Annotated in this window: 105 protein-coding genes and 3 pseudogenes (2 of these 108 cut by a window edge); 41 read left to right on the forward strand and 67 right to left on the reverse strand. The window is 63.9% G+C overall.

All coding sequences use genetic code 11. The features are described from left to right. Positions 1–406, reverse strand: the 5' portion of a protein-coding gene (locus F5544_RS30405; protein WP_428847079.1) for a hypothetical protein. Its footprint begins 368 nt before the window's first position; only the first 406 of its 774 coding nucleotides appear in the window; its start codon is at positions 404–406; its stop codon lies off the left edge, out of view. Positions 407–699: 293 nt separating this feature from the next. On the opposite strand from F5544_RS30405, the gene F5544_RS30410 reads away from it, so the two are divergent. From F5544_RS30410 to F5544_RS30420, 3 genes are read left to right on the forward strand one after another with little or no spacing between them, the layout of a single operon-like run. Further along, on the forward strand, positions 700–2,079 hold the full coding sequence (locus F5544_RS30410; RefSeq protein WP_167476355.1) for a DUF349 domain-containing protein: 1,380 nt from the start codon (positions 700–702) through the stop codon (positions 2,077–2,079). Between the two features lie 9 nt (positions 2,080–2,088). Beyond that, the gene (locus F5544_RS30415) at positions 2,089–2,829 is read left to right on the forward strand and encodes a TetR/AcrR family transcriptional regulator (protein ID WP_167476356.1); all 741 of its coding nucleotides are present in this window, start codon (positions 2,089–2,091) and stop codon (positions 2,827–2,829) included. After that, positions 2,826–3,563: an FAD-dependent oxidoreductase gene (locus F5544_RS30420; protein ID WP_167476357.1), complete on the forward strand. Its 738-nt coding sequence runs from the start codon at positions 2,826–2,828 to the stop codon at positions 3,561–3,563. Before F5544_RS30415 ends, F5544_RS30420 begins: the two co-directional genes overlap by 4 nt. A gap of 3 nt (positions 3,564–3,566) precedes the next feature. Here the strand turns inward: F5544_RS30420 and F5544_RS30425 are convergent, their stop codons facing one another. After that, entirely contained in the window at positions 3,567–4,145 is a 579-nt protein-coding gene (locus tag F5544_RS30425) for an Rv2732c family membrane protein (RefSeq protein ID WP_167476358.1), read from the reverse strand. Positions 4,146–4,460: 315 nt separating this feature from the next. Next, entirely contained in the window at positions 4,461–6,029 is a 1,569-nt protein-coding gene (gene miaB / locus F5544_RS30430; RefSeq protein ID WP_167476359.1) for a tRNA (N6-isopentenyl adenosine(37)-C2)-methylthiotransferase MiaB, read from the reverse strand. A 378-nt stretch (positions 6,030–6,407) separates the two neighbouring features. On the opposite strand from miaB, the gene F5544_RS30435 reads away from it, so the two are divergent. The 4 genes from F5544_RS30435 (at position 6,408) to F5544_RS30450 (ending at position 9,730) form a co-directional block, all read left to right on the forward strand. Next, complete coding sequence (locus F5544_RS30435; protein ID WP_167479584.1) at positions 6,408–7,136, forward strand: amino acid ABC transporter ATP-binding protein; 729 nt, start codon at positions 6,408–6,410, stop codon at positions 7,134–7,136. 62 nt (positions 7,137–7,198) lie between these two features. After that, positions 7,199–8,035 (forward strand): glutamate ABC transporter substrate-binding protein, encoded by an 837-nt coding sequence (locus tag F5544_RS30440; RefSeq protein ID WP_167476360.1) that lies wholly within the window; start codon positions 7,199–7,201, stop codon positions 8,033–8,035. A gap of 124 nt (positions 8,036–8,159) precedes the next feature. Further along, positions 8,160–8,831 carry an amino acid ABC transporter permease gene (locus F5544_RS30445; RefSeq protein WP_167476361.1) on the forward strand — a complete coding sequence of 224 codons (672 nt, stop codon included), beginning with the start codon at positions 8,160–8,162 and terminating at the stop codon, positions 8,829–8,831. After that, positions 8,828–9,730 (forward strand): amino acid ABC transporter permease, encoded by a 903-nt coding sequence (locus tag F5544_RS30450; RefSeq protein ID WP_167476362.1) that lies wholly within the window; start codon positions 8,828–8,830, stop codon positions 9,728–9,730. Before F5544_RS30445 ends, F5544_RS30450 begins: the two co-directional genes overlap by 4 nt. A gap of 228 nt (positions 9,731–9,958) precedes the next feature. Here the strand turns inward: F5544_RS30450 and F5544_RS30455 are convergent, their stop codons facing one another. After that, positions 9,959–10,153 carry a hypothetical protein gene (locus F5544_RS30455; RefSeq protein ID WP_167476363.1) on the reverse strand — a complete coding sequence of 65 codons (195 nt, stop codon included), beginning with the start codon at positions 10,151–10,153 and terminating at the stop codon, positions 9,959–9,961. A gap of 126 nt (positions 10,154–10,279) precedes the next feature. Between F5544_RS30455 and F5544_RS30460 the strand changes: the two genes are divergently transcribed. The 3 genes from F5544_RS30460 (at position 10,280) to F5544_RS30470 (ending at position 13,182) form a co-directional block, all read left to right on the forward strand. Next, positions 10,280–11,077, forward strand: coding sequence for an alpha/beta fold hydrolase (locus F5544_RS30460; RefSeq protein WP_167476364.1), 798 nt, complete (start codon positions 10,280–10,282; stop codon positions 11,075–11,077). 270 nt (positions 11,078–11,347) lie between these two features. Then, the gene (locus F5544_RS30465; RefSeq protein WP_167476365.1) at positions 11,348–11,911 is read left to right on the forward strand and encodes a hypothetical protein; all 564 of its coding nucleotides are present in this window, start codon (positions 11,348–11,350) and stop codon (positions 11,909–11,911) included. A gap of 182 nt (positions 11,912–12,093) precedes the next feature. Beyond that, positions 12,094–13,182, forward strand: a complete 1,089-nt coding sequence (locus tag F5544_RS30470) for a serine hydrolase domain-containing protein (RefSeq protein ID WP_167476366.1) — start codon at positions 12,094–12,096, stop codon at positions 13,180–13,182. Positions 13,183–13,196: 14 nt separating this feature from the next. On the opposite strand, the gene recX is transcribed toward F5544_RS30470, so the two are convergent. From recX to F5544_RS30485, 3 genes are all read right to left on the reverse strand, one after another. Continuing rightward, a complete protein-coding gene (gene recX, locus F5544_RS30475) occupies positions 13,197–13,727 on the reverse strand; it encodes a recombination regulator RecX (protein WP_238846743.1) in 531 nt (176 codons plus the stop codon). A 322-nt stretch (positions 13,728–14,049) separates the two neighbouring features. After that, a complete protein-coding gene (recA, locus tag F5544_RS30480) occupies positions 14,050–15,093 on the reverse strand; it encodes a recombinase RecA (protein ID WP_167476367.1) in 1,044 nt (347 codons plus the stop codon). Between the two features lie 228 nt (positions 15,094–15,321). Next, positions 15,322–15,894: a TetR/AcrR family transcriptional regulator gene (locus tag F5544_RS30485; protein ID WP_167476368.1), complete on the reverse strand. Its 573-nt coding sequence runs from the start codon at positions 15,892–15,894 to the stop codon at positions 15,322–15,324. Positions 15,895–15,979: 85 nt separating this feature from the next. Between F5544_RS30485 and F5544_RS30490 the strand changes: the two genes are divergently transcribed. Next, positions 15,980–16,864, forward strand: coding sequence for an SDR family oxidoreductase (locus F5544_RS30490; protein WP_167476369.1), 885 nt, complete (start codon positions 15,980–15,982; stop codon positions 16,862–16,864). Positions 16,865–16,930: 66 nt separating this feature from the next. Here F5544_RS30490 and F5544_RS30495 read toward each other — a convergent pair whose 3' ends face one another. After that, positions 16,931–17,953, reverse strand: a complete 1,023-nt coding sequence (locus F5544_RS30495) for an Lrp/AsnC family transcriptional regulator (protein ID WP_167476370.1) — start codon at positions 17,951–17,953, stop codon at positions 16,931–16,933. A gap of 100 nt (positions 17,954–18,053) precedes the next feature. Between F5544_RS30495 and F5544_RS30500 the strand changes: the two genes are divergently transcribed. Further along, complete coding sequence (locus F5544_RS30500) at positions 18,054–19,460, forward strand: MFS transporter (RefSeq protein ID WP_238846744.1); 1,407 nt, start codon at positions 18,054–18,056, stop codon at positions 19,458–19,460. A 59-nt stretch (positions 19,461–19,519) separates the two neighbouring features. Here the strand turns inward: F5544_RS30500 and F5544_RS30505 are convergent, their stop codons facing one another. Genes F5544_RS30505 through F5544_RS30515 form a run of 3 tightly spaced genes read right to left on the reverse strand, consistent with a single transcriptional unit; the run spans position 19,520 to position 21,368 of the window. After that, a complete protein-coding gene (locus tag F5544_RS30505) occupies positions 19,520–19,963 on the reverse strand; it encodes a nuclear transport factor 2 family protein (RefSeq protein WP_167476371.1) in 444 nt (147 codons plus the stop codon). A 9-nt stretch (positions 19,964–19,972) separates the two neighbouring features. Then, complete coding sequence (locus F5544_RS30510; protein WP_167476372.1) at positions 19,973–20,857, reverse strand: pyridoxamine 5'-phosphate oxidase family protein; 885 nt, start codon at positions 20,855–20,857, stop codon at positions 19,973–19,975. A gap of 58 nt (positions 20,858–20,915) precedes the next feature. Further along, on the reverse strand, positions 20,916–21,368 hold the full coding sequence (locus F5544_RS30515; protein ID WP_167476373.1) for a VOC family protein: 453 nt from the start codon (positions 21,366–21,368) through the stop codon (positions 20,916–20,918). A gap of 138 nt (positions 21,369–21,506) precedes the next feature. Here F5544_RS30515 and F5544_RS30520 point away from each other — a divergent pair, with 138 nt between their 5' ends. After that, entirely contained in the window at positions 21,507–22,052 is a 546-nt protein-coding gene (locus tag F5544_RS30520; RefSeq protein ID WP_167476374.1) for a CGNR zinc finger domain-containing protein, read from the forward strand. On the opposite strand, the gene F5544_RS30525 is transcribed toward F5544_RS30520, so the two are convergent. The 3 genes from F5544_RS30525 to F5544_RS30535 form a co-directional block, all read right to left on the reverse strand. Further along, the gene (locus F5544_RS30525) at positions 22,025–22,741 is read right to left on the reverse strand and encodes an aminoglycoside 3'-phosphotransferase (protein WP_167476375.1); all 717 of its coding nucleotides are present in this window, start codon (positions 22,739–22,741) and stop codon (positions 22,025–22,027) included. The two genes, F5544_RS30520 and F5544_RS30525, sit on opposite strands and share 28 nt — an antisense overlap. Positions 22,742–22,757: 16 nt before the next feature. Beyond that, positions 22,758–22,952 carry a DUF3046 domain-containing protein gene (locus F5544_RS30530; protein WP_167476376.1) on the reverse strand — a complete coding sequence of 65 codons (195 nt, stop codon included), beginning with the start codon at positions 22,950–22,952 and terminating at the stop codon, positions 22,758–22,760. Positions 22,953–23,170: 218 nt separating this feature from the next. Beyond that, positions 23,171–24,334 (reverse strand): glycosyltransferase, encoded by a 1,164-nt coding sequence (locus tag F5544_RS30535; RefSeq protein ID WP_167476377.1) that lies wholly within the window; start codon positions 24,332–24,334, stop codon positions 23,171–23,173. Positions 24,335–24,451: 117 nt separating this feature from the next. Between F5544_RS30535 and F5544_RS30540 the strand changes: the two genes are divergently transcribed. Beyond that, a complete protein-coding gene (locus tag F5544_RS30540) occupies positions 24,452–25,006 on the forward strand; it encodes an HD domain-containing protein (RefSeq protein WP_167476378.1) in 555 nt (184 codons plus the stop codon). Here F5544_RS30540 and F5544_RS30545 read toward each other — a convergent pair. From F5544_RS30545 to F5544_RS30560, 4 genes are all read right to left on the reverse strand, one after another. Continuing rightward, entirely contained in the window at positions 24,991–25,701 is a 711-nt protein-coding gene (locus F5544_RS30545) for a PIG-L deacetylase family protein (protein ID WP_167476379.1), read from the reverse strand. The genes F5544_RS30540 and F5544_RS30545 overlap by 16 nt on opposite strands. A 111-nt stretch (positions 25,702–25,812) precedes the next feature. Further along, entirely contained in the window at positions 25,813–25,986 is a 174-nt protein-coding gene (locus F5544_RS30550; RefSeq protein WP_167476380.1) for a hypothetical protein, read from the reverse strand. A 162-nt stretch (positions 25,987–26,148) separates the two neighbouring features. Continuing rightward, on the reverse strand, positions 26,149–27,435 hold the full coding sequence (locus F5544_RS30555) for a tyrosine-type recombinase/integrase (protein ID WP_167476381.1): 1,287 nt from the start codon (positions 27,433–27,435) through the stop codon (positions 26,149–26,151). 194 nt (positions 27,436–27,629) lie between these two features. Continuing rightward, positions 27,630–27,812, reverse strand: coding sequence for a helix-turn-helix transcriptional regulator (locus tag F5544_RS30560; protein ID WP_238846745.1), 183 nt, complete (start codon positions 27,810–27,812; stop codon positions 27,630–27,632). A 717-nt stretch (positions 27,813–28,529) separates the two neighbouring features. Here F5544_RS30560 and F5544_RS30565 point away from each other — a divergent pair. The 3 genes from F5544_RS30565 to mobF all read left to right on the forward strand — a co-directional run bounded on the left by F5544_RS30565 (position 28,530) and on the right by mobF (position 37,136). After that, positions 28,530–29,564 carry a DUF932 domain-containing protein gene (locus F5544_RS30565; RefSeq protein ID WP_167476383.1) on the forward strand — a complete coding sequence of 345 codons (1,035 nt, stop codon included), beginning with the start codon at positions 28,530–28,532 and terminating at the stop codon, positions 29,562–29,564. A gap of 89 nt (positions 29,565–29,653) precedes the next feature. Further along, positions 29,654–31,231 (forward strand): ParB/RepB/Spo0J family partition protein, encoded by a 1,578-nt coding sequence (locus tag F5544_RS30570; RefSeq protein WP_167476384.1) that lies wholly within the window; start codon positions 29,654–29,656, stop codon positions 31,229–31,231. Positions 31,232–31,898: 667 nt separating this feature from the next. Beyond that, on the forward strand, positions 31,899–37,136 hold the full coding sequence (gene mobF / locus F5544_RS30575; RefSeq protein ID WP_167476385.1) for a MobF family relaxase: 5,238 nt from the start codon (positions 31,899–31,901) through the stop codon (positions 37,134–37,136). 178 nt (positions 37,137–37,314) lie between these two features. Here the strand turns inward: mobF and F5544_RS30580 are convergent, their stop codons facing one another. The 8 genes from F5544_RS30580 to F5544_RS30615 all read right to left on the reverse strand — a co-directional run bounded on the left by F5544_RS30580 (position 37,315) and on the right by F5544_RS30615 (position 45,772). Further along, the gene (locus tag F5544_RS30580) at positions 37,315–38,871 is read right to left on the reverse strand and encodes an alpha/beta hydrolase (protein ID WP_167476386.1); all 1,557 of its coding nucleotides are present in this window, start codon (positions 38,869–38,871) and stop codon (positions 37,315–37,317) included. Between the two features lie 133 nt (positions 38,872–39,004). Beyond that, positions 39,005–39,271 (reverse strand): hypothetical protein, encoded by a 267-nt coding sequence (locus F5544_RS30585; protein WP_167476387.1) that lies wholly within the window; start codon positions 39,269–39,271, stop codon positions 39,005–39,007. Between the two features lie 171 nt (positions 39,272–39,442). Continuing rightward, a complete protein-coding gene (locus F5544_RS30590) occupies positions 39,443–39,973 on the reverse strand; it encodes a LacI family DNA-binding transcriptional regulator (protein WP_167476388.1) in 531 nt (176 codons plus the stop codon). 156 nt (positions 39,974–40,129) lie between these two features. After that, positions 40,130–41,320 (reverse strand): MFS transporter, encoded by a 1,191-nt coding sequence (locus F5544_RS30595; RefSeq protein ID WP_238846746.1) that lies wholly within the window; start codon positions 41,318–41,320, stop codon positions 40,130–40,132. A 461-nt stretch (positions 41,321–41,781) separates the two neighbouring features. Then, a complete protein-coding gene (locus F5544_RS30600) occupies positions 41,782–42,456 on the reverse strand; it encodes an HAD-IA family hydrolase (RefSeq protein WP_167476390.1) in 675 nt (224 codons plus the stop codon). Next, positions 42,456–42,941 (reverse strand): cupin domain-containing protein, encoded by a 486-nt coding sequence (locus F5544_RS30605; protein ID WP_167476391.1) that lies wholly within the window; start codon positions 42,939–42,941, stop codon positions 42,456–42,458. The genes F5544_RS30600 and F5544_RS30605 overlap by 1 nt, the downstream gene beginning before the upstream one ends. Before the next feature lie 13 nt (positions 42,942–42,954). Next, positions 42,955–44,088, reverse strand: a complete 1,134-nt coding sequence (locus F5544_RS30610; protein WP_167476392.1) for a tagatose-6-phosphate kinase — start codon at positions 44,086–44,088, stop codon at positions 42,955–42,957. A gap of 706 nt (positions 44,089–44,794) precedes the next feature. Next, complete coding sequence (locus tag F5544_RS30615; RefSeq protein ID WP_167476393.1) at positions 44,795–45,772, reverse strand: helix-turn-helix domain-containing protein; 978 nt, start codon at positions 45,770–45,772, stop codon at positions 44,795–44,797. A gap of 89 nt (positions 45,773–45,861) precedes the next feature. On the opposite strand from F5544_RS30615, the pseudogene F5544_RS30620 reads away from it, so the two are divergent. Next, positions 45,862–46,458 (forward strand): annotated as a pseudogene (locus F5544_RS30620) (transposase); the annotation flags it as partial. 534 nt (positions 46,459–46,992) lie between these two features. Here F5544_RS30620 and F5544_RS30625 read toward each other — a convergent pair. Continuing rightward, complete coding sequence (locus F5544_RS30625) at positions 46,993–47,520, reverse strand: hypothetical protein (protein WP_167476394.1); 528 nt, start codon at positions 47,518–47,520, stop codon at positions 46,993–46,995. Between the two features lie 206 nt (positions 47,521–47,726). On the opposite strand from F5544_RS30625, the gene F5544_RS47150 reads away from it, so the two are divergent. Both F5544_RS47150 and F5544_RS30630 read left to right on the forward strand, forming a co-directional pair. Continuing rightward, on the forward strand, positions 47,727–47,861 hold the full coding sequence (locus F5544_RS47150) for a hypothetical protein (RefSeq protein ID WP_275106976.1): 135 nt from the start codon (positions 47,727–47,729) through the stop codon (positions 47,859–47,861). Continuing rightward, positions 47,825–48,037, forward strand: coding sequence for a hypothetical protein (locus tag F5544_RS30630; RefSeq protein ID WP_167476395.1), 213 nt, complete (start codon positions 47,825–47,827; stop codon positions 48,035–48,037). Before F5544_RS47150 ends, F5544_RS30630 begins: the two co-directional genes overlap by 37 nt. A gap of 126 nt (positions 48,038–48,163) precedes the next feature. Here F5544_RS30630 and F5544_RS30635 read toward each other — a convergent pair whose 3' ends face one another. Beyond that, entirely contained in the window at positions 48,164–49,435 is a 1,272-nt protein-coding gene (locus tag F5544_RS30635; protein WP_167476396.1) for a hypothetical protein, read from the reverse strand. Between the two features lie 208 nt (positions 49,436–49,643). On the opposite strand from F5544_RS30635, the gene F5544_RS47635 reads away from it, so the two are divergent. Next, the gene (locus F5544_RS47635) at positions 49,644–50,084 is read left to right on the forward strand and encodes a hypothetical protein (RefSeq protein WP_428847188.1); all 441 of its coding nucleotides are present in this window, start codon (positions 49,644–49,646) and stop codon (positions 50,082–50,084) included. Between the two features lie 143 nt (positions 50,085–50,227). Then, the gene (locus F5544_RS30640; protein ID WP_167476397.1) at positions 50,228–50,713 is read left to right on the forward strand and encodes a hypothetical protein; all 486 of its coding nucleotides are present in this window, start codon (positions 50,228–50,230) and stop codon (positions 50,711–50,713) included. Positions 50,714–51,355: 642 nt separating this feature from the next. Here the strand turns inward: F5544_RS30640 and F5544_RS30645 are convergent. The 3 genes from F5544_RS30645 to F5544_RS30655 all read right to left on the reverse strand — a co-directional run bounded on the left by F5544_RS30645 (position 51,356) and on the right by F5544_RS30655 (position 55,046). After that, positions 51,356–52,222: a hypothetical protein gene (locus F5544_RS30645; protein WP_167476398.1), complete on the reverse strand. Its 867-nt coding sequence runs from the start codon at positions 52,220–52,222 to the stop codon at positions 51,356–51,358. Positions 52,223–52,764: 542 nt separating this feature from the next. Continuing rightward, positions 52,765–53,559, reverse strand: a complete 795-nt coding sequence (locus tag F5544_RS30650) for a hypothetical protein (RefSeq protein ID WP_167476399.1) — start codon at positions 53,557–53,559, stop codon at positions 52,765–52,767. A 273-nt stretch (positions 53,560–53,832) separates the two neighbouring features. Next, a protein-coding gene (locus F5544_RS30655) for an IS3 family transposase (protein ID WP_238847414.1) occupies positions 53,833–55,046 on the reverse strand; the annotation gives its coding sequence in 2 pieces (ribosomal slippage) (positions 53,833–54,815 and positions 54,815–55,046; 1,215 coding nt in all). A gap of 91 nt (positions 55,047–55,137) precedes the next feature. Between F5544_RS30655 and F5544_RS30660 the strand changes: the two genes are divergently transcribed. From F5544_RS30660 to F5544_RS30670, 3 genes are all read left to right on the forward strand, one after another. Beyond that, positions 55,138–55,560 (forward strand): cupin domain-containing protein, encoded by a 423-nt coding sequence (locus F5544_RS30660; protein WP_167476400.1) that lies wholly within the window; start codon positions 55,138–55,140, stop codon positions 55,558–55,560. Then, positions 55,560–56,234: an HAD-IA family hydrolase gene (locus F5544_RS30665; RefSeq protein WP_167476390.1), complete on the forward strand. Its 675-nt coding sequence runs from the start codon at positions 55,560–55,562 to the stop codon at positions 56,232–56,234. Before F5544_RS30660 ends, F5544_RS30665 begins: the two co-directional genes overlap by 1 nt. A gap of 358 nt (positions 56,235–56,592) precedes the next feature. Then, positions 56,593–56,829, forward strand: coding sequence for a hypothetical protein (locus F5544_RS30670; protein WP_167476401.1), 237 nt, complete (start codon positions 56,593–56,595; stop codon positions 56,827–56,829). 183 nt (positions 56,830–57,012) lie between these two features. On the opposite strand, the pseudogene F5544_RS30675 reads toward F5544_RS30670, so the two are convergent. From F5544_RS30675 to F5544_RS30770, 20 genes and pseudogenes are all read right to left on the reverse strand, one after another. Then, positions 57,013–58,251, reverse strand: a pseudogene (locus F5544_RS30675) (AMP-binding protein); the annotation flags it as partial. Then, complete coding sequence (locus F5544_RS47640; RefSeq protein WP_428847080.1) at positions 58,145–58,510, reverse strand: hypothetical protein; 366 nt, start codon at positions 58,508–58,510, stop codon at positions 58,145–58,147. The pseudogene F5544_RS30675 and the gene F5544_RS47640, both read right to left, overlap by 107 nt. Before the next feature lie 264 nt (positions 58,511–58,774). Beyond that, entirely contained in the window at positions 58,775–59,266 is a 492-nt protein-coding gene (locus F5544_RS30685; protein WP_203217380.1) for a metal-dependent hydrolase, read from the reverse strand. A 191-nt stretch (positions 59,267–59,457) separates the two neighbouring features. Continuing rightward, entirely contained in the window at positions 59,458–60,048 is a 591-nt protein-coding gene (locus F5544_RS30690; protein WP_167476402.1) for a hypothetical protein, read from the reverse strand. Between the two features lie 33 nt (positions 60,049–60,081). After that, positions 60,082–60,495, reverse strand: a complete 414-nt coding sequence (locus tag F5544_RS30695; RefSeq protein ID WP_167476403.1) for a DUF4913 domain-containing protein — start codon at positions 60,493–60,495, stop codon at positions 60,082–60,084. Next, entirely contained in the window at positions 60,492–62,336 is a 1,845-nt protein-coding gene (locus F5544_RS30700) for a type IV secretory system conjugative DNA transfer family protein (RefSeq protein ID WP_167476404.1), read from the reverse strand. Before F5544_RS30700 ends, F5544_RS30695 begins: the two co-directional genes overlap by 4 nt. Beyond that, positions 62,329–63,087, reverse strand: a complete 759-nt coding sequence (locus F5544_RS30705; protein ID WP_167476405.1) for a hypothetical protein — start codon at positions 63,085–63,087, stop codon at positions 62,329–62,331. Before F5544_RS30705 ends, F5544_RS30700 begins: the two co-directional genes overlap by 8 nt. 12 nt (positions 63,088–63,099) lie before the next feature. After that, complete coding sequence (locus F5544_RS30710) at positions 63,100–68,736, reverse strand: hypothetical protein (RefSeq protein WP_167476406.1); 5,637 nt, start codon at positions 68,734–68,736, stop codon at positions 63,100–63,102. A 128-nt stretch (positions 68,737–68,864) separates the two neighbouring features. Continuing rightward, the gene (locus tag F5544_RS30715) at positions 68,865–70,379 is read right to left on the reverse strand and encodes a peptidoglycan DD-metalloendopeptidase family protein (RefSeq protein ID WP_167476407.1); all 1,515 of its coding nucleotides are present in this window, start codon (positions 70,377–70,379) and stop codon (positions 68,865–68,867) included. Next, complete coding sequence (locus F5544_RS30720; protein ID WP_238846747.1) at positions 70,376–72,028, reverse strand: hypothetical protein; 1,653 nt, start codon at positions 72,026–72,028, stop codon at positions 70,376–70,378. Before F5544_RS30720 ends, F5544_RS30715 begins: the two co-directional genes overlap by 4 nt. Then, positions 72,025–72,363, reverse strand: coding sequence for a WhiB family transcriptional regulator (locus tag F5544_RS47645; RefSeq protein ID WP_167476408.1), 339 nt, complete (start codon positions 72,361–72,363; stop codon positions 72,025–72,027). The genes F5544_RS30720 and F5544_RS47645 overlap by 4 nt, the downstream gene beginning before the upstream one ends. Beyond that, positions 72,360–73,163 (reverse strand): DUF2637 domain-containing protein, encoded by an 804-nt coding sequence (locus F5544_RS30730; RefSeq protein WP_238846748.1) that lies wholly within the window; start codon positions 73,161–73,163, stop codon positions 72,360–72,362. Before F5544_RS30730 ends, F5544_RS47645 begins: the two co-directional genes overlap by 4 nt. 5 nt (positions 73,164–73,168) lie before the next feature. Then, a complete protein-coding gene (locus F5544_RS30735) occupies positions 73,169–74,671 on the reverse strand; it encodes an SCO6880 family protein (protein ID WP_167476409.1) in 1,503 nt (500 codons plus the stop codon). After that, complete coding sequence (locus tag F5544_RS30740) at positions 74,668–76,122, reverse strand: hypothetical protein (RefSeq protein ID WP_238846749.1); 1,455 nt, start codon at positions 76,120–76,122, stop codon at positions 74,668–74,670. The genes F5544_RS30735 and F5544_RS30740 overlap by 4 nt, the downstream gene beginning before the upstream one ends. After that, positions 76,116–76,727, reverse strand: a complete 612-nt coding sequence (locus F5544_RS30745) for a hypothetical protein (RefSeq protein ID WP_238846750.1) — start codon at positions 76,725–76,727, stop codon at positions 76,116–76,118. Before F5544_RS30745 ends, F5544_RS30740 begins: the two co-directional genes overlap by 7 nt. 209 nt (positions 76,728–76,936) lie before the next feature. Continuing rightward, positions 76,937–77,605, reverse strand: a complete 669-nt coding sequence (locus tag F5544_RS30750) for a hypothetical protein (protein WP_238846751.1) — start codon at positions 77,603–77,605, stop codon at positions 76,937–76,939. Between the two features lie 30 nt (positions 77,606–77,635). Further along, a complete protein-coding gene (locus F5544_RS30755) occupies positions 77,636–77,905 on the reverse strand; it encodes a hypothetical protein (protein WP_167476411.1) in 270 nt (89 codons plus the stop codon). Beyond that, on the reverse strand, positions 77,902–78,171 hold the full coding sequence (locus F5544_RS30760; RefSeq protein WP_167479591.1) for a hypothetical protein: 270 nt from the start codon (positions 78,169–78,171) through the stop codon (positions 77,902–77,904). The genes F5544_RS30755 and F5544_RS30760 overlap by 4 nt, the downstream gene beginning before the upstream one ends. Before the next feature lie 260 nt (positions 78,172–78,431). Beyond that, entirely contained in the window at positions 78,432–79,082 is a 651-nt protein-coding gene (locus tag F5544_RS47340; RefSeq protein ID WP_342760386.1) for a DUF6668 family protein, read from the reverse strand. Positions 79,083–79,221: 139 nt separating this feature from the next. After that, entirely contained in the window at positions 79,222–80,511 is a 1,290-nt protein-coding gene (locus F5544_RS30770; RefSeq protein ID WP_238846753.1) for a cutinase family protein, read from the reverse strand. Between the two features lie 350 nt (positions 80,512–80,861). Here F5544_RS30770 and F5544_RS30775 point away from each other — a divergent pair, with 350 nt between their 5' ends. From F5544_RS30775 to F5544_RS30795, 5 genes are all read left to right on the forward strand, one after another. Beyond that, positions 80,862–81,224: a hypothetical protein gene (locus F5544_RS30775; RefSeq protein ID WP_167476413.1), complete on the forward strand. Its 363-nt coding sequence runs from the start codon at positions 80,862–80,864 to the stop codon at positions 81,222–81,224. 356 nt (positions 81,225–81,580) lie between these two features. After that, positions 81,581–81,940, forward strand: coding sequence for a hypothetical protein (locus F5544_RS30780; RefSeq protein ID WP_238846754.1), 360 nt, complete (start codon positions 81,581–81,583; stop codon positions 81,938–81,940). Between the two features lie 20 nt (positions 81,941–81,960). After that, positions 81,961–82,461: a hypothetical protein gene (locus F5544_RS30785; RefSeq protein WP_167476415.1), complete on the forward strand. Its 501-nt coding sequence runs from the start codon at positions 81,961–81,963 to the stop codon at positions 82,459–82,461. A 16-nt stretch (positions 82,462–82,477) separates the two neighbouring features. After that, the gene (locus F5544_RS30790; RefSeq protein WP_167476416.1) at positions 82,478–83,623 is read left to right on the forward strand and encodes a DUF6545 domain-containing protein; all 1,146 of its coding nucleotides are present in this window, start codon (positions 82,478–82,480) and stop codon (positions 83,621–83,623) included. Further along, on the forward strand, positions 83,617–84,660 hold the full coding sequence (locus F5544_RS30795; protein ID WP_167476417.1) for an FAD-dependent oxidoreductase: 1,044 nt from the start codon (positions 83,617–83,619) through the stop codon (positions 84,658–84,660). Before F5544_RS30790 ends, F5544_RS30795 begins: the two co-directional genes overlap by 7 nt. 904 nt (positions 84,661–85,564) lie before the next feature. Here the strand turns inward: F5544_RS30795 and F5544_RS30800 are convergent. The 3 genes from F5544_RS30800 to F5544_RS30810 form a co-directional block, all read right to left on the reverse strand. After that, complete coding sequence (locus F5544_RS30800) at positions 85,565–86,080, reverse strand: hypothetical protein (protein ID WP_167476418.1); 516 nt, start codon at positions 86,078–86,080, stop codon at positions 85,565–85,567. A gap of 624 nt (positions 86,081–86,704) precedes the next feature. Continuing rightward, complete coding sequence (locus F5544_RS30805) at positions 86,705–87,598, reverse strand: phosphotransferase (RefSeq protein WP_167476419.1); 894 nt, start codon at positions 87,596–87,598, stop codon at positions 86,705–86,707. 39 nt (positions 87,599–87,637) lie between these two features. Beyond that, complete coding sequence (locus F5544_RS30810; protein ID WP_167476420.1) at positions 87,638–89,077, reverse strand: hypothetical protein; 1,440 nt, start codon at positions 89,075–89,077, stop codon at positions 87,638–87,640. Between the two features lie 290 nt (positions 89,078–89,367). Between F5544_RS30810 and F5544_RS30815 the strand changes: the two genes are divergently transcribed. Then, positions 89,368–90,213: a helix-turn-helix domain-containing protein gene (locus F5544_RS30815; protein ID WP_167476421.1), complete on the forward strand. Its 846-nt coding sequence runs from the start codon at positions 89,368–89,370 to the stop codon at positions 90,211–90,213. Between the two features lie 21 nt (positions 90,214–90,234). After that, positions 90,235–90,609, forward strand: coding sequence for a DUF397 domain-containing protein (locus F5544_RS30820; RefSeq protein ID WP_167476422.1), 375 nt, complete (start codon positions 90,235–90,237; stop codon positions 90,607–90,609). A gap of 139 nt (positions 90,610–90,748) precedes the next feature. Here F5544_RS30820 and F5544_RS30825 read toward each other — a convergent pair whose 3' ends face one another. After that, positions 90,749–91,162: a hypothetical protein gene (locus F5544_RS30825; RefSeq protein WP_167476423.1), complete on the reverse strand. Its 414-nt coding sequence runs from the start codon at positions 91,160–91,162 to the stop codon at positions 90,749–90,751. 79 nt (positions 91,163–91,241) lie between these two features. On the opposite strand from F5544_RS30825, the gene F5544_RS30830 reads away from it, so the two are divergent. The 4 genes from F5544_RS30830 (at position 91,242) to F5544_RS30845 (ending at position 96,000) form a co-directional block, all read left to right on the forward strand. Continuing rightward, on the forward strand, positions 91,242–91,406 hold the full coding sequence (locus F5544_RS30830; protein ID WP_167476424.1) for a hypothetical protein: 165 nt from the start codon (positions 91,242–91,244) through the stop codon (positions 91,404–91,406). Positions 91,407–91,737: 331 nt separating this feature from the next. Beyond that, positions 91,738–93,435 (forward strand): FAD-dependent oxidoreductase, encoded by a 1,698-nt coding sequence (locus F5544_RS30835; RefSeq protein ID WP_167476425.1) that lies wholly within the window; start codon positions 91,738–91,740, stop codon positions 93,433–93,435. A gap of 11 nt (positions 93,436–93,446) precedes the next feature. Beyond that, on the forward strand, positions 93,447–94,730 hold the full coding sequence (locus F5544_RS30840; protein WP_167476426.1) for an aminotransferase class III-fold pyridoxal phosphate-dependent enzyme: 1,284 nt from the start codon (positions 93,447–93,449) through the stop codon (positions 94,728–94,730). Between the two features lie 61 nt (positions 94,731–94,791). Next, a complete protein-coding gene (locus F5544_RS30845) occupies positions 94,792–96,000 on the forward strand; it encodes an MFS transporter (protein ID WP_167476427.1) in 1,209 nt (402 codons plus the stop codon). A gap of 249 nt (positions 96,001–96,249) precedes the next feature. On the opposite strand, the gene F5544_RS30850 is transcribed toward F5544_RS30845, so the two are convergent. The 6 genes and pseudogenes from F5544_RS30850 to F5544_RS30875 form a co-directional block, all read right to left on the reverse strand. Continuing rightward, complete coding sequence (locus F5544_RS30850; protein WP_167476428.1) at positions 96,250–96,765, reverse strand: hypothetical protein; 516 nt, start codon at positions 96,763–96,765, stop codon at positions 96,250–96,252. 627 nt (positions 96,766–97,392) lie between these two features. Further along, positions 97,393–97,602 (reverse strand): hypothetical protein, encoded by a 210-nt coding sequence (locus tag F5544_RS30855; protein WP_167476429.1) that lies wholly within the window; start codon positions 97,600–97,602, stop codon positions 97,393–97,395. Positions 97,603–98,273: 671 nt separating this feature from the next. Continuing rightward, a complete protein-coding gene (locus tag F5544_RS30860; RefSeq protein ID WP_167476430.1) occupies positions 98,274–99,224 on the reverse strand; it encodes an MFS transporter in 951 nt (316 codons plus the stop codon). 182 nt (positions 99,225–99,406) lie between these two features. Beyond that, positions 99,407–100,566 (reverse strand): annotated as a pseudogene (locus tag F5544_RS30865) (type III PLP-dependent enzyme). A 17-nt stretch (positions 100,567–100,583) separates the two neighbouring features. Next, positions 100,584–101,387 carry an isopenicillin N synthase family oxygenase gene (locus F5544_RS30870; protein WP_167476432.1) on the reverse strand — a complete coding sequence of 268 codons (804 nt, stop codon included), beginning with the start codon at positions 101,385–101,387 and terminating at the stop codon, positions 100,584–100,586. A gap of 362 nt (positions 101,388–101,749) precedes the next feature. Then, positions 101,750–102,541: a DUF3472 domain-containing protein gene (locus tag F5544_RS30875; protein ID WP_167476433.1), complete on the reverse strand. Its 792-nt coding sequence runs from the start codon at positions 102,539–102,541 to the stop codon at positions 101,750–101,752. 476 nt (positions 102,542–103,017) lie between these two features. Here F5544_RS30875 and F5544_RS30880 point away from each other — a divergent pair, with 476 nt between their 5' ends. Next, positions 103,018–104,010, forward strand: a complete 993-nt coding sequence (locus F5544_RS30880) for an alkaline phosphatase family protein (protein WP_238846755.1) — start codon at positions 103,018–103,020, stop codon at positions 104,008–104,010. Between the two features lie 370 nt (positions 104,011–104,380). Here the strand turns inward: F5544_RS30880 and F5544_RS30885 are convergent, their stop codons facing one another. Then, a complete protein-coding gene (locus F5544_RS30885; RefSeq protein WP_238846756.1) occupies positions 104,381–105,592 on the reverse strand; it encodes a YncE family protein in 1,212 nt (403 codons plus the stop codon). Between the two features lie 386 nt (positions 105,593–105,978). Here F5544_RS30885 and F5544_RS30890 point away from each other — a divergent pair, with 386 nt between their 5' ends. Further along, complete coding sequence (locus F5544_RS30890; protein WP_167476436.1) at positions 105,979–106,983, forward strand: NADP-dependent oxidoreductase; 1,005 nt, start codon at positions 105,979–105,981, stop codon at positions 106,981–106,983. 11 nt (positions 106,984–106,994) lie between these two features. Here F5544_RS30890 and F5544_RS30895 read toward each other — a convergent pair whose 3' ends face one another. From F5544_RS30895 to F5544_RS30910, 4 genes are all read right to left on the reverse strand, one after another. Continuing rightward, positions 106,995–107,450, reverse strand: a complete 456-nt coding sequence (locus tag F5544_RS30895) for a hypothetical protein (protein ID WP_167476437.1) — start codon at positions 107,448–107,450, stop codon at positions 106,995–106,997. 589 nt (positions 107,451–108,039) lie between these two features. Next, complete coding sequence (locus tag F5544_RS30900) at positions 108,040–108,270, reverse strand: hypothetical protein (RefSeq protein WP_167476438.1); 231 nt, start codon at positions 108,268–108,270, stop codon at positions 108,040–108,042. A 1,806-nt stretch (positions 108,271–110,076) separates the two neighbouring features. Next, positions 110,077–110,955 carry a haloalkane dehalogenase gene (locus F5544_RS30905; RefSeq protein WP_167476439.1) on the reverse strand — a complete coding sequence of 293 codons (879 nt, stop codon included), beginning with the start codon at positions 110,953–110,955 and terminating at the stop codon, positions 110,077–110,079. Between the two features lie 131 nt (positions 110,956–111,086). Continuing rightward, complete coding sequence (locus tag F5544_RS30910) at positions 111,087–111,227, reverse strand: hypothetical protein (protein WP_167476440.1); 141 nt, start codon at positions 111,225–111,227, stop codon at positions 111,087–111,089. 613 nt (positions 111,228–111,840) lie between these two features. Between F5544_RS30910 and F5544_RS30915 the strand changes: the two genes are divergently transcribed. Then, positions 111,841–112,605 (forward strand): hypothetical protein, encoded by a 765-nt coding sequence (locus tag F5544_RS30915; protein ID WP_167476441.1) that lies wholly within the window; start codon positions 111,841–111,843, stop codon positions 112,603–112,605. 256 nt (positions 112,606–112,861) lie between these two features. Here the strand turns inward: F5544_RS30915 and F5544_RS30920 are convergent, their stop codons facing one another. After that, on the reverse strand, positions 112,862–113,782 hold the full coding sequence (locus tag F5544_RS30920; protein WP_167476442.1) for a LysR family transcriptional regulator: 921 nt from the start codon (positions 113,780–113,782) through the stop codon (positions 112,862–112,864). Positions 113,783–114,087: 305 nt separating this feature from the next. Between F5544_RS30920 and F5544_RS30925 the strand changes: the two genes are divergently transcribed. Continuing rightward, on the forward strand, positions 114,088–114,948 hold the full coding sequence (locus tag F5544_RS30925) for a pirin family protein (RefSeq protein ID WP_167476443.1): 861 nt from the start codon (positions 114,088–114,090) through the stop codon (positions 114,946–114,948). A gap of 27 nt (positions 114,949–114,975) precedes the next feature. Then, positions 114,976–115,343, forward strand: partial view of an LLM class flavin-dependent oxidoreductase gene (locus tag F5544_RS30930; RefSeq protein ID WP_167476444.1) — the beginning only. Its footprint extends 517 nt past the window's final position; 368 of the gene's 885 nt are visible here — the first part of the coding sequence; its start codon is at positions 114,976–114,978; its stop codon lies beyond the right edge, outside the window.

The following is a 115,343-nucleotide window of genomic DNA, read 5'->3' on the forward strand; positions in this document are numbered from 1 at the left end:
ACGCGCAGCGCGCGGCCTCGGTATCGGCGGCGATGATCCGCACCGTCACCGTCGCATCAGGCGCGACAACACCGCGCAACCACCCCGCTATCAACGCTGGCAGCGGTAGCTCCGGATCCGGCGTCGCGCCGAGGGCCCGAGCCGAAAGCCCGGCCCGCACATCCGCGCCGAAGCCGCGAAACGTGCCGAGCGCATCCGGTCCGAGCACCTGATCGGCCGCGCCGACGCCGATCGCCGTCCACTCGCGCAGCCCGGCGAGCGCCTGCGCCGCGGTGAGCGCGGCGGCGCGCAGCCGGGCCGGACCGTCCGTCTCGGGGGCCGCACCGCAGAGTTCGGGTACCAGTATCGGCGGCGACGGGACCAGGGCGGCAACGGAGAACACGCCGTAACCGTAGTCGTTTGCCACGACGGTGATACGCGCCACTGGTACCCGGGCATCCGGCCCACCGCGGTCGCACGCCGCGCACCCGGCCCGCCGCGCATACCGCCCGGACCTGCGGGGTTCGAGTGTCTATGCCGCAAACTCGGCCGACATTGATAGTGTTCGAAGTGCTACATCCCAGGTCATCGCGGGTCGAGTTGTGTAAGTATCCGCTCTGGGAGGGCGCCGATCGATGGTTTGTAGGGCTCAAACCGGGTTCAATGGGATGAGCTAGGGCGTAACCAGGCAGCCGTGACGCGCGGCAGGGACGAGGAGCTATGACCGACAGCAACGGAACCGCGAAGGCCACCCCCGGCACGGCACCGCGACCGTCCGGCGCGCCGAAGCCCGGTGGCTCGACACCCCGCCCGCCCAAACCGCATGCGGCGAAACCGACGCCGGGCCCGGCGCAGCCACATCCACATCCGGTGGTCGTCCCGACCGTCAGCGATCCGAGCCTGTGGGGCCGGGTCGACGAGGACGGTACCGCGTGGGTGAAAACGGCCGATGGCGAACGCGTTGTCGGTTCCTGGCAGGCTGGTGACGCCGCCGAGGGTCTCGCGCATTTCGGCCGCCGCTTCGACGATCTGGCCACCGAGGTCGCCCTGCTGGAGGCGCGGCTGGCCGCGGGCGCCGATGCCCGTAAGACCAGGGCCGCCGCCACCCAACTCGCCGAATCCCTGCCGACCGCCGCCGTCATCGGCGATATCGACGGGCTGGCCCAGCGGCTGGCCGCGATAGCCGAACACTCCGAGGAGGCGGCCGCGCACGCCAAGGAGGAGAAGGAGCGGACCCGCCACGAGCACACCGAGCGCAAGGAGGCGCTGGCCGCCGAGGCGGAGAAGATCGCCGCCGAATCCACCCAGTGGAAGGCCGCGGGCGATCGGCTGCGCGAAATCCTGGACGAGTGGAAATCCATTCGCGGCGTCGACCGCAAGGTGGACGATGCGCTGTGGAAGCGGTACTCCAAGGCCCGTGAGGCGTTCAACCGCAGGCGCGGTGCGCATTTCGCCGAGCTGGACCGGGAGCGTGCGGCCGCGAAGACGCGCAAGGAGGAGCTGTGCGCCCGCGCGGAGGAGCTGTCCGGCTCCACCGACTGGGTCGGCACCGCGGGCGTCTTCCGCGATCTGCTCGCGGAGTGGAAGGCGGCGGGCCGGGCCCCGCGCGAGGCCGACGAGGCGCTGTGGCGACGGTTCAAGAGCGCGCAGGACGTGTTCTTCGCGGCGCGCAACGCCGCGGTATCCGAACGCGACGCCGAATTCGAGCACAACGCGACGGCCAAGGAAGAACTGCTGCGCGCGTACGAGAACATCGACCCGTCCGCCGATCTGGACACCGCCCGCGCCCAGCTGCGCGAGCTGCAGGACCGGTGGGACGCGATCGGCAAGGTGCCGCGCGAGCGCATGCAGGAACTCGAGAGCAAGCTGCGCGGCATCGAGAAGCGGGTCCGCGACGCGGTCGACGCGCAGTGGCGGCGCACCGATCCGGAGGCGGTGGCCCGCGCGGCCCAATTCCGCGAGCGGGTGGCGCAATTCGAGGAGCAGGCCGCGAAAGCCCAAGCGGCGGGCAACAAGCGGGATGCGGAGAAGGCGCTCGAGCAGGCCAAGCAGTGGCGTGAATGGGCGGAGGCGGCGGAGGGGGCCGTCAGCAACCGCTGACCCACGCGCATGTCGACGCATCGAGGTCCGGGCCGGCCGGTCGATCTCGCCAAGCGCGACGCGATCCTGGCCGCGGCGCGAGCCGAATTCCTCGACAAGGGTTTCGAGCGCGCGACCATGGATGCCGTCGCCGCGGGCGCCGGAGTTTCCAAGCGGACGGTGTTCGGCCATTTCGGCGACAAGGTGTCCTTGCTGGAGGCCATCGTCGAGGGTGAGGCGAGCAGGCTCGAACATGCCGTGCTCGGCACCGACGACCTGCCCGATCCGGTCGCCCAGCTCACGCGATGCGGCGAGGCGCTGATCGCACTGCTGGTGAGCCCCGACATCCTGGCCTTCGACCGGATTTTCGCGTTCGAGCCGTACCGGGGCAGCGACCTGGTCCGCCGGTTCTTCGCCGCGGGGCCGCAGCGTGGCCGAACCGTGGTGATTCGCCTCGTCGGACGGGCCGCCGAGCTCGGGATCATCCGAACCGATGACGTCGAGCGAGCCGCCGACGATCTGTTGGCGCTCTGGCTGGGCGGGACGTGGCGCGAGGAGATCACACTCGGCCTGTGCCAGAGCCCGACCGGCCTGACAGTCGCACTCGCCCTGGAGAAGACCACCGAATCGACCGATACCCAGCTCACGATCCTCGACCGCAACCGCGGCATGACGGACTATCCCGGTGTCGAATACGGCATTCAGCCCAGGGCCTGCCACGCGCTGAATCGCTCGCCGAGGGCTATCCATCCGATCCGCGCACACCGGTGACCTTTCCGGCGATAGCCAACGGCGGCACCGTCCAATTCACCAAGGGCAGATTCGCCACCAACGCGTTCTTTCCGCTCGGCAGGCACCGGCTGGCCATCGCGCTCGGCTTCGACCATCCGACCAGGGCCCGGCTGTTCGATGAGCACGGACTCGCACCGGACACACCGTGGACCGCGATCCCCGCGGCGACCAAGTACGCGCTCGCCCGGACGCTCGCCGAGAACACGCCGATCCACGGTGGGCTGCTGACACGGTCGCTGGAACTGATCGACGACTGGGACAACCCGCGGATCTACCTGTGGCCGATGCGCGACAGCAACCCGCTGCCGCACCCGTACGTCGAGGACCGCAATCTCGTGCTGCTCGGCGACTCCTGCCACGCCTTCCTACCGACCATCGGGATGGGCGCCAGCCTGGCGATCGAGGATGCCGAGCGGCTCGGCTCACGACTCGGTGCGTACCTGCGCCGCGCCCACCCGACGCCCGGTCATCTCGCCGCCGCCGTCTTCGAGCCCTGGGCCAAGCAGCGCAGGCCGGTGTGGAACCACCTCATGGGCCGGGCGCGCGTCGCGGCGGCTCGCAATTGGGTTGCGCAGCACGAGAACCCGCGATTCGAGGCGGTCCCCTACGTCCCGTTCAGCCCGTACATTCCGGCTCGGATCGGCTCGGCGGTCTTCGACGCGGCCGGAAAGTTGCGGCACCGATTGCGCCGGGTCCAGCCCCGACCGCGCTGAAGTTCACTCGCCGGAGAGTCGGCGGCGGTCCCGCTCCTCGGCCTGCGCCGCCGCGATTCTGCGCTGCTCCTCCGCCTCCAGCTGCAGCATCGTGCGGCTCCACACCACGCGGACCCAGTGGAAGGTCAGCACGATGACGGCGATGGCCCCCAGGATCAGACCGATACCCGGCCCGGCGCCGTGATAGTTGTTGATACCCGGCGTCTGCCGATGCCAAATGGACAGCACGCCGAATACGCTCGCGATCGACGACCCCGCGACCGCGATCCAGGCCAGCACCCAGCGCCGGGTCATCAGCGCCAGCAGCGAGAAACCGATCGCGAAGATCGTGGTGAACCAGACGAAGACCTTCGACGGCAACCCGATGTGCTCGGCGTGCGACGCATCGGTATTGAGCAGCACATCGAAGCCGCGTGCGGCACCCGCGTGCGGCAACACCAGCGAGATCAGCAGCACGAACACCGCGCCCGCCACCACCATGGCGCGCGCGCCGGGATCGATCTCACCGGCGATGCGGCGCTCGACATCGTCGATCTCCTGGCGGAAGCTCTCGAAGTCGTTGCTGTGCTCGACCGAGTTCACGGAGCCCTCGTTTCGTTCGGCTGGTTCGTTATCAGCCACTGTGCCATCCGCGCTATCCGCCGCCGCACCCGACCCACTACGACCAGTAGTAGCACCGGCCGTCGGATCGGGTTCCGGATCTGCCGCGCGATCGTCGGGTGTCGGATTCGTACCGTCGGTCATCACGTCACCTCCTGTGTCGTGCGATTCCCGCACGGCGGCTCGACCATTTCCGCCTACCGGGCGGATCCCCGGCCAGCGTAGTCCGCTCGGTCACCGGTCCGATCGGCCGACCCGAAGTCCGTGGCGCACAACGGAACCCGGCCCGAACCATGATCAGACGTCGCAACCCGTCGAGCAGCCCGCGGCGGCCGGTTCCGGAGCGGGCGCGCCGATGCGCGGCAGCCCGAGCCCGACGCCGATCGGCGCGGTCTTCGGCGTGACACCGGCCTCGTGCGCGTCACCGGCCCTGGTGCGCCGGTGCGTTTTGACGACCGAATCCGCGATCAGGTGATGCGGTGCGGCATCGGTGATGTCGACGGTGATCACATCGCCGGGCCGGATCGGCTCGGCGGTGCCGCCGGGCCGGAAGTGCACCAGCCTGCCGTCGCGCGCCCGGCCGCTCATCCGCGCGGTGGCCGCGTTCTTCTTGCCCGCGCCCTCGGCGACAAGCAGTTCCACCTCGCTGCCGATCAGCGCGCGATTGGCGTCGAGCGAGATCTCCTCCTGCAGCGCGATCAGCCGGTCGTACCGCTCCTGCACCACCTCTTTGGGCAGCTGGTCGGGCATTTCGGCGGCGGGGGTGCCGGGCCGCTTGGAGTACTGGAAGGTGTACGCGCTGGTGAACCGCGCCTGCCGGACCACGTCCAGGGTCTCCTGGAAATCGGCCTCGGTCTCGCCCGGGAACCCGACGATGATGTCGGTGGTGATGGCCGCGTGCGGCATTGCGGCCCTTACCTTTTCGATAATGCCCAGATACCGCGACCTACGGTACGAGCGGCGCATCGCCTTGAGCACCCGATCGGATCCGGACTGCAGCGGCATATGCAGCTGCGGGCAGATGTTCGGGGTCTGCGCCATCGCCTCGATGACGTCGTCGGTGAATTCGGCCGGATGCGGCGAGGTGAACCGGACCCGCTCCAGCCCGTCGATATTCCCGCAGGCGCGCAACAGCTTCGCGAAGGCGCCGCGGTCGCGTTCCTCGGTGGGATCGGCGAAGGACACCCCGTAGGAGTTCACGTTCTGCCCGAGCAGCGTCACCTCGATGACGCCCTGGTCGACCAGCGCTTGCACCTCGGCGAGGATGTCACCCGGCCTGCGATCGACCTCCTTGCCGCGCAGCGACGGCACGATGCAGAAGGTGCAGGTGTTGTTGCAGCCCACCGAAATCGACACCCAGCCCGCGTACGCGGACTCCCGCTTGGCGGGCAGCGTCGACGGGAACGCCTCCAGCGATTCCAGGATCTCCACCTGCGCCTCGGCATTGTGCCGCGCACGTTCCAGCAGCACCGGCAGCGAGCCGATGTTGTGCGTGCCGAACACCACATCCACCCACGGCGCCTTGCGCACCACGGTGTCGCGATCCTTCTGCGCCAGGCAACCGCCGACCGCGATCTGCATACCGGGGCGCCCGGCCTTCACCGGCGCGAGGTGGCCGAGGGTGCCGTACAACTTGTTGTCGGCGTTCTCGCGCACCGCACAGGTGTTGAAGACGACCAGGTCGGCCGTCGCGCCCGGCGCGGCCTTCACATAGCCCGCATCCTCGAGCAAGCCGGACAAGCGCTCGGAATCGTGCACGTTCATCTGGCAACCGAAGGTGCGGACCTCGTAACTGCGTGTCCGCGCCACCGCGGTTCCGCTCGAATCCACCACCCGTACAGAGTACGGGGGTGCGTCCCGCGCCATTGCGCCGCATCGGCCGCCCGCGAGTGGGAAGATCGCGGCGTGCCGCCAAAACTTTGGGCTACGGGACGATCCGCGGATGTGATCGATCGCTCCCGCGCACCGGCCGCGTCCCGCCGGGATCGCACATAAGCCCAGGTCCAACCCGCATATCAACTAGTACGGCAGGTTACGGGCATGTGACGTTCACCGCGTTCGGTGACGAATCAATGATGGATGTGATCGACTGTTGACGTCCTCTGTGACCCAGGTGTGTCGTCGAAACTCGGGCAAAACCGGTTTTACCCCTTAAGGTCTTGGACCATGACCGACGACGCCGCCGCGCCCGCCAAGACCGGGATCGCCACCACCGGGGACGCAAGCGCCGCCACGAGCGCGCCGATGATTTCGATGCGCAATGTGGACAAACACTTCGGCGACCTGCATGTACTGCGTGACATCAACCTCGAGGTCCCCAAGGGACAGGTGGTGATCGTCCTCGGCCCATCGGGTTCCGGGAAGTCGACGCTGTGCCGCACCATCAACCGACTCGAGCCGATCAATTCCGGTGAGATCACCATCGACGGCGTTCCGCTGCCGGAGGAGGGCCGGGCCCTCGCCGCGCTGCGCGCCGACGTCGGCATGGTGTTCCAGTCGTTCAACCTCTTCGCGCACAAGGCCATCGTCGAGAACGTCATGCTGGCGCCGATGAAGGTGCGCAAGACGAAGAAGGAGGACGCGCGCAAGCGGGCGATGGAACTGCTCGACCGCGTCGGCATCGCCAACCAGGCGGAAAAATATCCGGCCCAGCTGTCCGGTGGTCAGCAGCAGCGTGTCGCCATCGCCCGCGCGCTGGCGATGAACCCGAAGGTGATGCTGTTCGACGAGCCCACCTCGGCGCTGGACCCGGAGATGGTCAACGAGGTGCTCGAGGTCATGGTCTCCCTGGCCAAGGAGGGTATGACCATGCTCGTGGTCACCCACGAGATGGGCTTCGCGCGCCGCGCGGGCAACCGGGTGCTCTTCATGGCCGACGGCCAGATCGTCGAGGACACCCACCCGGAAACCTTCTTCACCGCCCCGAAATCCGATCGTGCCAAGGACTTCCTCGGCAAGATATTGAGCCACTGAGCTCAGCTGTGTTACCGAGCTGTAGCTCGCCTTAATAATCCACGAGAGGGAGAGAAAACTCGATGAGGATCAACCGTGCGCTTCGGCTGGGTATCGGGGTCACCGCCCTGGCTGTCGCAGCCGCCACCACCGCGGGCTGCGGCGGGAGCTCGAACAAATCCGCGCTCGACCACGCCAAGGACGGCAAACTCACCATCGGCATCAAGTTCGACCAGCCGGGCCTGGGCCTGCGCAACAAGGACGGCTCCTACAGCGGCTTCGACGTCGAGATCGCCAAACTGGTGGCGGGCAAGCTTGGTGTGAAGCCGGAGGGCATCACCTTCAAGGAGTCGCCGTCCCCGCAGCGCGAGACGCTCATCGAGAACGGCCAGGTCGACTACATCGTGGCCACCTACTCGATCAGCGACAGCCGCAAGCAGAAGGTCGATTTCGCGGGCCCGTACTACGTCGCGGGTCAGTCGCTGCTGGTCCGCAAGGACAACACCTCGATCAACGGCCCGGAGGATCTGAAGGGCAAGAAGGTCTGCTCGGTGAAGGGCTCCACCCCGGCCCAGAACATCGAGAAGAACTTCCCCGACACCCAGCTGCAGGCGCCGGACACGTACTCGCTGTGCCTCGAGGGCCTGAAGGCGGGTTCCTACGACGCGATCACCACCGATGACATCATCCTGGCCGGCTACGCCGCACAGAGCGCCGGTTCGTACAAGGTCGTCGGCAAGCCGTTCACCACGGAGAACTACGGCATCGGCCTGAAGAAGGGCGATAAGGAGTTCCGGAACAAGGTCAACGACGCCATCGAGGCGATCATCGCGGACGGTTCGTGGAAGAAGGCGTTCGACGACACCGTCGGCGTCTCCGGTTACCAGGCGCCGACCCCGCCGAAGGTCGACCGCTACTGATCGACGGCATACCGCCGCGGCGGTTCGCCGAGCGGGTGATCCGGGTCTGCCGGGTCGGATCACCCGCCACAGCCTTCATTGCTTTCCCGGCAGCTCGACTCGCGATCGGAGGGACGCGTCCGCCGTGTTCGACCTGATCTCCAGGTACCACAAGCAAATCCTGGATGCCTTCTGGGTGACCATTCAACTGACCGTGCTATCCGCGGTCGGTGCGCTGATACTCGGCACCATTGTCGCCGCGCTGCGTGTGTCGCCCGTACCTGTTGCCCGCTGGCTGGGCACGGCCTACGTGACCATCTTCCGCAACACCCCGCTGACGCTGATCATCGTGTTCATGTCGCTGGGTCTCTACGCGACGATGGGCTGGAAGCTCGGCGGAGATTCGTTGGCCACCAACAACTTCCGTTACGCCGTCGTCGGCTTCAGCATCTACACGGGCGCATTCGTCTGTGAGTCGCTGCGCGCGGGCATCAACACGGTGCCGATGGGCCAGTCCGAGGCGGGTCGCTCGCTCGGGCTCTCGTTCTCGCAGAACCTCCGGCTCATCGTGCTGCCCCAGGCATTTCGCGCGGTCATCGCACCGCTGGGCAGCGTGTTGATCGCACTTACCAAGAACACCACCATCGCCTCCGCCATCGGCGTCGCCGAGGCCGCCTTCCTGATGGCGAAGATGAACGAGAACGAGGCGGCGCTGCTGGCCATCGGCGCCATCTTCGCGCTCGGCTTCATCATCCTGACCCTGCCGACCGGAATCCTGTTCGGCTGGCTCGCCAAACGATTCGAGGTGGCGCGATGAGCGGCGGCGCATCAGTTCTGTTCGATGCGCCGGGTCCCCGCGCGCGCGTCCGCAACCAGATCTACTCCGTGCTCGTCGTGGTCGTCCTCCTCGGCGTCGGCTGGGTGTTCTACCGCGGCTTCGCGGCGAAGGGCCAGTTCGACGCGGATAAGTGGAAGCCGTTCCTCGAGGCCGACATCTGGACCACATACCTGCTGCCCGGCCTGAAGGGCACGATCGTCGCCGCGCTGCTGGCCATCGTGTTCGCGCTGGTGCTCGGCATGATCTTCGGTGTGCTGCGGTTGTCCGACCATCGGGCGGTGCGCTGGATCGCGGGCGCGATCGTCGAAGTGGCACGGGCGATTCCGGTGCTGATCCTGATGATCTTCCTGTTCGCCTCCTTCTCGAAGAACGCCACCTTCCAGCCGGAGGATCTGGCGCTCGCCGCGGTCGTCATCGCGCTGACCATCTACAACGGGTCGGTCATGGCCGAGATCGTGCGAGCGGGCATCCGGTCGCTGCCGAAGGGCCAGACCGAGGCGGCGGTCGCGCTCGGCCTGCGCAAGGGCCAGCTGATGCGACTCATCCTGCTGCCGCAGGCCATTACCTCGATGCTGCCCGCGCTGGTCTCGCAAATGGTTGTCGCGCTGAAGGATTCGGCCCTCGGTTACCAGATCACCTACACCGAGGTCGTCCGCTCCGGCCAGCAACTCGGTGCGGCCCAGCAGAATACGATTCCGTCGCTGATCGTCATCGCTATCATCATGATCACGTTGAACAGCGCGCTGACCCTGGTGGCGACCAAACTGGAGAAGTGGTTGCGGGCCCGTCGCAGAACCCGCGGCGGCACGGTCATCGCGGCCGACTCCGTCCTCACCGACGCCGCCCCCGGCGTCGACCTCGCAGGGGCGAAGGCCTAGCCGCCGACCCCGGTTCGAACGGCCCGGTTCCGTACCAGCTACGGAACCGGTTGCGTGACCTACGGATTCGCAGATATCCGGTGCACGCCGTCGTTCGAACCGGGGTCGTCGCGTATCTCTGTATGTCCGGAGAGCGACCCGATCGGCACAAGGCCCGTCTCTGTTCCGGAGTGTCCAGCGCGCCGACGGCGTAGCTCGAATGCGCTGGAGAGCCGCATCACCTTCGATTCACCAGACCCGTTCGACGGCCGCGCTTCCGACCCATACCGAGATGTCCAGGTCGTCCTCGGCGGGCGGTTGGGATATGTTGGCGTCGGCGAACATTCGCACCGATTGGACTCGGGGGTCGGCGGTCAGGTCGCGCATCGCGTGCGCCACCTTCGGTTCCTTGTCCTGTAGCGCCGCCTCGTACGCCGCGAGCACGCGGCGCAGTTGGGGACGCTGACCGCAAGCAACCGGTTCTCGGCGTCGACCTCCACGGCGACGCCGTCCACGTCCGGTTTGCCGGGGTAACCCCGAATACATTGGGAGCGACATCGAGACGGTGATATGAAATGGGATCCGATGCGCGGTGAGCGGTTGAACAACGGTCTGTCGGTGATCGCCGTAGGCGCGGGACCGCCGCTGGTAGTCCTGCCGGGCCTGGGGCAAGGCGCCGACCTATCGGTGCGTGTGCCGCGGATGGCGGCCTGGTCCAACGCCGCGCTCGCCACCGGGCTCGGGCGCACCGTTCACCTGATCCACCGTCCGACGCACCCGCCCGCAGGCATGACCATCGCCGATCTCGCCGGTTGGCACGCGACCGCGTTGGGCGATCGGTTCGGGCAGCCGGTGGACATCATGGCCGTCTCGGGCGGCGGCGCCACCGCTCTCCAATTGGCGCTTGATCATCCGCGTACCGTGCGGCGCATCGCGCTCTGCGTCACCGCGAGCCGCATCGATGAGCGCGGCCTGCGCGAACTGTCGCGGATGCTGGAACCGGATCGCCCCGGCCGGTCCAGCGCCTGGATCGGCAGCCGCCTCATCGCGCATGGTCCGCTGCGACTGCTGCTGTTCGCCGCGTTCGCAATGCTTCCGGGGCGACCGCGGGTGCCCGGCGAAGCGGCGCTGGTCGCCGCGGTGCGGTCCTGGGACGTCACCGGGCGGCTCGGCGAGATCACCGCACCAACGCTCGTCGCCGGCGGCGGCCGTGATCGTTTGATTCCGCCGAATCTTTTGCGTGCCACCGCATCCGGTATCCCCGGCGCCCGACTGGTCCTACTTCCGGGCCGCGGACATGCCAGCGCACTGTTCGACCCGCGGCTGAAGCGGGCGATCGCGAGCTCCCTCGCCGAACCGGCCGGATGAGGACAATCTGGCCTTCCCGCATCAGATCGGCCGGGCGCCACAGTCTTCCGAACCGGCTCGCGGACGGCCGACGATCCGACCGGATCGTCGGCCGTCCGCGCGACCGAGCACGGAGTGCGTCGACGACACGGCCGTGACATGCCGGAGAACCTGTGCGGCGACCGAGTTCGCTGTGGATACTTGATGGTTCAGCGAGCGGTGGGAGGGTCGGTGGCCACGAGTCGGCCTGGTCGATGGCCTTGGTGGCGACGCCGGACACCCGACACATCCGTGCGCGGCGAATCCGACCGTACGGCGGCTCGGACGCCGCAGGTCCGCGGCGATATCGGCATGCGCCGCTCGTCCGCGCTCGTCGACGAACCGGTCGGGACGACCGTCGAGTTCCACAGCACCTTCGAGGTGCGCTGCGAGCCCTTCGGCAAGGGTGTCTCGATTCCGGTGAGCGGTAGCCACGCCATCAGGGTGCTGCTGGAGACATTGAGCGAACAAGCCGTCGTACTGCGGCGCGGGCGCGCTGTCGTACTCACGCGCCGTGATGCGCGGCCACCATTGGCGACCGCCAGCATCCTGTCGATGTTGCCGATGCGCCCGTTCATCGTCGACCTGGATCCGGCAGTTCCCCGGATCACCGCGCGGGATATCGATTTCCCCCTCGAGATCCGGCCGGACGATCCGGAAATCCTCGTATTCGAGCCGCACGCCACCGAATACGAGACCGACTGGCGCCTCGAACTGGATTGGACCTGCACCGGCCGCCGCGGCACCATCCGCATCCCCCACCGCGGCGCCTTCTGCCTGTATCCCCGCCGCCTCGATCTGCTGCAGGCGAAATAGCCGCAACATGACCACTGAATGCCAGGAAATCCGGCCTGCCCCAGGTCGTCGGTAGTACTACCCATAACGGTGGCTGGGGTGCCAGCGGGCTGCTCATCGCAGGTCGTGTTCCATAACTTGGTGCCGTGAGGATGAAACTTGCGGTGGTAGGGGTCGCAGCTGTGGCGGCAACATCTTGCGGCGTGGCCGATTCGGCCGACGCGACGGAAGTGGGTCGAGGGCAGGTCGCGACCGCACTGAACGATGCTGTGCGGCTTGGTTTTCCGGGTGCGCAAGCGGTGATCGGCGACAAGGATCGCACCTGGACCGTCCACGCGGGCACCGGTGATCTGGCGACGCACAGGCCATTCGCCGACGATGCCAGAGTCCGGATCGGCAGCAATACCAAGACTTTCGTTGCGACAGTGCTGTTGCAGCTGGTGGCCGAGGGCAAGGTTGATCTGGATGCACCGGTGGAACGGTATCTACCGGGAGTGGTGCACGGGCCGGGCATCGATGGCAATCGCATCAGCATCCGAAACCTGTTACAGCACACCAGTGGATTGCCGGAGTACGCGGCGGAGTTCGGCGAAAAACCCAAGCCAGGGCAGGTCGAGATATTGAGTGAGCATGCACGATGGTCGACCGCGGATATCACGGAGGTGGTCCGCGACGCGCTCACCGCGCCCGCCGATTTCGAACCCGGCACGCAGTGGGCGTATTCGAATACCAATTACGCCCTCGCGGGGATGGTGATCGAAAAGATAACCGGCGCTTCGGTCGGCGCGGAGATCACCCGACGCATCCTCGAACCGCTGGGTCTGCACGACACCTACTATCCGGATCCCACCGAAACCGATATCCGCGGTCCGCATCCGATCGGCTATACCGAGATCGGTGGCCAACGTGTCGACTACACGAGCCAGAATATGTCGTTGGCCGGCGCGGCGGGAGCCATCGTCGGAACCGGTGCCGACCTCAACCGGTTCTTCACCGCACTGTTGAACGGAAAGCTGCTGCCACCCGCGCAATTGGCGGAAATGCGAAAGGTGAGAACCATCGATGAAAAAGGCGCCATGGCATACGGACTCGGCCTTATGCGGATGTCGACGTCCTGCGGCCGAGAGGTCTGGGGACACACCGGCGGCACATCCGGCTTCCTGACCTTCGATGGCATCGCCCCGGCCACCGGGCGCGCGGTGACTATCACCTTCAACCAGGACTATGTCGACAAAGCGCACTACCCCGCCGGAATCCGCGCACTCGAAACCGCGATCTGCTCCGGACCATAGGGCACACAGTTCGATCAGTCCAGGTCAGGGCCGAGTTCGGGCATATCGCAATCGGTTTGGGCGAGTTCGGCCTTCACGATCGTGTACGCCAACGACTGGCCGAAGCCGCGGCGGGCGAGCATGCCGACGAGGCGGCGGATGGTTTTGTCACGGTCGAGGTCGCGGGGCAGGGTGCGGAGTTTGCGGCGGACCAGTTCGGTGGCGCGGGCGGATTCGTCGTCGGTGGTGATGGCGGCGAGGGCCGCGTCGGCGTCGGCGGGGGCGACGCCCTTGATGCGGAGTTCGCGGGCCAGCGCCTGTTTGCCCTTGCCGGAGAAGGTGTGCCGGGAATGCACCCACTGTTCGGCGAAGGCGGCGTCGTCGACGAGTCCGACCTCGGCCATCCGGTCGAGTGCCGCCTCTATCACCTCGGGTTGGAATCCCTTGGCGCTCAAGCGTTGTGCGAGTTCGGCGCGGCTGCGGGCGCGGACGGCGAGCAGGCGCAGGCACGCCTCCTTTGCCTGCTCGACCGTCCCGCCTCCGGATCCGGCCGCCACCGGATCCACCCATCGACCGTCGGAAGGTTCGGAATCGGCCGACGGGGAGTCAGGGTTGCGCGCCTCGTTTCGGCGACCTCGTCGGGAACCGGTCGAGCGCGCCCGCTGCGGATCGGATGCGCTCGACCGAGTTCCCATGATGCCCGGTTCGGCCAAACCACCTTCGGCCGACCGGACTCGTTCCGGTTCCCGCCCACCCGGCCGTTTTCCGAGGTCATCGGGACGGCCCGCGGCGGAAAGGATTTCATCTAGCCGGCGTCGCATCCGCCCGATCTCGTCGGACCGCTCGACGGCGGGACGCGGATCGGTGGAACGCCGACTGTGCATCGGGTCAGAAATCGGCGGGGACCTCGGCGGCGTCGGATGCGGTCACATCGGCGCCGATGCCGAGCTTCTCCTTGATCTTCTTCTCGATCTCGTCGCGGACGTCGGTGTTCTCCAGCAGGAACTTTCGGGCGTTCTCCTTGCCCTGACCCAGCTGGTCGCCCTCGTAGGTGTACCAGGAGCCGGACTTGCGGATGAAGCCCTGCTCGACACCCATATCGATGATCGAGCCCTCCTTGGAGATGCCCTGCCCGTACAGGATGTCGAACTCGGCCTGCTTGAACGGCGGCGACACCTTGTTCTTGACGACCTTGACCCGGGTGCGGTTGCCGACCGCGTCGCTGCCGTCCTTGAGGGTTTCGATGCGGCGCACGTCGAGGCGCACCGAGGCGTAGAACTTCAGCGCCTTACCACCGGTGGTGGTCTCCGGCGAACCGAACATCACGCCGATCTTCTCGCGCAGCTGGTTGATGAAGATGGCGGTGGTGCCGGAGTTGTTGAGCGCGCTGGTCATCTTGCGCAACGCCTGGCTCATCAGGCGGGCCTGCAGACCGACGTGGCTGTCGCCCATCTCGCCCTCGATTTCGGCGCGCGGTACCAGCGCGGCCACCGAGTCGATGACGATGATGTCGATCGCGCCGGAGCGGACCAGCATATCGGCGATTTCCAGGGCCTGCTCACCGGTGTCGGGCTGGGAGACGAGCAGTGCGTCGGTATCGACGCCGAGCTTGCGGGCATAGTCGGGATCGAGCGCGTGCTCGGCGTCGATGAAGGCGGCGACACCGCCCGCGGCCTGCGCATTGGCCACCGCGTGCAGCGCGACGGTGGTCTTACCCGAGGATTCCGGGCCGTAGATCTCCACGATGCGGCCGCGCGGCAGGCCGCCGATGCCGAGCGCGACGTCCAGCGCGATGGAACCGGTCGGGATGACCGAGATGGGCTGGCGGGCCTCCTCGCCGAGTCGCATCACGGCGCCCTTGCCGAAGCTCTTCTCCACCTGCGCCAGTGCGAGTTCGAGCGCCTTGTCGCGGTCGTACGCCTGTGGTGCCATGTGCTGATCCCCTTTTCGACGGGTAAGTCTCTCGTTGTGGTTGGCGCTCACACTAGAGGGCGGCACCGACAAGTTCCGGCGACCAGCCTAGACGAACAGGTGTTCGAGTCAAGCGACGCGCCCGGCGACACGCAAACGAGTTCGCGACACCCGGCAATCGCCGCGCTACCGACCGCCGATGCCCGACGAAACCGCTCGGGTTCAACAAGATCGACTACCGGAATTCGCTCAGGCGAGGGACTGACCGGCCGCTCGCAGCTCAGCCAATGCCGCGAGGACATAGGGCGCCAGCGCGGCATCGTGATGGGCTTCCATCCACTGGGCGTAGCCCCGTTTGAACGCGAGGACACCCAGCTCACCGACGAGCTGCGCGGCGGGTTCCGACACGCCTCGGGCGACGAGGGCGTCGGCTATCGCCGCCGCGAGACCGACGCTCTTGAGTGCGTCGCGCTCCTGGAGTTCGACGTTGGCGGCGATCGCGGCCCGCAGACGGGGAGCGAGTTCGCGGTTCATCGGACCCATCGCGCCCGCCGCGCGCTCCAGGCCGGCCGCGACCGCTTCGAGGGGGGTGGCCCCTTCGGGCGCTGCGGCGATCCCCTCGGTCAGCAACCGACTCAGCGTCTGCTGCCCGGCCATCAACAGGTCGCGCTTGTCGGGGAAGTATCGGAAGAAGGTGCTCTTGGTGACCCCGGCGCGTTCGGCGATCTGCGTGACAGTCGTTGCGTCGTATCCCTGTTCGGTGAACAGGTCCACCGCAGCCAATACGAGCCGCTCGCGTGCTCCAGGTTCCCACCGCGCCATGCGATCATCGTAAATGATGGGACTCTTGTCTCATCACTTTGCTAAGGTGATGAGACAAGAGTCCCATCACCTCCGAGGAGAGACTATGCACGTCTTCATCACCGGCGGCACCGGCCTGATCGGCTCGGCCGTCGTCGCCGAACTGCTCGGCAACGGCCACACCGTCCTCGCGCTCGCTCGCACCGACTCGTCCGCGGCGGCACTCCGGATCGCGGGCGCCGAACCCGTCCGCGGCGACCTCGCCGATCTGCCCGCCCTCCGCGCGGCCGCCGCCAAGGCCGACGGGGTGATCCACCTGGCCTTCCGTCACGAAGGCTTCAGCTCCCAGGCCGCCGTCGCGGCGGCGATCGCCGAGGAGAGCGCCGCGCTGGCGGCCATCGGCGCGGAACTCGTCGGCAGCGACCGCCCGTTCGTCACGGTCTCGGGCACGCCGCCGGTGCCGGGTCGCGTCTCCACCGAGGCCGATCCGCTATCGACCGACGGACTTGTCGGGGGCCGCAGCCGCTCTGTCACGGCAGTGCTCGAGTTGGCCACGCAGGGCGTCCGGAGCGCGGCGGTCCGCATGCCGCGCACCGTGCACAACGAGGGCAAGGGCGGATTCGCCGGCGTGCTGACCGACGCCGCGCGCCGCAACGGCGTGGCCGGATATCCGGGCGACGGCACACAGCGTTGGCCGGCCGTACACGCGCTCGACGCGGCGGTGCTCTTCCGGCTGGTGCTGGAGAAGGCGCAGGCCGGGACAGCGTGGCATGCCGTGGCCGACGAGGGCGACGCCGTACGGGATATCGCCGCGGTCATCGGTCGCAGACTCGGGCTCCCGGTGGAATCCGTGCCGCAAGAGATGTTCGGCCCGCTCGGCCCGATCTTCACCACCGACCAGCCCTCCTCGAGCGCCCTTACCCGGGAGACCTTCGGCTGGCGGCCCGAGCATCCGAGCCTGCTCGACGACTTGGAGAACATCCAGCCCTGACGCGCATCTGTCGGCGGACAATCCCCGCCCGCAGTATGCGGCTCGCGAGCGCTATCCGCGCCCCACTCACTGCGGAACGAGCGCGATGCGATCGGTGCGCATGAGCGCCTGCTGCTGTTTCAGCAGCCGCAAGGTAGGGGTGACCTCGACGTCGGCAATGCCGTCGAGCGGGCCGAGCCGCTCGGTGACGTACCGGTACAGGTGCGCGGTGTCCCGGCAGATGATCGACGCCGTCAGATTGGATGGACCGGTGGTCGCCGCGACGAACGCCACCTCCGGATGGGTCGTGACGGCCCGGCCCACCGCGTCGAGCAGGGCTGGGCGCACGTGCAGCCAGATCGTCGCCCGCACCGTGTATCCCATGCGCTCGGCGGCGAAATCGATATCGAAGTACAGCACCCCGGCCTTCTGCAATTCGGCCATGCGACGCGCGACCCTGGTTGGGCTCCAACCGGTTTCGGCGGCCAGCTGGGCGTAGGGGGCACGGCCGTCGCGGGCCAGCGCGGCGAGCATCACCTCGTCGCTCGCCGACAGTTCGACCGGCGCGTCGGGGCCGGTGTCGTCGCGGGGCGCGCGCCGAGGTCCCAACGCCCGCAACTGATCCGGGGTGAGCAGATGCCCGAAGCGCGGCCATTCCTCGTCCATCTCGAACCGGTGCATCATCTCGTACGCCCGCAGCCCGGTCACCTGGCTGGCCTTGGGAAGTGTGTTGAGCAGCAACCGGTCTCGCTGTTCGATGGTGCGCGGCCGGATCACACACGTCACCTCGGAACCGGTGGACAGCAGCGAAACCCAGCTCACATCGGGCAGCCGCGCCAGCGCCTCGGCCAGCCGCAGCGCCTTGTCCGGGGTGGATTGCAGGCGCAGCAACCACCGGGTGCTGCCGAGCGGCACCGCGTTGACCATGCCGCAGATGTGCAGCATGCCGCGCTGCCGCAACGACCGATAGCGCCGGGCGACGGTCTGTTCGGAGACGCCCAGGATCGATCCGAGCCGGGCGAAGGCGATGCGCGGGTCGGTCACCAGGGCGTGCACGATCTGTTGATCAAGTAGATCCAATACGGAGGATTCGGACTGAGTCTCGGGCATATTAGGCGGAATCCAATACCGATCGACGGATGGCTAGGTGGATATTCAAGCATGCCGCACGCTTGGCGTCGATATTCTTCACTCGATCTTGGAGGCCACCGTGCGGAAATGGCTGCCGCTGTTCGCCGCGTGTCTCGGCACGCTGATGCTGCTCATCGACGTCACGATCGTGAACGTCGCGCTGCCCGATATCGCCACCGATCTCGGCACCGGCCTGTCCGGACTGGCCTGGGTGGTCGACGGATACGCACTGGCCCTCGCGGCGCTGCTGCTCGTATTCGGTTCGCTCGCCGATAGATTCGGCGCCAAACACGTCTATTTGACGGGGCTCGCCGTATTCGCGCTCGCCTCGCTCGCCTGTGGCGTCGCCGACTCCGCGGCGATTCTCGTTGCCGCGCGGGCACTTCAGGGTATCGGCGGTGCGGCGATGTTCGCGACGACACTGTCGCTGCTGCACGCGACGTACACCGGGCGCGACCGCGGCGTCGCGTTCGGCGCGTGGGGTGCGGTGTCGGGTGCGGCCGCCGGCGTCGGCGTCGTGCTCGGCGGCGTACTCATCGACGCGCTCTCGTGGCGCTGGATCTTCTTCGTGAACCTGCCGATCGCGGCCGTGGCGATCGCCTTGTCCGCCATCGTTTTCCGGCCGTCCGCCCGACGGCGGGACCGGCCGGTGGACCTGGCGGGCATGCTCACCTTCGCGGTATTCGCCACCGCGGTGACCTTCGGCATCATCCGCGGCGGTGAACACGGCTGGGCCGACGGCATCGCACTCGCCGGGTTGGGCATCGGCGCGGCCGCCATCGTGCTGTTCGTGATCGTCGAATCCCGTTCCGCCACACCGATGTTCCCGCTTTCGCTGCTGCGCAATCGGGAGTTCACGGCCACCCTGCTCGCCGCGGCGGGCATGAACTTCGCCGCCTTCGCGTGCAGTCCGCTGGTATCGCTCTGGTTGCAGCAGCCGCTGCGGCTCAGCGCGCTGCATGCCGGGCTGTCGATGCTTCCGATGGCCGCGACATCGTTCCTGGTGTCCGGCGTATTCGGCAGGTTGCTGCACGATGTCGGCCCGAAGTGGACGATCGGCGGCGGGTTGGTCGTGACGAGCGCGGGAACCGGCCTGTTGACCGTTATCGACGGCGAATCATCCTGGACCGCACTGATTCTCGGTTATGTGGTGACCGGGATCGGGATCGGCGTCATCGCGCCGTCGCTGGTGGCGGTCGGCATGGCCGCGGTGGCGCCGCAGCAGAGCGGTATGGCGGCGGGCGCGGTGAACACCGCACGCCAGCTCGGGCTCGCGCTCGGTGTCGCGGTGCTCGGGACGGTGTTCCGCGAGGTCGCCGGTGCGGAGCACCCGACGGTGCGCTCCGACTTCGCGGCCGGGCTCGACTGGGCGGTCGCGGTGGCCGCCGCGGTGGGTATTGCGCTGGGGCTCATCGCATTCGGGCTGTTCTCCCGGAAACCCGCACCGGAAATGGATACCGCGCCGGACGAAGTCCTCGTCGGCTGAGCCGGATCCGGCGATGGCACCACCCCGCAATGGTGCCATCGCCGTTGCGCGCCAAGCGATTACTGCTGCGGCAGTACCGCATCCGCCTCGTCCGGGCCGCGCGATCCGAAGATCCGCCGATCGGCCTCGGCGATCGGCACATCGTTGATGCTGGCCTCGCGGCGCGACATCAGGCCGTCCGGTGCGAATTCCCACTGTTCGTTGCCGTAGCTGCGCCACCACCGCCCGGACTCGTCATGCCATTCGTATTGGAATCGCACTGCGATCCGGTTGCCCTCGAACGCCCACAGATCCTTACGCAGCGCGTAACCGTTCTCCTTGGCCCACTTCCTGGTCAGGAATTCGACGATCGCGGCACGGCCGGTGAAGAACTCGTCGCGGTTGCGCCACACCGAATCCGCGGTGTACGCGTCCGCGACCCGCTCGGGATCGCGGGTGTTCCAGGCGTTTTCGGCGGCACGGACCTTCGCCTTGGCCGATTCGAGGTCGAATGGGGGTCGCATGATTTCCTTTCAAGGATTGACCGGTGACAGTTCCGGCCGGGTCCAGCGCAGCGGATAGGCGTCGCGCAACTCCACCACCTCGCTGATCGTGAAGTCGATCGAGCACTGCGCGCCCGCCGTGAAAGTGTCCGGATCCCAAACCAGTTCGGCGGTTCCGGTGAGCTGTAGCGCGCCGCCGGACCAGTCCGGGATCAGCAGTCCGCAGCGCGGATCGTCGGCGATATTGCCCAACGTCATGAACATCGAGTTGCCCCGGTAGTCCGGCCAGCGCAGCCGGGTCGGCGAAAGCACCTGTAGGAAGCCGGGATTCCCGCCGCGGTGCGAGGCGTCGGCATTGCCTTCCGCGTCGGCGGTGGCCACGAAGAAGGTGTCGGCGGCGCCGATCGCATCCCGCTGGCGAGCGTCGAGTTCGGTGCCGCGCACCGAACTCGGCGGCTGGGCGACGGGCAGCCGGGATTCGATATCCCGGATCGATATGTATTTCGGGCAGTTCGAGTACACCTGATCGGTGACGATGCGCAGCCCATAGTCCGCGGGTTCGGCGGTGCCGTTGGCCCGCATTCGCCTGCGCCGCTGCGGTTGCAGCGCGATCATTCCGACGTGAGCCGGCCGAGTAAGGGCCGCCCGCAAGGGATCTCCCGGCACGGGCCGGGCCGCGATACCGATCGTCCCGGTGTCGACGGCGCGCACGAAACCGGGCGCGCCGGTGAGCTGACTCGCCCACATCCGGCCGTCCGCATCGGCGGCGGCGAGCACGACCAACCGCTGCTCCGCCAGGAAAAGCGCGGCGACGGGCGGGATTTCGGCCGAGATGATCCGGCCGACCCGCGTCGCCGTATCAGCCTGGCCCATGCGCCGCTGGACCGCGAGTTCACCAGGGTGGAAGGGTGACATGGCAAACCTCTTGTCGGGCCGGGCATTCGGCATGCTCTCGAAACAACAAAGCGGCGGCTCAGAAAAATCCGCATGTCGGCGCGTCGCCGCTCGGCGCGGGCGCGGCCTCGGCGCCGGCGGGCGCGTACACCTCCAGCCGGATGCCGTCCGGGTCGACGAAGAAGATGCCGCCCGACGCCGCACCCTCGCTGTGCGCGACCACACCGTCGTAGGCGAACCGCACCGACAGCTCACGCAGCGCCGACTCGATCTCGCGCACCTGGTCCATGGACTCGACCTGGAACGAAAGATGGTGCAGGCCAGGCGTTTCCGTAGCGAACCCGCCGGTGCTCTGCTGCCATAGCGTCAGCATCGGCGCGCCGCCGAAGCCGAGGAACGCGAAGCGGCGTCCGGCTTCACCGCCCGCCCGCAGTTGTTCGAAACCCAATGCCCGCCGGTAGAACTCGATCGATCGCTCGAGGTCGGACACATTGAGCCCGACATGTCCGGTGGTGAGTTGCGCGGTGGTCATGAACCCTCCCAGGGACTAACCGTTAATATTGTTTTAGTGGTTAGTACGCTAGCCGGGTGCCCACAGCCGCGTCAACCGGTAATTCAGGAATAGCTGGTTAGTCATCCGGCCGATCGGAGGAGGTCGATACCCTCAGTCATGCGCGATCCACGCCCACATCTCGGCGAACCGCTGGCACTGGACCTGTTGAACACACGGTGGATCGGTGACGGCCCGCAGGACCTGCTCACCGGCGTCGACGGCCTCACCATCTGGCTGCGCTCCACCGGACTCGACGGCCAGGCCACCGCGGACGCGCGCACCCTGGACGCGGTGCTGGCCGCACGCACCGCCATCTACGACACGGTGCGGCACGCGAACCACACCGCGCTCAACGAAATCCTCGAACGCGGCCGGATCAGGCGCACCCTCACCGACTCGGGCCCCGCCGACATCCCCGACATCCCGGATCCCGCTTGGGTACCGGCCTGGCTCGCCGCCGACAGCCTGCTACAGCTGCTCGCCACCGCGCCGGGCCGCATCCGCCAGTGCGCCCACCCCGAGTGCGTCCTGTTCTTCTACGACACCTCGAAGAACGGCACCCGGCGCTGGCATTCGATGGCGACCTGCGGCAACCGCACCAAGGCGGCCAGGCACTACGCCAAAAAGCCGGAGGCTCAGAACAATTCGTCGAGCAACCGGTAGTACTCCAGCCGCCGCTCGTCCGGCTCGGCCAAACCGTATGCCGCGAAGAACCTTTCGACCTCGCCCGCACCGAAATCGTCGCGCAGGTCTCGCACGGCCAGCGCCAGATCACGGTAGCGATCGGCGACGCCGAGCGTGCCGACGTCGATCACAATGCCGCCGAGGAGCACATTCGATGGCGTGTAATCACCGTGCGCGACAACGAGTTCCCGTTCCGCCGGGCGCTCGTCGCGCAACCGCGCCAGAATCTGTTCGGGTGCGAGGCCATGGTGGTCGAAGTCGTAGTCCGCGGGATCCACCGATCCGGCCGCCACTCGCTCGGCCGCCCGCGCCAGCACGGTATCCAGCCGCCCGTCGAACGGGCAGGTCTCGATCGGCAACCGGTGCAGCCCGCGCAGCGTCTCTCCCAGCAGCGCGCCGGGAGCCGGATGCCGCGCCAGGCTCGGCGCCCCGGCATCGGCGAGCACCAATACGTCCCGCTCGAAGACCACCACCTCGGGCAGCGCGATCCCCTGCCCAGCCAGCCAGTGCAACCGGGCATGCTCATCGATAGCATGCGGACCGCGCTTGACCCAGTACCGCCCGTCGACGAGGACGACCCCGCCGCTCATACCCTCATGCGCGGTGGAAACTGTCGGCGCCGCGCCGAGCACCTCGGCCACCGCCCGCGGCAGCCCGGTGGTATCCATCCGCGAAATCCCTCGACTACCAGCGATTTCGCGGTACGTCGAATTCCGAGCACAACGCCCGCCAGACCTCGCGCGGATCGACCCCGGCCTCGATGGCGGCCGATCCCGTCCGCCCGCCGAGCGCGGGGATCACGTGGTCGGCCAGCAGCGCGTCGCCGCGGGCCACACCGAATTCGGTATGCAACAGCTCCTGGAATTCCGTCAACCGCACCGTGCCCAAGATACAGGCCTGTGTTCGAAGTCCGGCCGGACGCATCCGCGGTCCAGTTCGTCGCCTGGCAGGTTGACGAGTCGGCCCCGATGGACCCCTCGCCAATCCTCATCAGGCGGAGAAGGAGCCCTCATCAGGCGGAGAAGGGGCCGATATCGGGGTTGTATCGGCGACGACAAAGCGGCCAGGCGGCGAGCTGGGCCGCCGGATGGGACTTCCTACGGCATGCGTACGGTGTCGAGCACCTCATGACAGATCCGGATCGGGTCGGCGACGTCCGTAGCGCCCGCCGCGGCCCGGCGCGCGGCGGTCGTGAAGCCGGGTTCCGCGAGCACGCGCTCGACGGCGGCACGCAGCGCTTCGGTGGTCAACGGCCGAACGAGTAGCGAACTACCTTGTCGCACAGCGCGGTTGGCCAACTCCCACTGATCGCCGCCGCCCGGAACGGTGACGATCGGCACACCGGCCGACAGCGATTTGGCGAGCAGACCGTGCCCACCGCCGCCGATCACCACGGCGGCCTGCCGGAGCAGTTCGTCCTGCCGTCCCAAACCCGCTGTGGCCCAGGACGGTAGGTCGGTGGGTGGCGTGTCGAGCGTGGAAACGGCCACTCGCACACCGGTTCCGGCCAGTGCCCGCAGCACCGTCTCGACCATGCCCGCGACACCCGTGTGCGCCGTGGACGGGGCCACCATCACCAGCGGACCGTCGCCCGGCGGCGCGGGCAGGACGGCCTCGGTCGGCTCCCAGAACAGCGGGCCGATCACGTGCGCGCGCTCCGGCCAATCCGGGCGCGGGACCTCCAGCGCGGGCAAGGTGGCCACCAGTCGGGCGGCCGGGCCGGGATCCGTTGCCGGCAGGCCGATTCCGCGACGCGCCTGCGCGCGCTGCTGTTCACCGCGGCGCACCGCGCGGGCGCTGAGCGCGCGCAGCAGCCGGTCGCGCAGCCGACCGCGCACACCGACACCCGCCGCAAGCCCACTTCCGATGGGCGGCAACGCCTTCGACGGCAGGTACAGCGGATGCGGGGACAGTTCGACCCACGGCACGCCGAGCCGTTCGGCGGCCATGCCACCGCCCGCGGTCAGCACATCGGAGACCACGAGTTCCGGCAGCATGGCGCCGAGATCGGGCAGGATCTCGGTCGAAATATGCGCCGCCCGTTCGTGAATGCGTCGGCCCGCGTCGGCGTCGTCCTCGTTCGGGCGCGGCGCCAAACCCTTCAGCCTGCGCACCGCGATGCCCGCCGCCTTGGCCTGAGCGAACCAGCGCGGACCGGTGAACAGCACCGGTTCGTCGCCCGCGGCCAGGAAGCGCAGGCACAGCGCGATCGCGGGGAAGGCGTGCCCGGGATCGGGACCCGCGACGACGGCTACTCGCATCCGCTTAGCGTGCCACACCCGTTGTCGGCACGATCGGACCGCTACGCCGAGACTTCACCCGCATTTCACCTACACCGTCTACGGTCTAGACCAATGCATGCCGAGCTGGGAGTACCGATGCGGATATCCACCATCGACGAATTGTTCGCCCTGCTGGCCGACTGCGCCGACACCTGGGATATGCCCGACCGCAGCGGCGACCCCGTCGACATCCTCGACCACGATCTGCAATGCGCCGAACTGCTGCGGCAATGGCATCCCGACGATGCGGAGCTTCAGGTCGCCGGGTTGGTCCACGATATCGGGCACAAGCTGGCGCCGGGCGACGATGCGGGACACGGCCGCAACGGCGCCGCGGCCGTGCACGCGCTGCTCGGCGCACGGGTGGCGCGACTTGTCGAATTGCACGTCGTCGCAAAGCGATACCTCGCCGCCACCGACATCGCGCACACCCTCTCCCCGTCCAGCCGGCGCACACTGATCGCACAGGGCGGCCCGATGGATCCGGTCGAGGCCGAAAAGTTCCGCGCCGACCCGGATTTCGCGGCCGCCGTCGCCCTGCGCCGCGCCGACGACGCGGGCAAGGCGGTCGGACTGGCCGTCACGCCGCTGGAATCGTGGCGCCCGGTCGTCGAACGCGTTGCGGCGCAGGCGATTCAGCCCGCGAAGTAATACAGCTCGAAGCCGACGGCGCGCTCGGCCGGGAAACCATCGATCGGGGCGGTCGATCGATCGACGATGGCGCGCACCTGATCCGCGACCGGTTCCGGGCTCAGCACCTCGAGGTAGCGGCGATGCTCGGACAGCGATTCGATTGCCTTGCCGACGGTTTCGGTGACATCCACCGCATGCGTCACCGTCGGGCTGGCCACCGCCGCCCAGCGCACCGACCACGGCGCGAGATCCGCGAGCTCCGGGAAGATCCACTCGTTGCCCGCATCCGAAATGGCGTCGAGCCCGGCCCGGCCGACAGCGCGATGATCGGCGCTGTTCGCGTAACCCTGCCGCCAGGTATCGCCGAAGTTGGCCAGCACCACCAGTTCCGGCCGATGCCGCCGGATCGCCCGCGCCAGATCGCGCCGCAGCTCCAAACTTTCCTGCACCCGGCCATCGGGATAGCCGAGGAACTCCACCTTGTCCACGCCGACCGCCTTGGCCGACGCGATCTCCTCCGCCTCACGCAGCGGACCCGATTCGGCGGGCGGCAGTCCGGCGATACCCGCCTCACCGCTGGTCACCAGCACATAGCGGACATCCTTGCCCTGCCCGGTCCAGCGCGCCACCGCGGCCGCCGGACCGTATTCGATGTCATCGGGATGCGCGACGATGACCAGCGCGCGCTCCCAGTCCTCCGGAATCTGTTCCACGGAACGATATTCAACCCAATACGAGGAAGGCCGCGCGCTCGCGGGCAGAGCGAGCGCGCGGCCTCATACGCACACCGACGGCGGATGATTCCCGGCACCCGCCACCCGGCGCTAAAGCTTGCTGATCGTGTTGTTGTTCGAGCCCGACACCGCCTTGTACAGCAGGTACAGCCCGAAGACGATGGCGCTGATCACCAGAATCGGGAACAGTCCCTTGATCAGCGCACCCAGAATGGCCAGCGCGATCCAGACGACCGCGACGATACCGATGATCTTCCACAACATTTCGTGCCTCCGAAGGCTTGCTCCGACAACCGCCGCCGTGGCGATCCGACTACTCCATGCTGGCAGGCCTAAGCCGAGAAATCACCAGGTGAGAGCCGATATCCGGGTGGAAATCAGGGTTGTCCCTGAGGTGGGGACGACGCCCTCGTCAGGGGCTCGGACCTACGCGGAAACCAGCGAAAATTCCAACTTTGTTCCAACTTTCGCTGGTGCGAGGTCTTCGAGGACGTCCGCGTTGTCCACTGCCTGTCGGATGTATCCGTCCGGGTCGATGTAGTGACGCTTCGCGACGCTACTCCCCTCCGAGTGCCCCAACTGTGCACTCGCGCGTGCTGGATCGGCCGTCTTACCGGTGATGTGAGTAGCAACGGTGTCTCGGAAGTTGCCGAGCGTCACCCATTCGAGTGAGGTGTCCGCCCGTACGGCACTGAGCGCGCTTTCCGCAGTGCCCGGCGCAACCATGTTGCCATTTGAGGACAGGAACACCGGTAGATCGTCGGACTTGGGTTCGGTAACGCGCTTCCAGGCTCTTAGCTCATCGGTCAGCCACTTCGGCGCGGTCACGTAGTACCCGGGTCCGCGCTTTCGCCTCAGCTGCCTGAATGCCTTACCTCGACCCTTCGGCTTGATGACCGTCGCATACACGTGAATGACCGCGTTCTCGACGGTCTCATCGTCGAGTCCTTCAATGTCGCGCCAGATAAGACCGAAGCCCTCACCAGGCCGGATGCCGGTGCCCAGCAGCGTCAGGCATAAGGGTCGGAAGTACTTCGCGCGCTTCAGCCGTTTCGGGATGAGGTCGAAGAACTCCGCACGTTCATTTGCGGTGAGTGCCCGCTGGTTTCCCTTGCCTGCCGGGGGTTTCGGCACCGGAGTCATCGGGCTGTAGTCGAATAACCCTGCAAGCGTGAGGATTTGGAACACTCCACGCAGGATCACGTAGTGGGTGACGGCAACCCCTGGATAGCACTCCGCAACGTCATCCAGGTAGTCGGCCAGGAATGCCGGCTTGCCGACTTCGCCAATCGTGAGGTCCCCCAACTCCTCATCAAGTTTGATGGCGTTGGGATCAGCCCGCGGTCCATCCGCCTTGAAAATCGCCCGCAGGTAGGAGTCGCACGTCTGTTGCGTTATCTTGCCAGCAACGACCCTTCTCCGCTCATGCTCCGCGTAGTAGGCGAAAACGACGCTCATCTTGTCGGTCAGTTCGAACTGGCGCCGCCGCGGCTTCGTGCGAACACTGCCCTTCCTGCGATTCGCCTCGAAGTTGGCCTCCCAGTCTTCGAGGCATTCCTTTCGGGTCGCGCCCGAGCCGCTGGAGCGGACGTACCGGCCGCTGAAGGCGCGATGCCGGACTCGGTCCAAACGCCATATGCCGTCAGATCCTTTGGTAGGGCTGAGCTTGTCTTTCGACGGACGCGCACCAGGCTCCATCCTGATCTGCGGCACTGACTCACCCCTTCCGCTAGCTCTCGGCACGCGGCAAGCGGTGCGTTAACCAAGCGCCGCGATGGACATGGCGAATCTCCTTGAGGTGACATAACAGTCGCAAGGGCGCGATAGTTAGCTATATGGTCGCTGTACGGTGACCAACCGTCAGCGGACGCCGAGCTGTGAACCTCAACGACGCGAACCAGCCGCCCTCAGCTGACATAACGGGCTTCCACCCATGCCTCCAGATCCGACAGCCGATACCGTGGCCTGCCACCGACCCGAGCAAACCTCGGCCCCACACCGCTACATGCCCAGTTCGCCAAGGTCTTCTTCTCCAACCCCAAATACTTCGCCGCGCTCTCCCGCGTCAGCCAAGGATCGTCATTGATCATGACCAGCTCCGATTGCATTGCTTCCGCCCACTTACCTGCACGGATGCCAGCACGTGAACGCGCCGGGCGATGTGCACCCCAAGTGCTCAAGATCGAGTATAGACTAATATTAGCTCTAATATATCACCAAGGCGGGCGGCGTTGCACCAAATCGGGAGCCCTGCCACTGCAGCGCCAGCTGCGGCAGGGCCGATTTCAGCTTCCGCTGCAACCATCGACCGTCGCCTAGCAGGCGCTCGGAAAATAGTTGCAGTTCGAGGGGAGAAGGCTGACCAAGCCGGGATGCTTAAGGCCTGCGCGGCCGACCACCACCGGCACCGCGGCCAGGACGGTTCGCCTCGAACTTCTCGATTGTCTCGACGAGCCAGACCGGTGAACGCCCGAATCGATTGTCAGGCGGTGGTAGATCACCCGGACGGGGTGATCCCTCACGACGGCGCCGCTCGGCACGCTGGTGAAGGGTGCGAGTCGAGTCTTCCGTCCACCCGAACCGCTGTGCGACGGCAGCCACGTCCAGAAACGTAGTTCCACTCACACAAACATCGTACGGCCGTACACGTGTCACCGCCTCCGGTGATCGGCCTAGATGCCAAGGCGTCCAAAGCCCTATCAGTCCATCTACCTGGATATTTACATCAGGTACCCCGTTGATATTAGAGCTAATACGAGTAAAATAGTTCGTGTAAGGCAAACCAAGTTTTGAGAGGAGTTCAGACCATGCCCCACAACCTCGACGTCACGAATGGCATTGCCGCATTTGCAGATTCACGAACAGACGCATGGCACCAACTCGGCCAGCAGGTAGGCCACGCGATGACAGCAGCGGAAGCGCTACGCGAGGCCCATCTCGCCGGGTGGAACGTGCGCAAGATGCCGCTGCAGATTCCGGCGCAACCACTGCCGGATGCCAGCGGCCAGACAGTTCCTTACCCAATCCCGGTCGTCGGCAAATTCGCCACCGTGAGAAACAATCCGATCACGGGTGGACTCGATTGTCTCGGTGTGGTCGGTGCCGGATATCAGCCTGTGCAGAACGAAGCCAGTTGCGAATTGCTCGATGCGTTGGTCGATGAGTCCGGGGCCCATTTCGAGACCGCCGGAGCTCTCTACGGCGGCCGAGAAACGTTCGTCACGATGAAACTGCCGATGACAATGAACTTCCAAGCTGTAGACGGATCTCGCGACACGACCGAGTTCTATTTGGCCGCACTGAATTCGCACGACGGGACATCAGCGTTTCGGCTCCTGATCACACCGATTCGTATCGTGTGCGCCAACACCCAGACCGCCGCCCTGCAACACGCAAAGGCGTCGTTCTCGATTCGGCACACCGCCGGGGCGACGAATTCGATTGCGGAAGCCCGAGAAGCGTTGGGTTTGACATTCGCCTACGTCGAGGAGTTCGAGCGGGAAGCCGCACGGCTCTACGCCCAGGACATGACGGCTACCGAGGTGCACGCCTTCGCCGACCAGCTCATGGCAGTCGAAAAGGCCGAAACGGAGCGGACCGCTGAGAACCGCCGCATTCACGCGAACAACATCACGCGCCTCTTCGTCATGTCTCCCACGGTGACTCCTCTCGGTAGTACGAAGTGGGCCACCTACAACGCCGTCACCGAGTACGCCGACCACTTCATGGAGGTCCGCAAGGGCGTCGGCAATCCGGCCGACGCCCGAGCCTTGCGAACCCTCACGTCCGACACCGTTCGAGACCTGAAGCTCAACGCATTTCACCTGCTGCAGACCGTCTGATCGAAGGCCATGATCTCAACCCACCTGCAGGGGCACCGGGCAGCTGGTACCTGCCCGGTGCCGCTCTGAACCATATCTGAGAGGCAACGATGACAAGCAAGGATTCCCCCACGGTCGAACCGTCCGCCGGTGTGCTCGAGCACTTGGACCCTCATACCGTCGTTATCGACGAAAACGTACGGTCCCACGTGAGCCTGGACGCCGAATTCGTCGCAAGCGTCGCCGATGGCGTCCTTCAGCCCGTGACGGCCGTCCGGCGGGCAGATGGCACGGTCGCCGTCCAAGATGGCCAGCGCCGCGTGCTTGCCGCCCGGCAAGCCGGATTGGCGGTGATTCCCGTGTATGTTCGGCCTACCGTCGAGACCGACGATAAGGCGCGAGCACTGGATAGAATCACCCATCAGTTGGTCAGCAACGAGCACCGAGCGAATCTGACTGGCGCAGAACGAGTTACCGCACTCGCACAGATGCTCGACCTCGGCTTGTCGGCTACTGCGGTCTCGAAGAAAGTCCACATCAAGCGGGCGGAAGTCCGCGCCGCAGGTATCGTCGCCAAGGCCGAATCAGCCCGTGCCGCTGTGGATTCCGGTGCGCTGACGCTGGCGCAGGGTGAGGTATTGGCCGAGTTCGAAGACTCGCCGGATGTTGTGGCTCGTCTCCTGACAGCCGCCGAGTCGGGCAGGTTCGATCACGTTGCCGCTCAAGTACGCAGGGAGCAGGAGCAGCGTCGCCGTGCCGAGGAAGCCGCCGCTTCATACACAGAGTTGGGCCACCCGATCCTCGCGGAGGAACCCGACCCCTACGCGGCCGACCCTGTTCGGCTCACCTGGCTACGGAGGCCGGACGGCGGCGAGGTCACGTTGGAGATGGTGTCCGCCAACCCGGCTGCTTGGGCGGTGTACATGGTGTATGAGGAGAACGGTAGTTGCATCGTCACCGCTACCGGCGAGGAGATCGACCCCGACACCGTCGACTGGGACACCGAAGGCGATCCGTCCGCCGAGCCCGATGGAGGGATGCGGCACGCGGATACGGTTGAACTACAGCCCGCATGGACTCCTGCCTTCTACTGCGTCGATCTGGACGCCGCCGGGGTGGTCGACCGCCGCCAGCACCATGCCAATGAGCCAGCGGATCACGATGAAAACGAGAGCCACGTAGCCGCCCAGCAGGAGGCCGAGAAAGCAGCCCAGCGCCGGAACGTCCGCGTGCTCAACACATTTGGCCGTGCCGCGACCGACACGCGTCGGGAGTGGGTGCGTCAACAACTCGCGCGACGAACCCCGCCGAAAAGTGCCGCCGCATTCACCGCGAACATGATCGCTCTCGATAATTCGCTGTTGTCGGACTTCCATGCTCCGGACGGCGCGGCCGACCTACTTGGCATCAATGCCGCCGGATTCCGCGATAGCGTGCAGCAACTCCTCGTCGGCGCGTCCGAACAACGCGCACAAGTGATCGTGCTCGGTCTGGTGCTCGGCGCGCTGGAGGAACGGACCGGACCGGATGCATGGCGCGGCACGCATCGGCGTGGCGTGCCGGAGTACCTCCGGTATCTGCGCGATATCGGGTATCCGCTCTCAGAGATCGAGGAAGTCATCACCGGCGACCGCACGGCCGAGGAAGTGCTGACGGCCGCCGCGAACGAGCCGCTCTCCGCCGACTGATCCGGGTATCCGCCAAGGTGCGCCACATTGTGGCGCACCTTGGCGCGCGAACGGCGCGAGGCGGTTTCGACCATGTCCGGCACCCCGTCCGGTCGAGCCAACCGGTGCGCCGATACCAAGCCAGTCCGGTCATGGTTCCAGGTTCGACGTACACCACCAGTGTCGAAGGCCGCACTATTCGTTCGCTTCAACTCTGTTGTTCGCCATGCGATGGCGCTCGGACTTCGCCAAGTGCGCCACCCGTCGCGCCGGTATTCCGAGCCGGTCGCCAATCACATCCACTGGCACACCACGCGCGCGAAGGCGACTTATGCACCGCGCCAACCTGTCTCGTGCAGCCGTCTCCGCTTCGATGCACTTCCGGGCCGCCGCGAATTCGCGCGATATCCACTCCCGTTCCCGCGAGGCCGCCAGCTCCGCGCGGGCCGCCGCCCTGCGCTCACTTCGCGTGCGAATTGCGCTGGCGCGTTTATATTGCCGATCCTCCACGTCTCGCCACCTCCGTACCTTCCTTCCCACCCTCTTCCCGCCTTCCCCCCGTCGCCCTCTTTCGCCCCCCTATCCCGCTGCTCACTCCTCCACCCGCCCCCTCGCCTCCATCCCCACAGACCTCTTGGATTCAGGATTGAAGATCTATAACTAGCTCTCATATTAGATACACTGAGCTATGACCGCGACCATGCACAAGATCACCGCTGGTGACGGGTACACCTATCTCACCAAGCAGGTCGCGGCGATGGATGCGACCGACTTGGGACGATCTTCACTCGCCTCCTACTACTCCGCCCGCGGTGAACACCCCGGCTTTTGGGCAGGCTCCGGACTCCCCGCGGTGGACCTACCGGCCGGATCCATAGTGACCGAACAACAGATGCGGGCTCTGTTCGGAGAGGGACGGCATCCGAACGCATCAGCAATCGAGGCGCAAGCCATCGAGCGCGAGATCGCCGCAGGTGCCAAGGCGAAGGACGCGAAGCGAGCAGCGGAGCACGCAAGCCGCCTCGGGATGCCGTTCAAGATCTACACAGCCGCAAGCGAATTCCGCATCGAGCTGGCAAAGCGTTTCAGCGAGTTCAACCTCGCTCGGGGCCACTCGTGGAACACCGCGATTCCACCGAGCGAGCGGGCCCGGATGCGCACCGAGCTCGCGCTCGAGATGTTCACTATCTCCTTCGGCCGGGCACCGCTGAACGGTACGGAATTGTCCTCCTGGGTAGCCGAAAACTCGCGAGCGAAGACGACCGCGGTCGCGGGCTACGACTTCTGTTTCAGCCCAGTCAAATCATTCTCGACATTGTGGGCCGTGGCTCCCGTCGAGCTGAAACGTCAACTAGAGCAAGCACATCGGCTTGCCGTGACGGGCGCCCTCGCCATGCTCGAACGCGAGGCGACGTACACCAGCATCGGCCGCAACGGCATCGCGACTCTCGACGTCATCGGGACTATCGCCACGTGCTTCGAGCACCGAGACTCTCGCGCCGGCGATCCGGACCTCCACACCCACGCGGTGCTGTCTGCCAAGGTCCGAACGCTCGACGGTCGCTGGCGCGCGCTGGATGGATGCCCGATCCACCGCTGGGTGGTCGCCGCCTCGGAAACCTACAACACCCTCCTCGAAGCCTGGTCACGTGAACTCGCCGGACTCGAATACGCGGAAGCGGAACCCGCTCGCGAAGGCAAACGACCCATCCGGGAAGTGATCGGCGTCAACCGGCGACTATGCGAATTCTGGTCCTCCAGGGACAAACTCATCGACAACCGTCGTGGCCAGCTCGCACGCGGATTCCAACGCCTCCACGGCCGCGAACCAACTCCTGTTGAAGCCCTCAAGCTAAACCAGCAGGCGAACCTGGAGACCCGCCAAGCCAAACACGAGCCACGCACAGAACACGACCAACGCGCCGCATGGCGCTCCGACGCCGAAGCCGTTCTCGGCGGCCCGGCCGGGATCGCCGAGATGATCACAGCCGCAACGCATCCCGACGTTCCGCCCGCACCGAACTTCGACAGCGTGGCGTGGGTTGGCGCAACAGCGGATCGGATCCTCACCACGGTCGCCGCCACCCGCGCCACCTGGCAGCGCCATCACATCGTGGCCGAAGCCCAGCGGCAGACTCGCGCGGCGCGGGTGAGCCAATCCGCGCTCGACTCCGTCGTCGAGAGGCTCGTCACCGCCGCGCTACATCCGCTGCGCGCCATGCCACTCGGGCGGACCGATCCGGTCTCACGAGCCGGTCCCGAGCCAGTCCAGCGACTCGATGGTTCCTCAATCTACGAAAAGCCCGGAACCCGGCTCTATACCTCAACCGCCGTCCTCGCCGCCGAACGTCGGCTGCTGGCCGCCGCCGAGCTCGTCGATGCCAGAACCACCGACTCCTCATCGGTGGCGATAGCGCTCCTCGAATACGAGGCCAACAACCGCGGGCGCGGGCTGAACCCTGGTCAGCAGGCTCTCGTCCGGGAAATGGCGACCGGCCCTCGTCGAATCACCCTCGCACTCGCCCCCGCCGGTACGGGCAAGACCACCGCAATGCGAGTCCTCACCCGCGCTTGGCAACTCGACGGCGGCACAGTCCTCGGCCTGGCGCCCACCGGACAAGCGGCCGGTGTACTACGCGAGGACATCGAAACCACGACGACCACCATCGACGCACTGGTTACCGCACTTCGCCCGAATCCCAACGGCTTTCGACGTCCTGACTGGGTGGACACGGTCGACGCCAGCACTTTGGTCATCATCGACGAAGCCGCCAAGACCGGCACACTCCTGCTCGACCAAGCTGTTTCGTGGCTGCTCTCGCGCGGCGCGAAGATCGCGATGATAGGCGACGACCATCAACTCGCATCGGTTGCCGCAGGTGGGATCGTCCGAGATCTCGCGCACGCCACCAACGCGCTCAGCCTGAACCGAATCGTTCGGTTCTCCAACCCCTCCGAAGGTCCTGCGTCACTCGCTGTCCGCTCCGGAGATCCGGCGAGCCTCGGCTTCTACCTCGACAACCGACGCATCCATGTCGGCGACCTGGCCGCAATGGAGGAGAACGCCTACCAAGCGTGGCGAGCCGACACCGCCGCCGGTCTCGACTCGGTGATGCTCGCCCCGATAAACAACATCGTCGACGCCCTCAACGCCCGCGCACACGCCGATCGACTAGCCGAACTCGCCTCGGAGACCGCACTCGGCAACACCGTCGTCTGCTCCGACGGACTCGAAGCAGCCGCGGGCGACATCATTTGCACTCGTCGAAACGAACGCCGACTCGCCTTCACAGCCACCGATCATGTCCGTAACGGCTACCGCTGGATCATCCAGCATGTCCGCGACGACGGCAGCCTCGACGTCACCCACATCGGCACCAAACGGCACATCCACCTGCCCGCGGATTACGTCCGCGCCGACGTCACCCTCGGCTACGCCACCACAGCCGATGCGGCCCAAGGGATTACAGTCCACACCTGCCACGCCGTCGGCATCGACACCCTCACCCGAGCACAGCTCTACGTCATGCTCAGCCGCGGCAGCCTCGCCAACCACCTATATCAAGCCACAGCATTGCCGGGCGACGAGAACTCCGTCGTCACCGATCGCGCAACGCATCCCGACACCATCGCCGACCACTGGCAGCGCATCCTCGCGAACGAAGGAATCGACAAGTCCGCCACCACTGTGGGCCGTGAACTCGCAGATCCGATGCTCCGGCTCGGTGTCGCCGCTGAGGCCTACCACGACGCAATCGGCCGCGCCGCAGAACATCTCGCCGGGCCCGACGTGCTCGCTGCCATCGATACCGGCGCCGATCGCATCCACCCCGGACTGGCCGATGCTCCGGCATGGTCTGTCCTGCGGCGTCACCTCGCCATCCTGCACATCGAGGGCAACGATCCGCTGACCGCACTCCAGCAGGCAGCCGATCAGCGCGAACTCGATACGGCCAACGACCCTGCCGCCGTACTGGATTGGCGGCTGGATCCCACCGGACACCACCACGCCGACGGTGATCGGCCACTCCCCTGGCTGCCCACGTTGCCTAACCCACTCACCGAACATTCCGAGTGGGGGCCGTATCTCATAGCCTTGCGACGCTTCGTCACCGACCTGGCCAGCCAGGTCCGCAACAACGTTGCCAGAGCCCCATCAGCCGCTCAGTGGGCATGTCCCATCGCCGCCGACCGCGACCTCCTGACCGATCTCACGGTCTGGCGCTCCGCCCGCCGCATTCCCGACACCGACGAACGTCTCACAGGCCCAACCGAATTCGCAGTCGCTCCACGCCGATATCAACAGGAACTCGACGATCGGGTGGCCGCACTGCTGGGTGATCTCACCGCGCCGGTCAACCAATGGGCGCCGCTGGCGCGCCGGATCGATCCACGCCTTCCCGACGATCCGTACTGGCCGGTGCTCGCCAACCATCTCCATGTCGCTGACGAAACCGGCATCGACATCGAGGACCAACTCATCACTGCCGCAGCCGAAAGACCGCTGCCATCACAAGAACCAGCTGCTGCGCTGTGGTGGCGCATCGCACCCGATATTCCCGAAACCGGCTTCCCACCAACAGCCTCCAACCCTTCGCGCGGTCCACTGGATCCGTCGGGACCGACCGACGCAGCCATCCCCGCCGACGCTCCGCCATCGCGACCTCCTCAAGCCGGTTCCGCTGCCAGGGGGCAGCCCACCGGCACTCCCTCACGCCCGTCCGGCCCGCGGACTACGCCTGCGCGGCGGCATTCTGAAAAACGAGAGGAAGACCCAAAAATGGACATCAACCGTTCGTGGGACAAAATCACCGAAGCCCTCAATCGCGTCTCCGGCCCCGGCAAGACCACCGGCGACTGGGTTCGGTATCTCTGCCCAGTCCACGAAGCCGACGGCCGCCACCACACCCCGTCGCTCGGCGTCACCTACAACCAGCAGAAGCAGAAAACCGTCATCCGCTGTTTTGCTGGCTGCTCCGACGAGGCTGTGCTCGAACGGCTCGACCTACATGTCCGGGATCTCTTCGACCGCCCGCCGGAGCACGAAAACCCCCATCGGACAAGAACTTCGCGCCGTCCGGCTCTGACACCTTCATTGATCGACAGAGCCCTCTTCGCGGCCGGGCTGCCGCTCACCAGGCACAAGCCCGACCTCGGTCGGGTGTCGGGCCCCTCCTCACCAGTAGCGACTTACATCTACGAGTGGCCGGACGGACGCCCCGAGGGCAAGGTCACCCGCGTCCACACACCACACAAACATGGTCGCGAAAAGAGCTTCTGGCAAGAGCGTATGACCGAAACTGGCTGGCAGAAAGGCGGTTTCGCGCACGTCCCGTTCCGACTACCTGCCATTGCCGACGCTGTGCGCCATGGCGAGGACATCTACATCTGCGAAGGCGAGGAAGACGTCCTCACAGCCAACCGCGTCGGCCTGACCGCCACCACCAACGCCGGAGGTGCACTCAACTGGCAACCCGACCACGCCGAATGGCTCCGTGGAGCCCACCGCGTCTGGATCGTCGCCGACCGAGACGCACCCGGCTATCGGCACGCTGCCGATGTCGCCGAGACCCTGCAAGGACTTGTGGACGAGATCCGTATCGTCCAAGCCCGCGACGGCAAAGACCTGACCGACCATTTCAACGCCGGACACTTCATCGACGAGTTGGAACCCGTGCCCCTACTCGATGATCACTACCGGTCGCCGCTCACCGAGAACGAAGCCATCACCTCGCCATCAGCGTCACAGTCAGAGCCGCACACTTCCAGTCCACCCGTTCCTCAATCAACAGCTGATCTTCTGCGCTCGACCGAACTCAGCGACCATCACACTGCCGTACTGAACCGCAACGCCTGTCGCCAAACAGGTGACGCTGAAATGGGCTGCTACACAGGCCAATCCGACGGTCCAGACGTAGGGTTGTGATTCCGCGACCAGCCGTCGGGACGGCTGGCCGTCGCCTTACACCATTCTGCTCGACTCGACCGCCACCGACGGCATCGACTCCCTCGCCCGCCCCAACCGGCCGGAACGATAGCCGCTGTGGCAGCTTTCGTGACCGCCACCTTAATTGGAGTAATCAGATCGGAAGCGTGCACTGAGATCAGGGACCCGCCGGTCCACAGTCGAGCCCGTCGGCGGGCACCGCCAATTCGGTGAGATAGCGCAGGACGGGTGCGTCGACGCAGGCCGACCCGCTGATCAGGAAGACACCGTGCTGTTTGCCCTGATAGGTGACGAGCGGGCCGCCAAGCTGGCGAGCGAGTTTCCGATTTCCGTCGTACGCGGAGGCCGGATCGCCGGTGGCGGCGACGACGACGATCGGCGGCACACCGTCGGTCGAAAAGGTGTGCGGTGTGCTGGTCGGCGGCACGGGCCAGAAAGCACACTTGTCGATCGGGGCCTGCCCGGCGAATCCGCCATCGTCGAGGAACGGCGCGGCGGCGAATATCCTTCGCTGCAGATCCGCCGCCCCGGCGCGGTCGGTGATACGCGGACCGTCCATACACAAGACGGCGTTCTGCAAGGTGGTGTCGAGAAATCCGTCGACATTCTCGGTGGCCCCGCGCAGGATGTCCCCGCGACCTGATCGCAGTTCGCGAAGCCCGCTCAAGATAGTCGACCACCCTGACGGGCTGTAGAGTTCGGCGACGATGGCGGTGATCGCGTCATTGTAGGTCAGTACCCGCTGTCCGGCCGGAAAAGGTTGGGCGATAAGCGGATTCACCAATTCACGGAAGGCCGCCACTGCGCGGCTTGGATCAGTGCCAACGGGGCAATCGGGACTCTTGGCGCAATCACTCGCATAGACGTCGAATGCCTGCTGCAGGCTCGCGGAGAACGACACCTGATCGACCACTGGCCCGTCCAACGGTGTGCCGCTGTCGAAAACCATGGCGCGAACCCTGCTCGGAAAAGCCTCGGCATAAGCAGATCCGAGCCTGCTGCCGTACGAATACCCGAGGTAGGTCAGCTTGTCATCGCCCAATACCGCGCGAATGACGTCCAAATCCCTCGCGACCTCGCGCGTGCCGACCTGGCCGAGCAGTTCGCGCCCCGATCGCTCGACGCATTTGGCCACGTAGTCACGACTCTTTCGCTCCGCCGCAGCGACTCCGGTCGGAGACCAATCGGTTTGGTAGTCGTCCGGGCGCATCGCGTTTTCCGATGATGTCAGGCATTGGACCTTCGGCGTCGACGCACCAGAGCCGCGGACGTCGAACCCGATAACGTCGAATCGATCGCCGAGCGCCGTCTTGCCGAGGGATGCCTGGAGCAGCCCGAGCCCGCCCGGCCCGCCGGGATTGACCAGAATCGAGCCGATCCGGTCACCCCGGGCCCGCAGCCGCGAGACCGCGATCCGTGCCGTATCGCCCGCCGGCTTCGCATAGTCGATCGGCACGAGCACCCGGGCACACTCGACCTCAGGCTCCAGCTTGTCACCCTCGGCGAATCCCGAACACGAACCCCACGCGAGGCGTTGGTCGTAGTACTCGGCCAGTCCCCCTTCGGTTTTCTCGCTACCGCAAGCCACACAGCCGGCCAGTACCGCTGCGCAGGAAAGTACGACACCAACTATCGCCCGGATCCGTTTCCGCGCGACTCGACTCTGGGGTGCGCTGCCGAGGAGAACGGAATCCGAATGGGTACCAAAGTTCATGATCACCGACAGTAAGGTCACGGCGCGCACCTGCACGATCGGGCGACCTCCCCGAGTCGTGGTGGTGCTGGCACCACCACGACTCGGAATCGATCCCGCGCCCGGCGCATCGGCCGAATGCGGCAGCGGCAACTCATTTTCCGAAGAATCCGATGCCCACGAAATAGTCGACATACCTGCCTAGAATCTCCGATCCGATCACCCTGGATTCAACACAGGCACCAGTGAGCACCGCCCGCGACTGAGAATCGAGATAGCGGTCCCAGCTGTTCCCGTCGTCGGATACACCATGTAAGAGCAAACTCTTGGTGTGCATGGCTATGCCCAATGAATCGTCACCCTGCCGCATGAGGTCGGACGATAAGCGATTCAATTCGTCGATGAATTCTGCGGTCGGCACAGAGCGGAAGGAGAAGCCGCGGGACTCCAGAAGGTTGAACAGATCCTTGAGCAGTATCGGGTGGACAGCAGGTTGTAGTTTCCGCCGAGCGTGCCCGGTTCCGCCGCGATCGTCACCAATCCCCGGGCCACATCGTTCACCGGCATCAGCGCAATTCTGGCGTATTGGAAATCATGCGGCACCATCCCCGTTGCGATCATCGCGCGAATCGCATTCCACCGGGGTGCCGCGCCGCCGCTCGTGCAGCAGCAGCGCGTGCTCGTTGCCGACGGGCATCACGATCAGTCCGTCGACCCGCCGCGACAGCAGCGCGTTGAGGACCTGCAGCTGCCGATTCGGATCGTCGTCGCTGCTCACAGGGAACACCAGGGTGCCGCGTCGGTGCGCATAGTCCTCCACGGCCCGATGCAGCACACTGGCGAAGGGATTGGCGACATCCATCAACACCAGCCCGATGGCGGCGGTCCTCTGGCCACGCCCCCGCAGGGTGCTGGCCGTCAGGTTGTGCCGGTAGTCGAGCATCGTGACCGCCTCGCTGACCTGACGTGCCAGCGTGGGTGAGACGCCGCGCTCGCCGCGCACCACCCGCGATACGGTCTTGATGCTCACCCCAGCCAGTGCCGCGACATCGCGCATGGTCGCGGCACTGCGTCGCCCACCCGATTCCGACAACGTTGCCTCCGGATCGGACGGCGCTGACATTCAGTACCTCTCTCACACGGCGACGGCTTCCGCCGCCCGTCGAGGCCATAGCAGATCAGTTGGCCGGCACGAGCGTGAACGCGGCAGCACCACACGTGTAGGTGGGCGGCACGCTCATTCCGGTCTCGGCGCATATTGCTTGCAGCGGTCATAGCTTCAACTGACGGCAGAATCGGCGGGCACGGTCCCGCTGCCACCGGACGATTCCAATGGTCGCGGCAATATGCGTGCGGTCCGCCCGGAGGGGACGGCAACTGCGGCGAGAACCAGCCCCACTGCACTCAGTAGTGCACCGACCCAGTTCAGGGCGGGATAGCCGAGTCCGTTGTCGATCACCCGGCCGCCGAGCCACGCGGCAAGTGCCGCACCGGCATTGAACGCCGCGATATTCGCTGCCGCCGCCAGGGTCGGGGCTCCGTCGGCCTGCCGGAGCATCCAGCTCTGCATGATCGGAACGAGCCCGAATCCGGCCGCACCGAGCAGCGCCAGCGTCATGGCGGCGGGAATCGGGGCGTGCACCGTCGCGGCGAATACCAGGAGCACCGCGACCAGCAGGGTCAGGCTGCCGAGCAATGCCGACCGCGGCCATCTGTCGGCGACCCGGCCGCCGATCAGATTGCCCACGACCAGTCCGGCTCCGTACAGCACCAGCAGCCAGGCCATGGACGACTCCGCGAACCCGGCGATGGTGGTCATCATCGGAGCGATGTAGGTGAACGAAATGATCTGCCCGCTGATCCCGGCCGCGGTCATGGCCAGCGCCAGCCACACCTGCGGCCGACGGAAAGCCGTGAGCTCACGCCATAGTCCGGCATCGGGATCGGCGGGTGCACTCGGCACGAGTGTCGCGATCCCCATCAGCCCGATCAGGCCGAGCAGGGCCACGCCCCAGAAGACCGTGCGCCAGCCCAGATGCTGGCCGATGACGGTCCCGGCCGGGACGCCGAGCACATTGGCCAGGGTCAGGCCGGTGAACATCGCGGCGATCGCACCGGCCCGGCGATCGGGTGAGACCAGCCCGGCGACCACCACGGTCGCGACACCGAAGTACGCGCCGTGCGTGAGTGCGGACATGATGCGTCCGGTCATGAGTAGGCCGTATCCCGGGGCGAGGGCGCAGAGGGTGTTGCCGATCACGAACAGTGCCAGCAATCCCAGCAGCACGGTCTTGCGGCGCATCCGGGTGGTGGCCGCAGTCAGGAGCAACGCGCCCGCTACCACGCCGAGGGCGTATCCGGAGATGAGCAGGCCCGCAGTGGAAATAGAGACATCGAGGTCGCGGGAGACCTCCGGAAGCAGTCCGTTCAGCACGAATTCGGTGCTGCCGAGGGCGAATGCACTGATCATCAAGGCGATGAGGGCAAGTGGCACCGCAGGATTCCTAATCGTTTGTAGGGATAGGGACTCCACGCTCGAGTGGCGGCGACGGTGTTATTCCTGGGGCAGTCTGTGAGCGTTGGCGTCGCTGCGAACCTCATTGGTCGCAGGCGGACACGTCGATGTCCTCCGCCGATGGCGAACGGAACCACCCGGCTCAACGACACCTCTACCGACAGGTTTCCTCGGCCAAATGTTTCACCGCCTGCCAATCAGCTATTCCACGCCGAGGACCGCGCCCGCTGCTTTACTGCAGCGGCAGCTCGTTCAGAACCTTCGTGAGATGTCTGGCGCGCAAGCCGATAAACCATTCGAACCTCGGCTCATTCGCCCCTGGATATGAGCCAGGTCGCCTTTTTGATTTCGGAAACGTTATCTTTCGTCGCCCGTTGTATGGGCTTTCGTCGAATAATATTTCTGGTTGATCGCTGTCATCGCTCGGGAACGGTGGGGGTGGTGTCGATGTGCAGGACTTTGATCGAGGACAACGATTCGATGCGATGATCGTAGGGTGCAAATGGCCCGCCTTCGCGACCGGCGATGGCGATGGCTCGCATACCGGCGGCTTTGGCCGCGTGCAGTCCTGCGGGCGCATCTTCTATCACGACGCAGTCTCGGGGTTCGACGCCGAGTCTCGACGCTGCGGTCAGGTAACCTTCCGGCGCCGGTTTTCCCGTGCTGACGTCGTCGGCGGTGATCAGGACATCAGGGATCGGGAGTCGTGTGTGGGTCAGCCTGGTGACGGCGACGGGGTAGTGGCCGGAAGTGACCACAGCCCAAACGGATTCGGGGAGTTGGCGAATCAGATGCTCCGCTCCAGGGCAGGCAGTGAGCCTGTCGGTATTGCTGATGTCCTGCTCGAGCAGGCGCTGCGCTTCGGCTCGGGCATCGAGGAAGGGCGCGACCTCCGCGACGAGTTCGGCGAGGGTGCGGCCAGGGCACACTGCGATCACATGATCAGCGTCGAGGCCATGTTCGCCGGCCCAGCCACGAAGATTCTGTTCGATGACGGCTGCGGAGTCGACCAGCACGCCGTCCATGTCGAACAAGACAGCAGCGCAGGTGAGTGTGGTGTGGTCGGGGAGTCCGAGCTGGATCAGCGTCATCAGGACGCGCTCCCGGTCTCGTGTTCGGCATCGATGCGGCCGTCGGCACGGTTCTGGTCATCGGCCAGCCTGATCACATCGTCGAGCTCTGGGGTCGAGACCTCGACCAGGGTGATGTCGGTGTCCGCCTCGATCCGGTGCACCGTACCTGGTCGCACGTGGACGATTTCACCGACGACGAGCGGGCGTTGCAGCAACGGCTCATCCGGAGATGGCGCATAGTAGAGAGTCCCCGAACCGCGCAGGATAAGATTCGCCTCTTCTTTGCGCCGATGATATTGCAGGCTGGTCCGGTGACCCGCCGTCAAGTGAATCACCTTGAATCCGAACGGCGCCCCTTCGGTGACGAGCCAACGCTCCTCACCCCAATGCTTGGCCACCGTCTTGGTCAGTGCAACGTGCGTGATGGAGGGTTGGGCGGGGTAGGAGTTCGCGGGAGCACTCGTGTTCTGCAGCAGGTCGATCAGGTACGCGGGAATGGTCATCAGGTACTCCGGTTCAGCCGACGGGGACGGGGGCCTGGAAGTGGCACAGATAGTGCTGAATCGACTCGGCGATCGCCCGGCGTAGTTGGTCGTCGACATAACCGCTGTCAGGTCCGAATGCGTACTCGACCCGTTTTTTGATTTCGCCGAACTCTTCGGTCCCGAACACGTAGTGACCGGCGATGACCGCTCGGTCAGCGTCGGTGGCGGTGGTATCGGTCTTCATCCACTTACGCCACAATCCAGACTCGTAGGCCAGCGTCAGGAAGTCCTCGCGTTGCTGCGACAGCCCGGCTTCCGCCATCAGCGCCAATAGCGTGCGGGTCTCCACCACTCCGAATTCGGGGGCGACATTCAGTGCGGACACCCCGTTGATGGCCAGCTCGCGCAGCGCGCTGCCCGGCAGATAGTCACCGTTGTGGGACTTCAACGCCGAGCCGAACTCATGGCAGATCTGGGCCAGTTCCCGGATCGTGTGGCCAACGGCGGCCGGAGCCACCACAAGCGCCCCACAGTTCTCGGTTTCCTTCACCTTGGTCGCGGTCTGCGCGACGATGAATGTCGGACGCGGCAATCCCGCCGCGTGCAGACGGCGCGACACTTCGGCGATCTGCGCCCGGAATTCCCGCGGATCGTTGGTATCGACGCTCTGGTCCTCGAAACCGATCTCGAACATGATCTCCCGATCGAGCCCACGAGCATGAGCGTAGGTCTGCGCGTACAACTCGATCAGACGGTCGACCGCATCGGCGGTGTTCGCCAATCCATCGGCCTCCATACACGTATCGATATGCAACAGATCGAAACCGCTTGCCACGTCCTCCCGAAACGACGCGAGACAACTGTCCATTGCCGCATCCTCACCGAACCCCTTTTCCTGCGGATGCTGCCAAGGGCCGCCGTGATCTCGGCAGACCAGAACCAGACGGTCCTGGTCTCGCTCGCGCACATAATCCACGAGGTCTGCGGCCGTCCAACCTTCGACGTAGCCCCCACCGAGAACATTCGTTTCCACCTGACGGCGGCTCGGGATCAGCATAATGCGTTGCCGGTCACGCTTGGCGATCTCGATCACCGCATCCACGCAGTTGGCAGACATCGGCCCAACTCCCAGCCGAGACGGAAGGTTCAAATCAACCAAATTCATTTTCAATTCCCCACCTTTAGTCGTACACGCATAATTTTGGTTCGTAAATGTGCAGTCAACCGAAGGTCGCTACGCGATGGGCGAGCCCGTCGTCATCCCAGGTCCTTGCAAATCGTGCACCGTTTCCGAATTAACCGTTGACCGACTTCCAGGTAAGCTGACTGCTTACACGCCATCCATATTTCGAATCCATCCATACAACATTCACGATGATGAGGCATCGAACGAAGACTCGGACGTCAGGAAAACTTGTCTCGATTTACGAGCATCTCTGATGCCTTGAACTCTCTACCGGTTAGAACTGCTATCGAAAGATATTCTTATCGACTCGCGCGGAACTGCTCAAAATAGATTCTTCTTGTCGTTTCCAGAGATGGTTCTACTAATGCCCTCCCCGAACACGTTTTGCGTCCTTACCTCGCAAGCCTGGTTGGGTGGGCTCTTGCGCTGAGGCAACACTAGCCCGCATCACGACGTTCGGAACATCCGTCAGTCGCCACGAGGCACCGGAGGTCATGACGTTGGCACTCGATGTCGGTTGAGCTGCCCGACGTGATGGAACCCCTCCGACCACGCGATGCTCTTCATAGCAGCCTGGCTGCCAGCCCAGCTTGATGTGCTGTCGCTCGCTCGGAGTGAAGTCCGATCCCGGAAAGACAGCCGAATCATGAAGCCCGCCGCATCGGCGCGACCAGTCCGCCCTTTGTTACTGACGTCCTTGTCGTGATGCGCGGTACTCACCGGGGGTTTGACCCGTTTCCTGCCGAAACACCCGATAGAACTGTCGTTCGGTGCGGAAGCCGCAGGCATATCCAATCGCCGCGATCGGTTGGAAGGGCTTGGCCGAGAGAAGTTCTCGTGCCCGTTCGACACGTACCCGGCGCAGCATCATCGCGGCACGATCGTCGGTATGGCGGAAAAGACGAAACAAACTACGCCGCGACAGGTGACACGCTCGCGCAATGTCATCGACGGTCAGCGCTGGATCGGCGTAGTTGGTCCGAATGAAATGCTCCACCTGCTGTTTTGCCAACTCCCGCGCCGACTCGTCGCTGGGCTCCGCATCGACCGCCAGCGACACCACGCCGGAGAGCAAATCGATACTCGGCGCACCCAGCACTGTCGCCCTCTGCACGTCGTCTCCGGACAGGCGACAAAGCCCTCTGAGATACTGCGCGACGACACCTGCCGCACCACGCAGCGGCACATCGATGACGGCTGACAACCGGTCCGGTGTCAGTCCAGAGGATTCGAGTGCGACAGCCATCGGGACCTGGACAACGACCATTGCCGTGGCGGGGACCGCAAGTTGCATCGCGTACGGCATACCTGTCGAGAACAGAACCATGGTGCCCGGCCTCCCCTCCACGCTACGGCCGCCATGCTCGATGAGCGCGCGCCCCTGCGACACCAGCATGACGCTCAGGAATTCCCCCTCCGATTGCGCCACCTGCCGCGCGCTGCGGCGGACGAATAGGCCAGAGCTGCGGAAGCTCGACACCGCCAGCTGGTCGAACGCGGTGAACCTTGCCCGGCCGAAGAAGCTGTCGCCCCCCACAGGCGCCACCGATACCGGAACCAGCGTGTTGCTCAGCAAATGTTCCCACTGTTCGAATGCGTCACGCACCGAACACTCCGGCGTTGAACTCACCTCGACAAAAGCGCCGCTTGGCAATTCGGTCACCAACCCATGATCACATCGAACCGAACGCCCGGCGGACCAGACGATGTTCCTGGCGGCGGAATCGCGAGACGCTGCATTCATACCAAGCTGACCGCGAGCGGCCGGGCACCGGTGAACCCCTCGTGGTGGACCTGCGGCCCGGCAACGCCTGGCTCCAACACCGCCGCCGACCACAAACAGGTCCTGGCCGCGGCGTTGGCGCAGCTACCGTGGCAGCCGGGTTACCGTGTCGGGCGGAAAGCGCTGGTCCGCACCGACGCCGGCGGCGGCACGCACGAGTTCGTGGCCTACTGCGCCGCACGGCGGCTGCAATATTCGCTCGGGTTCACCCTCACCGAAGCCTTGGTCGAGGCGGTCAATGCCGTCCCGAAACACGTGTGGACCCCGGCTTACGACGCCGAAGGCCAGGTGCGCGAGGGCGCCTGGGTCGCCGAAATCACCGATATGGCAGACCTTTGCGGCTGGCCCGAGGGAATGCGACTGATCGTCAGGGAAGAAAGGCCCCATCCTGGCGCGCAGTTGCGGTTCACCGACGTCGACGGGCTGCGGTTGACCGCGTTCGTCACCAACACCGGCCACGGTCAGCTCCCCGACCTGGAATTACGGCACCGCCGCCGCGCCCGCTACGAGGACCGGATCCGCGCGGCAAGGACACCGGGCTGCGCAATCTGCCCTTCGACAGCTATGAAGCCTCGATTAGTGCGCAAATTTCGACCCCATAAACCGCAAACCAGCAGATCAGGAGCTTACAAACAAACAACGCTACAGAACGTGAGCCAAGTCAGGCCCGGAACCAATGGACTGCCACGTTCCGCCCGCGTGGCTCGGATTGTTCACCGCTTCGCCCGGGGATAGTTCGGTCGCCGCGGCTCGGCTGCGCAAAACGCACGCTTCGTCTTATATGCCCGTATCATTCTTTTCCAGTTAGAAGTGTTCCGGGGTGCTTCCGCAAGCTCGGAACACGGTCGGAAAGAGGATCAGTGGTGGGGATCAAGCTCAAGCCGGGCACGTACTGCGTGTGATCGTCCGGTCGCGGCGCAGAAGAGCACGTCGCGATTCGGAATACACCATCCCCGAAAGCAGGCTCTACAGGAATAACAGTGGAAAGGCCGGGCAGGCCAGCAGCTACCGGCTACCCATAACCCCGTGGTCTGCGCGCCTGCGGCGCGCAGACACTGAATTCACGACCGTGGATCCGGGTTGAAGAATCAGGCTGAATCTCACACTCCCGCATGCCCTGTCGAGGACCCTTGCCAGATAGTGACTGTACAGTGACCGTCCTCACCCTTGATAGCGAAGGTGCCATCGTATATCAACATGTCCCAGGTTATTGTCCCGAGGAAATCGTCACCGTTGGAGTCGTCGGCCTCCATTATCTCGAATTCCATTTGTTGATGTTCATAGAGATATTGCACAGGAACGGCAACCGTCATCGACGTCGCGGTGCTCGGAGATTCCGGTACGACGCAGTTCGGAAAGTAGCCATTCAGGTCCTGGCACCACGGGTGGTAACGGAACGGATGAGCTTCGGCACTCCTGAATTCTTTATCGAGCAGGTAAGGCTCGGGATCGCCCTCCTCGCCCGGGTTGTGGATATTCTCAATTTTGAAAAAAAGTATCGCTTCCCGATCACGCGGGAATGGTATTGTCGTGTCGGGCGCTGCGGTGCCGGGTCCCATGGTCGTCACAATCGTCGCAGCGGCGGCTGCGGCAATCATTGCTAGGCGATTCATGAATCGTATGACCATTCGTTCTACCCTTTCTTCGATTATCTCTGACGGAGCCATCCAACGTGGCCCAGCGATGCGGGGACTGTCGAGCGGATCCACGTGCAGGTTATCCCGCCCGAGCTATCGACCACCATGTGTCGAGCGCACAAATTTATCCGCCACGGTGCACAAGGTGAAATGAAATAGAACTGTAGGAGATATCGGTTCGAATCCGATCCACGGCAATGAGGTTCGGCAAGCTGAAGGCCAACACCGCCGACTCGCTGGCCGCCAAATTCGACGCCACCGGCCCGCAATTGGAACAAATCCTGCTCCCACTGCAATGGACGTCGAAGGCCACCCCATCATCTCCGCCGTAACCTCCGAGCATGGCGGCGTCTACCAGATCAGCGCCTTCCTCAATGTCAACTCCACCAGCGCCCAGAATCCCCAAGGCGGCCTGACAACGGTGACCTACGCCGTGACCGTCGACCGCAATGCGGGATGGAAGATCACCGAAGTAGGCGGCCTGGACAGCACGCTGCCCCGCAAGTGACCGAACACAGCACCGACGAGCCGGGGCATGAGCGGGCGACTCGTCCGCAAGTCCTGTACAGCAGATCGGTCAGGTAGCCGCGGATCGAAGCTGTTTCGGCGGGAACTCACGGCGCTTTTTGAATTGTCAGTTCGACTGCGCCGGAACGACTTCGACTCCTCGTGCGGCTGAGGCCAACAGCTGCGGGATCGCGAAGAGAGGGCGGTGCTCGGTCACCTGGGCTTCGAACGGTTTGCTGCTCTCCGCGACCACCGCGGGCCAGTCGTCGCGGACCTGGCGCGGATACTTGGCCAGCAGTTCGGTGGAGATGTAGGACCAGCGGTCGTCGAGGACCGACCAGTTCCAATCTGGTAGCGGGAGCGTGAGTTTCATCGCCCGGCCGTCCGCGGCGGTGAACGGTAGGGACACCGGATGGAATTCGCGCGGGGCGATGACACCCGCCAGAGTCGGTGCGCCGATCACGGCCATCAAATAGGTGAACGCTTCACCGACATTGCCCTTGTAGGTGCGAACCCGATCCCAGTGCGCGCCAACCACTTCGGATTGTTCCCGGCGCATGAGCGCGGCATTGCCCGCCTCGATTCGGGCCGGTTCGCCGGACGCGATATCTGCCCAGGCGTTCATGATTGTGTCGCCGAACAGGCCCGCGGCCCGCATCTCCGCGACGGCGGGCAACCCGCCGGTGAGATAGGCCAGGTGCATCGGCGCCAGGTCGGCGAAGATGTTGCGCCACATCACCAACACCTCGGTGATCATGTATCGGATGTCGTCGAGCTTGATCGTGCGGCCACCGTCGACTAGCGCGGCCAATCCCCGTGGCAGCAGCGGCAGCGCCGCCGGGCCCGCGGCCCGCTCCACCGCGCCGTATACCGCCTGCGCCCCATCGGCCACCGCAGGCATGGTGTCGTACAGCGCGGTGCCGATATCGATCCCGAGCTGGCTGTCGAACATGGCGCCGGCCAGTGCGGCGCCCGCTTGGCCCGCCATACCCGCCCACTGCAATTCGCGGTGGGCCAGCTGCAGCTGCTCGTAGTAGCGGTAGGTGCTGATCATATTCTGTTTGTTGGCATTCATGCCGGCGCGCGGGTTCCAGCTCTGCAGCTGTACCCCGGCCTGTTCGGTGGCATCGGCAAGCCAGTACTGCAGCAGCAGAGCCGAGTAGCGGGCCGGCGGTACCCCGGCGTCGCGCACGTCGTGCAACAGGCGGCCGAGTTCGGCTTGGTCGTAAGGCAATTCGGGGTTGATACCACCGGGGCCGACGGAGCCGTCCCGATTCACCATGGGCAGGTCGAGGTAACGATCGGCGCCGGTGGCGCCCGCGGGCACGGCGGCGATGCCGATGCCGAGCAGCAGAGGCAGTATCAGCCCCATGGCGCGCGGAATTCTGCCGAGGCGCATACGAATCTATCCTTTCGCGGAACATCGATGGGTACGGCCGAGTCGTCCGTCGCGCGCTTTGTGTGCGGCCGGGGAGTCGATGCGAAGAATAGGGTTTGCCGAATGGTATTGGCGAGCTGATCAACCTGACCGTCAACCGAGTTGAGTTGGGCTGCAACGATAGTTCCGGCCCGGGCGTGGTCGGCGAAGCTGGTGCGGGCCAGCCGATCTGACGGCCGGGTTCGGCCGCGACGCCGCCCACGCCGAATGGTTCTACGGGTTCCGGCTCGGCCTGCGCACCGATCTGGGCAGCCGGATCGTGCGGGCGTGGGAGACCACCCTCGCCGCCGTGGACGAACGCGTTGTCGCGGCCGACCTGCTCGATGGCGACTGGCACCCAGTCCGGCTGCTGTGCGACCGCGGGTTCACCGGCCGCGCCTTCACCGCCAGCCAGGCCGAACGCGGCACCCGGATCGTGCTGGCCCCGAGCCGCACACCCAACGCCATACCCAACCGCCAGCCCGGCTGCACGCGATCGCGGTGCTGCGCAACAGGATCGAGACCACCAACGGCGAAATCACCGAAACCTCGGGCTGGCCCACCACCGCGCCCGCACCTTCTGGGGACTGCTGACCCGCACCGCAGCCACCCTCTGCGCCCACGCAAGTAGAACAACCCCGGCCCGACATGTTGTCTTACCGTCTGCCCCGTTGGCTCTCACGGTGCAGCATACGATTCGGGTTGCAATCTGCATGGTCGTTGGCGACGAATACCCGCTCGGAGAGATAAACCCCTGTCCATGGAAGGGCTCACATGGGATCGACTGACCAGATCAAGAAGCTTGCTGTTTGTGTGGCGCTGACGGGTGGTGTGCTGGCGGGTGCGTCGCCAGCGGTCGGTAATGCCGCTCCCGCGTGCAAGAACCTCGACGCCAGCGCCTACTACGGCATCTGGCAGGGCCAAGCCACCGCCGGGAATCTCACTCTCCTACTGAAACTCGACTTCACGAGTAGTGGCGTCCAAGTCCAGCAGTCGGATAGCGAGGATAGCGTACGATTTAAAGGGCACGGCAAATTCCAGGTAAACGCCAACGGGGTGTTACAGAATTTCACCGCCACCGGGGTTAAAATCGCTGTTTCTGTCGTCACCGACTCGTTCACATCGAAATACACTGTCGACAGCGTGACCTGTGACGCGGAAGGCAAACCCGCCGATATCAAAGTCACCTCCACCAATCTCCGGCATAAGCCGGATACCTTCGACCTGAAGGTTGCACCGGAGGCCGAGGACGAGGACTAGGAATTGCCCTTGTAGAGGGTAGGGGTGCCACCCATGCTCGACACGCCGTATAGCACGTCACCCTGTCGACGGTATCGTGTCCGTGTCGTCACCCACTCTCGGCGACACCGCATGAAGGCTCCGCACGGACACCCCCTGCGCCGTGCACAAGCAGTCCGGGCGGAGCCCACTGGGACGGCGACACCAGCCAGTTCCTTCACCCAAACGAGTGAGTGTTGCCTCGAGACACCATTTGCCATCAGCCTAAGCCATCTGACTGATTTATGGTCAACAGATTCAGCTAGCATCTAAATGCTGCCGATCCACGTTAATGATTCATCACAACACCCTCGACCTTGTCGGCTGGTGGAACAATCATTTCGTTGTGTTGTCCGACGGGAAGCTGCTGCTCGATCTGATCCTGCCGATTGTCCATCGGCCTCCCCGGAAGCATTCAGTTCGTTCCTTCCCCATCGCGTTCCAATGAGCTTACGTTTGTGCCCCGACAATCGGCGCTCGTCCCACTGCACGCCGCAGGAGACCGACGAATCCAGCCTGGGGCACCGACGCGACGGCATGGAAGTGACCACGGAACTGAGCATCTGGGGGCCATACGCCGTTGACTCAGGGACACTCTTGTCGGGGAATCCCGCTGCTGGGGTTCTATCTGGCGAGCTGGTTCAGCAGCGTCAGGAACTCGTCGGTGGGTTGCAGTTCGAAAGATTCGTTGGCTGGTTGGACGTGGACAGCCAGCTCGATATGGCCGTCATTCCACCGGTACAGGTGCGGACTGGTCGGCCACGGATCGTTCGCGAAGTGGTGCGTCGCCAGCGAGGCGAGGATCTGCCCTGCCTCGAGCACGTCGATATCGTCGATCGGGGCGGCGTAAATGCTGAGTTCGGCGGGAACGGCGAATAGCGCACCGGCACGGCCGATGACATCGGGATAGTCGCCGAGCCACAGCGCATGCGCGCTGGTGTAGTCGTTGCCTTGGAGCAGAAACCAGGGCGGGGCATCCTCAGGGAAGTCGGCCAGCTCGACCTGCAGCGGCCCATCGGTACGCGTGTTCCGCTCACCGAGCGCGAACAGATCGCGTTCATCGATGTCCCAGCTCGCCAGCAGCTGATAGGTCACCGGCGAGATGGTGTGCACACCGTCGAGCACCACACGCTGGGTCAGTCCAGGAGCAAGCTGTCGGCACACGCACGCGACTTGATCATGAGTGCTGTCGGGATACAGCCGGGTGCGCACCAGTGTCCGCACCTCGGCGAACTCCATCGCCTCCAGCGGTTCGGTATCGGCGACCTCGTCGTGGCTCAGCCCGGTGCCGAGGTGGTCGGCGACCAGTGCCGCCCAGTCCCGCGGTGGCGCGGCGGCGATTTCGCGTACCAAGTTCTCCAGGTAGTAGACCGTGGCCCCGGTCGGGCCGGTCACCGTCACCTCACCCTCGGCGGTCACCTGCGCGGCGTGACCGCCCAATTCGGCTGCGGTGCAGAACAATTCCATGACCTGCCTGCGAATGTCGCTCATCGCCCGTCCCTCCCGATTGTCGACGCAGGCTGGAATCGGACCGGCCTGCCGGACCTGAGCGTAGAAGAGCACCCCGACACAATCGCGGGTTGGAGAGCCCTGCGGCAGTGCCCGACTCCCACTGTCACTGCTACATCAGGTAATTCGCCTGGTAAACCCGAAATCTGCGATGAAACACCCGTGCGCGGAACATATTCCGGGAACCGCTCCCAGCGTGCGAACCTGACGGAAGGTGAGAACTACTGGCTCGGGACACCATCCGGGCCCGAACGGTGAAGGTCCGGTGGGCGGGTGGTGCAGTAGTCCCCGCCGCCCTGCGATATCACGCCCGCGCGACTTCAACAGGGCCCGTCGAACTTATGGTCACCCGCTGAAACACGACTTTGCCGGAACCTTTGTAGCGAATGGGATGCTCCACACGAATTCCGGTACGGGCACCCGATCACGAAAGGTATGTCCGGAAAAGGGTTCGCTGGCCTTCGGATTACCGCGAAGCGCCCCGGGCTGACGGTAGGCCGGGGCGCTCCACTCGGCCGATCGGACTATGAGGAGATATCGAACAGCTGTATTTCGCTCCTTTCCGTACTGCCGATGTTGAAGAGCGACGTCACTTTCCAGTTGGCCAGGCGTAATTCCAGCTTCTCGCCGGGTGCCAGTTGCCCGGACACCTCGATCCGACCCTTGCTACGCGGGTTGTCGGAGTTGCACTCGATTTCCGAGGACTGCTTCCACGACTCGCTCGTGCCGCCGTACTCCAGCCACACGGTGTTGCGGACGGTGTTGCGGTCGGAGTGCCAGCCGTCGGCGGACAGCTCACCGGCTACGGTGTACGCACCCTTGCCGTCCCACGTCAATTCGCCATCGAACCCCAGTATAGAATCCTCGTCACGGGTGACGTTGAACGTCACGCGGGTTTTCCTGTGCCCGCTCGGCGATATATCGAACGTCTGCTTGTCGCTGTAGTGCGTATAGCCTTCTGTAGTGCCCAGACGCAGTTCCAGCTTCTCGTTGGGCGCGATTTTCCCAGACATCTCGATATGAGATTCTTCGCCGTTGCACTCTATTTCGTTGGACTTCTTCCACGACTCGGTCTCGCCGCCGTGTTCCATCCACAGGGTGGCATTACGTTGAGGCGAGTAACACAAGAGATTTCCATCAACGGAGTATCCGCCGTTGCCATCCCATTTCAATTGACCCGTGAAGAACTTCATACCCCGGCCACTGACGGAAAATTCCACCTTGGTCTGCGAATCCGCATGCGCGACGGCGGTGGGAATACCGAATAGGCACGTCATCGTGGCCAAAGCAGTGATGACAGAAGCGCTGACACGTTTCATAACTCAAAATCCTCCATGACACCAAATACGATGCCGCGCAAACACTATCATCCACGCTCATCGACTGGCAGGTCGTCAAACACTTACTTCAGATGGAACTTTAGGCATGGCGCGCAGCGAGAGACAACAGTTGATATATAATTTGTGCGAAGCGCACATGATTGCCGAATCCCCTTGGACGGCCCCGCACAAGGGGCCTTCGGTTATCAACTCGTCGCGCATAGGCACGGCCGTTCTGTCACGATCTTGAATCCCCCCGGTGAGTCCGGAGACTTACTGGTGTGACAGCTCAGCAGGTTGCTGGGCTGGGTTCTGAGCGTAGTAGGCGGTCTCCATCTGGGCGGGTGGCATGTCCCCGCAGTGCTGGTAGAGGCGCCGGTGGTTGAACCAGTCCACCCATTCAGCGGTGGCCAACTCGACGTGATCCACGGTGCGCCACGGTGCCCGCGGTTTGATCAACTCGGTTTTATAGAGGCCGTTGATCGTTTCGGCGAGTGCGTTGTCGAAGCTCGATCCCACCGCTCCTACGCTGGGCTGGATCCCGGCTTCGGCAAGCCGTTCGGTGAATTTCACCGACGTGTATTGCGATCCTCGATCATTATGGTGCACAACATCTTTCACGTTCCAGCCCTCGCGTTCACGAGTCCAGATGGCATGCTCGATCGCGTCGAGCACCAACGCGGCGGTCATCGACGTGGATGTGCGCCAGCCGATAACGCGCCGCGCATAGGCGTCCACGACGAATGCCACATACACCCACCCCGACCACGTCGACACATAGGTGATGTCGGCAACCCATAGCCGGTTCGGCGCCGCCGGAGCGAACTTACGCTGCACTAGATCCGCCGGCCGCTGCGCGTTCGGGTCCGGGATCGTGGTGCGTTTGACCTTGCCGCGCATCGCGCCTCGTAACCCGAGCCGGCGCATGAGCCGCTCCACCGTGCAGCGCGCCACCGGGATGTCTTCCCGGTTCAATTGCAGCCACACCTTTCTCGCGCCATACACGCCGAAATTCTCGCGGTGCACACGCCTTATCTCCACGGCCAGTTCCTCGTCACGCAGCTGCTGCTTGGTGACGGTGCGACGGCGGTGTTCGTAATAGGTCGACGGGGCGACTTTCACGCCGAGCTCTGTGAGCCCGGCGCAGATAGACTCGATGCCCCACCGCAGGCCGTCGGCATCACGGCGGCCCTGGTGTTCGGTGATGAACCGGATTATCAGCGTTGTGGCCGGTCTATCTCGGCCGCGAAGAAAGCCGACGCCGCTTTCAGAATTGCGTTGGCGCGCTTGAGTTCTGCGTTCTCACGCCGCAGCCGTTTCAGCTCCTCGGACTCCCCGGTCGTCACCCCCGAGCGAGCACCGGTATCGACCTCACTTTGACGCACCCACCCACGAACCGTCTCCGGATGACCCACACCCAACAACTCGGCGACCGCCCGCATCGCCGCCCACTCCGACCCATGCTGATCACGGATCTCACCAAACATCCGCACGGCCCGCTCACGCAGCTCGTCCGGGTACTTCCTCCTCGACACGACTCCATCCTTCCCAAGAGATGAAGTCTCCGGACTCACCGGGGTGGCTCAACCTGTCATCACGCACGTTGCACTGACCAAGACGGTGGCCAAGCATTGGGGTGAGGAGCGTTGGCTCGTCACCGAAGGGGCGCCGTTCGGATTCAAGGTGATTCACTTGACGGCGGGTCACCGGACCAGCCTGCAATATCATCGGCGCAAAGAAGAGGCGAATCTTATCCTGCGCGGTTCGGGGACTCTCTACTATGCGCCATCTCCGGATGAGCCGTTGCTGCAACGCCCGCTCGTCGTCGGTGAAATCGTCCACGTGCGACCAGGTACGGTGCACCGGATCGAGGCGGACACCGACATCACCCTGGTCGAGGTCTCGACCCCAGAGCTCGACGATGTGATCAGGCTGGCCGATGACCAGAACCGTGCCGACGGCCGCATCGATGCCGAACACGAGACCGGGAGCGCGTCCTGATGACGCTGATCCAGCTCGGACTCCCCGACCACACCACACTCACCTGCGCTGCTGTCTTGTTCGACATGGACGGCGTGCTGGTCGACTCCGCAGCCGTCATCGAACAGAATCTTCGTGGCTGGGCCGGCGAACATGGCCTCGACGCTGATCATGTGATCGCAGTGTGCCCTGGCCGCACCCTCGCCGAACTCGTCGCGGAGGTCGCGCCCTTCCTCGATGCCCGAGCCGAAGCGCAGCGCCTGCTCGAGCAGGACATCAGCAATACCGACAGGCTCACTGCCTGCCCTGGAGCGGAGCATCTGATTCGCCAACTCCCCGAATCCGTTTGGGCTGTGGTCACTTCCGGCCACTACCCCGTCGCCGTCACCAGGCTGACCCACACACGACTCCCGATCCCTGATGTCCTGATCACCGCCGACGACGTCAGCACGGGAAAACCGGCGCCGGAAGGTTACCTGACCGCAGCGTCGAGACTCGGCGTCGAACCCCGAGACTGCGTCGTGATAGAAGATGCGCCCGCAGGACTGCACGCGGCCAAAGCCGCCGGTATGCGAGCCATCGCCATCGCCGGTCGCGAAGGCGGGCCATTTGCACCCTACGATCATCGCATCGAATCGTTGTCCTCGATCAAAGTCCTGCACATCGACACCACCCCCACCGTTCCCGAGCGATGACAGCGATCAACCAGAAAACGTTATCCGACGCGTAAGCGCATACCCAGGGCGCCGAAAGATAACGTTTCCGAAATCACAAAGGCGACCCGGCTCATATCCTGGGTGGAGCGCAACTCGGCTACGCCGTCGCCCGCGCCTACGCCGGACATACCGAGCCAGACAGCCGTACCGGACAAACAGCCACCTACATCCGCGCCAGCATCCAAGAGGTCGCCCAGGCACTATCTCCGCAATGACGGGAATCCCACACCCGCTCGCAGCGTAGTCGCGCGCTACCGCGAGGCCCACAATGTACGGGCCATGCTCACCGTGCCCATCCACCTTCGGGCTCATAAACTCCGCGAAGCAGGGCGCGCCGGTGGGGGCCCTCAACAGGAGACATCTCCCCAGCCTCGACGGCGTTGCCGAACAGGTAGCCATATCGTGCCAGCGGGTTCCCATTCATCCGCTCGGCAATCGCGGTGGCCGCCTCACCGACCCGGCGGTGGTAATCCGCAAGCTGCTGCTCCTGCAGGCGATGCCGCCTTGCTCGCTCCTCCTCGTCTATGCCCTCGTCGTAGGGTCGGGCGCGGTGTTTGACGAGGCCAAGCGCTGAGGGCTAGCCTCCCTCACATGGACACTTTCTCAGTGTCCAGCGGTACTGAAAACGTGCCCCATTCCCTGATGGCGCACCATTTCACGGGTCTAGAACCCTTATTCAGGGGTTCTAGTGCCACTAGAGCACACTTCGAACATCGCATTGACACAAATGTTCCGCCGTAAAGCTTGGCACATACGGTCACACCCGCTCGCGCAGTTGCCGCTTGAGCACCTTTCCCGCCCCCGATACCGGAAGCGCAGCAACGAATCCGATCGTACGCGGCACCTTGTACCCGGCAATCAGGGTTCGACAGTGGGTCCGCAACGCCTCCTCGGAGATCTGCTGTCCGGGCCGCGTGACCACGACGGCATGCACCCGTTCACCCCACTGTTCGTCGGACATTCCGATCACGGCGACGGCCGCCACGGCCGGGTGCGCGGCGAGGGCGTTCTCGACCTCGACGCAGTACACGTTCTCACCACCGGTGATGATCATGTCCTTGATCCTGTCGACGACGAAGACGTAGCCTTCGGCGTCCATGCGACCGGCATCGCCGGTGTGCATCCAGCCGCCGGCGAGCGCTTCGGCGGATTCGGTTGCGCGGGCCCAGTATCCAAGCATGGCATTGTCGCCGCGCACGATGATCTGTCCGATCTCGCCGCGCGGCAGCTCACGGTCTTGCGCGTCGACGATGCGGATCTCGGTATGGGCGGCGGCCCGGCCTGCCGACCGCAGTAGTTCCGGGCGCTCGTGATCGTCGGGGGTCAGCAGGGTGGCGGTCGGCGAGAGCTCGATCATGCCGTAGGCCTGGGTGAAGCGGGCGGTGGGCAGGGCCTTGCGCGCTCGGACAAGTACCGATTCGGTGATCGGCGAGGCGCCGTACGCGAGTTTGCGGAGGCTGGAGGTGTCGTAGCCGTCGAGTTCCGGGTGATCGATGAGCATCTGGATCATGGTCGGCACCAGGATGGTGTCGGTCACGCCGAATGCCTGGATCGCGTCGAGGACCGCGCTGGGCGTGAACGCTGGAATGATGACATGCGTTGTCTCGGCGAGGTTTCCGGCGGACCACAGCGCGAAGTCGGCGACGTGGAACATGGGGGCCGCGTGCAAAAGCCGCCCGTGCGGCGTGACCAGCACCCCGGCACCGAACGCACCGAAGGCGGAGGCCAGCACGTTCGTGTGGCTGAGCATGACGCCCTTGGGGTGTCCGGTCGTACCGCCGGTATAGAAGACGCCGAAGAGCGTGTCACCACCGGTGCGCGTGTCCTCGATCGGTTCGGCGCCGGCGAGGAGTTCTTCGTAGCCGAGCATCCCGTCGGGGACCGTGCCGTCACCGATGAAGACGACGGTCGTCAGCTCGGGGTAGGCCGCGCGGATGGGTTCGACGGCCGCGGCGAAGGCGTCGTCGACCAGCAGCACGGTGGTTGCCGAAGATCGTGAACAGCGCGTCGGGCCGCTGCTGGACGCCGCGGTGCAGGGATTGGGTGAGATACATCGATATCCTCGAATCAGTGCGACGCGTAGCGCGCAGATCGTCCACGAAGTCGACCGACTTCGGCGCCTTGTAGTAGGCGACCCGATCGCGGACGTAACAGATCAACCCGGCCGCCATTTCCGGAGACCCGCTGTGCCGTGGTTCCAGCTGGATCACCGTCTTGACCTGCTCGCCTATTTCGGCGTCTGGGACAGCGATCACCGCGGCCTCGGCGACAGCCGGATGCAGGGCTTATAGTCGGTGAGGTACAGGCATCCGTCCACGTCGAGATATCCGCGCACGGCGTGGCCGACCGATCCGGGATGCGCCTGCCACTGGTCGCTGTCGATATTGCAGTGCCGGGCTTTTCGTTGGCATTCGAGCAGGACGATCCCGAAATGTGGTGCGGGAGAGGTGGTCTCGAAACAGATCGCTCAGTGTTCGGCCGCGCGTGCCGCCGGTGAGGTCGCCAGGTATTGCAGCGCCTTATCCAGCGGGCCCATGGACGAGGGGTGGAAGTTGCGCTTCAGGTAGGGCGGGACCTCGGTCACGAAGAACTTCCAGTCGGGGACCAGGCCCTTTCGCATGGCACCGACGAGTTGCACCGGCCACGGTTTCCACCAGCGCCGGGTCGGGTCCTGCCGGTAGAGGCCGGTCGAGGACGAGGAGGAAGGTCCCCAGCAGGCCGATGCTGCCCAGCAGAACGGTCCGCAGTCGGCGGAGGTAGCCGCCGTCGACGTGCTCGAAGACGTCGAAGAGCACATTGCGGTGCTCGACCTCTTCGGCGCCGTGCCAGCGCAGCAGATCCAGCATCATTGGGTGTATTCCCGACTGTTCGAGGCCCTCCGAATCGAGAAACCACTGCCCGACGATCGCGGTGAAGTGCTCCATGCCGGCGTAGAGGGCCAGCCGCTCGAACAGCCATTCCTCTTTCGCGCGGCCGGTGAGGCCGTGGTCGCCGAAGACGACCCGCAGCATGTGTTCCACGTGGCCGGATGCAATGGGCCGGGATCCGGAACCGGGGTGTCGCCGTGCACCAACTCCTTCATCGCGACCCCCCGCACCCGATGCAGCCGAACGACCGCGACATTGCGGCCCTGAAGATTGCCATGCGCCGACAGTACGCTGTTACATCTCTCATATCAATGTATCTGCGACCGGACCCTGCACTACCGCAGAAGTGATAGATCTGGGTCATTCAGAAAGTCGTCGAGTGACCGGAGTCGCCACACCGCGTAGACCGCCAGGATCGGCGCTGCCGGTCCATAGAGGAGGATCGGCTCTTCGATGTCGAATCCGATAACTACGGTGTTGCCGTCCAAGTCGATTTCGAGCCGGTCGACGAGATCCCAGTAGAAATCGACGACATGCCCATCGGCACAGCTTCGGAGAAGTAGGCGCTGATCGGTACATGCGATGTCAGCCGAGCAGTGGCCTTCCCAATCGTCTCCGGCGATATAGGAATGCGCGACGCCCAGAACGACACGTACGTCGATCTGCTCACTCGGCCCGAGGTTGAATGGTGCTGCATCTCTAGGAGTTAGCGTGGTGCCCTTCGCCAGTTGGGTGTACAACAAGGACGCGTCGGCGCGCAGATGTGCGGTTTGTGCTGCAGCCCAGTCGGTTCCCCCGGCCAACTCATTCAACGGGCCTTCGCTGCTCGTATTATGCGCACGGCGGCGAAGTATCGAGGTCGCACGCCGCAGCATGCGGTGCGGCAGCCAGGACAGGCCGTCCTCGGCGGCTTGGTCGGAGTACATATTCGCAGCGTATGCGCCCTGCCTAGTCATCTGCTACCGCCCTGCGGCCGGCCGATTCGTTCTTCTGTTGACGGCCGATCGGTCCCACCAGCCCGCCGGAACAGGCTCGACGTCGAGCCCGCCGCGATCGACGTGTTGTTCCTGGCTGCACAGCGCCATCGGACCATGCTCGCTGTCGAGGACGACGCGAAGATGCGGTTCGCAGTGGTTGAGCCACCAGTGGCTCATCGCGTTGGCGTCGGTGGCGCCGGCTGCGACGGCCGCTTCCCAGGACCGCCAGAGGGCATTGAGCCGGAGAACGACTTCTGGGTGAGCCCACCAGCGGGGGCACCAGCGCTTGCCTGGTTGTCCCGGTTTGCCCCAGAGGCGGCGGTTGATTGCGGGTGCGAACCAGGACTCGACCCAGTCCACTACGTTCGGGTACCGCGGTTGGGGCTGGCCGGTCATTCCGGTGCCTCCCTCCAGTCAGGCGCGGATCGGTACTCGGACTGTTCCACCGGGTCAATTCCCTTGAGTGCCGGTCGTTTTGCACCGAACGGCTCGATCCCGTGCGAGATGAGACTGTCGTTGATCGCCGCGCGGTGCTCGGAATCCCACCACCAGATCTTGTTGACGAGGATTGGCTTGTGGTGGGGGAAGCGGATGATCGCTCGTTGTTTCGGTAGGGCGGCGAGGTCGTCGACGGTGAGGATCTCTTCGGTGCGCCAGCTCAGTGAGCGGCTTCGGCCGCGTGGTCCGGCGGCGATCGATTCGGTGAGGGTGGAAACATCGTGGCCGCCAATAAGTTTCGAGAGGTCTCCCAAGTATTCGGTGTCGGCGACGTTGCCGCCGTATATCTGCACGCTCTGGTCGAGCATCTCTGCCATTGGTCCTGGCCCCCATACACGTTCGCCCTGCTTGCGCGACTGGAGGAAGGTCAGGGGGATGATCCCTCGGCCGCCGAAATGGCTGTATTGAGAGGGTAATTCGGGAAGTTTGCAGATGTTCGCGACTTCATCGAGTACGGCAATGAGCGGAATCAGAAGGCGGCCACCGTGTTTTGTTGATTCGGCGACTGCTGCGTCGAGGACTTGGCCGACCAGTGCCGTCGTCAGGGCGGCTGCGGAGTCGGCGCCCTCCATCGAGAGTGCGTAGAGGGTGTCGCGGCTGGTGACGAACTGGACAGGGTCGAACACCGGCAGATTGTGTATGTATGTTCCTGGCTCCGTGCGGATGTCACGCCCGCCAGTGAGTACGAAGCGGCGTCGACGAGGCGGCAGCGCCATGCGGGCGTAGTCGTCGTCGGACAGCACGTCCAGGAACCGTCGCGCCATATCCAGGAGTCCATCGCGCTGGCGGGGATGGAGGTCGCGTGCCTCGCCGATCCGGGCTGCGGCACGAAGTTTGCCTGCGGACTGCAGTATTCGGTCCGCCGTCTCATCGAGAGGGTTGCCGAGCCACTCCAGAACGTGGACCAAGTCGCCGCCAGCGATCGCGCTGGCCAGCATGTATAGGGCGAGGAGTTCTTTGGCGCCGCCGTCGAAGTAACTGTCGACTCGCGAGTCGATAGGAGTGGATGCCGCGACGAAGAAGGATGCCAGTCGGCGAGCGTGTCGGAGTTGCGAGACGTGGGCCAGAGGGTTCCACCAGAATTCGATTCGTTCGGCGCCGGTGACGCCCTGGGGGTCTGCGAGCCAGGTTCGAGCGCCGTTGCTGCGGCGCGGTAGGTCGGTGTGCGCCCAGACATCGGCTTTGTTGCTTGTTGCGATGCATGGTCCTGGTGCGTCGAGGATTGCGCGGATCGCGTAGGCGGCGGATTTTCCGGTTCGGGTTCCGGCGATTACCGTGCAGACCATCTCCCAGACGAGGTAGACCGGTCTGTGTCCAGATATGGTGTACCCCAACAACATTCCGCGGTTACTGCCATCGTGCACCTCCGGTCCGCTGGTTTTGTCGACGCCGATCAGTTCTCGCGGGGATTGCATTGTCCGCGCGGCGATGTCGACACCGCAGCCCGTCCGGCTGCTCCACTTTCGCCAGGCTGCTGCAGAACCCACCGCTGCGAGAACAGCGGCGAGTGCGAGCAGGACCATGGTCGACTCGCGCGGCCACTCGACTGGATCGCCGGATAGCGCTCGATGGACGGGATTCACCGTAATGGGTAAACCGGCTGCCCACTGACCAATTGCCAACGCTGCCCAGCTCGCCAAAATCATTGCGGCGCAAATCAAAGCTGCCCACGCGAATGCATCTGCACCCAACGAGGTTCCGGTCTGTCCGCCCGGGCGGCGCCGACGGATTTCAGTCATCCCCGCACCACTCGTTGAGTGTGGGATCGACGTACGCGGCAGTTTCGCTGAGATCTTCGGCGACCTCGCTTGGTTCGTCGAAGCGTGCACCAGACAGGGCATCGGGTGTCAGCTCCCCTCCGTCGGGGAATGCTGCCGTCACAAGATCCTCTGTGACATCGACGTCGAGATACGTTGCGGCGCCGGTGTTCTCGTTGCTGACGCTCACGTTTTGATACTGTTCCGGCTCGACGAGCACCTGCCCCTCGAACTCGTTGCTGGTCTCAGTACGTTCGCTTGAACGGGAGGTGGATGGCTCCGTGCCAGCCGGATCATCCTTACCGACCGCCGCCTCCTCGTAAGGCGATGTGTCGATGCCCGCATCGCTGAGGTAGCCGGTCCATTCAGCGTGAGCGGCGGGTTCGAGCCTGCGGACCGCGTCGTACGCGGCCATCCGAGCCTCGCCAGCGCGCCGCTCCAACTGCGCCAGCTGCTGACGCAGTTGCGGCACCTCAAGCACATCCTGATGCTTTTGTAATTCCCGGCGTAGGCGCAGAGCCTCCAACCGCCGCTGTTGTTTTCGATCCTGCGCTCGCTCGCGAAACTCCAGTTGTCGTGCTTGCCGTTCCCGGCCCTGTTCGGCTCGGTCGGCTGCACGAACGGCCGCTTCGACCGCGACCTGGTGGAGCTGCGCGAGCGCCGTCAACGCCTGAAGCAGTTTGGACGCGGCGGTTCCGCTCTCGCGAACAGCATCGTCGACTTCGCCCGACATCGCGGTCACCTCCTACAGGCTTGGGCCGGTGTCGCAACCGGGGTCGGCATCCTTGGATGCTTCGTTGGACGTGGCTATCCAGTCGGCTCGGAGGCTCACACCGCCCGATGGTTCGGTCATCTGTATCAGGGAATTCGGCGGTCCTGTCGCCTCCGCCGAAGCCGGCAAGGGGCCGCTCCGTCCAACCTCCGGGTTCGGAGATCTTCCGCTTTCAGCTGCCCCACCATGTACAGCAGGTCGAACTGCGGGCTCAGAAGATATTGCGCGACAGTATGTTTCATGCGCGGCCTGCTTCGCGGCCACCCGCACCGCATCCACGGCCGCAGATCGGTTCGCCGCCAACTCTCGATACGTCTCGATTGCAGTCATCCCGGTCTGAGTGAAAGCCGCTCGCGCGCTCAGGGCGTCCAGACCATGTTGAGTGTCGTCGATCGCCATCAGCAGTTCCCGGACGCGTGGATCCGCACCAGTGGTTGCTATGTCGAGATCAACGCGGCTGCGCCGCAGATCGCCGTACCACCACCGATAGTCGACGTTGCGACGTTCCCGCGCGGCATGCGCCTGGTGAACGGCCGATTCGGCGGCAGTCGCTTCTACGAAACCCCGGCTACGCGTGCGTATATAACGCTCCACGGTTTCTTCCGCGAATTGGAAGTGCTGTCGTTCGAGTGACTCGGCACCACGGATCAGAGCATCGTGTCGGGCATCGAGTTGTGCTGAATTCCAACCGGTTACGTAGATCGCCGGGGGCAGGATGTCCGGCGATTCGTAGCCGTGCCAGCGTAAAGACCGGACAATCGCCTCCCTATCGCGTTGTTCGGCGACGGCGAGTACATGCTGGCTGCCGTGCCGTCCGCCGTCCTCCCTTATCACGATCTCTTCTGGGTCGTCGACGTACTGCTCGCAGATCCCCAGGATCGGCGCGAGCACTGGCAGAACTTGCCCCGCTGGCCGACTCGTCAGGTCGGCATGGCTCATGGTGAAGTCTCTGTCCACCGTGGCAGCCTGGAGCGCCTTAAGGTGATCGAGCTGGGCCTGATACTCGGATAGTTCGCTGCGGACCCAGTCGGGTATTTCGACGGCTCGGCAGTCATGTCCGTGTGCCGTCGGTGCGGTCAGATGTTCGCAGACGTCACGGACGTCGGAGACAGCTCGGTCGAAGTGCAGCTCCTCCGATACTCGTAGCCCGGTTTCGGATACCCGACCGCGTTGTGTCACAGCCCATTTGCCGTAATCACGGCCGACTGTGACGAGTATCTGTGGCTCCTGAGGGTCATAGAAGTGGACGGTGAAGATGTCCAGCAGTGCGGTCCAGTACTCATGTTCGAGCACCGCTGAAGGGACAACGGCCAACGTCGCCTCTGCCCGCAGTCTGTCCGCGATCGGCTTGACGGCGCCATCCCCATCAGATTCGAATAAGTCGGAGTTGTAAGTCAGTCCATCGGCAACCGAACTGGCCGATTCCGGTTGGCGCAGCGATCCTCGTGCGGCAGTCCGGCCGGCATCGATGCCCCGGTTCGCCGCAGTCTCGATGACGTTCTCGCTCACGCCGAGTACCCGAGCGGTGTCCTCGAGATCCCGTAGGTGTTCGAGCAGTCCCGGTGCTTCCAACCGGGCGAATTCGCGAGCGGTGTCGTATATCGCGGTGAGCGCCTGATTCCGCTCGCGATGTGTTCGGGCGGAACTCAGCTGCTCCCAATCGGTCACCGCAAGATCGGATTCGATTTGGAATGTTCGCTTGCGCTGCTCGTCGGCCGCCGCCCCGAACCTGCTGGTGTCCACCGCTTCTCGGATCTGCTGGCGCAGGTCATCCAAGTGGATAAGGAGATAGAGTCGCAATCCGGCCAGTCGATCGTCGGCCAGTCGGACCGCGGTGGACTCGTAATCCGTGAATAGGGCTGTGAGACTGTGGTTCTCACCCATCCGAACGTCCAGAGCTTCATTCAACAAGTCCAGTCGCTGGGCTACCTCCTGCCCACTTCCTTTTATATCTGACAGCGGCAGGTCGGCGTTGCCGATCGGATTAGCACGGTTCACCTCTGCGCAGATGATCACGGTTGACGTCTCGTCGATGTTGTCGCGCAACCACTTACGGGCATCACGATCGCAGAGGAATGCTTCGACACGTTCGACGGTTACGTCGCCTCGTTCATCGAGTTCAGCGATGCGGGCCCGATATGGCAGGGCACCGTCCCGGTCCGGAGTGGCCGCGGCGTCGCGGGCCGCACGGCTCAATGTGTCGAGTTCGTCCTGGATAGCTCCAAGCCGTGCACGTGCGTATTCGGGCACCTCGATCGGGTCCAGATGCTCACCGCTGCGGCCGAATTCAGCACTGTATGGCGCTCCGATCTCCAGGTCGCTGAGCAATTCGGCCACACGCGCTGCATGGCCTTCGGCTACCGAGCCGACTCGGCGCTCACCACCAGGGACAGTGGCGTTGCGCCGATACTCGTAAACCGCCCATTCACCGTGGTGCAAGACGACTTCGAGTACACGATCGCTATCCGCTGGATCGGTGAACCGCACGCGTTCACCAGCATTTCGCGCGGCTTCGAATCGCGCCTGTGCCACCTCAGCCGGATCGGTCGACGTCTCGCAGGTTTCTGCACGGCGGCCGTCTGTCGGCAGGACATCTGGAGCCAATCTCGCCAGTCGGGCAATGCGTTCGTCGAAGTAGTTGAGATGGTCGCGGATTCGGTTCGGCACCGGAACCGGGGGCCAGCGGCGTATCCCGCTCGCCTCCTCCGAGAGGACACCCCGCGACAGATCGCCCATCAGGTCACCGGCACGCCGGTAGCGCGTTGTCGTTCCGACGATCTGATAGCCCTCATCGTCACGAATGCCGTCGAAGGCCGCCCACCCGCCAGCAGCCCATCCGATCGTGACGATTCGCTCGGGCTGACGGGTATCGGCAAATTCCATATCCCAGGGCCGATTGCACAGCAGAGCCAGTTCTGCTGCGGCATTTTCCACGTCGAGAACGACAGAATCAGGGACCGGTTCGGCGAATCCTCGGCGCTTGATGGCTTCGATGTGGTGGGGCCGAACACCAGCCGCGAGGGCCGCCTGTTCGGCCTGCCAGTAACGCTGTTGGATCCTCCTCGGTGCCTCGGCGAGGCTGCGCCGCGTCACGGTGCTGGCGGCGGCATGGCACACGGCCTCTACTTCAGCCAACCTTTCGGCCTGCTCCGCCGTTAAGTCGATTTCGCCGATGACCTTGGCGAACTCATCGAAATGTGTTTGCGCCCAGCTCGATTCGTTCATCAGCCGGTCGACCCGAATGCTGATCTCATTACGGATACCGGAGGCGTCGCCGAGGACACGAGCTAGTTCTGTGCGCAATGCCAGCAAAGTGTCTTCTGTCTCGGCGAGATCAGGATCTCCCACGCGCAGAACCGAGCCTTCCGCGCGGTCGATGGCGCTCTCCACGACCTCGACGTAGTCGGCGACGGCCGGAGCCAAAACCGCTGTCTCCAAGGAGATTACGCTCGGCAGGAACTTCAGGGCCCCGCGATTCTCAGCGGGCTGGTTCAGATAGCGGATGTAATGGTCCGGCGTGCGTCCATCAATAATTTCTTGCAGGTCGCCGTCGCCCAAGCGGGAAACGGTACGCAAGCGAGCTTCGTAGGGACCGTTGTGCTGCTCAGCCAACGTCATCAACCATGCATGCGCACTCTGTTTATCGGCGAACCGGGCCGTGAGCGGAACCTGTAACAGCTCCGGCAGATCGGGAGCCACCGCCTGAGCGAACGCCACAGCATGACCAGGCGGAGCGAAATCCGGTTCCTCGGAATTAATTTCGACCGTTGCAGTCCAGTAAGCGCACCGCACAATGGATTCGATCGCCGCGGCCTCAAGGCCTTCGGTGGCCGCTTCGGCCCGCAACGCCCGATAGCGATCTGTCAGCGCGTCGATATCGGCTCTTTCATCTGGGTAGTCGTGGGCATGTAGTCCCTGACGAGATGCGTGGATCGTCAGTTCGACCGCCGCCAGCGCCAGTTGCTCGCCCACGTCATCGACTGGCGGCACCTCGGTGCCGAGCTCGGTCAGCATCCGCTCCCAATGTGCGCGCGCAAGGTCACCGCGGGGCACGACCTTTGCAATCTGCTGCGCGACCCATGCGTCCTCACCGACCAGATTAGGTGCCGTCAACATGGAAAGGATCTGCTCGCGTATGGCATTTAGCTCGGCGTCGAATTCCTCGATGACCTCGAACGATCCGGTTTCGGCCAATTCGATGAGGCGCCAGGCGTACTTGGTGGTCAGTCCATGCAGCAATGCCGTATCGAGCGGCTGATGATCGGTGAAGCCAGCATTGGAATGCCGTATATCTAGCCGGAACGGCCCGTCCTCGGAGAACGCGGGAGTCGCGTGCGCGATATCGACGGGTCCGATGCCCAATTCGAGTGCCGCTGTAAACTTGGCCGCCATCTGCTCGACGAGATACTCTGCGATCGGATCCAGCGCAGGGCCACGTGGCCCATAACTACGGAGCTCGGCGGCAGCCTGGTCGAGCGCTTCGATGGCCTCACGCTGATCGGCATCCAATGCGAGCGGCTGCTCCGCGCTGTCGCTGATCCACTTCTGGCGGGTAGCCGTCACCCGCACCAAGGCCCGGGTGAGATCGACAGAGCTTTCGTAGTCGGACAGCGTGCCGATGGCGTCACTGGACAGTTGGATCGGCGGGTAGGTGTCCACCTCGACGCCCAGCTTGGTCAGTGCAGGGCCTGATTCGAGAGCATCGGTCAGGCCGGAGAGCCTTTCCGCCGCAGCGAGATCACCCAGATAGATCCGCTCACCGGTCACCGGGTCGCGAGCGACTGCGGCGGCGCGCCAACCGTTTTGGCCACCTGCAACTTCCACCAGCTGGCCATCACGCGTAGGCACTATTACCGATACGCCGGTGTCCAGTAGCTCACTGAGCTGTCTGCGGTAGCGGAACGCCAAGTCGATGTCGTCATGCCCGCGAGCTCGGTCAGTCGCCTGTCCTTCGCCGGATGTTGCCGAATCATCTACTTCTGCAATGGGATTCAATACCGCGAAGTAGCCCTCGCACTTCAGCACGTTCAGCACGCGCTCAGCAGCGGCGGCAGTATCGCGTGGATCGCCACTACCAGAACCGTCGCGCATCCGGCCGATCCGATCGTCAATGGTGGTCAGATGGTCCAGAACATCAATGTGCCGACTGATCGCAGCATGGTTGCCGAACTCGGCGATGGCGACGCGAAGTTGGCCGGTCCGCACCCACGCCTCGAATGCGAAACCGCAGCTCGGGTCTACCGCGAATGCGCGAGCCCAGGCGTAGTCCAGACAAAGTTGCTTCAGGGCAGCGGCGTCAGCCATCACACTGCCTGTGAATTGCGGCTCGGTGTCGACCGCCACGGCGAGTAGGTGTAGGTCATTGCGGACGATCGACCGTGCAGCGTCCGTCTCGCGATACAGCACCCGCATTCGGCCGGAATGAGGGTCGAACGCGCTCAGCGAAGCGTCGATCTGCCCGGATCCATTGCGTACCTTATCCATTAACCACAGCCGCGCGCTGCGCTCGCAGTCGAACCACGCTCGGGTGGGGTACTGCTCATCGTGTTCGCGATAGGCAGCATGGTAGGGCGTCGGTAGCGACTCTGCGGAGACATTTCTCGTGTTCATGATTACTGCCCGCCGTCGTCGCGAAGGATGTGGCGGCCGAGCACCCGGTATTCGGTGGTGCTCTTGTAAGTGGCGTTCATAATGACCTCACTCTCTGAAAGGATTTGTGGCTGTTTGCTTCTCGCGGCTCAGGTGATGCGCCTCGCTCGCGCACCGGACGAAACCGGGCCTTCCTTGACGTACTCGCCAGGCTGCGGCGCTTCGATCTCCTGTCCGCTTCCGGCGGCGATCGCAACGTGTCCTGGGCCCGCGGGCCCGAAGTTGCTGAACAGCAGATCGCCCGGACGGGCGTGATCGAGGGGAACCTCGGCACCGACTTCCCACTGCTGCTCCGATGTGCGGGGCAGGGTACGACCGGTCGCCGCGAATACGGCCGCAGAGGTGAATCCAGAGCAATCGAAGCCGCCGTTGCTTGGCCCGCCCGGTCCGCCGCCGCCCCAGACGTATGGCGTGCCGATCCATTGACGCGCTGCTGCGACGATCTGTAGACCGACATCAGTGCGACCATCAGGCACGAATTCGCCTGAGCCGCCCGGTATTCGGAAATTCGGCTCGGTGGCGAGTATGCGGCTGACGTACGCCTGTGTCTCTGCGTAGGGCGGGATTCCCTCGTAGGCAAGCACTTTGTCGGCGCCAGCGTTGTAGGCAGCGAGCGCGAGGGCCGGGACGTCGCCGTGAACACGACCGGACGCATTCCACTGCTCGGCTTGCGAGGCGAGGTAGCACATATAACGTGCCTGCCCAACGATAGCGTCGCCGTCGTCCCACACCGATGTGGCACCGTTGCCGTCAGCGTCAATCACGAACGGTTGCCCGTCGAGCGGATCGATGGCTTTCGCGGTGCCGGGCAGGAATTGCGCGAGCCCTTGAGCCCCGGCGGGAGAAGTCAGGTCGCGGACGAAACCGCTCTCTTGTTGGACTTGTGCGGCGAGCAGCGACGCGCTGATCTGTGGACAGAGCGATCCGCCACGACGGAACCACTGCTCGAGTTCCGGAGGCACCTTTCCTGGGGCCAGGCTGGCACCGGGTGTACCAAACCCATTCGTGCACAGTTGATCTCGCGAAATGCCAGGGGTGACAACCCCCGCCAGCCAGGGTATCGGGTCGATGGGACTACCGCCCTCCAACCGGCCACCGGGAACGACCTCGAAATGCAGATGCGGTCCGGTCGATTCACCAGCTGAGCCCACGTCCGCAATGTGCTGACCAGCTGTAACCTGATCGCCGACCCGGACATGCACCCCGTCGTCGAACATGTGCCCGTACACCGTGGAGAACCGTCGGCCTTGTTCATCGACGGAGTCGACGACGATCCAATTCCCGAATCCGGATGCAGGTCCCGCGGCGACTACTCGGCCCGCCGCCGCAGCGAGAATGGGAGTGCCGGCCGGAGCTGCGAAATCGACGCCCTTGTGTGCGCCACCGCGGGCGCCGAAGACGTCGGAGACGGTGAACGAGCCGCCCAAAGGATGCGTCCGATTCGCCGACGGCGCCGGCAGCGATACGGCAGCTTCGGCATGCCCAATCATCTCGGCTCCAGGCGCGCAACCAGAGTCGCTGCTAGGTGCGATCACCAGCGCGACGAGCAGCACCATCCCGGCCGTCGAGCCGAGTCCAGCGGTTGCCACCATGCTGGTACTCATGCGACGCCGGTCCCGAATTGACTGAAGCGACTGTTCGTGTCGTGAATCCCGGCCTCGATCTCGGTGTGGCACAGGTGCATCTGGAATGGGATGCCGGGGCGACGGTCCTCACCGACCTTGAGCAGGAATTTGCCGGTGCCGGGTGGGCACGGCCGCGGCTGGCCGGGCTGAAGCGCTTCTCCGGTAAGCGCTTGCGGCGCCGACCAACTGGTAACCATTTCTCGCTCGCTGCTGGTGAACGGAGCGATGGAATCCAGGCGCGCCAGCTCTTCGGCGGGCAGCGCACCGAACATCTTGGCGCGAGCGCGTTCGAGGAACCCGAGTGCCTTCGCGACCGCAGCTGGATTGTGCAGCGACTGTAGGTCTTTGATGGTGTGGCTGATCATGATCAGCGCCGTGCCGATGCCGCGTTGCAGCCGGGTGAGTTCGTCGACTCGATCGACCATGAAGTCCCCGAGGCCCAAGACCTGCCACAACTCGTCCATCACGACCTGGAAGTAACGTTGCGGCCCGTGTCCGGTGTCGGCAAGGACGTGGGCGGCCTCCACCGAGGCGAAGCCGTCGGCCCAGCAGGCGAGCATCACGGCGGCCTTGAGCTTCTTGTCTCCGGAAGGAATGTGAGAGACGTCGACGCAGACAGCGGTTGCGTCGGTATCGATATCGGTGGTTGTGTGGCCGTTGAATATCGCCCCGAATGGCCCCTGCGTGAGGGCGCGAAGAGAACGACGCAAACCCTTTATGGCAGAGCGGTATTCGAGCACATCATCGGCACCGGCGTCGAGCAGCAGCTCCTCTCCCCCACCAATGACGACTTCCAGCAAGTCCGACAGCAGCGGCGGCTGGTCAGGTGTGAATCCGCCTGGTCCGTAGAGGATTCGGAGGGCGGTTGCGATTAGCGTCTCTTCGAAATCAGCGACTCGTGCGCCGCGGATGAGCTCGATAAGTCCGGCTATCACTGTGACCTGCCGAGCCCGGAGTTCGGTGGCAACTTGTTGCGCCACTTCGGGATTGCCGCTGAGGACATCCGTGACTCGACCGAGGGCACCAGCGGCCAGCGGGTTGAGGTGTCCATGCCCGTAGCCGAGATCGATCACTTGACCGCCGACCACCTCGACCAGCCGACGGTAGTCAGGCTTCACGTCGGCAAGGATCAGTGGCGTGATCCCTTGAACAACACCACCCAGAACAATCCGCCGAACAAGCGAGGACTTACCAAAACCATTGAGGCCCAATACGAACAGACTGGGTGCGGTGATGAAGCTGCCGCGCATGAACCAGTTCATCGGGTCGAAACACACCGGGGCGCCGGTGTGGAGGTGCGAACCCAATGGAGTGCCGATCAAAGGTGCACCGGCGCCGACCGACCACGGCCATAGCCCCGCTACCTGAGCGGTCGACGCTCGGTATTCGACCGGCCGCGCCACTACTGCACACCGGCCGCCGCCGTATCCGAGATAACCGCGGTCGCTCGGTCGAGCGACCAGGCGGTCGAACCTTTCCAGTTGCGTCGCAGCCGAACGTGTTTCGGCACACCGGCGACGATTGTCGTCAGCTCGAAGGCGCTGTCCCGCCCACCAAGCCCGCAGCCCAGTACGAGCGCGTCGAGTTTGCTGGAGCTGCATACGGGTGGCGTCGTCGAGCAACTTCATGATGCTGCCCTCCGACTCGCCTCCCGCTTGAAGTCCTCCGCAGCGGCCCTCGGGCTCTGTGCGGATGCCAACTGCGCAATAAGCGCACGGCGTGCTGCCGCGCCACGACCTCGCCCTGCCGTCAGACGAAGGCATTTCCGCAACGCTCGACGTTCGGCGGCGGTAAATCCGCCCCAGACGCCGTGGTCTTCGCCGCTGACCAGAGCGTTTCCCAAGCACTCTCGCCATACCGGACAGGTCGCGCACCATTCTTTCGCATCCGCACTCAGGTCATCGTCGAAGAACGGGTCGTATACACCGCGGCATGCGGCCTTGACCATCCAGTCGCGGTTCATGACGACACCGCTTCCGATGGGCGACGCGCCTTGTCCGCCGCGTCGAGAATCCGCCCTACAGTCGAGTGGTGCGTGTCGACATCTCGACCGATCCGCCGATGCGACCAGCCTGCTTCGTATTTCAGGTGCAGAATTCGCGCGACAACCTGCGGGTCTCGCTGACCGGTCGGGTCGGCCGCACAGACCTGCTCGGCGACCTCCCACCAGCGTTCCTCCGAAACTCCTTGCGATACAGTCTGTTCGGATTCAGTTGAGTCGGCCCAGTGGCGAGTCAGGAAAGACTCGTTCCGATGCTGCAGGGCAACAGAATTCGAGATTCGCTCGTCGATCGACCCGTAATTGTGAGCCTCAGAGTGGGCGCTGGTCCGAGCAAGAATGGCCAGCCCATGGGTCGCGGCCAGGAGGCTGACCGGCGCGACGGCAGCGATTGCGGCCGCGACGAGCGCTGGCAGCGGCCCCGCGTTGATCCATGCGTGAAAACCGTTGCCGGAAATGCTAATAGAAGCGGCTCCGGTCAGTACCGTCCAGAAGAACCTCCGGTGCCGTCCGGTATCCAGGTACGGTGCCAATGCCACGATCGCCACGGTGGACTGCACAATCGTCCCGTCGATGATGACGGGCCACAGCCACGCCAGCCGAGGCGGTTGTCCGGCCTTGATCGCGAGATCCCATAAGGCCGCGAATGACAGCACGAAGCCCGCGACACCGATCCCGATGGTGGTGACAATGGCGACCACGCGGGCCAGCATGATGACCGGCGGAACATTCATTGCCGCCTGGTAGACAATAGGTTTGGTCATCGCGATCACCCCAATGCCTTCGGTACGGTGGCATGTTCAGGCAGAATCACTCCGCACCCGAGCGAGGCCGCGAACGCGGCGGCTTGGTAGCGGTAGCAGCGCCGAATCTTCAATCGGGCCTGCGTCGACAGATCTCGAACGATTGCTTCGATTCCCGGCAGGTCACCGTCGAGCGGTTCGGTGACCGTGATCAGCGCACCGAAGCGAGCTAGACCGTGCCCGCGCGCCTGCTCCTCGCGGGTGTGCTGGGTAGCCTCCACGCGCAACACCGCCGCCGCCGAGACGACACCGCGTTCGGATTGCTGTGCGACGAGGGCGTTCTTGTAATCGTCATCGACGATCTCGGCAGCGTCCGCGGCGGTGTGCGGACGGAACACGAGCGCGACGCGCTTACGCGGAGTCTGCGGGTTCGGAGCCAAAAGCCGTTGCAACACATGCTCGTCGACAGTTCCCTCCGGCGCGGCGTCCATCTCCCATGTCACCGACCGGCCGCCGTCGTGGATGTAGTGGTCCCACCTCTCCTCGTGCGAAACCGGGCCGGTGTCAGACCAATCCAGGCCGTGGCCCTCCGGGTCGGCTGCCGCTACTTCCAGATCCGCTTGCGCGGCCGGGTCGTAGCTGCGTCGAACGACCGCGATCACCTCTCCGGCGTTCATCGGTCGTGCCCGGACTCCGGCATCGGCCAGCGCGGCGCAGATGCCCGGCAGTCGGCGAGCGATCTCGACGGCCTGTTCGGCGGGGTTCTTGCGCCGTTCCGCCGTGGCGGCGGTGAAGGTGATCGCGCATCGGCCGGATAGCTGGACTCCGTCTGTCGGGAGTTCCTCCGCGAGTTCGGCCATCACCGCCTTCGCGATCGCTGGAGCACCCGAGCGGGTGATGGCGTCGATTTCGGCCAGCAGCCGGTTCCCGGTTTCCGGAATCGTATCGATCAGCGTGGTGACTGCCGCGATATCGCTGGTCTGGCCGAGCGAGGCGAGGAACGTTCCCCATGCGGCGACCCACTGATCGATGAGCGGTTGATCGACGGCCTCGTGGCCTTGTGGCCAAACCCGAAGCACCACAGTGTATTGGGCGAACTTCGGCAGGTGGATCATCGCGAAGCGGTATCCGCCGGAATCGATCCCCTCATAGCAACGAGCCCCAGCGAGCAGCCCGGGTAGCTGGGTCGTGCCACCAGGGATGCGGGAGAACCGCCCGCCGCGGTAGATGTGCTCGCCGTGCCGCCGGGCCAGCATCCATCGGAGTCGAATCCAGCCGGTCTCGTATCCGGATCGGCCACCGTGGCGCCAGACGAGCGGCACTAAAGCGACCGCTCCCGCGCCTGCAACGACAAGACCGACGCGAACACCCACAATCACACACGCCAGCAGCGCGGCGATTACGACCACGAATCCGAGAACCGTTTCTCCCCAACGCAATCCGAACAATCCCGCTGAGCGAGGGCGCTGCCACAATCCGTAGGAGCGACGCTCGTAGGTCGAGGCGGTCTCGTACACATGCGTAGTCATCGGCGAATCACCCCCGATGGCCGAGCCTGGCTCGGACTGTCACCGGTCAATCGCCCAGCGGCACGATCCGCACTCCGCGCCAGGGTGCCGGTTGTAGCAACCGCCGTGGACGATCGCCGTGAGGAAGTGCGCCCACCCGCACCGGCAGGTACTGCTCCGCCAGTAGCCGTGCCCCCGCCTTGGGCCGGGCGAGGCGGCGGCGAGTTGGGCGGCGGAACTCTACCGCCACCTGCCGAACCCGACGGGCGAGGGCCGCCCCCGCCCGATACAAATCCGGCGGCACCGGGCGCGGCTGCTCCTTTGGCCCCCAACGCCTTCCCGCCAGTAGCCGCTGCGGCAACGGCCAACGCAGCCACTCCAGCAGCACCGAGTCCGGAACCACCGGCACCAATTGTGGAAACAGCCGGTACGACCAGCCGCATCAACGCAGGAAGGACGAACGAGACACTGCACAACAACACGACACCGACCAGGATGCGTTGTGCCTGTTCCGAATTCGGTGTATCTGATGCAGACTCAGCGCCGATCGATCCAGCGGTTGTGAACGCGATCATGTAGACGACAGCGGCGACCGGCTTCCACAGCAGGAAGGCGATCACCCAGCCGATCAGCTTCTGATACGACTGCATCCCGATCTTCAGCCCTGAAGCTGCCGCCGCCACCGGCACGAATCCGACGGCAACGATCAATAGGCCCTGTCGAATCACCGCGAGCACACACTGCGCCAAGGCGCCGAGCAGCCCGACGACAGCTACGACCAATATCAGCCCTGGCGAAAAAGCTTGCAATTCATTGGTTTTCACCATCAGCTCGGCGATGCCCTTGGCGTTGCCTCCGGTTGCGTCGTCTATCAACCAGGTCGATAGCCGGTCGCCTCCGCGGGTGCCGACGACAATGATCGCTCCGAACATCCATGACGACAACACAACTCGCGCATATAGTCGGAATCCTTCGGCCGCTTGGTCGAGCGTCGCACCGCGGCGGGCCTCCGCCAGCCTGATACCGGTCACGATCGTCGAAGCGATCAGGAGTATCAGCTGAATCTCATAGGTGTAGTCGGAGACCTTTGTGAACAATCCGCTGTCGGCGAGTTGCTCGTTGGGCAGTTTGGTCCACCAAACCAGTGACAAGGTGAGCGCTTGGCCTAGTCCTTCCAGCAGGGAATCCACGACTTTGCCGAAGGCCGAATCCCATGCCTTGTCCGCGATGGCACCCGGCACGTCCTGCGGATGGCTCGCGGCGTTGCCGCCCTTGCACAGCGCAGACGCCGAATCACCGAGTGCTGATCCGATTCCGAGAGGAATCTTCGACAGCATGTCGTGCAGCTGATCACACGTTGCGTCGAACCCATATGTGTTGCCGCCTGAATCCGGCTGCGCGAGTGCGGTATTCGGCACAGCCAATGTCAGTGCGAAACAGGCTGCCAGTGCGACGATTACGCGTTTCACCATGGCGTCCACCCCTCGAGCGAGGTCAGCGTCTGGGATACCGATCCGGCCGCTGGTACCGTCAGCCGCCAGTCCGAGTCGACCCACGTCACCGCCAACCGGATCACCCGCCATGTCCGAGCACCGACAATGTTGGCAGGCGTAGCGAGTTCCACGACCGCGAAATCGGCGCTGTAACTGGGAATTCGGAACGCATCGGAGGCGACGAGATATCGGGTGACAGCTTCGGGCCACAGCTGCGGCAGATGAGAGCTATCCCTGTCGATTTCGGTCTTCTGAGACTCGGTCAACATCATCTGACGCACGTATAACGCGCGATCGCTGGGGTGCGCGACAGACCGGTAGTAGATCTGAGCAGCGGCAAGCACGGCGCCCTGTGGCGTGTGGGTATAGCCGACGACGAGGCCGTCGTCGACGCGCGCCGGACCGTCGGAGGTCGAAAACGGTACGGATGCTCCGAACACGCGCTGCCAACCGCCCGGATCACGGACACCGTAGGGTGCTCCGGTCAGCCAATCCGGAGCGGCCGGTGTGCGCTGAAGTGCCGGGTACTGCGGAAGTGGCTGTCCCGCAGTATTGTTCGGCACATCAACGCGGCGGCCGAGCATATCGAGCTGCGGTGGCCCGAATCCCGTAGTAGGTGCTCTCAACGACGGAGTTGGTGCGACAGTGACGGAGCCCGTCGCGCCACGAGATCCGTGCCGGGCAACGGCCGCGAATAGTCCGCCGAGCAGAATCAGCATTACGAAGATCGCCGCCGCGATGGTGGATGGCGACGTCCATCGGTTCCGGCGATCGGCACCTCCGTCGGCCGCCTTCATCGCGGTGCCGCCAATGCGACAGCGCCCGCGGGTAACTCGGCGATTTCAGTAACTGGATCCGTCGTCGCCTGCGGCGAAGGAAGCCGCAGGCGCCAGTCATTGCCGTCCCACACGACGACTGCCGCATTCGCAGTGCGCGAAGCGTCCGGATATTCGGTGAAGACCGTAACCGCGGCCTCTCCAGGTTGATACCTGGCAATGCGATAGCCGATGAGCCTTGGGGCCGACTTCGGTGACGCGGTTCCACTGATCGATAGCAGTACTCGGTTGACCGCCCATGCATCGACAGCCGGTCCAGGCTCGATTTCGCCATCGATGACATGCGGCCACTGGCCGTCCGGCGCAACCGACAACCGCACCGTGTGGGTGATGGCCGCAAGCGCAGCTCCTTGTGGCGAGTGCGCGAATCCTGTTGCTGCACCGCTTTCTTCGTGGAAAGGACCTTGATCCGCATGTGGCAACGCGATGCCCTGATACGGCACCCACCGCAGATTCGTCGGCGGCGCAAGCAAATCAGCCTGCGATTCGGAGTGATTTTCGGCCTGGTGTCCGCAGCTATTTACCAGGAGGGCGGTCAGCACCAGCGACGCCACTGCGATTTCGCGACCCGCCAGGCTCCACCGACATGGCGTTACTGAATTGCGCTGTCTACCTTTGGTATTCATCCGGAAACCTCCGTTCCCGTAGCCACGTGGTTACGACAGGATCGCGAGGGCAATCGCGGTGGAACTGGTGGCGACGATCGCGCCGAGCAGGCTCATCACGACCCCGTGCGGCCCTTCGGACGAGGTGGCCTGGCCTTCGTGGCGCATGATCCACATCCGCCCGGCCGCCACCAGCAGCCATCCGAGGCAGGCGACGAGTGCCACCCAAAGCAACCAACTCAGCAGTGTGGTGAATGGTTCGATGACGTCGGACGGGAGGTGCTTGTATGCGTTAATCGGTTGATCAGCAAGGATATTCATGAAACCGTCACCACCGCGTTCATGATCGCCGCCGCCGACGTGGCGATGACACCACCAACCAAAGCGCCGATTACGATCTTCGGGGACTCCAGCGCGCCGCCGTTCCAGCGCTCCCACGCGAAACGCCCACCGCCATAAATGATTCCGGCGATTCCTGCGAGCAGAACCACCCACATCAGCCACCGCATCAACTTCAGCAGACCGTTCGATCCCGGCGGAGCCTCCGGCGAAATCTGGGTGATCTGCGTGTGCCAGTAGCCGACCATGTCGGCCAAGAGCGGCCCGGCGTTCACGATGTCACCCACAAACAAGGCCGACGATGTGGCAATCCGACTGTGACTGGATTGCGGAAGCGCTGTCCTCGTTGGCTTTTCGATGTAGCGGCACCGATCATGGGCACCGCGACGTGCCGAGGACCTTTAGGCGCGCTAGAAACGTTATTCATCTCTGAACCTCCACGTTCAAGCCCGCGGCGGTTGGACACCCGCCTACCGCCGGGACGGTCGGATTTCGCATAACTCGCGCTTTAGGAGGCAATGTCGAACCCTCCCTCCGGATCAGCGCAGGCACCGGATGCAGCGACCGCATCACGGACGGCCGCATCGAGCTCGGTTCCCAGCCGAACGACATCACCGGGGATGAATGCCTCTGTATGGGAGCTCCGCTGGCGTGTGGACGAATCCGGATTCCACTCGGGGAGATCCTTGATCGGCGTGACGAGCCATTCGTTGTGCCAGTTCACCCGCCACGAATGCTCGACCAACCCGGCCACAACGCTGCGATAGCGGCGAATGTCGGACTGCAGCCGACCCGGCCGAGCAGCCACCGTCACCAATCCAAGGACAGTGGACGGACCAGCAAGACCGCAGGCGTGTTGCCGGAGCAGATCGTGTGCCGCGGTGATGCCCACGATCGTCTCCCGAGCCACGACAACGACGAACCGCGATTCCATACCGATCACCGCAGGCCAGCGCCCGCCGCAGTCAACCGTGTGCGGTAGACACCGCTCGAGACAGCTCACTCCGGCGCCGCCGTGCGCACCCAGCAACCACGCCAGCGGCTGACACTCCCCTACTGGAACCGGGCCCGCCCAGATCGGCGCTCTCCGATGAGCCGGAGGTGCGACAACTCCCGCAATCGCCGGCGTACGGTGACGATTATCAATCCAGGTCAGCATCGGACCAGCTCCAGTTGCACTGCGGCAGAACGACAATCGACGCCATTACGGCGAACTACGTTGCTTCCCTTCGGTTCCGAATCCCGATCGACAGAAATCCGGGTATCGGACCAAGCCATGCCGACTCGAAATGACGTGTTCATTTCCCTACCGCCTGTCCAGCACCGGCGATGTCTTTCGCCGCGGCGGCGAACCAGTCGGCCACGTACTGAACCGCGGTTTCACCGTTCGCCGCGACCGGTGTCGAACCGTATGCGGTATGGCGCTGAATCGTGTCCCAGTAGCGAACCCACGTTGCGGTATTCAGCAGATCCGAGTTGTCGGTGACGTTGTCCGTCACTACCTGAAATGCCTGCTGTACCAACCGATTCGATGTCGCAGGCGGGACCAGCTGTACTACGGCTCCGGCCAGTTTCTGCCCGAACAGCGCGAGTGCGACAGCAGGATCACTGAGCCCCACGGCCGTCAACTCGGCGATATTCGACGGCGTCAGCATCGTGCGAGCGACGGTCACCACCGCGTTGAGCCCAATCGTCCCGACCTTCATCAACGCCCGAACAGCGGCATTCACATCGACCGGTGTGCGTGGATCGGAAGCTTCAGCGATCCTGCGAGACAGCGACTTCTTCGGGGTGATCGACAGCTCCGAGAGCGACTGCCCTTGAATATCTTCGTTCACCACCGCGGTCGCCGTCTTGATCGCGGTGAATGCCAGCGCCTGCGCGATCGAGGACAGCGACGCCACCGGATCTCCTCCGGAAAGTTCCGACTGGCCAGCGATATTCGCTACCGCCCGCAGAACCGGCGCGTTGTCCGGCGCATCGCACGCCAGGTCCGCCGGAACGCAAAACGTCGCTACCCGACCGGTCAGCGAGCCGAAGTTGGCGGCAAGGTCACGCTGCGGCCCGATTCCACCGCCCGCGACGGGCGATTGGGTCACTACCGGAATCGCAGCCACGGCACCGCCGGATGTACCGGGCGCCGGGTCGGGCCGCTGCTTGTCCGGCGCACCTGGAAACACCGATGCCCCAGGATTTCTCGTTGGATCTGCGAACAACGCCACTGCGGCGACCCGATCCGCCGGAACGCCGGTACCACCGGAGCCGATGTCCTGGGCGAACATCGAAACGACGTTCGCGCCTTGGGAATAGCCCACCAGCGCGAGCCGCGTCGACGAACACCGCTGTGTGATCTCACGAGCCCTGTCCCGCAGCCGATCCAGCCCACCGGCTACCGACTGCGCATAGGGCGCCGAACCACCCGACGTCGCGCCGCCGAAGCTCGCCTCGTACGGAATGTATTCCCGCGCAACAATATCCCCGGCATTCGCCAGCAACGGACGGAACACCGTCGACAACATCCCCGTATCGGTTGTCGGTGCCGCATCCGGCGAGGACTCCCCTGTGCCCTGCACTCCGAGGGCGTACAAGGCCGGACAATCGGCTCCCGCCGAAGCCACCGTTCCAGGGACGGCCGCGACAGCGCCTGCGGTCAGAACCGCGACACATCCAGCGACAACAAGCCGTCCGCTGCTCGCATCACGCCGTCGACCACGGGTTGTTCGATCGGTGTCCATGAGCCCTCCTTGCCGAAGCCTTTGAGTCAATTAGTTCTGAGATTAGCGCTTAAATTAGAGCTGTCAAGAATGCGGGTGGCGAACACCAATTCGCAATCTCGCCTCAGCTGCGAAACAGGCGCTAACCTTGACTCACATCGCCGACCGAGAGGGTCCTAGTGAGCAAGGACTGGCCAGCTGTCGCCGCCGCCGTTCGAAACCGAATGGCCGAGCTGGACATGACCCAGGCGGAGTTCATCCACAAGTCCCGCCTGGCGCCGATGACGATCCGCAACCTCCTCGAGGACGAACCGCCCCGCAAGGCGACCCGACCGACGCTGGCGACCGCGTCGGAAGCCCTCGGCTGGCCCCGCGACCGGCTAGAACGGATCCTGAACGGTGAAGCACCCCCCGACCCGGACGCCGATGACAAAACCATCGGCGAACTCGGGCGCATGCGACGCAAACTCGCCAAAACCGAAGACATCGGCCAACTCGCCGAGGCCATAGCCGCGATCAACCGCCGCCTCGATCGAATCGAGAAGCAGCTCGTTCGTCGGCAAGCTGACGACGACGAACGGCCATAACCAGGCGTATTCGAGCCTCGAGCTCGCCCAACTGTTTCAGGACAGGGTCGTCGCTTACCCGACCGCAGCTGGAACCCCGGCAACTCTGAACCGGCGTACGCCCCGACGAGCGTTTGACGTTGTCGCCCATGGCACCACCTCCTTGCCGAGCACCACTCCTCACGTTTGCTGTGGCATAGCTCACAGTAGATCCAGACCCGATGGTCTGCAATAAACAAACAACAGAAAAACCACAAAACTGATCTTTTCTTGGGCAAAACCTTGGATTCGACCACAGGAGAGATACAATCTTGCTCATGGAGGGTGCCGCTGAACGGTTCGGCAGAATCGTCAGATCTCGTCGGCTAGCCCTTGGCATGACGCAACGTGACGTCAAGGCCGCGGGCGGCCCCAGCGTGATGACGCAGAATCACATAGAGAATGGCACTTCGCCGCACACGCCGACGCCAACCACACTCGGCAAGTACGACCCCGTCCTGCGCTGGACGCCCGGGAGCGCCTCCGCCACCTTCTACGGCGGCGAACCGACTCCGGTCGACGCGCCTGCGCCAACCCCGCCAGGGCGCGAGGAATTCGCTCGCCTTCTTGAGGCGAACCCGACGATTCGGCTTGCGGCGCGCCGTCTATCCGAACTGTCGGACGAAGATGTCCGAACTTTCATGGATCTGCTGGCAATTGTCGAGAAGCACCGGGGGACAAACCAAACGGGAGGCTGACCCTGTATGCGCCGCTGATCGTGCCACCCCCGGCCGGATTACCGGCCAGGTACTTCTGGCTGCGCCATAAGGTCGCCCACTTACTCCGCAATCTCGGCGTCGATGCCGCTGATGGACACGAGGCAATCGTCGACGCGTTGTCTCGGCGACTCGATGCACCAATCCACATCAGGTTGTATTCATTCCCTGTACCAGGATTCTTCAGCTTCGTCATCGTGGACCCCGAGCATGGGGAGTTCCACATATTCGTCCAGGCGGCCACCAGCCACGAACACCAACTGCACCTGTTGATGCACGAGGTCGCCCACATCATCCTCGGCACTCTCGATCTCGGAGACTCCATCGTCGCCGGTACTCACCGCACCGGCGATTACTCGAATCTGGCTGAACGAGATGCGGAGTTCGTCGCCCGGCTGATCAGTACCTGGATCGATCTACATGCCGGGGCCCAGTTGCCAGTCCAGCCCGATCCGGCCGCCGAACGCCTCTCCCGAACTCTTCAAGACCGACTCGCGTGGTGAAAGGGGTTCGCCCACAATGAATTACGACTCTCCAACCAATCTGCCGCTGCGGATAGCCGTCGTTGCGATCATCGCGCTCTGGCGTTGCTGGCAGATGACACGCCGCCGCCCCACCACCGCGTCCTTGATCATTACGGTGGCCATCCTGGGCTCATGCGGCAGCCTGATCTTCGAGGCCATCGCGCATGCTCAGTCCAGAGCAGGCACCGGGCGCGTGTACATCATGCTGTCGCTGCAGGTGATCTGCTTGGCGATCATGCTGGTGGCGCTGTGTGCCTATTACGCAGTTGCCGCCGATACCCGGCAAGCACGCAATCTCGTCCTTCTCGTGGCCAGTATCGGCTTCATCTCATGCGGAATTGCTCTCGGGCTGTCCTTCCAGGTCGCACCCGGTCGCGAACTGTGGGATTTCCAGCACTCCGACACTCTGCGCTGGTACTTCGCCAGCACATTGTTCTTCCCAGTAGCGACAGCCGTCGGCGGCCTGCTCGCAGCTCGGTCTGCCCGCCGTGCCTTCGGCGCGTTGCGCGTTGCGCTCGGCATGGCGGCAGCCGGCCTTTGGCTGCTGGCCGCAGTCGGCATCGTCACCCCCATCAGCTATTGGAACGGCCGCAATACCCCCGACTCGCTAGCGACGGTAGGCCCGCCGGGCACCGTGGGTGAACCGCTGAAGACGTTCATCTACGTCGGCTTCAACGGCGGCTGCGTACTGGTGGTGATCAGCTGGGCCGCCGTGGCCATCGCCCATCGCGCCCGACAACTACGTGAGATTCGCGATGCATGGCGAGACACCCGAGACATGCGCAAGCTTCGCGATGATCTCAGCACCGTCGCTCCCGAATTGTCTTTCCCCCGGACAGGCTGGACTCCCCTGCTGTTGAAACCGCACGCCGCACGCATGACCGCGCTCATCGAGTGCCGCGACCGACTGATCACGCTCAGCCCGCGCCTGGCCGCCGAACTGAACCCCGAGGAATACCAAAACCCCCGTTCCGTGGCGGCAGCGCTACAACAACTACGGGGCATCGGCGCCCTCCATCAACCCTCCAACCAGGTCCAGGCAGTACCGATCCTCACCGACTCCGGCGCATACGGCCGAGACCAACTGATCTCGTTGGCCCGCAGCTACTCCCGACAAGGCAAGGAGACTTCCGCATGGTGACCATCGTCGGCGGCGGAATCGCAGGCTCGGTTCTCGCCGGAGCCCTCGCACGGCACGGCGAGCAGGTCACCCTCTACGAGCAACAGCCTGCCGGGCCCGGCGCTGGCGCTTTCCTGTTCATCGACGGCCGCGGCCACAATGCACTCACCACCCTCGGCGTATCCGAAGCCGAGCTGCACGAAGCGTCGTGTCCGCTGGTGGAGCTTCAGTACCGGAACAGCGCCGGGTTCAGCGGTGGACGGCCTAGCGCTGGGCATCGCTTTTGGATGCGCCGCGCGCTGATGAAGATCCTGACCGACTTCGTTGACACCTCCGGCGCCGAACTGCACTACGGCCACCCCATCACCGATGTATCCCGCAACGGATCCGGCTGCATCCTTCATCAGGGCGATCAGGCCATCACCGTCGACGATCTGATCATCGGTGCCGACGGAATCGACTCCGTCGTGCGGACCCGTCTGGAGCCAGACCGCGTACCGGTGTACGCCGGTGACGTCGTGCTCTACGGGATGACCACCGCACCCCTGGACCTCCCCACCGACCCCGCCGTACTGCACTTCTTCGCCGAAACCGCCCCCGACAACAGCTCATTCAGCACCCTCGGACACATCTGGCGCCCCGGCGACGACAACGCACTCTGGTTCCTCCGCATCGCCCGCGAACCCCTGACCGACGGCGATGACCTCGGCCTGCGACCAGTCGACGAATGGGCCGACGCCGTACTCGAAACGACACCATCCAATCAGGAACTGGCCCAAGCGTTTATCGAAAACACCGACGTCGTGCACGTCAGCAATGCACGCAACGTCCCCCTCGACAATGCAGCCGAACCCACCACACCCGCACTCCTCATCGGAGACGCCGACCACGCCATCACCCCCGCTGCCGGAGTCGGCGCCCGCGATGCCCTCGAAGACGTACTCGCCGTCTACCAAGCCCTGGCAACAGGCGAATCACCTTCAGCCGCAATGGCACAACGACGCAAACAAATCACCACCGAACGCGAGCAAGTCCAGCGCGCCATGCGCCGGAACTGATGACGCTCCTGTCGGTGGGGTGCCTGAAGTTGTTCACGAATCTCGACGGCACCATCGGTCGCGAGAAAGTGGTGTTCACGAACAATGACAGCACTTGGCGGGCTCCGGCGAACGCCCGCCATGCGGCTACAGCTCACTCGGGTGGGCTGTAGCCAGTATAGGACTGCTGCCCGAACCGCATAACACGGAATGTCTTACGTCGATGAGCGAATGTTCTGCGCCGCACCGCATCTCGCACCAGCGACCGCCCGGCTCAGCGGCTACTCGCCGTGCTGGCGTCACATTTGGATCAGCCACGCCGCCTCATGCCCGAGATACATCGTCGCGATCGTCCACTTGGACGAATGACCCGCTGGCCGGCGAACCGACCTCCAAGACGACGAGCCCCCGCACCGTCTGCCCTCGGGACTGTATCTAAAGGCTCTGTCCCACTTTACGGAACGTCTCTGCGAACAAACCGATGTCTTCAGCCGAGATGTCGGAACGAACCAGGAATGTCCAGCGACAAGATTTAGAATGCGAGATAATCGACCCCAGTGTGCAGCGATTGTATCGCATAGCATCCTGCACACATGCACCCAATTCGGCTGACATGGTTATTGCGCCTATGACACCTGCGCGAACAATAATTCGGTCAAACTCAGGATCTATGCCAGCAGGAATGCCGCATACATTTCGATAGTATGCACACCGGGATCGGGTTGTATCGGATATCCGCGAGTCATCCATTAGCATCACACTCTCGACGGTGTCGCCTGGGCGTATCAACAAGCCCTGCCGCAAGATCGGGATGAGTGGACTCATTTATTAAGTCGATCCGCTCGGCATTCACAAATAAGGCACCGATGACCTGCACATATGACTGCATGAAACCACTATTTCGTCCACAATCCGCAAACATGACTCAACTCCAATCGGTTTCTGGAAGGTATGTCGGCAAATCGCAGGTGCCCGCTTCCAAACCGCGTACGAGGTCGTTGTACGCCTGGACCAGCTCAGCCAGCCGACGCCACAGCGGATGTATTTCTGAAACCGGTAGCTGCTCAGAGCATTTCGCTGCCCGGGCGATCCACGCCACCAACTCCCCCATCGAGACCGGCGCCATCGTCGCCCCACCTACGGCGCGCGGCATGGTGCGCGCGATCCAGTCGTTCACCTCATCGATGATCTTGCTTGCCCGCTGACGGATATCAGCAGGGAGAGGGCCGTCGCCGAGCCGCGCGTAGAGCACACCGAGCCGGTACGCCCACCGCGCTAATTCAGGATCCGTTTCAACTTCCCACGACCGATGGAGAGCAGCGAGCAACACATTCGCCCGTGGCAGTATACCGGTCAACGACGTCTTCGGTTCGGATGAGTCTGCAGCCATCATCGGCGAACCCGCAAGGAGGGAATACGCATCCGGCAACATGCCGATCACCCCAGCGGAACCCAGTAGCCACGGGTACGGGGCGGGACCGGAATATCACAGTCCACAGCCAACTGCCTGGCCAATTGCTGAGGCGTAAGGCCAAGCAGCTCAGCCCCATTCCTCACTTCCGACCAGCAAGATTCAGCAAGGTTCGGCGCACCGCGCAGAATCATCGCGGCTTGTACAGCTGCCGATGCCACCTCGGTCGAGACCGTCCTTCCGGGCAGCCACGGCAATGTGAAGTAATTTCCCCCGACCCACCACGCCGAGAGCATCCTGTCGGCACCTGGCACTAGCTGCATCGCTATCACCCCTGCTGGCCTCGGCTATCCGAGGAGTCGGCCGTTCGGACCACCACGGTTCCATCACCGCAGCGCTGTCGACCCGAGCCGACGACCATATGCGAATACAGACCGTTGGCGTCGCGTCGACAATGACAACCGCAGAGCCACACAACAATCCGCCTACACCTCAGCGCACTGCCTGTGACCTGCAAGCATGTACCGAGTCAAGCGCCGATACAGGAGGGATCTCAACGGCACGAATTTACGTCGGATACAACATGGGCTCGACCGGCGAATACGGCATGTGCGGCAACCAAATACAGCACACCAGCTGTAAAGCGTTGGGCCGCTACTGATACCGCTGCCACAGTGCCGCCGTGCGCCCCGACCGGAGTGTCGCCAGTCGGTGAGCATGCTGAGCAGCCACGTCTGGGCGGTGACCCAAATCCGGTAGGACGCTGGTGACCATGATCAGTTCGCGGATACGAGCGAGCACCGGCCAATACGGCTCATCGCGGACATCGGAACCGTAGGCGTCGACGAACTGGCTATAGAAGCTGGCGCGGTTGAATCGCGCCGCCCCAACTGCTTGCGGAACCAAATCCCATGCGAGCGGGCCGATTCCAGTTTCATCGAGGTCGCACAGCACGACCCGCCCACCTCCGTCTAGCAGCAGATTTCCGATGTGCGGGTCGCCGTGAATGACCCCCATCGGCATCGCACGCTTTGACGCCAGGTAGTCCTGCTCGGTCGCGAGCCACTGGTCACGAAGCCACGCAAGATCACCGGATGGAATGGATGGATCGGCGCCGGCCAGCCGACGCCGAGCCGTTTCGAACGGATCCCATGCAGGTACCGACTCATCAGGAACGAGGTGATGGAGCGCTCGCAGCGGGCTAACCAGATCCTGCGCAGTCCAATCTTCTTTCACCGGAAGCTCGTGCCAGAACGTCACCGTGTATCGCTCGCCGACATGAACCGGCTGATCACCTTCAACTAGTTGCGCTATCGGTGCGTTGCGGTCTGCCAACCATCGCGCAACCTCGACCAATCGCTGACCGCGGGCCTGTCCGACATCTCCCGACCCAACTCGCACGATGACGGGCGCCGCCAGTCGATAGACGGCGTTGACGGTGTACTTGATCAGCTCTGCCCCGTCCGCGGCCAAATTCATCTGCGCACAGGCATCCACCACCGCCGCATGCAATTCCGCAGCACGGCGCGGCGAGAGTTCGGTCGCCACGTCGCTATGTTAGTTCGCCCGCGAGCCGCCCCACCGCCCTTAATTCGTCAATGTCCTCGGTGCGGGCAATGCGAGCTGGTTGACCTGGTAACAGATTTCCCGCACATCGGCGCGCTTCCGAAAAGCTTGTGCCCCAACGCTCATCGTTCGCAGCCGATCCACGACACGAGCGCTGAGCACCTCACCGGTAAGGGCGAGCGCCATATCGGCGGAGGCGACGGCAGAGCCGATGTCGCCAAGCCGGAATAGGCAAGCCGCCGAAGTGGTGTGATCGAATGCCAGACTGCGGATCGGTCGGTCATCGGCCGACGACCCGAGCGAATCCGTAGCTCGCTGCAAGGCGTGAATCGTGTACTGCTGCGCGATTTTTGGATCATCGGACGCCAGCGCCAGCTCGTTGAAGATGACTGACATGAGGCCGGCCTGTTCACCGGTAGTGAAGAAGACTGCGTTCCATGGATCCATATCCGTCGCACCGACTTGGCTGATCTCGTGCTCAGCCCTGGCCAACGAATCATGCATCTGCCGCCGATTCCCCATCATCGCGTGCGCCCACGCCACGTTGGTGTGCAGCCGCGCAGACTCACCGGCATTCGATGCGTCCTGCGCGGATATCTGACCGAGCTGGAACATCCGCAACGCCTCACGTGGCCGACGCTCGGCCAGACTCATCCGCCCCAGTACGTACAAGATCGATGCGGTGAGGCTGTCTGCGCCCACGCTTCGTGCGTACGACAGCGCAAGGGTGAGGTAGCTCCGAGCGAGGCCGTGCTCGCCGATGTCGTGATAAGCCCAGCCAGCCAGGCGTGCAAGATCGGCCAACGCTACCGACATCGATACAGCAGTCGTCTCCTCCTCACAATGCCCCAGCAGACCTCGACTCCAATTCAGCAGGCCCAACGCGGAATCGACAACGGACAGACCACCGTGTCGCTGATCGAGGCCTCGGAGGCTCGCGGTGACTCGCCGAACGAATTCGACGTCCGCCATTCCGACTTTGCCTGGAACCGGCACGTGCACAGAGCCTTTGGGAAGCCAGGGCACCAATTCCACTGTCAGACCTACTGTCACCGCAGCGGCGATTGCGGCGAGGAACCTTCGACGATCAGCCTCCACCACAGCCAGCACATCGGGCATCAAATGGTTCGGTACGCAGTCACCATCGAATTCGGCATCTTGCTCCGCGGCCATAGCTTCCGGGGTAGGCGCACCGAGTTCGCGAAGGGCGACCGCGTAGTCGGGGCCAGGCTGCTGGACCGCACCACATTCCCAGCGGGACACATGCTGCTGCTCGCAGGAAAGTTTGAGGCCCAACTCGGCGCCCTTGGTGTTCAGCGCGGCGGCGAACTCCTGCTGGTTCAGCTTCAGCACGTCTTTGCGGTACGCGCGCAATCGACAACCCCATGCGGACGCCCGACGAGCCGGGCCCGCGCCGTGAGCAGCATCTGAAATGGAGTTTTCGCCGATCTCAGCAATCATCGACATCCACCTTGGTCACGCCGAGCCGACCGGACCGGCACAATCACGGCCCGAGCGCCGGCGTGCTGTTCGGCGCCCTACCGCCCGTATTTGAAATCGGCCAACCGATAGATCCGGCATGGCCACTGTGGCCATTTTCACATGAATTTTCACCTGAATCAATACATGAACCTTTACGTGGCGTGTCATCAAGACGGACTATGGCTGCTAACACCCCCTGTCTATCGGATACGACAAGATCTGCCCCGGCCGATGCAAAACTGTTCGACGAGACAACGAGGAGGAGCCACGTGGCCAGTCGGGAAGACCCAGACGCCGTTGCGTACCTGGTTGGCGTCGAGCTTGCCGCATATCGCAAGCGCGCAGGCAGAACTATCAGCGAAGCCGCGAAGGAACTCGGGTGCTCACAGGCCAAGATCCACAACATGGAGAACGGCCGCAATCAGCAACGCCCCGACGAGGTCGAGCAGCTGCTGACCTACTACGGCGCTGGGCGAGCCGATGTCGATCGTCTATGCGCACTCGCTGGGTCAGCTGTCGGCGCAACCTGGTGGGCACCATGGACGGACGTCGTTCCGGACTGGCTCAAGACCTTCGTCGGCCTCGAAGGGCTTGCGACACACGAACACGTCTACGCGCCACAGGTTTTGCCCGCGCTCGTGCAGACCGCCGACTACAGCTTCGCGGCTACCGAAGGTGACATGCGGGTTCGTCCGGACCATTACGAACGAGTCGCCGCGTTGCGGCAGGGGCGGCAACGCAGGATCACCGAGGATGACGAACGACTGGTGCTCGAGGTCTTCCTGGAGGAAGCGGCACTCGACCGACCATTCGGTGGCCAAGACGTAATGAATGACCAGTACAGGCATCTACTCGACTTGAGCATGCTGGAGAACGTATCGCTGCGCCTTCTGCCGACCAGCATCGGGCGACACGACGCAGTGGCCGGGAGATTCGTTGTCTTGCAATTCAGCGAGGCCAGTTCGATCGCCTACATCGAGATGCTGCACGGCGCGGTGTACGTCCAAGATCCCGATGAAGTCGCTGGGTACACTCGGGTTCTGGACAAACTACGAGCATGCGCGCTCGATCCTAACGCTACTGCGGCGGCGATCCGAGCGCGCATCATCGCATAACCGACCCACCTGGAGTGAGCAGTGCCAACCCCGAAGCGCGCCGGCCGCCGAACGAGCACCTACAGTGATCACGGAAGCGGTTGCGTTGCAGTTGATTTCATCAGCGACGCTTCGGGCACGGCGACCGAGCTGGTCGAAGTCACGCACAGCAAGATCGCAAACAGTCCCGCTATTCTGTTCACCCCCACCGAGTGGAACGCATGGCAGGACGAGGTTGCCGCCGACAAACTGGCCAACAGCAACGGCCGTGTGAGTGTTGTTGTACGAGAAGAGCATTGGCATGTCTCCGATAACGACAGCAACGTGTCGCTCACCTTCAACGAAACCGAGTGGACCGCGTTCCGCAAGGGCGTCCTCGACCTAGAGTTCGCCCCGGACAACGTATTCCGTCGGTGACCTGTCGGACTCGCGGAGGAACCTCGCGGCAGCGATCTCGCGCGCTCCCATCGCTACTGAACAAACGTCATCGAACTGGGTACCCAGGACCTGAAGGACGTTGCCGCCGAAAACGCCGGATCATGTTGCACCCTCATCTTCAGTCAGCCGATGGGGGCTCGTAGGTGACAGTTCCAGTTGACGACAGGGCCAGAACGCCACCAACGTCTCCATAGCTGACGATCGCGGCAACGAGATCACGTGCCATTGCCTTGACGCATTTCTCGGCCGCCAGGGAATCGCGCACACCAGCTGCGGTCTCGACTTCGTCCATAACGACCAAGGTTCGGTCGTACTTCTCCCCGGCGATCTGCGCCGTCACTTCACACCGAGGCCCAGCTTCGTACAGGTGACGCCTGCCCGCCACCTCCATGATCAGATTGGCGCGAATCAAGAACTCACCCTTACGGACTCCGTTGTTCGACAAGTAGCTCGCACTGTCCGCGGCGAGAACCCACAGCGATGCCCCGGCGGCAGATGGCGTCCAGCTCATAGGGTCTGCAAAATCCGACACGGTTCAGAGTGAACCAGCCAGCGCCAGATAACGTAAGCCGGGACTTGAAACGAGCTGGGCCGGTCCCACATGCGGCCTCGTGAGCTCTGGATTATCCCAGAGCAAGCAGGCCATCTATGGCGGCGACCGCTACGGATTCCTGCGCGGCGGCAGCGAGGCCACGGTCTGCCGTCGACACGCAGCCACCTTCTTACTTGCGTCGATCTGCGACGGCCGCTTCGACAAACAACACATCCTCTACTGACAATGGCGATCAGTTCGTCGGCGCCCGCAGGAGACGCTCCCTCCGCACGCTTGGCCGACTCGAATGTGGAGGATGGTTGTCACCATCGGGCGTGTGGCACGTACCGGTCCTTGGGTTCTCTTGCTCAGTACCGCGACCAACATCGATCGTGGCCGACGTCACACTGCTCGATGGTTCGACGGGTATCCCCGCGGCAAAGTTCTGTCACACGGTCCCCATATCGCCGAATTCCGCAACAGGCTCGGACATCGGGTCCTTGAAAGTCCGTGTCTATCGCCATCTAATCTCATGGCGGCTATCGATCAGCGATCTCAAATTACCTTGAGATAACTTGCTATTTAATCTCCATTTACTTCCATTCAGAACAGAATTGACTATCGTAACGACTGCGCTATATACGGAGCCGAGTCCTCGGTCAGGCTGTAATCGACTGTGTTGCAATCAGTTTCGCGCTCATCCGGTAGGCGCGAACGAAGGGGGAACTATGGGTTCCGATGTCAGAGATCATTACGACTATTGTGTAATCGGTGGTGGGGCCAGCGGGCTCGTCGCCGCGACGGAGCTTGCGCTGGCCGGTTACTCGGTGTTGGTCCTGGAGGAAGGCGAACGTGTCGCGCCGGGAAGTGATTTGCGCACCGCGGAGTCGGGGTGGCAAATGGCGCTGGCACCAGGGGATCCGTCGCGAACTGCCAATCCTTGGACGGCCCGCGGGCTCGGTGGCGGGACGATGTTCTTCGCCGGTATCGCGTTTCGGTATCGGGAGCTGGATTTCGCGGTGGATCCATTTCTCGCCGCCGATGCGCTCCCGGCGAGTTGGCCGCTCGATTACCAGGTGCTGCGTGGCTACTACGACGAGATCGAGCATCGGCTCGGAGTAGCCCGATCCGCCGATGGTGATCCCTGGCAGCCTCCATCGGCGTCAACCGCGTTGCCACCACATGATTACGATCGCCGTGGCCGGTTGATCGCGGAGGCTGGTCAGCGAATGGGGTTATCGCCGTTCGCAACTCCGTTGGCCATCAATTCGCTGCCCGCCAGCGGACGTCCGGCCTGCGTGGGATGCAGCGGTTGCACCGAACGGTCCTGCCCGACCGGAGCGAAAGGTGATGCGGTACAGACGATCCTGAATCCGACGCGAGTTCCGATGACGATTCGTACCGGGGCGCGGGCAGTTCGTTTGCTCGGCGGGCGGGTGCATCGGGTGGATGCAGTCGAGTGGATAGACACCGCATCAGCGCAGCGGAACACAACGCGTGCGGAAGCTTTTCTGTTGGCGGCCAACGCTGTTCAGACGGCACGGTTGCTGTTGGCGTCGACGACGCGATGGGCTCCGAACGGAATCGGCAACAGCTCCGGATTGCTCGGTGCGGGTCTGTCGCTCAAGTTCAGCTGCTATCTCAGCGGCCGGGTACGCGATGCTAACGAAAACCCCTCCGGTGGACCGCATTCCACTGTCGCGTTCACCGACTACTACCTGCATTCGGATGTGCCCGGATTGCTCGGCGGCACGATTTATCAAGCCAATCCGGTGATCAGCGCGGACGCGAACACGTTACGTCTGCACGTGCTGGCGGGTGATCATCCGATGGAGCGCAACCGTGTCCGGTTGGCGAAGGTCTGTGACGAGTTCGGGGTGCCCGGGGTGATGCTCGACTACCGAACTCATCCACGCGATGCCGCGCGGATGCGATTCTTGGCGGAACGCGCGGCAGACATTCTGCGCGCGGCAGGTGCTGATCGAATTCGCTTCGAGCCCACCGAGTTCCATCGCGGCAGTCGACATCTGCACGGTACCTGCCGGGCGGGCAAGGACCCCGGCGAGTCGGTCACAAATCGGGACGGCCGACTGCACGACATCGACAACGTCCACATCGTCGACGCGAGCACCTTTCCGTTCGCAGGTGGTGTCAATCCGGTCCTGACCATCCAAGCGAACGCCCTGCGGATCGCGCGCGAGCTGACCGGGCGTCACCGGCCGCAGACCACCCCATCCATCGAATCGACCGACTTGCTGGCGTCAACACACTGAGGGAGTTCGACATGTCGACAATGTCTGCACTGCTGGACCGGGCCAACGCGGTGACTACCAGTCCGCGTTGGGATTTGGAGAAGCGATTCCCCGTCGTCGCCGACCGCGCCGAGGGCTGTCACATCTGGGACGCCGATGGGAAACGCTATATCGACTACACCTCCTGCAGCGGAGCGGCGCCACTGGGTGTCGGACATCCGGCGGTCATCGAAGCCGCGATCGGCGCGCTGCGTACCGGAGGAATCGTCCCATCCACACTCTCCGCGGCGCGGATCCAAACCGCCGAACAGTTGCTGCCGCTTTTCCCGTTCGCCGATCGAGTCCGCTTCTTTCGCACCGGCTCCTGCGCGACCACGGCAGCGGCGCGCATCTGCCGGGTACACACCGGCCGTAGTCTGCTGTTGACGAGCGGTTTTCACGGGTGGCACGACTGGCACCTGCAATCGACGTTCGGTGGTCTGCCCAACCGTGACCCGGAGACCATCGACTTCGGATACGACCTGCAACGACTCGCTGATCTGCTCGCCGAGCGCTGGAACGAGGTCGCAGGTGTTTTCATCACCCCCGAGGTCAACTTCTTCCCCCACGCCTACCACGTAGAACTGGCACAACTGGTCCGCGGCCACGGGTGTTTGCTCATCCTGGATGAGGTGATGACCGGTTTCCGGTATCAACTGGGCGGATACGCGGTCGCCGCTGATATTCAGCCGGACCTGATCACCCTGAGCAAGGGGCTCGCGAACGGCATGGCGCTATCGGCTGTCGTTGGTCGGGCGGAAGTATTCGACGGTGCCGAGCCCGCCTATCTCGGCTACACCTATCAGCGGGAGGTGACACCGTTCGCCGCGGCGGCGGCTTCATTGAACGCGTTCCGCACCGAGGATCCGATCGGCAGGATGCACGATGTCGGCCGCGCTCTGATCTCGGGACTGAACGACCTGTTCGAGCGCACGTCGGTCCCCGCGATCGCGTTCTCCTGGCCGTCGATGTTCCGGGTGCTGTTCGGCGACAACGAAATCGGCGAAAGCTTCTACGCGGGACTGCTGCGCCGTGGAGTGCTCATGGAATACGGCGGAGTCCACATGATTTCAGCGGCTACCTCCGCCGAAGACATCGCACTGACCTTGTCGGCCGCCGAGGACAGCCTGACCGACGTACTCCGCACCGCGCGTCCGACGCTGAACGGCACCGGCCTCACTGACACCGATGCCCACGAGCTGGCCGCACGAGCATTCGGCGCGACCGCGGAGACAGCGGCCAAATGGTGGCCAGGCTATTCGCCCAGCAACCAGTAACTGCCAAGGCATGACTCGGGTAATGCATCCGGCCAACCGGAACTAACTTAGGAGTTCGTTGATGTCGATACCGACCGCAGGGCAGCAGATCGGCGGTTGGCGTGCCGCTCTGTGGTCGGTCCGGCTGATGTTCTTTCTGACCGGCCTGCTCTTCGCGACGTGGGCGGCACGTACCCCAACTATCAAGGCGAAGCTCGATCTCGACGATGCGGGTTTGGCCGTTGCCTTCGCCGGGCTGAACCTCGGCGCGGTGCTCGGCCTGCAACTCGGCAAAATCATCACCCTGCGCTTCGGTAGCCGAGCCACCCTGCGGGCGACGATGCCATTGTTCGCGCTCGCACTGTACGGGCTGTCGGCGGCGAACAATCTGACGGTGCTGACCGTGACCGTCGCTATCTTCGCAGTCGCCAACAGTGTCGTGGACATCGCCATGAACGCGCACGGGATCGCAGTCGAAAAAACGAGTGCACAACCGCTGCTGTCGGGGATCCACGCCTGCCACAGCCTCGGAATGATCACCGGCGCTTCGGCTGGTGCGGCCGCCGAACGGATACAGCTGTCCCTCGGTGGTCACCTCGCCGGAGTTTCGGTTGCCGTTGCCGCGGCAGCCGCCATAGGTACCCGCAGACTGCTGCCGTCGACTGTCGATCGCCTCTCCGATATCGCACCCGATCCGCAAGCCACACAACGTTGGCGGCGCTGGCCGACCCGGTTGATCGTGCTCGGTTCACTGGCTTTTTGTGTCGCACTGGCCGAGGGCGCCGCCAACGACTGGACCGCCGTCTACATCCACGACGCCACCGGCGCCACAACCACCGTCGCTGCACTGGGATTCGCGGTTTTCGCCGCAGCGATGTTCATCGGCCGCCTCCTCGGCGACCGGCTGGTCACCGTGTTAGGTTCGGCTCGCCCATACCTGGCCGCCACACTCACCGCCGCCACCGCAATGACCACCGCACTGCTTGTCGGCGGCACAACCCCGGCACTCGTCGGTATCGCGCTGTTCGGGCTCGGCATTTCCTTCACACTGCCGCTGATCTTCTCCGCCACCGCAACCGTGACCGGAATACCCACCGCCCAGGCCATCGCCAATATCTCGATCGTCGGCTACCTCGGATTCTTCACCGGCCCAGTCCTCATCGGCTTCATCGCCAACCACTACGGCCTCGCCACCGCCATGGCCATCCCGGCGATCTTCATGGCACTCGCCGCCTGCGGCACCGCCGCCTTCCACCGTCCCAGCAACTCGAAGCCACCGATGCAGCGCTGATATGTGGGTCAACACTGCCGGTCGGCTCGGTCTAGTTACCGATGTGCGGTGCGGGCACCCGGTAAAAGGGTATCGCGACTCGATCCCCGAAACCGCTTGCTCGACCGTCACGGCCTGGGTGTTCATCGCAGCGTCGAGCGCGCCTTGGAACAGACCCCAATGAACAATCGACCGGGATATCGGGTAGTGGTGGCCACCGCCCGACGTAACGCGGACGGTGGCCACGAACTCAGCGGCCCGAATCCCGAATCAGCCGACAACCAGATTCGTGATCGGCATCTCGAACGAACGCGCCTGCCCGGCAAGGCAATCCGGGACGGTTTGGCCGACGTTGGAAATCTGGCCAACGGTGACCGCAAGTGTTCCGCTACCGTCGCCGCCCGTCACTGGCAGGGTGTTCGTCTCCGAGTTTGAAAACGTGAGGTTTTGCATGTGCCACGGACCGGATACATGCGTGCGCTTTCCGTTGGCCCAATTCAGATCGGCGTCCACCAGAACGCCCGCACCGCCGCAGGCGGCCTGGCCGTTGAAGGTTCCCGCTGCCGTACCCGCCCCGCCGGTATCGCCGGAACAGCCCGTGAACGTCGCATTCAGAGTACCGTTCACCGGAGCACTGGCCGGGCCGATGGGACTGGTGTTGAATTTCAGGGTTCCACCATTGCACGACGTGAATTGATCGGCGTGAGCGGGCGCGCTGATCATGACGATACCGGCGGCCATCGCGCAAGCCGACCCCGCCGCAATCATGGATTTGCTGATCTTCATTGTGCACCTTACCCTTTCGTTTGGTCTGGCGATTACAATGTCTGACCGCGGGCACGGTTTCGCTGGCACTTCGCAAGCCCGCGTAGAACGGTAGTGGTACAAACGCTCGCTGAGCCAGATCTCCGCGCTCAACGCGCCGAGCCGAAATGACAACAGCGGCTAGAGAGTCCGGCCATCGGGCGCGGACGAAAGTCCGGCCATACGGCCGCTGAGACCTCACCGAGCGGCTGTCATAGATTCATGACGGACGCGGTCTGGGTGGCGACGAACGGGACGGCGTCGACGGCAGCCACAGGGCGGCTATCGCAGTCTTCTTCAGGATCGACATGCTGACGCACCTCTCGGATATCCGATTCGGCAGGGACTTGCCTTGCGCAATCGCAAGGCTAACTCAGCAAATCAACGGTTATCTCTGTAATCCAAAACACTGATGCGGACGGTCTCCACGCTTGGGCGGGCTTTGCGCATCCGATGGCCGAACCTGCAAATCTCTTGGCAGATCAAGCGAGAGATATCTACCGAGGGCCTTCAGCTTTCACACCTGCCGCTCATCGGTGTCGTCGCGGGCAACCTCCACATCATTCGCTTGCCGTTCACTGCGCGGCGCGCCGAAGTTTCGTGGAGCGATCACCGGATCAGACCCGCAGCGACGGTGGCATTGCCCTCAGCCGGGTCGATCAACAGGAAACAGCCCACCGTGTGCACCCGATGCGCGCCGTAAGTGCCCCACGAGGCGGCATGCACGGCACGGATCTGATCGACCAGCCAGGCATGGCGGATCGACCGCTGCGACGGCGGTCGCGATCGCCCCAGGTAATAGCCCGGATTCAGCAACACCGAGGAGCCGGCACGCGGCCTGCACCGGTAAACCCTCGGCTGCCATCGTGGCTATGGCCGCGTATCACCTTTTGCTCCCCCCGGCTCTTTCAGCAGCTCACGCGCTCGTTTCAGGATCGCTACTCCTGCTCGAATTCTCGGATCCGCCGCTTCGCTGCCGACAACTCGACCTGCTCGGTGCGAGTCGCGCCTTGTAGCTGGCCCGAGTCGATCAAATCCTGCTTACGCCAGACATAGATCGTCTGATCGCTGATGCCTGTACCTCCGCGGACGTCACACCGTCCTGCAACGCACCCATCACCCGCATCCGCAACGCTTCCTGCTGTCCGGGGAGAGCCTGCGCATGTCCATCCCGAGATCATCACTCACCCCCGAAACATCAAGAACCGCAACCGATCCGTTTCATGTCAATAGAGATACGCGCGATACAATGGACTTGCGGGTAGAAAGATTTGCGATCGCGGAAATTGCGGCACTGCCCGCAGCGATCAGGATCAATGCCCAATGTATGTCATCGACGGCCGCGAGTATCCCCGCGCTTATCGCTGCTCCGAGTCCGAACAGAGCATGTTGCGCAGAAAACCCGCGCGTATGTAGTGATTCAGATACAGATGCATCGAGACTGATCAAACGCTGCGTGTCCAGTGCAGTTACGAAAAAACCGGCGACGCCTATCCACGCGGCGATCGCGCGGAGGTCCACGAGAAAGCCAGCGAAACAACACAGGCATCCATGAGGATCAGTGTGATGAACGATTGGATAGTGATATGAACTCTGATTCGTTTGGCAATCCTCTCGTAGCACAGAGTTCCGACAATGCCAGCACCTGCCAGAACGCCGACAAGGACGCCGGACCACGACTCTGACGCATCCGAACGTATAAGCAAGATCGGCAAGACCGAAACGATCCCGGTGACGACCATACCGACCGCGATCGAGTCTGCAAGGCTGGGCCACGCCGCCCGATGGGACCATAGCGAGCCCTGACGGGCGATACTCTCTGTCGAGAACTTCGGTCTTCCATCTCGCGGCACCAGTGGCCCAAGGAAAAAATATACGCCCAGAAAAGTTATCGCCATGGCCAGAACACCGATCGACGGGCTGTGGAGCAGGCTCAATACTACGATGACGGCCGATCCGAGTAGCCACGCCGATTCCGTGATGACCGAGTCCCATGAGAATGCTCTGTCGATCACTCGTGCATCCGCATAATGCACCAGCACTGTGCGAGCCAGACCATGCAGCCCAGCCGGTAGTGCGGCACTGACGGCCGTGGCGATGGTGACGACCACGAGCGATATGTGGAAATTCCCGGAGCAGGCGAGAGCGGTATGCAATAGAAAAGATAATACTGTCACCACTCCGACGGCACACCGTTGACGACGTGCATTATCCAGGATTCTTCCGCCGATCGTTGCGGTGAGCGCTCCCGAAAAGGTATATACGCTGACGAGAAAAGCGCCATAAGAATATCCGCTAATGAACGTTCCGAGGTCGACCAAAGCCAGCGTAGCCATCGGCTCGGTTATTCGCGAAAATCCTGCACCCAATGCCCATCGCCACCACCAGTTCGTTCGGAATAGTACCGGCTCGGTGTGAGCGTTAGCCTTATCGACGGACATTGCAATCCAAATGCTACTTTCGGATAGGTGGCCGACCAGAGCGGCACAGTTGGCGTTCGCTGGCGGGTGCAGCGAACATCCTCCGCCAGAAACGCCCGGATGGCCACCGCTCGCGGCACACGATGCTTACCGAGACCGAGCAAGAAAAAGAATGTCCAGCGGCAGCGCACTGATAAACGGGTCTAGCGTGAGTAATGATGTACAGTCGTAGGTTCGTCGAATCCATTGAATCGAGTTGAATATGCGGTGGTGTACGCTCCTGCGGAGTGAATGAATAAGAGGTCACCCTCGCTGAGCGAGGCCGGTAGATTCACATCGAACGCAAATGTGTCCTGGCTATCGCAGGTAGGGCCGGTGACATGGTAAGTGCGCATGTGCCCGGAGGATGATGAAGTGATTGGGTACCGAAGCTGACCGTTCGATTCCAGCACCTCCATCATTCCGTTGAAAACCCCTAGGTCGGTGTGCACCCACCAGGTTTCCGCCCGGCGCACCACTTGGATGACCTTGCACACGAGAACACCGGCTTCCGCGACGAGAGATCGGCCGGGCTCGGCGACGACGCTCATCGGATACGGCAAATTTTCCAGCAAGCATGCGATGTGAGTACCGAACTCCGTCAGTGAGGGAACATCAGACCCGTAGCGAGCGGGGAAACCGCCGCCGATGTCCAGCATCTCGAGCCTTATGCCCTTGTCAGCCAACTGCTTTGCGATATGTATGGCATCCGATATGGGCTGATCCCATGCGTGTGGGTCGGTCATTTGCGAGCCGACATGAAACGAAATCCCGTACGGAGAAAGGCCGAGCGAGTGGGCACGCTCCAGCAGGTCGGCGGCTACGGATGGATCAACACCAAATTTGCCCTCGCTCGGCACGAGGCTGGCGGCCGACCTGGTGGCCAAACGTACGTATACGGCGGCACCGGGCGCGGCAGCCGACAGCTTGACCAGCTCGGATCTCGAATCAGTGCAGAATCGCCATACGCCGCGACGATGGGCTTCTGCGATGTGAGATCGTGGCCGCACCGGGTTGCTGAACAACACATCACCCGGTGCCACCCCGCGGATTCCAGTAAAGCTAATTCCGAGATCGATGCGATCTCGAAGCCGCAGCCCACTCTGTGTAACTCACGGACCAGTTCTATTGCGGGATTGCATTTGACCGCATAATGAATGTCCACCCCAGGAAACGCGGTAGTGAACTCGGCGACGGTCTTGACAACCTTGTCGTGATCGAGAACTAGAAACGGAGTAGCGACTTCTACGTCATCGCCGACGATTTCGAGATCCGGTTCCAGCGCCCAGGCCGCGGCATGTGCTTTCGGCAGATCTTCCGACATTCAGACCTAACCAGACTTCAGAGGACCGGAACGTCAGGAAGGCCGTACGCCGACGGGTTTCCTCGGATTCTATCGCGCAGATCCGGCGCAGGCATGCTTTCGTGGTAGACCCACGGGAATACAGGGTCGTTGAGTTCCGGGTTGACGAAGTACATCATCGATGTCCGCTCGCCTTGTTGCAGATTACGGACACAATGATCCAGCGGAGCGATGCGCCCACCGGTGAGATCCTGAAGAACAGACCCCGGCATGAGGATTATTTCGTCACGGCATGTTTCGGCAGGAACTGGGCGGCCGTCGACCAATAACTCTAAACCGGGCGCATCAGCGTGGATAACGGTCATTAAATTGCCGTCTTCGTGACAATCCTGGAGGAGATCTCGATCGAATTTCGTGGCACGGTAGTGATTCACCTGTAGGTGTGATGCGGCACGGAACGGTGGTAGAGCACCAGAGAACTGGTGGGCGATGGCTGCTCCGACGTCGCCCACCACTTCGGCGGCACAGTCACGCCAGCGGAGCATCGCTGTGGTCAGCGATTCGATCTCTTCCGAGTGCGTGATGAGATCGGTCCTGTCGGACCACAGCGTAAAGCAGTCGTTGAGATCTGGACGATCGACTGTGCTCGAATACTCGCGGCCCATGGGCCGGTAGCCGAAATTGAAGTCTCCGCTGGCATGGCGCATCTTGTTCTCGATCGGCATCGCGAAGAACTCCCGACACTTCGACAGTGCCCCGTGCAATAACTGCGCCTGAACATCCGATAACGTAACCCGAGCATAACCGCAGTCGAATATGCTACGCACGGCACGATCAATCACTCTCACATCTCCATATCCGTGAACAAATTCCCGAATCCAGAATTTCGCTCGACCCGAGTTCACTGCCCGACCATCGAACAGTTGCGTGTGAATGTGACATGGGCTGCCACTCATTTTTTCGGGTGGGACCGACCCTCGGTGACGCAAAACGTATCAACGTGTGACCGCGGACGTCTATGTGCGGGCGGCACAAACTAACTGCTTCTTCCTGTAAGCTTCGGTGCGTTTGTCTCCAGCGCCGAGCGCGGCCCGATTCTGTTAGGGCAGGCTCCTTATCGGCTCGATGCCGCGCGAACTCGCGTGGGCGTGAGGATTGGCGCGGTGACCTATTATCGGCAGGAACCGGCCGAGCAATTGCCAGCCTATTTGCGTGGTGTCAGTCGCCGGGGCGGCTGGTCCGGGTTCACGCTCAATGTGCACACTTGCTCGGTCGTGCAGGAGGTTTTGGCGATCCAGGCGCAATTTCCATAGGTGTAGGAGTTGCTGCTGGTCGGTGTCACTTTGCCGCCGTTGGCCGTTGGCGTGCCGTACACGGCGGTCGCGGCCGGAACCGCGGAGCAGGACGGCGGTTGCTGAGCGCCCTGGGCGAAGTTTTCCACCCACTCGGACAGTCCGGCGAGTCCGCCGTAACTCGGCGGCACCACAATCGTCGCGACGGTTGAGTTCTCTCTGGTTCGAGTGTTGGTTATCGACGCAGTCCAGCCGTCGGTACCCGATTTGGCCAGGGTGATCTGATAGGTTACCCCTTGCTGCCAGGCGTAGTTTATCCAGCATTGCACCCCGCTGCCCTCGTGCCCGAAAAGGTTGCATGTGGCCCCTGCGGAGTCGCGCCAGCTAGTGGCTCCCCAGATCGAGAAATTCAGGGCCTTATCGTTCCCGTCTCTGCTCTGCAGGCCGATATATCCTCCATCGGTGGTGCCGGTGTACCCCCACTGGTGTGCCCAGTATGTTTTACCGTTCGATCCCGGTTCTCGTGTGACGGTGATCGAAAATGTCATATCGTCGAATCCGCCCGGCACTTCCGGCCACGTTCTGTCGATCGCGGCCATGCCACCGGCCACGATGGCCTGTGCGACGCTTGGTTTGATGATGCCGATGGCAAATGCGACGGAGATCAGTATGGTTCGAAGAAGTTTCTTGACCGCTGTGGACATGAATGGCACCTTCAAATATGGTGACGATGCGTTGGTCTTGATGCACAATAATTCCAGCTCACGTCGGACGCCATGTGTCAAGAAGATAGATATTTCTTCCGCCTTTGTGCGCACCGCACAGGCTCTTGGTGGGGCCGATGCGCCGCATGTCGTTGATTTCGGCAGTTTCTTGTAGCAAAGCAGGTCGATGTCACTGCGAGGGTGAGGCACGACGAGGAGCCGACGGGCCCGCCGCGCTCGCGTCGAGAAACGCGCACCCTCCCGGCACTGGCCGCAAGTATCAACGCCCTTGCCCGATCTCGATCACCTCGGTTACGAATCGCCGGCGGCCGGATAGCGCCGCCGCAACCAATTGGTCCAGACCGCTGAAATCTCTATGAACAGTAGCGCGCATGCCTGGACGCCCGGCACCATCCGCCTGCATGGTCTAGACCATGGACCCCATGAGCAAGTCGCTATCGAAAACCTTTGTCTCCGTGGCTGCTTCACTCATCGCCCTCACCGCCGCCACAGTGTCCGGACCCACCGCGCACGCCGACGCCGCGACGAACAAGCTCGTCGTCATCGGCCTCGACGGCACAATGTACGACAAGGTCGAAAAGGTCGGCGCGCCCAATCTGCTGAAGCTCAGCGAGCAGGGCACCCTGTCGCGGTACTCGATCTCGCCACACATCACGATTTCCGGTCCATCGTGGGCCACCACGCTCACCGGAGTATGGGACACCAAACACGGCATCACGAACAACGATTTCGACGCCAAACCGTTCGCCAAGTGGCCGACCGTATTCACCCGGCTCGAAAAGGCCGATCCCAATCTGAAAACCGCATCGATCGCCACCTGGGGCAAGATCGAAACCATCGCAGGCAGCGGCAACCCGCACGCCGACATCGTCCGCACCACCCCCGCCGTCCCGGGCGACGCCGACGAATCCAAGACCGACACCGCAACCGCCGACGGCGCCATCGAACAGATCGATCAGGGCACCGACTTCCTGTTCACCCACCTCGACCAGGTCGACGAGGCCGGACATGCGCACGGCACCTGGTCGTCCGAGTACCGGAACGCGATCAAGCGGGTCGACACCGAGGTCGGCCGCATCGTCGCCGCAGTGGACAAGCGTGCCGCGGCCAACCCCAAGGAGCGCTGGACCATTCTGGTCACCACCGATCACGGCCACGTACCGTGGGGTGGACATGGCGGCCAAACACCTTGGGAGACAGCGAGTTTCCTGATCGCGCGAGGCCCCGACTTCCGCGCGGGCGCCACCACCGCGGGTGCTTACTCGTTCGTCGACATCACCCCGACCGCCCTCGATTTGCTCGGCGCGCCCCCTGCCACCGGACTCGACGGGGTATCCATGGTCGGACGCCCGGTCGGGGCCGACGGTGGCCTGCCCGCCCAGTCTCCGGAGGGCCCGACCAAGGCGGATACGCAGCCCGATGGGCTGGCCAGATCGTCCGACCACTGACGTACCGGCGCTGATTCCGCGTCCCGAAACACACTGCGCTCGGCCGAGATACGGCCGAGCGCAGTCTCGTGCGCACTTCCGCCCGACCGCGGCGTTCGAGGCTTCCTCGGCCCCGATCGCGCACCACCGGGCTTGGCCGCACCCCGATGTGATTCGAATCGCCCTGGTGCACAACCCCACGAGCGCGCTGTGCGAAACGGATCGATGTCGCGGCAGGTTGCCCGACAGGTGCGGCACCAACTCAGCTACGGTGGTCAGGTTATTCGTACCCAGGTACCGGTGCCGTTTTCATGGAGAGGGCTGCGTCGGCGGTCCAGCGGGGTACGGTCGTCATCGGCGTTGACGAGATGGGGAAGTCGGTCGCCAAGGCTTACGCGGCGGGCGATTTCCAGTCCGCGGACAGGTTGCCCACCCGGACTCGCTGTGGATGGGCACCCACCGGGGTCGAGGTGATCTTCTGCCCGGTGGCGAAATCGATGGCGGTGACCTGGTTTGCGGCGCTTTCGGAGATCAGGCACGCCTTACCGTCACCGCTGACTGTCGCCCAGTAGGGCTTGGCCGCGGTCACCAACGGACCCTCCTCGAGGGTGGCGGTGTCGACGACGGTGGCGTAGTTGTCCATCGTTCCGGCGACGCACAGCTTGGTGCCCTCCGGGTTGATCGACAGGCCGTGGTGACGCGAGTCGTTGACAAATGTGGTGCGGTCGTCGCTGGTGTTGGGATTCTTCGGTAGCTCCTTGACGCGCAGGATCTTGTCGGCGGCCACGTCGTACTCGAGGAAGCCGTTGAAGAACGACACCTGGAAGTAGAACTTGGACTCATCGGGGCTGAAGGCCACCGGACGCACCGCATTCGAGAGGTCCTTGCGCCCGAAGGTGTCCAGTCGCGGACGCATGTCGATCACCTTGACCTGCTTGAAGGTGTTCGCATCGGCGATGGTGATCTTGCGATCACCCTTGGTCCAGTCCATTGCTGGGGCATCGAGACCGGTGTTCACATTACCGATGGCCATATTCCAGATTTTGCCGTCCCTGGTGAAGACGTTCTCGTGCGGCTTGTCGCCGGTGGCGAACTTACCCAACTCCTTTCCGGTATCGATATCGAGCACGTGGACGGTGTTGCTGGTCGAGGCCGATACCGCGACACGGGTCCCGTCAGGGGAGACGGCCATGTGGTCGGAGCGCTGGCCCGATACTTCGAAGCGCCACTTCAGCGTGCCGGTGGCGGTATCAATGGAAGCGACGTCAGCGAAACTCGGTCGTGAGACGACAATGGCCGAGCCGTCCGGGGTGGTGTACATGTCATCGACATACTGGTCATGGCCTTCGCCGACCGTTTCGCGGATGCCGAGAAAGTACACGAGCCGCACCGGGTTGGTGTAGATCTCACGCAGCCGCTCGTCCTTGTCGGGGACAAGGTTGATGCGCCCGATCTTGGCGAAGTCCCCGGTGGACTCGATGACGTCGGCGGTGCCCTCCCAGTTGTTGCCGACCAGCATGACCTGCTGAAGTCCGGGTTCCCCGGCGGCCTGGCCGACCTCGCAGGTGAATACCCCGGTCAGCAAGGTAGCGGCCATGGCCATTGGCGCGCTGCGCCAGAGTCGTCTACGCCGACGTGTTGGGTTCGAGACGCGCATGGAGTCCCCTCGGATATTCGAACTCGAGTTACCGAACAGTAGGTAGTCACGTCGTGGGCCACAAGCCGAAACGCGCAAGCCATATCCGCCACACCCGGATCGGCGATAGCGATGGCACAGTTGTCCGACTATCGATGCGACCAGTCGAATATCTGTCATGATCCGGCTTCAGCAGGCCCTCTTCGACCTTGCCGAGATTTAGCTTGGGTAGTCGAACGGATCGGAGATACAGAGATCTGGGAAGGAGTCTCGATGTTCGCGCAATTCCATTTCGATGCGATCGCGGTGGCCGACGGAGGGGTGCGGGGCGGTGCCAGCCTGCGGGTCTGCCGATGACCCGTATGCGGGCGGTCACCGTCGCCGCCTTCGGTGCGCCACCGGAACTTACCGAAATACCTGTGCCCCAACCCGGTCCGGGCGAACTGCTGGTGCGCATCCAATCAGCGAGTATCAATCCCGCCGACCGCAAGATCGCCGACGGGTTCCTGAAAGGCAAAGCACTACACCGATTTCCGCTCGTTCTCGGCGCCGACGGGGCCGGGACAGTGACCGCGATCGGCCCTGCGGTCACCCGCTTCCACGTCGGCGAGCGGATCACCGGCAGATTCTCCGGCCCGCCGATCGGGCGGGGTTCCTTCGCCGAGTACGCGGTGATCGCACAGGATACGGTCCTCACCCGGCTACCCGATCGGTTCTCGATGGTGGAGGCGGCCGCCCTTCCGGTCGCCGGACTGACAGCCCGCGCGCTGGACACAGCGATCGGACCGCATCTCGACCGTCGGATCCTCGTGATCGGCGCGGCCGGCGGTGTCGGCTCCTTCTTCGTCCAGTTCGCGAACAGCCACGGCGCCTACGTCATCGCAACCGGGCACCAGGACGACGAACGTCGTCTGCGACTACTCGGCGCGGTCGAGGTCATCGATTACACGCAAACCTCGGTGCCCGACCAGGTACGAACTCGTCACCCCGACGGTGTCGACGCGCTGATCGACCTGGTGAGCAATCCAGACGAATTCCAGGAACTGCTCGCGCTGGTCCGCCCCGGAGGCATCGCATTCAGTACGGTCGGCGACGCCGAGAGCGCGGAGCTCGTCGTCCGCGGTCTCGGTGGCGGAAACTTTCAGCATCTGCCACGCAGCGAGGATCTGGCCCAACTGGTACAGGCCGTGGCCCACCGCAGAATCCATGTGCCGATCGAACGCACCGTCCACCTCGACGAACTACCCGCCGTCCTCACCGCAACCGGCGGCCAGCGCGGCAAAACAGTGGCTGTCATCGGTACCGGCGACAGATCCGGTGATCTCGATCGGTGGCGCACACGCGACTCGACCAGATGACGATCGACAACTCAGCCCATCGAACCGTTATCGCTGAGCTCGAGCGGAGTTTCGGTCGTCTCGTCACTGGGTGCGAAAGTCGAGTCCGTAGAGTCCGTCGAGTCCGTGGTCGACGGGCCGTACGCGAGCCGCTCCGCCGAACCCGACGCCAGCCCACCGACCACCGGGGCCACTGCCGCGCTGCCGGTGCCGAGCGCCTGTGCCGCCGCGCCGATCACGGTACCCGCCGGTCCGGCGACCGCGGCGCTGCCGGTGCCGAGCGCCCCGGCAACCGCCCCGAGCACGGCCAGCGGAAGACCGAGTCCGCCGGTAGCCGCGCTGCCGGTGCCGCCGATCCCGGCGCTGCCGGTGCCGAGCGCCGCGCTGCCGGTGCCGAGCAGTTCCGCGGCCGTTGGGGCCACCGCCGCGCTGCCGGTGCCGAGCGCCGAACTGCCGGTACCCAACGCCTCGGCCAACGGTCCGACCACGCCGAGACCCGCGCCGAGTACCGCGCTGCCGCTGCTCGATAGTGTCCCGGCGAGCGGGCCAACCTGTTCGGCGCTACCGGTGCTCGAGCTGGACTTCGGGGCTGTACCGGCTGCGCCCGAGGCACCTGGACTGCTTGTCCGACTCGGCGCCGACTCGAGCTCGAGCGGGCTCCGACCCGTGGGTTCCGTCCACAGCGACTCCGTCCGAGTCTGTGGACGGGTGGCAGGCGCGGATCTCGGCGACGGGATCTCCGTTCTCGGCGGAGCCGAAAAGTGCGGTGCCCCAGGCTTGTTCGATATTCCCGGTCTGGCGCTCGGCGCCGGTCCGCCGCCGCCATGCGGGGCCGGGCTCCGGTAGACCTTCCAGTCCGCGGTGAGCGCCACGGCGTCGCCGGACCGCTCCGGCTGCGCGGTCCCGTGCTCGGCGATCGCCGCGTAGATCAGCGCGGCGGCCGACGCCAAGGCAATACGCGCTGTAGGGATGGGATTCCGTCGTGCAGTGTGCTTTCCCATTGGTTACTTCCTTCGCCGATCGTCGGATCGATTTGTGGCAGAACATCACTCGGTGCGCACCGCCCTCGGCGGATCTTCAGTTGCGATTCAGCGAGCCGGTCCCCCGGTCGATCGTGGCGCACGCCGGGGCAACCGGGTTGTTGCTGCCCGCATCGAGGAAGAGGACATCGGGCGTCGGTTCGGCGACAGCCTGTGGGCTCGCCACCGCCCAGCCGACGACGATCACGACGCCGAGTACCCGGCGGTGACCCGGGATCGACGCCTGTGGACAGCTGAAACGCTGAATCTCATGGTCAACTTTCTTCATCGAGAGCGAATCACGACGTCGGTGATTTTCTGGACGCACAACGCGCTCCCGACCTCGAATTCGTCCGAGCCGCGTGGCGGACGATTTGTTTCGATCCGAAGAATATGAACCCACCCGAGCCGTGACAAGCGATTCCAAGCGTTCCTCAAGCGCGGTGAGACCCGATTCAACGACCGCCGGGTAAGCCCGTCGGAAGGCGCCTGCTCCGCCACGGGCTCCTCCGGCGACTCGGTCGGCGGTCCACCATCGGCCCCGATCGGGCGCCCGATCATCGACACTCGGCATCGAGACACGGTGAAGCCGTTGCTCTTTCAAGCATCAATGCCCAAGCGGTAGCCGGGAAAGATGACGATCGTATCTACACCCTCACCAGCAATAACCCTCAGCAGCCAGCGCTGCTCAGAACTTCTGAATTACCCCATGAGAAGCATGGCCGGAACATCATGAAGATCTACTTCACATAATTTCGCTCGGTAAGAATGTTGCCCTATGGTCGACGGCGTCGAGTCATGGGCGTGGTACTTGTGTTCACAACACCAACTGATATCGCTGTTCCGATATCTATCGCCAGTCGAGCTCGCCAGTCCGATTCACTTATATTGCAGATGGAGGTTCTGTTTCATGTCGAGTACCGCCAAACGGCGCAACTATCGCGGAAAACATCGACTTACGAAGGCGCGGTCAGGCGGTCTATCACATGCGGTGAAACAGCCCGGACCCCGGATAAGCGCCGCCCTTCTCGCCACCGCATTGCTTGCGCCCGGCGCGCTCAGCCTGACAAATGCCGCTACCGCATCGGCCCAAGCTCCGACTCTGGGAAACTGGAAAGTGGCGATCCAGGGTTACGACGAGCAGGGTCGGGCGATCGTTCATTACAACAACAGGGTCAACGATCCCAACATCGAGACTGCGGTCCAGCACTTGAACTCGACACCAGGCCTTAACGTCGTGTTGAAGCCCGGCACGAGCAGGGGCGCCATCAACATCAGTCACGAAAGATTCTCCGGGGCGACGGCCGGTTGGGGAGGGCTCGATGGTTCGGGTCCGTATGTCAAACTCGATCCCAAGTACCTCAACTGGAATGCTCATGACAGAACCGAAATCGCTTCACACGAACTCCTCCACGCTCTCAACCTGGCTCACAATAACGACCCGTGCAGCATTATGTACGGTCGGGTCAACAGGTGCAACAACGGCCCGACCCAGCTGAGCCGGAACGAGATCAACCAGCTCAACAGCACGTACACCCGGGGAAAGCCGACGAACCCGTCTACAAACCCGACAGTATCGAACGACCGAACCAGACCAGCGGAAACGACCACCTCGACCCGGCCGACAGATATACACACAGCGCCTAATAATCCGAAAACGGATACGCCGCGGCAGAACAAATGGACCCCACCCGAAGAGAACACGTGGAACCAGACGCGGCCGCAAAACACGTGGAACCAGCCACGACCACAAAACACCTGGAACCAGCCGCGGCCGCAAAACAGGTGGAACCAGCCGCGGCCACAAAACACCTGGAACCAGCCACCGCGGGCATGGAACCCACCCTGGCAAAACAACTCGAACCGACAGCACCTGTGGAATACCTCGCGGCAGAACACATGGAACATTGGGAGAAGCCCCCAAATTCCCTCATGGACACGACCCAAACCACAAAAGGTATGGGGCTTCCATTTCAATCGATAATCCATACCGCTCGCGCATACGGATACCCCGCCCGTAAGAAATCAACGGGCGGGGCGCCGGGGCCAGCCTGACGCTGTTCGGCGAGACGGGTACGGCCCTGTCGACTGCGATTCATACCAACTGGCTGGGTGCCGGCTTGGTCAGCGTGTGCCGGCGAATCCAGTCCGCCACAGCGGCGCCGATGGCGTCGGGTTGGTATTCCGGCGCACAGCGTCCGGCCGGTCCGATCGTCTCGACCTCGACGCCGGCGAAATTCTCCTCGGCCCAAGCGATCAGCTCGGGCGAGTCCAGGTCGGTGGCGCTGTCCTCCCCCGCCATCACCAGCTTCGGCACCTCGGGCGTCCGTGCCATCCAGTGGTCGTATTCGGTGACTCGGCGGACCACATCGGCGGGTTCGCCGTCGAAGGGGTATTCGCGCGCCCATGCCAGCATCGGCATCCGGGAGGTGGGGGTGGGGTATGGAGCCCGGTAGACGGCGAGGTCGGTATTCGACAGACCAGGAACCGACGGGAGATCCTTTTGGAGAAAGATGTTGTCCTGTAACACCATTCGCTCCCCCTCGGGCGAGCGCAGCCGCCCGAGTACCCCGATCGACGCCGGTCGCAGGTCGTCCGAGCGCAGCGGCCGCAGGAATGTCTCGACCAGGGCGACTCCACGCACGCGGCCGGGATGTGCTGCGGCCCAATCCATCCCGAGCGCACCGCCCCACTCATGGCCGACGAACACCACCTGTTCCAGCCCGAGTTCCTCGATCCAGGTATCCAGGTAGCGGGCGTGATCGGCGAACCGGTAGTCGATGTCGGGCTTGCCCGAACTGCCCATCCCGATCAGGTCCGGCGCCAGGCAGCGGGCCTGACCGAAAACGTGTGGTATCACATACCGCCACAGATACGAAGACGTCGGATTCCCGTGCAGGAACACCACCGGGACGTCCCCCGAACCGATGTCGAGATAGCTGATGAACGAGTCGAGTACATTAATCTTCACCATGATTCCCCTATCTCGCTGCTTTCATGCGACCTGCGCCCGGGTGACCGGACACTGAAACCGGTATCAACACCCACCAAGCACGGACCGACGTCGCCCGTGAATGTAGTGACGAGTGGCTACCGAGGTGAAGGTCAGGGCCCGTTCCGGGCCTGCCACATCCAGGATTGCTTTTCCAGGTCGGCCGCGACGGTATTCAGAATGTCCTGGGTGACCGGGTCGGGCTCGGCGGTGGCGACAATCCCTCCGCGGATCCGGGCTATCACCACATTCAATGCGGTGACTATGGCGGCGACCGGATCCGTTGCGGCCTCAATGCAATTTAATACTGTTCGCTAACGGTTTGTACACGCGGGATTCAGATGGCTACCATCTGAGCGGGAGATAGTCGAGAAATTGCGATTTACCGGCTTCGGCGTTCGATCCCTCAGGTGATTCATATCACCGATCGGGCGAGGAACGGCACAGGTCACAATCGCCACTACCCGTCCACCCGCCACCGGCAGATCATCCCTGCTGACGAGACTCCGTAGTCGCATCACTCCACCCGTTACCGCTCAGCTTTCGGCGGACTGCACTGCCTGCGGGCAGCTCCACGTCCTGGTCGCACACTCGTGGCGGCGCGCTGATCTGCGGGCCTTACCCGGGAACCAATTCGACGAACTCCCGCCGGTCGGAGAGCGCGGTGAAGCAGCTTCGAGCGATAACCGTCCGATTTGTGCGCGGACTCGGATAGATTTGTGTTATCAGCACATAGCCGCCTGCGTGGCCTTCGGTTAGCGTATTAAACCACCGAGGTTCAGAGCCGCTTATTCTATCGGCGATGCATTTTCTTCGACCGAACAACGGCGTTAGACGAAACACTCTGTATGGAGAGGATTCACAGCTATGAAACGTGTAGGCGCTGCTGTCGCCACCGCTTTGGCGACGCTGGCCTTATCATCCATTTCGACTTCCGTCGCGCATGCGGCCGGACAGTCCGAGGTGCATATTCAATTCGACTCGGCGGACCTCGGCGATTACGCATTCTTCGAGGGGAAATTGAAATGGGACGACAACGGCGGATACTCGGTCGATGGACACTTGCTCTGCGACAACCGTGATCACACCACCCTGCGGCTGGAATACGGCGGCGAGACCGAATCATGGAAGAAGTCCGAAGAAATCGGGTGCCGCGGCGAGGAAAAAAATATCGTCGTGTCCGGGAAACTGGCACCCAACGAGAAGCTGGAACTGCGCCTAGGCAGTGCGATGACCGAGGGCGGTACACAGTACACCGCCGGTCAGAAGTTCGATATCTCGCCGAGCGGGCGCAGTAAGACCAGTGTGGGGTTCTCGGTCAACCGTGACGGTAACGTACTGAAATTCAATGGCGAATTGACATGGGACGGCAGCGGTGCGTACACCGTCGCCGGCGAGCTGTCCGCCAAATGCTGGAATACGGCCCGCCAAACGGTGTGGCTGGAATACGGCGGCACAAGTGAGTCGTGGAAGCATTCTTCGGAAGTCGACTGCAACAGTGGCAGCGGCCGGATCGAGGTGTCCGGGAAACTAGCCCCCGGAGATAAGCTGGAACTGCGCCTGGGCAACTGGCTACAGCTCGGCGGCGGCACGCAGACAAGCGAACGTAAACAGTTCGATATCTTCTCGTAGTCCAGTCGACGCACGGGGCCGTCGAAGTCGCCGGTTGACGGTTTGACCTGCGGTTCCGGCGTGTCGCTCGGGCGGGCACGGCAGCGCTACGATGATGATCGTGGTTGTGAAACCCGATCGCTCGAAAGCTGTTGCCGTGCCCGCGTTTTCGTCATCTCCCGGCTAGGTTCCGCCGAGCGTGCCGCCCACAGTGAATGCGGAGGCCGGGACACCAACCGCCCGCACATCGGTTTACGAATGGTCATATTCGGACAGATCAACTGGCCGACAACCAGTCCCCCAGTGTCGTCTGGACATTCCGCTGGACATGTTCAGCGAATCGGCGGGCAGCGGGGCTCGCGGCCGAGCCGCGCGGCAGGGCGAGATCGATGCGGCGGCGGAAATCGAAATCGAACCCGGTGACCTTCAGCGCGTGTACCGGCAGCGACGAGTCGGCCGCTACCCCGCAGGGCACGAAGGCGATACCGAGCCCGGCCGCGACCAGGTCCGCAACCATTGCCCACTCGCCGACCTCGCACACGATCCGGCGAGTGAGTCCGTTGCCCGCGAATGCCATATCCGTCATCACACGGCTCGCCCACTGCGGCTGGGTCTCTACGAAACGTTCGCCGTTCAGCCCATCCAGGGCCACCTGCTCGACCTGGGCCAGCGGATGATCGAGCGAGCAGATCAGCACGTACGGCTCGCTGGCCAGGGGCATCAGCTCCAGATCGTCGGGGTAGTCGGGCGTCGGGGTGACGAGCGCACAGTCCAGCTCGCCGTCGGCGACCATCCGATGCATGCGCAGCGAGGGCAGCTTCTGGACTTGGATATCCAGATCGGGATGATCCCTGCCGAACTCGGCCAGCCAGTCGGTGAACGGCAGCAGATGCCGCGTCGACGTGTAAGCCCCGACCCGAAGCTGCCCGACGAGCAACCCGCGGACGGCTTGGATCGCATCATAGGTGGCGGCCGCGGCCGCGAGCGCGCGCCGGGCGGCGGGCAGCAGCGCCACACCTTCGGCGGTCAGCCGCACCGGATGAGTGCCACGGACATACAGCTCGACGCCGACGTCCTTCTCCAACGCACGAATCGATGACGAGAGTCCGGACTGCACAATGAATTCGCGCTCGGCCGCCCGGGTGAATCCACCCTCCTCAGCGAGAGCGACGAAATGTCGTAGCTGACGCATCTCCATTCGGCGATTATCGCCCGCACAGATGGGAACGATCTGTATCAGTGCGAGCAAAACGACAGCAATCGTCGTAGAACGACTTAAGTACGCCACATCACCCCGGGTGAATCGTAGAGACTCGGCCAATCGGCCCGCGGTCCGATGTATCCGGTTCGCATCGACGATATGCCGCTGATCCCGGCATCGAATACTGTCGTCACGAGTGAGCCGATGGTCGCCGGGCACGGCGGAATACCAAAGCGAGTGTCTGCGTTAGATGACGTGTCATTCAAATAGATTGCATGGCCGGAAACATGTGGAGGCGCACGATGACGACGACACAACTGCCAGGGCACGCGGTCAGCGCGGTTCGCGATCGAGTCGAGCGAGGAGCCACTAGTCAGGTGGATCGTTCGGCTCAGATTCTCGCTCCGGGAAACTGGGCCGACACCGATCCTTTCCTGCTGATGGCCGAGGATTGGTTCGGCCGCAACGGTTTCGACTGGCATCCGCACCGCGGGTTCGAGACCATCACCTATGTGGTCGAGGGGGAACTCGAGCACCGGGACAACCGCGGTGGCCACGGCGTACTCCGAGTAGGTGACGCGCAGTGGATGACGGCGGGCAGCGGAGTGGTGCACGCCGAACTCGCACACAACCGCGAGTTCGTCCACACCTTGCAGCTGTGGATCAACCTGCCCGCCGCCGACAAATTCACCGAACCGGCATACCAGGATCTGCGCGGTGGCGAGATGCCGGTGCGTACCGAGGACGGTGCGCGGGTACGGGTGTTCTCCGGGCGTTCCGGGGATGTCACCGGCCCGGCCCGCAATCACGTGCCGATCACCTTTGTCGATGTGACCGTGCAGCCCGGTCACGCACTGCGCCAAGAGATTCCGGCCGGGCAGCGTGGCTTCGCATATGTGCTGGCCGGGAGCGGCCTGTTCGGCAGCGATCGGACTCCCGCGCACGCCGGGCAGACGGTGCACTTGGCCGCGGATGCCGCCGAGACAGCCCTCGAAGTGACCGCGGACGGCCACGAACCGCTGCACTTCCTGCTCTGGACCGGCACACCCCTCGGCGAGCCGGTCGCCGCCTATGGCCCGTTCGTCATGAATACTCCAGCCCAGATCCAGCAGACACTCGTCGACTATTCGCGGGGAGCATTCGGACCGATCCCCGGCGAATAATGCCGCGCCGGACCCAGGAGGCAAGAGATGCCTACTCGCACAGTCGAATTCGGCCTTTTCCTGATTCCGGAGGCCGATAATTACCGGCAGCTCACCGAGATCGCCGCCTACGCCGACACCGCGGGATTGGATCTGATCGGGATCCAGGACCATCCGTACCAGCGTCGCTACCTCGACACCTGGACGCTGATCACGGGTTTGGCGGTGCGGACCTCGCGGCTCACCTTCTTCCCCGATGTCGCGAACCTGCCGTTGCGCAATCCCGCGGTGTTGGCGAAATCGGTTGCCTCCCTGGACATCATGACCGGTGGCCGGATAGATCTCGGACTCGGCGCCGGGGCGTTCTGGGATGCCATCGCCGCGATGGGCGGGCAGCGATTGAGCGGCGGTGACGC

It is taken from the genome of Nocardia arthritidis (genome assembly GCF_011801145.1).
Lineage (GTDB): Bacteria > Actinomycetota > Actinomycetes > Mycobacteriales > Mycobacteriaceae > Nocardia > Nocardia arthritidis_A.

Coding starts and splice junctions, on each gene's coding strand:
- F5544_RS30635 (WP_167476396.1), bottom strand. CDS start 49,435: ATGCGCCTCGGCAGAATTCCGCGCGCCATGGGGCTGATACTGCCTCTG.
- F5544_RS30580 (WP_167476386.1), bottom strand. CDS start 38,871: ATGAACTTTGGTACCCATTCGGATTCCGTTCTCCTCGGCAGCGCACCC.
- F5544_RS30645 (WP_167476398.1), bottom strand. CDS start 52,222: ATGAGCGACATTCGCAGGCAGGTCATGGAATTGTTCTGCACCGCAGCC.
- F5544_RS30705 (WP_167476405.1), bottom strand. CDS start 63,087: ATGTCGGGCGAAGTCGACGATGCTGTTCGCGAGAGCGGAACCGCCGCG.
- F5544_RS30915 (WP_167476441.1), top strand. CDS start 111,841: ATGAAACGTGTAGGCGCTGCTGTCGCCACCGCTTTGGCGACGCTGGCC.
- F5544_RS30795 (WP_167476417.1), top strand. CDS start 83,617: ATGGTGACCATCGTCGGCGGCGGAATCGCAGGCTCGGTTCTCGCCGGA.
- F5544_RS30415 (WP_167476356.1), top strand. CDS start 2,089: ATGTCGACGCATCGAGGTCCGGGCCGGCCGGTCGATCTCGCCAAGCGC.
- F5544_RS30810 (WP_167476420.1), bottom strand. CDS start 89,077: ATGATTGCTGAGATCGGCGAAAACTCCATTTCAGATGCTGCTCACGGC.
- F5544_RS30755 (WP_167476411.1), bottom strand. CDS start 77,905: ATGAATATCCTTGCTGATCAACCGATTAACGCATACAAGCACCTCCCG.
- F5544_RS30715 (WP_167476407.1), bottom strand. CDS start 70,379: ATGAGTACCAGCATGGTGGCAACCGCTGGACTCGGCTCGACGGCCGGG.
- F5544_RS30860 (WP_167476430.1), bottom strand. CDS start 99,224: ATGTCCGTCGATAAGGCTAACGCTCACACCGAGCCGGTACTATTCCGA.
- F5544_RS30720 (WP_238846747.1), bottom strand. CDS start 72,028: ATGAAGTTGCTCGACGACGCCACCCGTATGCAGCTCCAGCAAACTCGA.
- F5544_RS30735 (WP_167476409.1), bottom strand. CDS start 74,671: ATGACTACGCATGTGTACGAGACCGCCTCGACCTACGAGCGTCGCTCC.
- F5544_RS30520 (WP_167476374.1), top strand. CDS start 21,507: ATGCGCGATCCACGCCCACATCTCGGCGAACCGCTGGCACTGGACCTG.
- F5544_RS30685 (WP_203217380.1), bottom strand. CDS start 59,266: ATGCTGCGGGTCGTCTTCGGCGACCACGGCCTCACCGGCCGCGCGAAA.
- F5544_RS30535 (WP_167476377.1), bottom strand. CDS start 24,334: ATGCGAGTAGCCGTCGTCGCGGGTCCCGATCCCGGGCACGCCTTCCCC.
- F5544_RS30905 (WP_167476439.1), bottom strand. CDS start 110,955: ATGGTGAAGATTAATGTACTCGACTCGTTCATCAGCTATCTCGACATC.
- F5544_RS30700 (WP_167476404.1), bottom strand. CDS start 62,336: ATGACTGAAATCCGTCGGCGCCGCCCGGGCGGACAGACCGGAACCTCG.
- F5544_RS30570 (WP_167476384.1), top strand. CDS start 29,654: ATGACAAGCAAGGATTCCCCCACGGTCGAACCGTCCGCCGGTGTGCTC.
- F5544_RS30730 (WP_238846748.1), bottom strand. CDS start 73,163: ATGACCAAACCTATTGTCTACCAGGCGGCAATGAATGTTCCGCCGGTC.
- F5544_RS30875 (WP_167476433.1), bottom strand. CDS start 102,541: ATGTCCACAGCGGTCAAGAAACTTCTTCGAACCATACTGATCTCCGTC.
- mobF (WP_167476385.1), top strand. CDS start 31,899: ATGACCGCGACCATGCACAAGATCACCGCTGGTGACGGGTACACCTAT.
- F5544_RS47150 (WP_275106976.1), top strand. CDS start 47,727: ATGAGGTTCGGCAAGCTGAAGGCCAACACCGCCGACTCGCTGGCCGCC.
- F5544_RS30690 (WP_167476402.1), bottom strand. CDS start 60,048: ATGTACTCCGACCAAGCCGCCGAGGACGGCCTGTCCTGGCTGCCGCAC.
- F5544_RS30665 (WP_167476390.1), top strand. CDS start 55,560: ATGACGCTGATCCAGCTCGGACTCCCCGACCACACCACACTCACCTGC.
- F5544_RS30885 (WP_238846756.1), bottom strand. CDS start 105,592: ATGGCCATGGCCGCTACCTTGCTGACCGGGGTATTCACCTGCGAGGTC.
- F5544_RS30650 (WP_167476399.1), bottom strand. CDS start 53,559: ATGAAACGTGTCAGCGCTTCTGTCATCACTGCTTTGGCCACGATGACG.
- miaB (WP_167476359.1), bottom strand. CDS start 6,029: ATGGCGCGGGACGCACCCCCGTACTCTGTACGGGTGGTGGATTCGAGC.
- F5544_RS30495 (WP_167476370.1), bottom strand. CDS start 17,953: ATGCCCGAGACTCAGTCCGAATCCTCCGTATTGGATCTACTTGATCAA.
- F5544_RS30590 (WP_167476388.1), bottom strand. CDS start 39,973: ATGTCAGCGCCGTCCGATCCGGAGGCAACGTTGTCGGAATCGGGTGGG.
- F5544_RS30605 (WP_167476391.1), bottom strand. CDS start 42,941: ATGACCATTCCCGCGTACCTGATCGACCTGCTGCAGAACACGAGTGCT.
- F5544_RS30900 (WP_167476438.1), bottom strand. CDS start 108,270: ATGAAGAAAGTTGACCATGAGATTCAGCGTTTCAGCTGTCCACAGGCG.
- F5544_RS30490 (WP_167476369.1), top strand. CDS start 15,980: ATGCACGTCTTCATCACCGGCGGCACCGGCCTGATCGGCTCGGCCGTC.
- F5544_RS30840 (WP_167476426.1), top strand. CDS start 93,447: ATGTCGACAATGTCTGCACTGCTGGACCGGGCCAACGCGGTGACTACC.
- F5544_RS30600 (WP_167476390.1), bottom strand. CDS start 42,456: ATGACGCTGATCCAGCTCGGACTCCCCGACCACACCACACTCACCTGC.
- F5544_RS30485 (WP_167476368.1), bottom strand. CDS start 15,894: ATGGCGCGGTGGGAACCTGGAGCACGCGAGCGGCTCGTATTGGCTGCG.
- F5544_RS30775 (WP_167476413.1), top strand. CDS start 80,862: ATGGCCGAGCTGGACATGACCCAGGCGGAGTTCATCCACAAGTCCCGC.
- F5544_RS30760 (WP_167479591.1), bottom strand. CDS start 78,171: ATGGTCGGCTACTGGCACACGCAGATCACCCAGATTTCGCCGGAGGCT.
- F5544_RS30780 (WP_238846754.1), top strand. CDS start 81,581: ATGACGCAACGTGACGTCAAGGCCGCGGGCGGCCCCAGCGTGATGACG.
- F5544_RS30410 (WP_167476355.1), top strand. CDS start 700: ATGACCGACAGCAACGGAACCGCGAAGGCCACCCCCGGCACGGCACCG.
- recA (WP_167476367.1), bottom strand. CDS start 15,093: ATGGCACCACAGGCGTACGACCGCGACAAGGCGCTCGAACTCGCACTG.
- F5544_RS47340 (WP_342760386.1), bottom strand. CDS start 79,082: ATGCTGACCTGGATTGATAATCGTCACCGTACGCCGGCGATTGCGGGA.
- F5544_RS30560 (WP_238846745.1), bottom strand. CDS start 27,812: ATGATCAATGACGATCCTTGGCTGACGCGGGAGAGCGCGGCGAAGTAT.
- F5544_RS30505 (WP_167476371.1), bottom strand. CDS start 19,963: ATGCGACCCCCATTCGACCTCGAATCGGCCAAGGCGAAGGTCCGTGCC.
- F5544_RS30525 (WP_167476375.1), bottom strand. CDS start 22,741: ATGGATACCACCGGGCTGCCGCGGGCGGTGGCCGAGGTGCTCGGCGCG.
- F5544_RS30695 (WP_167476403.1), bottom strand. CDS start 60,495: ATGACCGGCCAGCCCCAACCGCGGTACCCGAACGTAGTGGACTGGGTC.
- F5544_RS30515 (WP_167476373.1), bottom strand. CDS start 21,368: ATGACCACCGCGCAACTCACCACCGGACATGTCGGGCTCAATGTGTCC.
- F5544_RS30640 (WP_167476397.1), top strand. CDS start 50,228: ATGGGATCGACTGACCAGATCAAGAAGCTTGCTGTTTGTGTGGCGCTG.
- F5544_RS30440 (WP_167476360.1), top strand. CDS start 7,199: ATGAGGATCAACCGTGCGCTTCGGCTGGGTATCGGGGTCACCGCCCTG.
- F5544_RS30850 (WP_167476428.1), bottom strand. CDS start 96,765: ATGAAGATCAGCAAATCCATGATTGCGGCGGGGTCGGCTTGCGCGATG.
- F5544_RS30745 (WP_238846750.1), bottom strand. CDS start 76,727: ATGCTCGGCCGCCGCGTTGATGTGCCGAACAATACTGCGGGACAGCCA.
- F5544_RS30710 (WP_167476406.1), bottom strand. CDS start 68,736: ATGAACACGAGAAATGTCTCCGCAGAGTCGCTACCGACGCCCTACCAT.
- F5544_RS30460 (WP_167476364.1), top strand. CDS start 10,280: ATGAAATGGGATCCGATGCGCGGTGAGCGGTTGAACAACGGTCTGTCG.
- F5544_RS47645 (WP_167476408.1), bottom strand. CDS start 72,363: ATGAACCGCGACTGGATGGTCAAGGCCGCATGCCGCGGTGTATACGAC.
- F5544_RS30435 (WP_167479584.1), top strand. CDS start 6,408: ATGATTTCGATGCGCAATGTGGACAAACACTTCGGCGACCTGCATGTA.
- F5544_RS30625 (WP_167476394.1), bottom strand. CDS start 47,520: ATGGTCATACGATTCATGAATCGCCTAGCAATGATTGCCGCAGCCGCC.
- F5544_RS30550 (WP_167476380.1), bottom strand. CDS start 25,986: ATGTTGTGGAAGATCATCGGTATCGTCGCGGTCGTCTGGATCGCGCTG.
- F5544_RS30845 (WP_167476427.1), top strand. CDS start 94,792: ATGTCGATACCGACCGCAGGGCAGCAGATCGGCGGTTGGCGTGCCGCT.
- F5544_RS30450 (WP_167476362.1), top strand. CDS start 8,828: ATGAGCGGCGGCGCATCAGTTCTGTTCGATGCGCCGGGTCCCCGCGCG.
- F5544_RS30750 (WP_238846751.1), bottom strand. CDS start 77,605: ATGAATACCAAAGGTAGACAGCGCAATTCAGTAACGCCATGTCGGTGG.
- F5544_RS30540 (WP_167476378.1), top strand. CDS start 24,452: ATGCGGATATCCACCATCGACGAATTGTTCGCCCTGCTGGCCGACTGC.
- F5544_RS30925 (WP_167476443.1), top strand. CDS start 114,088: ATGACGACGACACAACTGCCAGGGCACGCGGTCAGCGCGGTTCGCGAT.
- F5544_RS30595 (WP_238846746.1), bottom strand. CDS start 41,320: ATGATCAGTGCATTCGCCCTCGGCAGCACCGAATTCGTGCTGAACGGA.
- F5544_RS30790 (WP_167476416.1), top strand. CDS start 82,478: ATGAATTACGACTCTCCAACCAATCTGCCGCTGCGGATAGCCGTCGTT.
- F5544_RS30920 (WP_167476442.1), bottom strand. CDS start 113,782: ATGGAGATGCGTCAGCTACGACATTTCGTCGCTCTCGCTGAGGAGGGT.
- F5544_RS30510 (WP_167476372.1), bottom strand. CDS start 20,857: ATGTCACCCTTCCACCCTGGTGAACTCGCGGTCCAGCGGCGCATGGGC.
- F5544_RS30740 (WP_238846749.1), bottom strand. CDS start 76,122: ATGGTGAAACGCGTAATCGTCGCACTGGCAGCCTGTTTCGCACTGACA.
- F5544_RS30890 (WP_167476436.1), top strand. CDS start 105,979: ATGACCCGTATGCGGGCGGTCACCGTCGCCGCCTTCGGTGCGCCACCG.
- F5544_RS30565 (WP_167476383.1), top strand. CDS start 28,530: ATGCCCCACAACCTCGACGTCACGAATGGCATTGCCGCATTTGCAGAT.
- F5544_RS30630 (WP_167476395.1), top strand. CDS start 47,825: ATGGACGTCGAAGGCCACCCCATCATCTCCGCCGTAACCTCCGAGCAT.
- F5544_RS30610 (WP_167476392.1), bottom strand. CDS start 44,088: ATGAATTTGGTTGATTTGAACCTTCCGTCTCGGCTGGGAGTTGGGCCG.